This window comes from Streptomyces sp. NBC_00400 (assembly GCF_036048035.1).
In the GTDB taxonomy this organism is placed as follows: domain Bacteria; phylum Actinomycetota; class Actinomycetes; order Streptomycetales; family Streptomycetaceae; genus Streptomyces.
The window spans coordinates 7,467,948-7,580,675 of sequence record NZ_CP107940.1; the positions used below are offsets into that span (position 1 = coordinate 7,467,948).

109 protein-coding genes and 4 pseudogenes (2 of these 113 running past the window's edge) are annotated in these 112,728 nt (G+C 71.1%); 58 read left to right on the forward strand and 55 right to left on the reverse strand.

Annotated features, from left to right (window positions below):
- Positions 1–153, reverse strand: partial view of a hypothetical protein gene (locus OHS81_RS32815; protein ID WP_328389291.1) — the 5' end (the start) only. 498 nt of this gene lie to the left of the window's left edge; 153 of the gene's 651 nt are visible here — the first part of the coding sequence; it begins with the start codon at positions 151–153; the stop codon falls past the left edge of the window.
- Positions 154–366: 213 nt separating this feature from the next.
- Positions 367–957: a GNAT family N-acetyltransferase gene (locus OHS81_RS32820; RefSeq protein WP_328389293.1), complete on the reverse strand. Its 591-nt coding sequence runs from the start codon at positions 955–957 to the stop codon at positions 367–369.
- Between the two features lie 255 nt (positions 958–1,212).
- Between OHS81_RS32820 and OHS81_RS32825 the strand changes: the two genes are divergently transcribed.
- Positions 1,213–1,656, forward strand: a complete 444-nt coding sequence (locus OHS81_RS32825; protein ID WP_328389295.1) for a hypothetical protein — start codon at positions 1,213–1,215, stop codon at positions 1,654–1,656.
- A gap of 102 nt (positions 1,657–1,758) precedes the next feature.
- Here the strand turns inward: OHS81_RS32825 and OHS81_RS32830 are convergent, their stop codons facing one another.
- On the reverse strand, positions 1,759–3,000 hold the full coding sequence (locus OHS81_RS32830; RefSeq protein ID WP_328389297.1) for an MFS transporter: 1,242 nt from the start codon (positions 2,998–3,000) through the stop codon (positions 1,759–1,761).
- A gap of 1,303 nt (positions 3,001–4,303) precedes the next feature.
- Between OHS81_RS32830 and OHS81_RS32835 the strand changes: the two genes are divergently transcribed.
- The 6 genes and pseudogenes from OHS81_RS32835 to OHS81_RS32860 all read left to right on the forward strand — a co-directional run.
- Positions 4,304–4,723, forward strand: a complete 420-nt coding sequence (locus OHS81_RS32835; protein WP_328389299.1) for a hypothetical protein — start codon at positions 4,304–4,306, stop codon at positions 4,721–4,723.
- Entirely contained in the window at positions 4,693–5,034 is a 342-nt protein-coding gene (locus OHS81_RS32840) for a winged helix-turn-helix transcriptional regulator (protein ID WP_328389301.1), read from the forward strand. Before OHS81_RS32835 ends, OHS81_RS32840 begins: the two co-directional genes overlap by 31 nt.
- A gap of 247 nt (positions 5,035–5,281) precedes the next feature.
- On the forward strand, positions 5,282–5,869 hold the full coding sequence (locus tag OHS81_RS32845; protein WP_328391587.1) for an alpha/beta fold hydrolase: 588 nt from the start codon (positions 5,282–5,284) through the stop codon (positions 5,867–5,869).
- A gap of 218 nt (positions 5,870–6,087) precedes the next feature.
- The gene (locus OHS81_RS32850) at positions 6,088–6,381 is read left to right on the forward strand and encodes a hypothetical protein (RefSeq protein ID WP_328389303.1); all 294 of its coding nucleotides are present in this window, start codon (positions 6,088–6,090) and stop codon (positions 6,379–6,381) included.
- Positions 6,348–8,645: an ATP-binding protein gene (locus tag OHS81_RS32855; RefSeq protein WP_328389304.1), complete on the forward strand. Its 2,298-nt coding sequence runs from the start codon at positions 6,348–6,350 to the stop codon at positions 8,643–8,645. The genes OHS81_RS32850 and OHS81_RS32855 overlap by 34 nt, the downstream gene beginning before the upstream one ends.
- Before the next feature lie 142 nt (positions 8,646–8,787).
- Positions 8,788–9,516: pseudogene (locus OHS81_RS32860) on the forward strand (phosphotransferase family protein); the annotation flags it as partial.
- A gap of 336 nt (positions 9,517–9,852) precedes the next feature.
- On the opposite strand, the gene OHS81_RS32865 reads toward OHS81_RS32860, so the two are convergent.
- A complete protein-coding gene (locus tag OHS81_RS32865) occupies positions 9,853–10,074 on the reverse strand; it encodes a DUF7489 domain-containing protein (RefSeq protein ID WP_328389305.1) in 222 nt (73 codons plus the stop codon).
- Between the two features lie 263 nt (positions 10,075–10,337).
- A complete protein-coding gene (locus tag OHS81_RS32870; RefSeq protein ID WP_328389307.1) occupies positions 10,338–11,084 on the reverse strand; it encodes a TetR/AcrR family transcriptional regulator in 747 nt (248 codons plus the stop codon).
- 98 nt (positions 11,085–11,182) lie between these two features.
- On the opposite strand from OHS81_RS32870, the gene OHS81_RS32875 reads away from it, so the two are divergent.
- Positions 11,183–12,046, forward strand: a complete 864-nt coding sequence (locus OHS81_RS32875; protein ID WP_328389309.1) for an SDR family oxidoreductase — start codon at positions 11,183–11,185, stop codon at positions 12,044–12,046.
- A 138-nt stretch (positions 12,047–12,184) separates the two neighbouring features.
- Here OHS81_RS32875 and OHS81_RS32880 read toward each other — a convergent pair whose 3' ends face one another.
- From OHS81_RS32880 to OHS81_RS32890, 3 genes are read right to left on the reverse strand one after another with little or no spacing between them, the layout of a single operon-like run.
- The gene (locus OHS81_RS32880) at positions 12,185–13,288 is read right to left on the reverse strand and encodes a DUF6801 domain-containing protein (protein ID WP_328389311.1); all 1,104 of its coding nucleotides are present in this window, start codon (positions 13,286–13,288) and stop codon (positions 12,185–12,187) included.
- On the reverse strand, positions 13,285–15,396 hold the full coding sequence (locus OHS81_RS32885) for an NACHT domain-containing protein (RefSeq protein WP_328389313.1): 2,112 nt from the start codon (positions 15,394–15,396) through the stop codon (positions 13,285–13,287). Before OHS81_RS32885 ends, OHS81_RS32880 begins: the two co-directional genes overlap by 4 nt.
- Complete coding sequence (locus OHS81_RS32890; RefSeq protein ID WP_328389315.1) at positions 15,393–15,845, reverse strand: hypothetical protein; 453 nt, start codon at positions 15,843–15,845, stop codon at positions 15,393–15,395. The genes OHS81_RS32885 and OHS81_RS32890 overlap by 4 nt, the downstream gene beginning before the upstream one ends.
- Positions 15,846–16,178: 333 nt before the next feature.
- Between OHS81_RS32890 and OHS81_RS32895 the strand changes: the two genes are divergently transcribed.
- Positions 16,179–16,883 carry a DUF4232 domain-containing protein gene (locus tag OHS81_RS32895; protein ID WP_328389317.1) on the forward strand — a complete coding sequence of 235 codons (705 nt, stop codon included), beginning with the start codon at positions 16,179–16,181 and terminating at the stop codon, positions 16,881–16,883.
- A gap of 111 nt (positions 16,884–16,994) precedes the next feature.
- Here OHS81_RS32895 and OHS81_RS32900 read toward each other — a convergent pair whose 3' ends face one another.
- The 8 genes and pseudogenes from OHS81_RS32900 to OHS81_RS32935 form a co-directional block, all read right to left on the reverse strand.
- Positions 16,995–17,180: a hypothetical protein gene (locus OHS81_RS32900; RefSeq protein WP_328389319.1), complete on the reverse strand. Its 186-nt coding sequence runs from the start codon at positions 17,178–17,180 to the stop codon at positions 16,995–16,997.
- A gap of 44 nt (positions 17,181–17,224) precedes the next feature.
- Positions 17,225–17,572 (reverse strand): VOC family protein, encoded by a 348-nt coding sequence (locus OHS81_RS32905; protein ID WP_328389321.1) that lies wholly within the window; start codon positions 17,570–17,572, stop codon positions 17,225–17,227.
- A 264-nt stretch (positions 17,573–17,836) separates the two neighbouring features.
- Positions 17,837–18,691: an urease accessory protein UreD gene (locus OHS81_RS32910; RefSeq protein WP_328389323.1), complete on the reverse strand. Its 855-nt coding sequence runs from the start codon at positions 18,689–18,691 to the stop codon at positions 17,837–17,839.
- Positions 18,688–19,383, reverse strand: a complete 696-nt coding sequence (ureG, locus tag OHS81_RS32915) for an urease accessory protein UreG (RefSeq protein ID WP_328389325.1) — start codon at positions 19,381–19,383, stop codon at positions 18,688–18,690. Before ureG ends, OHS81_RS32910 begins: the two co-directional genes overlap by 4 nt.
- 26 nt (positions 19,384–19,409) lie before the next feature.
- Entirely contained in the window at positions 19,410–20,084 is a 675-nt protein-coding gene (locus OHS81_RS32920; RefSeq protein WP_328389327.1) for an urease accessory protein UreF, read from the reverse strand.
- 113 nt (positions 20,085–20,197) lie between these two features.
- Positions 20,198–22,180, reverse strand: coding sequence for an urease subunit alpha (locus tag OHS81_RS32925; protein WP_328391589.1), 1,983 nt, complete (start codon positions 22,178–22,180; stop codon positions 20,198–20,200).
- A 68-nt stretch (positions 22,181–22,248) separates the two neighbouring features.
- Positions 22,249–22,614, reverse strand: coding sequence for an urease subunit beta (locus tag OHS81_RS32930; protein WP_328391591.1), 366 nt, complete (start codon positions 22,612–22,614; stop codon positions 22,249–22,251).
- Positions 22,615–22,764: 150 nt separating this feature from the next.
- Positions 22,765–23,058 (reverse strand): annotated as a pseudogene (locus OHS81_RS32935) (urease subunit gamma); the annotation flags it as partial.
- Positions 23,059–23,590: 532 nt separating this feature from the next.
- Here OHS81_RS32935 and OHS81_RS32940 point away from each other — a divergent pair.
- The 8 genes from OHS81_RS32940 (at position 23,591) to OHS81_RS32975 (ending at position 29,118) form a co-directional block, all read left to right on the forward strand.
- A complete protein-coding gene (locus tag OHS81_RS32940; RefSeq protein ID WP_328389329.1) occupies positions 23,591–23,791 on the forward strand; it encodes a hypothetical protein in 201 nt (66 codons plus the stop codon).
- Positions 23,766–24,092 (forward strand): hypothetical protein, encoded by a 327-nt coding sequence (locus OHS81_RS32945; RefSeq protein ID WP_328389331.1) that lies wholly within the window; start codon positions 23,766–23,768, stop codon positions 24,090–24,092. The genes OHS81_RS32940 and OHS81_RS32945 overlap by 26 nt, the downstream gene beginning before the upstream one ends.
- 409 nt (positions 24,093–24,501) lie before the next feature.
- Positions 24,502–25,326 carry a HipA family kinase gene (locus OHS81_RS32950; RefSeq protein ID WP_328389333.1) on the forward strand — a complete coding sequence of 275 codons (825 nt, stop codon included), beginning with the start codon at positions 24,502–24,504 and terminating at the stop codon, positions 25,324–25,326.
- Positions 25,287–25,718 carry a DUF3037 domain-containing protein gene (locus OHS81_RS32955; protein WP_328389335.1) on the forward strand — a complete coding sequence of 144 codons (432 nt, stop codon included), beginning with the start codon at positions 25,287–25,289 and terminating at the stop codon, positions 25,716–25,718. The genes OHS81_RS32950 and OHS81_RS32955 overlap by 40 nt, the downstream gene beginning before the upstream one ends.
- Positions 25,719–26,006: 288 nt before the next feature.
- Positions 26,007–26,768: a 3-oxoacyl-ACP reductase FabG gene (fabG, locus tag OHS81_RS32960; RefSeq protein WP_088796372.1), complete on the forward strand. Its 762-nt coding sequence runs from the start codon at positions 26,007–26,009 to the stop codon at positions 26,766–26,768.
- A 29-nt stretch (positions 26,769–26,797) separates the two neighbouring features.
- Positions 26,798–27,568, forward strand: a complete 771-nt coding sequence (locus OHS81_RS32965; RefSeq protein ID WP_328389340.1) for an SDR family oxidoreductase — start codon at positions 26,798–26,800, stop codon at positions 27,566–27,568.
- A 205-nt stretch (positions 27,569–27,773) separates the two neighbouring features.
- Positions 27,774–28,442 (forward strand): uracil-DNA glycosylase, encoded by a 669-nt coding sequence (locus OHS81_RS32970; protein ID WP_328391592.1) that lies wholly within the window; start codon positions 27,774–27,776, stop codon positions 28,440–28,442.
- Positions 28,443–28,581: 139 nt separating this feature from the next.
- Entirely contained in the window at positions 28,582–29,118 is a 537-nt protein-coding gene (locus OHS81_RS32975; RefSeq protein WP_328391594.1) for a hypothetical protein, read from the forward strand.
- Between the two features lie 61 nt (positions 29,119–29,179).
- Here the strand turns inward: OHS81_RS32975 and OHS81_RS32980 are convergent, their stop codons facing one another.
- A complete protein-coding gene (locus OHS81_RS32980; RefSeq protein ID WP_328389342.1) occupies positions 29,180–29,347 on the reverse strand; it encodes a hypothetical protein in 168 nt (55 codons plus the stop codon).
- A 126-nt stretch (positions 29,348–29,473) separates the two neighbouring features.
- Between OHS81_RS32980 and OHS81_RS32985 the strand changes: the two genes are divergently transcribed.
- Positions 29,474–30,382, forward strand: coding sequence for a Gfo/Idh/MocA family protein (locus tag OHS81_RS32985; RefSeq protein WP_328389344.1), 909 nt, complete (start codon positions 29,474–29,476; stop codon positions 30,380–30,382).
- On the opposite strand, the gene lnt is transcribed toward OHS81_RS32985, so the two are convergent.
- From lnt to OHS81_RS33005, 4 genes are all read right to left on the reverse strand, one after another.
- On the reverse strand, positions 30,351–31,961 hold the full coding sequence (gene lnt, locus OHS81_RS32990) for an apolipoprotein N-acyltransferase (protein WP_328389346.1): 1,611 nt from the start codon (positions 31,959–31,961) through the stop codon (positions 30,351–30,353). The two genes, OHS81_RS32985 and lnt, sit on opposite strands and share 32 nt — an antisense overlap.
- A 133-nt stretch (positions 31,962–32,094) precedes the next feature.
- Complete coding sequence (locus tag OHS81_RS32995; protein WP_328389348.1) at positions 32,095–32,577, reverse strand: nuclear transport factor 2 family protein; 483 nt, start codon at positions 32,575–32,577, stop codon at positions 32,095–32,097.
- A gap of 61 nt (positions 32,578–32,638) precedes the next feature.
- Complete coding sequence (locus OHS81_RS33000) at positions 32,639–34,582, reverse strand: ABC transporter ATP-binding protein (RefSeq protein WP_328391596.1); 1,944 nt, start codon at positions 34,580–34,582, stop codon at positions 32,639–32,641.
- A gap of 148 nt (positions 34,583–34,730) precedes the next feature.
- Complete coding sequence (locus OHS81_RS33005; RefSeq protein ID WP_328389350.1) at positions 34,731–36,152, reverse strand: sensor histidine kinase; 1,422 nt, start codon at positions 36,150–36,152, stop codon at positions 34,731–34,733.
- 611 nt (positions 36,153–36,763) lie between these two features.
- On the opposite strand from OHS81_RS33005, the gene OHS81_RS33010 reads away from it, so the two are divergent.
- A complete protein-coding gene (locus OHS81_RS33010) occupies positions 36,764–37,177 on the forward strand; it encodes an STAS domain-containing protein (protein ID WP_328389352.1) in 414 nt (137 codons plus the stop codon).
- Between the two features lie 175 nt (positions 37,178–37,352).
- Here the strand turns inward: OHS81_RS33010 and OHS81_RS33015 are convergent, their stop codons facing one another.
- From OHS81_RS33015 to OHS81_RS33025, 3 genes are all read right to left on the reverse strand, one after another.
- Positions 37,353–37,841 (reverse strand): glutathione peroxidase, encoded by a 489-nt coding sequence (locus tag OHS81_RS33015; protein WP_328389354.1) that lies wholly within the window; start codon positions 37,839–37,841, stop codon positions 37,353–37,355.
- Entirely contained in the window at positions 37,801–38,112 is a 312-nt protein-coding gene (locus OHS81_RS33020; protein WP_328389356.1) for a hypothetical protein, read from the reverse strand. The genes OHS81_RS33015 and OHS81_RS33020 overlap by 41 nt, the downstream gene beginning before the upstream one ends.
- Positions 38,113–38,322: 210 nt before the next feature.
- Positions 38,323–39,957, reverse strand: a complete 1,635-nt coding sequence (locus OHS81_RS33025; protein ID WP_328389358.1) for an FAD-dependent oxidoreductase — start codon at positions 39,955–39,957, stop codon at positions 38,323–38,325.
- A 252-nt stretch (positions 39,958–40,209) separates the two neighbouring features.
- Between OHS81_RS33025 and OHS81_RS33030 the strand changes: the two genes are divergently transcribed.
- The 7 genes from OHS81_RS33030 (at position 40,210) to OHS81_RS33060 (ending at position 45,509) form a co-directional block, all read left to right on the forward strand.
- Positions 40,210–41,328 carry a SchA/CurD-like domain-containing protein gene (locus OHS81_RS33030; protein WP_328389360.1) on the forward strand — a complete coding sequence of 373 codons (1,119 nt, stop codon included), beginning with the start codon at positions 40,210–40,212 and terminating at the stop codon, positions 41,326–41,328.
- Positions 41,329–41,395: 67 nt separating this feature from the next.
- Entirely contained in the window at positions 41,396–41,830 is a 435-nt protein-coding gene (locus tag OHS81_RS33035) for a cupin domain-containing protein (RefSeq protein ID WP_088796354.1), read from the forward strand.
- Entirely contained in the window at positions 41,827–43,095 is a 1,269-nt protein-coding gene (locus OHS81_RS33040; protein WP_328389363.1) for a beta-ketoacyl-[acyl-carrier-protein] synthase family protein, read from the forward strand. Before OHS81_RS33035 ends, OHS81_RS33040 begins: the two co-directional genes overlap by 4 nt.
- Positions 43,092–44,342, forward strand: a complete 1,251-nt coding sequence (locus OHS81_RS33045; RefSeq protein ID WP_328389365.1) for a ketosynthase chain-length factor — start codon at positions 43,092–43,094, stop codon at positions 44,340–44,342. Before OHS81_RS33040 ends, OHS81_RS33045 begins: the two co-directional genes overlap by 4 nt.
- Before the next feature lie 15 nt (positions 44,343–44,357).
- Complete coding sequence (locus OHS81_RS33050) at positions 44,358–44,645, forward strand: acyl carrier protein (protein ID WP_129292754.1); 288 nt, start codon at positions 44,358–44,360, stop codon at positions 44,643–44,645.
- 1 nt (position 44,646) lies between these two features.
- Positions 44,647–45,120 (forward strand): SRPBCC family protein, encoded by a 474-nt coding sequence (locus OHS81_RS33055; RefSeq protein WP_088796346.1) that lies wholly within the window; start codon positions 44,647–44,649, stop codon positions 45,118–45,120.
- A gap of 56 nt (positions 45,121–45,176) precedes the next feature.
- Positions 45,177–45,509 (forward strand): TcmI family type II polyketide cyclase, encoded by a 333-nt coding sequence (locus tag OHS81_RS33060; RefSeq protein WP_328389370.1) that lies wholly within the window; start codon positions 45,177–45,179, stop codon positions 45,507–45,509.
- Positions 45,510–45,622: 113 nt separating this feature from the next.
- Here the strand turns inward: OHS81_RS33060 and OHS81_RS33065 are convergent, their stop codons facing one another.
- The 3 genes from OHS81_RS33065 to OHS81_RS33075 all read right to left on the reverse strand — a co-directional run bounded on the left by OHS81_RS33065 (position 45,623) and on the right by OHS81_RS33075 (position 48,671).
- Positions 45,623–46,651, reverse strand: a complete 1,029-nt coding sequence (locus OHS81_RS33065; RefSeq protein ID WP_328389372.1) for a methyltransferase — start codon at positions 46,649–46,651, stop codon at positions 45,623–45,625.
- A 7-nt stretch (positions 46,652–46,658) separates the two neighbouring features.
- Positions 46,659–47,765, reverse strand: coding sequence for a right-handed parallel beta-helix repeat-containing protein (locus tag OHS81_RS33070; protein WP_328389374.1), 1,107 nt, complete (start codon positions 47,763–47,765; stop codon positions 46,659–46,661).
- A 531-nt stretch (positions 47,766–48,296) separates the two neighbouring features.
- Positions 48,297–48,671, reverse strand: a complete 375-nt coding sequence (locus OHS81_RS33075; RefSeq protein ID WP_328389376.1) for a VOC family protein — start codon at positions 48,669–48,671, stop codon at positions 48,297–48,299.
- 498 nt (positions 48,672–49,169) lie between these two features.
- Here OHS81_RS33075 and OHS81_RS33080 point away from each other — a divergent pair, with 498 nt between their 5' ends.
- The gene (locus OHS81_RS33080) at positions 49,170–49,550 is read left to right on the forward strand and encodes an ArsR/SmtB family transcription factor (RefSeq protein ID WP_328389377.1); all 381 of its coding nucleotides are present in this window, start codon (positions 49,170–49,172) and stop codon (positions 49,548–49,550) included.
- Positions 49,551–49,653: 103 nt separating this feature from the next.
- Positions 49,654–50,049, forward strand: coding sequence for a hypothetical protein (locus OHS81_RS33085; protein WP_328389379.1), 396 nt, complete (start codon positions 49,654–49,656; stop codon positions 50,047–50,049).
- Here the strand turns inward: OHS81_RS33085 and OHS81_RS33090 are convergent.
- Positions 50,018–50,812, reverse strand: a complete 795-nt coding sequence (locus OHS81_RS33090) for a CDP-alcohol phosphatidyltransferase family protein (protein WP_443058802.1) — start codon at positions 50,810–50,812, stop codon at positions 50,018–50,020. The genes OHS81_RS33085 and OHS81_RS33090 overlap by 32 nt on opposite strands.
- Positions 50,813–50,921: 109 nt before the next feature.
- Between OHS81_RS33090 and OHS81_RS33095 the strand changes: the two genes are divergently transcribed.
- The 5 genes from OHS81_RS33095 (at position 50,922) to OHS81_RS33115 (ending at position 55,381) form a co-directional block, all read left to right on the forward strand.
- A complete protein-coding gene (locus OHS81_RS33095; protein WP_328389381.1) occupies positions 50,922–51,905 on the forward strand; it encodes a zinc-dependent alcohol dehydrogenase in 984 nt (327 codons plus the stop codon).
- A gap of 77 nt (positions 51,906–51,982) precedes the next feature.
- A complete protein-coding gene (locus OHS81_RS33100; RefSeq protein ID WP_328389383.1) occupies positions 51,983–52,381 on the forward strand; it encodes a 6-pyruvoyl trahydropterin synthase family protein in 399 nt (132 codons plus the stop codon).
- The gene (locus OHS81_RS33105) at positions 52,378–53,499 is read left to right on the forward strand and encodes a glycosyltransferase family 4 protein (protein ID WP_328389385.1); all 1,122 of its coding nucleotides are present in this window, start codon (positions 52,378–52,380) and stop codon (positions 53,497–53,499) included. Before OHS81_RS33100 ends, OHS81_RS33105 begins: the two co-directional genes overlap by 4 nt.
- On the forward strand, positions 53,496–54,377 hold the full coding sequence (locus OHS81_RS33110) for a class I SAM-dependent methyltransferase (protein ID WP_328389386.1): 882 nt from the start codon (positions 53,496–53,498) through the stop codon (positions 54,375–54,377). Before OHS81_RS33105 ends, OHS81_RS33110 begins: the two co-directional genes overlap by 4 nt.
- Positions 54,374–55,381 (forward strand): lysylphosphatidylglycerol synthase domain-containing protein, encoded by a 1,008-nt coding sequence (locus OHS81_RS33115; RefSeq protein WP_328389388.1) that lies wholly within the window; start codon positions 54,374–54,376, stop codon positions 55,379–55,381. The genes OHS81_RS33110 and OHS81_RS33115 overlap by 4 nt, the downstream gene beginning before the upstream one ends.
- A gap of 102 nt (positions 55,382–55,483) precedes the next feature.
- Here the strand turns inward: OHS81_RS33115 and OHS81_RS33120 are convergent.
- Positions 55,484–56,155, reverse strand: a pseudogene (locus OHS81_RS33120) (RibD family protein); the annotation flags it as partial.
- The gene (locus tag OHS81_RS33125) at positions 56,115–56,870 is read right to left on the reverse strand and encodes a creatininase family protein (protein WP_328389390.1); all 756 of its coding nucleotides are present in this window, start codon (positions 56,868–56,870) and stop codon (positions 56,115–56,117) included. The gene OHS81_RS33125 and the pseudogene OHS81_RS33120, both read right to left, overlap by 41 nt.
- A gap of 115 nt (positions 56,871–56,985) precedes the next feature.
- Between OHS81_RS33125 and ribA the strand changes: the two genes are divergently transcribed.
- The gene (gene ribA / locus OHS81_RS33130) at positions 56,986–57,666 is read left to right on the forward strand and encodes a GTP cyclohydrolase II (protein ID WP_328391600.1); all 681 of its coding nucleotides are present in this window, start codon (positions 56,986–56,988) and stop codon (positions 57,664–57,666) included.
- An 88-nt stretch (positions 57,667–57,754) separates the two neighbouring features.
- Here the strand turns inward: ribA and OHS81_RS33135 are convergent, their stop codons facing one another.
- Both OHS81_RS33135 and OHS81_RS33140 read right to left on the reverse strand, forming a co-directional pair.
- Positions 57,755–58,504 carry a CbtA family protein gene (locus tag OHS81_RS33135; protein WP_328389392.1) on the reverse strand — a complete coding sequence of 250 codons (750 nt, stop codon included), beginning with the start codon at positions 58,502–58,504 and terminating at the stop codon, positions 57,755–57,757.
- A gap of 15 nt (positions 58,505–58,519) precedes the next feature.
- On the reverse strand, positions 58,520–58,738 hold the full coding sequence (locus tag OHS81_RS33140; protein ID WP_088796318.1) for a CbtB domain-containing protein: 219 nt from the start codon (positions 58,736–58,738) through the stop codon (positions 58,520–58,522).
- A gap of 309 nt (positions 58,739–59,047) precedes the next feature.
- On the opposite strand from OHS81_RS33140, the gene OHS81_RS33145 reads away from it, so the two are divergent.
- The 4 genes from OHS81_RS33145 to OHS81_RS33160 all read left to right on the forward strand — a co-directional run bounded on the left by OHS81_RS33145 (position 59,048) and on the right by OHS81_RS33160 (position 64,341).
- Positions 59,048–59,620: a histidine phosphatase family protein gene (locus OHS81_RS33145; protein ID WP_328389395.1), complete on the forward strand. Its 573-nt coding sequence runs from the start codon at positions 59,048–59,050 to the stop codon at positions 59,618–59,620.
- Positions 59,621–59,754: 134 nt separating this feature from the next.
- Positions 59,755–60,195: an SPW repeat protein gene (locus tag OHS81_RS33150; RefSeq protein ID WP_086719010.1), complete on the forward strand. Its 441-nt coding sequence runs from the start codon at positions 59,755–59,757 to the stop codon at positions 60,193–60,195.
- 193 nt (positions 60,196–60,388) lie between these two features.
- The gene (locus tag OHS81_RS33155) at positions 60,389–62,215 is read left to right on the forward strand and encodes an alkyl/aryl-sulfatase (RefSeq protein WP_328389397.1); all 1,827 of its coding nucleotides are present in this window, start codon (positions 60,389–60,391) and stop codon (positions 62,213–62,215) included.
- A 95-nt stretch (positions 62,216–62,310) separates the two neighbouring features.
- Complete coding sequence (locus tag OHS81_RS33160; protein WP_328389399.1) at positions 62,311–64,341, forward strand: ATP-binding protein; 2,031 nt, start codon at positions 62,311–62,313, stop codon at positions 64,339–64,341.
- Positions 64,342–64,363: 22 nt separating this feature from the next.
- Here the strand turns inward: OHS81_RS33160 and OHS81_RS33165 are convergent, their stop codons facing one another.
- The 5 genes from OHS81_RS33165 to OHS81_RS33185 are packed head-to-tail and all read right to left on the reverse strand — an operon-like array spanning position 64,364 to position 68,213.
- Positions 64,364–65,404 (reverse strand): serine hydrolase domain-containing protein, encoded by a 1,041-nt coding sequence (locus tag OHS81_RS33165; protein WP_328389401.1) that lies wholly within the window; start codon positions 65,402–65,404, stop codon positions 64,364–64,366.
- Positions 65,401–66,324, reverse strand: a complete 924-nt coding sequence (locus OHS81_RS33170; protein WP_328389403.1) for a DUF6895 family protein — start codon at positions 66,322–66,324, stop codon at positions 65,401–65,403. Before OHS81_RS33170 ends, OHS81_RS33165 begins: the two co-directional genes overlap by 4 nt.
- Complete coding sequence (locus OHS81_RS33175) at positions 66,321–67,304, reverse strand: DUF6895 family protein (protein ID WP_328389405.1); 984 nt, start codon at positions 67,302–67,304, stop codon at positions 66,321–66,323. The genes OHS81_RS33170 and OHS81_RS33175 overlap by 4 nt, the downstream gene beginning before the upstream one ends.
- The gene (locus OHS81_RS33180) at positions 67,301–68,011 is read right to left on the reverse strand and encodes a hypothetical protein (RefSeq protein ID WP_328389407.1); all 711 of its coding nucleotides are present in this window, start codon (positions 68,009–68,011) and stop codon (positions 67,301–67,303) included. Before OHS81_RS33180 ends, OHS81_RS33175 begins: the two co-directional genes overlap by 4 nt.
- Before the next feature lie 16 nt (positions 68,012–68,027).
- Entirely contained in the window at positions 68,028–68,213 is a 186-nt protein-coding gene (locus OHS81_RS33185) for a hypothetical protein (protein WP_328389409.1), read from the reverse strand.
- A gap of 368 nt (positions 68,214–68,581) precedes the next feature.
- Between OHS81_RS33185 and OHS81_RS33190 the strand changes: the two genes are divergently transcribed.
- Positions 68,582–68,989 (forward strand): TOBE domain-containing protein, encoded by a 408-nt coding sequence (locus tag OHS81_RS33190; protein WP_328389411.1) that lies wholly within the window; start codon positions 68,582–68,584, stop codon positions 68,987–68,989.
- 94 nt (positions 68,990–69,083) lie between these two features.
- On the opposite strand, the gene OHS81_RS33195 is transcribed toward OHS81_RS33190, so the two are convergent.
- Positions 69,084–70,613 carry a PucR family transcriptional regulator gene (locus OHS81_RS33195; protein WP_328389413.1) on the reverse strand — a complete coding sequence of 510 codons (1,530 nt, stop codon included), beginning with the start codon at positions 70,611–70,613 and terminating at the stop codon, positions 69,084–69,086.
- Between the two features lie 153 nt (positions 70,614–70,766).
- Here OHS81_RS33195 and OHS81_RS33200 point away from each other — a divergent pair, with 153 nt between their 5' ends.
- The 3 genes and pseudogenes from OHS81_RS33200 (at position 70,767) to OHS81_RS33210 (ending at position 72,609) form a co-directional block, all read left to right on the forward strand.
- Positions 70,767–71,540 (forward strand): FAD binding domain-containing protein, encoded by a 774-nt coding sequence (locus tag OHS81_RS33200; RefSeq protein ID WP_328389415.1) that lies wholly within the window; start codon positions 70,767–70,769, stop codon positions 71,538–71,540.
- Positions 71,537–71,839 (forward strand): annotated as a pseudogene (locus OHS81_RS33205) ((2Fe-2S)-binding protein); the annotation flags it as partial. The gene OHS81_RS33200 and the pseudogene OHS81_RS33205, both read left to right, overlap by 4 nt.
- 236 nt (positions 71,840–72,075) lie before the next feature.
- Positions 72,076–72,609, forward strand: a complete 534-nt coding sequence (locus OHS81_RS33210) for a molybdopterin-dependent oxidoreductase (protein WP_328389417.1) — start codon at positions 72,076–72,078, stop codon at positions 72,607–72,609.
- 78 nt (positions 72,610–72,687) lie between these two features.
- Here the strand turns inward: OHS81_RS33210 and OHS81_RS33215 are convergent, their stop codons facing one another.
- Entirely contained in the window at positions 72,688–73,107 is a 420-nt protein-coding gene (locus OHS81_RS33215; protein ID WP_328389419.1) for a TOBE domain-containing protein, read from the reverse strand.
- A gap of 299 nt (positions 73,108–73,406) precedes the next feature.
- Between OHS81_RS33215 and OHS81_RS33220 the strand changes: the two genes are divergently transcribed.
- The 3 genes from OHS81_RS33220 (at position 73,407) to OHS81_RS33230 (ending at position 76,866) form a co-directional block, all read left to right on the forward strand.
- A complete protein-coding gene (locus OHS81_RS33220) occupies positions 73,407–73,802 on the forward strand; it encodes a TOBE domain-containing protein (protein ID WP_129292723.1) in 396 nt (131 codons plus the stop codon).
- A 144-nt stretch (positions 73,803–73,946) separates the two neighbouring features.
- A complete protein-coding gene (modA, locus tag OHS81_RS33225; protein ID WP_328389421.1) occupies positions 73,947–74,750 on the forward strand; it encodes a molybdate ABC transporter substrate-binding protein in 804 nt (267 codons plus the stop codon).
- 151 nt (positions 74,751–74,901) lie between these two features.
- Complete coding sequence (locus OHS81_RS33230) at positions 74,902–76,866, forward strand: ABC transporter permease (RefSeq protein WP_328389423.1); 1,965 nt, start codon at positions 74,902–74,904, stop codon at positions 76,864–76,866.
- A 20-nt stretch (positions 76,867–76,886) separates the two neighbouring features.
- On the opposite strand, the gene OHS81_RS33235 is transcribed toward OHS81_RS33230, so the two are convergent.
- The 8 genes from OHS81_RS33235 to OHS81_RS33270 form a co-directional block, all read right to left on the reverse strand.
- A complete protein-coding gene (locus tag OHS81_RS33235) occupies positions 76,887–77,333 on the reverse strand; it encodes a nitroreductase family deazaflavin-dependent oxidoreductase (RefSeq protein WP_328389425.1) in 447 nt (148 codons plus the stop codon).
- A 157-nt stretch (positions 77,334–77,490) separates the two neighbouring features.
- Positions 77,491–78,945, reverse strand: coding sequence for a SulP family inorganic anion transporter (locus OHS81_RS33240; protein ID WP_328389427.1), 1,455 nt, complete (start codon positions 78,943–78,945; stop codon positions 77,491–77,493).
- 17 nt (positions 78,946–78,962) lie between these two features.
- On the reverse strand, positions 78,963–79,565 hold the full coding sequence (locus tag OHS81_RS33245) for a carbonic anhydrase (protein ID WP_328389429.1): 603 nt from the start codon (positions 79,563–79,565) through the stop codon (positions 78,963–78,965).
- Between the two features lie 90 nt (positions 79,566–79,655).
- The gene (locus OHS81_RS33250) at positions 79,656–80,123 is read right to left on the reverse strand and encodes a hypothetical protein (RefSeq protein WP_328389431.1); all 468 of its coding nucleotides are present in this window, start codon (positions 80,121–80,123) and stop codon (positions 79,656–79,658) included.
- Between the two features lie 100 nt (positions 80,124–80,223).
- The gene (locus OHS81_RS33255) at positions 80,224–81,531 is read right to left on the reverse strand and encodes an MFS transporter (protein WP_328389433.1); all 1,308 of its coding nucleotides are present in this window, start codon (positions 81,529–81,531) and stop codon (positions 80,224–80,226) included.
- A gap of 45 nt (positions 81,532–81,576) precedes the next feature.
- Entirely contained in the window at positions 81,577–82,131 is a 555-nt protein-coding gene (locus tag OHS81_RS33260; RefSeq protein WP_328389435.1) for a hypothetical protein, read from the reverse strand.
- A gap of 53 nt (positions 82,132–82,184) precedes the next feature.
- Positions 82,185–83,423: a hypothetical protein gene (locus tag OHS81_RS33265; protein ID WP_328389437.1), complete on the reverse strand. Its 1,239-nt coding sequence runs from the start codon at positions 83,421–83,423 to the stop codon at positions 82,185–82,187.
- Between the two features lie 140 nt (positions 83,424–83,563).
- On the reverse strand, positions 83,564–83,719 hold the full coding sequence (locus OHS81_RS33270) for a hypothetical protein (RefSeq protein WP_328389439.1): 156 nt from the start codon (positions 83,717–83,719) through the stop codon (positions 83,564–83,566).
- Positions 83,720–84,067: 348 nt separating this feature from the next.
- On the opposite strand from OHS81_RS33270, the gene OHS81_RS33275 reads away from it, so the two are divergent.
- Complete coding sequence (locus OHS81_RS33275; protein WP_328389441.1) at positions 84,068–85,777, forward strand: enoyl-CoA hydratase-related protein; 1,710 nt, start codon at positions 84,068–84,070, stop codon at positions 85,775–85,777.
- 167 nt (positions 85,778–85,944) lie between these two features.
- Here the strand turns inward: OHS81_RS33275 and OHS81_RS33280 are convergent, their stop codons facing one another.
- On the reverse strand, positions 85,945–86,502 hold the full coding sequence (locus OHS81_RS33280) for a winged helix-turn-helix domain-containing protein (protein ID WP_328389443.1): 558 nt from the start codon (positions 86,500–86,502) through the stop codon (positions 85,945–85,947).
- 959 nt (positions 86,503–87,461) lie between these two features.
- Between OHS81_RS33280 and OHS81_RS33285 the strand changes: the two genes are divergently transcribed.
- Together OHS81_RS33285 and OHS81_RS33290 are read left to right on the forward strand one after the other, a co-directional pair.
- On the forward strand, positions 87,462–88,418 hold the full coding sequence (locus tag OHS81_RS33285) for a hypothetical protein (protein ID WP_328389445.1): 957 nt from the start codon (positions 87,462–87,464) through the stop codon (positions 88,416–88,418).
- A gap of 234 nt (positions 88,419–88,652) precedes the next feature.
- Positions 88,653–90,104 carry an amino acid permease gene (locus OHS81_RS33290; protein ID WP_328391602.1) on the forward strand — a complete coding sequence of 484 codons (1,452 nt, stop codon included), beginning with the start codon at positions 88,653–88,655 and terminating at the stop codon, positions 90,102–90,104.
- Between the two features lie 69 nt (positions 90,105–90,173).
- Here the strand turns inward: OHS81_RS33290 and OHS81_RS33295 are convergent, their stop codons facing one another.
- The 3 genes from OHS81_RS33295 to OHS81_RS33305 form a co-directional block, all read right to left on the reverse strand.
- The gene (locus OHS81_RS33295) at positions 90,174–90,680 is read right to left on the reverse strand and encodes a DinB family protein (protein WP_328389447.1); all 507 of its coding nucleotides are present in this window, start codon (positions 90,678–90,680) and stop codon (positions 90,174–90,176) included.
- A gap of 285 nt (positions 90,681–90,965) precedes the next feature.
- A complete protein-coding gene (locus tag OHS81_RS33300) occupies positions 90,966–91,157 on the reverse strand; it encodes a hypothetical protein (RefSeq protein WP_328389449.1) in 192 nt (63 codons plus the stop codon).
- A 124-nt stretch (positions 91,158–91,281) separates the two neighbouring features.
- Positions 91,282–93,708 (reverse strand): SpoIIE family protein phosphatase, encoded by a 2,427-nt coding sequence (locus tag OHS81_RS33305; RefSeq protein ID WP_328389451.1) that lies wholly within the window; start codon positions 93,706–93,708, stop codon positions 91,282–91,284.
- 151 nt (positions 93,709–93,859) lie between these two features.
- Between OHS81_RS33305 and OHS81_RS33310 the strand changes: the two genes are divergently transcribed.
- The gene (locus OHS81_RS33310) at positions 93,860–94,639 is read left to right on the forward strand and encodes a VOC family protein (RefSeq protein WP_443058803.1); all 780 of its coding nucleotides are present in this window, start codon (positions 93,860–93,862) and stop codon (positions 94,637–94,639) included.
- Positions 94,640–94,822: 183 nt separating this feature from the next.
- Here OHS81_RS33310 and OHS81_RS33315 read toward each other — a convergent pair whose 3' ends face one another.
- Positions 94,823–96,469: a S1 family peptidase gene (locus OHS81_RS33315; RefSeq protein ID WP_328389455.1), complete on the reverse strand. Its 1,647-nt coding sequence runs from the start codon at positions 96,467–96,469 to the stop codon at positions 94,823–94,825.
- Between the two features lie 489 nt (positions 96,470–96,958).
- On the opposite strand from OHS81_RS33315, the gene tdh reads away from it, so the two are divergent.
- From tdh to OHS81_RS33335, 4 genes are all read left to right on the forward strand, one after another.
- Entirely contained in the window at positions 96,959–97,987 is a 1,029-nt protein-coding gene (gene tdh / locus OHS81_RS33320) for an L-threonine 3-dehydrogenase (protein ID WP_328389457.1), read from the forward strand.
- An 80-nt stretch (positions 97,988–98,067) separates the two neighbouring features.
- Positions 98,068–99,261, forward strand: a complete 1,194-nt coding sequence (locus OHS81_RS33325; RefSeq protein WP_328389459.1) for a glycine C-acetyltransferase — start codon at positions 98,068–98,070, stop codon at positions 99,259–99,261.
- 35 nt (positions 99,262–99,296) lie between these two features.
- Entirely contained in the window at positions 99,297–100,205 is a 909-nt protein-coding gene (locus tag OHS81_RS33330) for a LysR family transcriptional regulator (protein ID WP_328389461.1), read from the forward strand.
- A 114-nt stretch (positions 100,206–100,319) separates the two neighbouring features.
- Positions 100,320–101,681 (forward strand): chloride channel protein, encoded by a 1,362-nt coding sequence (locus tag OHS81_RS33335; protein ID WP_328389463.1) that lies wholly within the window; start codon positions 100,320–100,322, stop codon positions 101,679–101,681.
- Positions 101,682–101,765: 84 nt separating this feature from the next.
- Here the strand turns inward: OHS81_RS33335 and OHS81_RS33340 are convergent, their stop codons facing one another.
- Complete coding sequence (locus tag OHS81_RS33340) at positions 101,766–102,797, reverse strand: PHP domain-containing protein (RefSeq protein ID WP_328389465.1); 1,032 nt, start codon at positions 102,795–102,797, stop codon at positions 101,766–101,768.
- Positions 102,798–103,597: 800 nt separating this feature from the next.
- Here OHS81_RS33340 and OHS81_RS33345 point away from each other — a divergent pair.
- The 5 genes from OHS81_RS33345 to OHS81_RS33365 all read left to right on the forward strand — a co-directional run bounded on the left by OHS81_RS33345 (position 103,598) and on the right by OHS81_RS33365 (position 110,543).
- Entirely contained in the window at positions 103,598–103,825 is a 228-nt protein-coding gene (locus OHS81_RS33345) for a type A2 lantipeptide (protein WP_328389467.1), read from the forward strand.
- 175 nt (positions 103,826–104,000) lie between these two features.
- On the forward strand, positions 104,001–104,807 hold the full coding sequence (locus tag OHS81_RS33350) for an HlyD family efflux transporter periplasmic adaptor subunit (protein ID WP_328389469.1): 807 nt from the start codon (positions 104,001–104,003) through the stop codon (positions 104,805–104,807).
- The gene (locus OHS81_RS33355; RefSeq protein WP_328389471.1) at positions 104,804–107,089 is read left to right on the forward strand and encodes an NHLP family bacteriocin export ABC transporter peptidase/permease/ATPase subunit; all 2,286 of its coding nucleotides are present in this window, start codon (positions 104,804–104,806) and stop codon (positions 107,087–107,089) included. Before OHS81_RS33350 ends, OHS81_RS33355 begins: the two co-directional genes overlap by 4 nt.
- 10 nt (positions 107,090–107,099) lie before the next feature.
- Complete coding sequence (locus OHS81_RS33360) at positions 107,100–109,985, forward strand: NHLP bacteriocin export ABC transporter permease/ATPase subunit (protein ID WP_328391604.1); 2,886 nt, start codon at positions 107,100–107,102, stop codon at positions 109,983–109,985.
- A gap of 99 nt (positions 109,986–110,084) precedes the next feature.
- On the forward strand, positions 110,085–110,543 hold the full coding sequence (locus OHS81_RS33365) for a cyclic nucleotide-binding domain-containing protein (RefSeq protein WP_328389473.1): 459 nt from the start codon (positions 110,085–110,087) through the stop codon (positions 110,541–110,543).
- Positions 110,544–110,624: 81 nt separating this feature from the next.
- Here OHS81_RS33365 and OHS81_RS33370 read toward each other — a convergent pair whose 3' ends face one another.
- The gene (locus tag OHS81_RS33370; RefSeq protein WP_328389475.1) at positions 110,625–111,803 is read right to left on the reverse strand and encodes a serine hydrolase domain-containing protein; all 1,179 of its coding nucleotides are present in this window, start codon (positions 111,801–111,803) and stop codon (positions 110,625–110,627) included.
- Positions 111,804–112,145: 342 nt separating this feature from the next.
- Positions 112,146–112,728 carry the 3' portion of a PucR family transcriptional regulator gene (locus OHS81_RS33375; protein WP_328389477.1) on the reverse strand. 404 nt of this gene lie beyond the right edge of the window, so the window shows 583 of its 987 coding nt (coding positions 405–987); the start codon falls outside the window, past its right edge; it ends in the stop codon at positions 112,146–112,148.

Below are 112,728 nucleotides of genomic sequence, written 5' to 3' on the forward strand. Positions count from 1 at the left end.
GCTCGCGTTGACACAGAGTTCGCCCGCAATCAGCGCCCAAGGCGTACGGACCACACGCTCGCGCGCAAGGTCGACCACAAGCCGGCCGAATGCCTCCCGGGGCAGTAGGCCCGGCTCTTCAGGTGCCATGAACGCATCGGTCCAGATTCCCATGCGACAGGTTGTACCGAGCGAATCCGTGTGAAGCCAACCTGGTATGTCACGCCGTGACGTGCGGGCGGATCGCTTCCGGGGAGCGTCAGGGCTACCGCCTCGCCAGGACCCGAACGCGAGCCGAGGAGCCCGCCAAGGCGGGCCGACGGCTGACGGTAGCCGTCTTGGCCGCCGCCACCCGCACGGGCGGCGTGCGATCAGAAAACACCCGAATTACCCGTGCTCTGCCTGTTTGTTGGGCGGGCTGAGCTTCCTTGTTTTCCATTCGTCTGCGGTCATTCGCCAGATGACATGAGTCCCCGATTCGCCAGGAGCTCTGGGCCCGTCAGGTGCTTGTATACGGTCAACCTCAGTGAATCCCAAGCGGCGGGCGACGGCTCCGCCGGCCGGGTTGGCGGCATCGTGATGGATTTCGATGCGGTCGATGCCCGTGAGCTGGAGGCCCTGGTGAACAAGAGCCGCAGTGGCCATCGTGGCCATGCCTCTTCCGGTCCAATCCGGGTGAAGCCAGTAGCCGATATCGAAGCCACCCTCACCGATGCGGCGCATGAGATCGCAGCTGCCGATCACCGCGGCGTCTGACGTGATGGCATAGCCGAATGCTTGCCCGGTCTCCCACTCTGACTGTCTCCGGGCGAGAAAGTCAGAGGTTTGCTGTCTGCCAGGGTTGGCTGCCCAAGGCATCCACGGCAGCAGGTGGTCCAGAGACTCGTAGATCGCCCGTTCCAAGGCGTCGAGATCGCTCATGCGCCACCGGCGCAGTTCAACCTGGTCAGAACTGAGGCTTTCGGCAGGCTCTTCCATGCACCGGATGCTTTCGCAGCCCAGCCGGGGCCGACAACCCATTACCAGCTGGTCGCTGCGGATCCAGGCCTGGTAGCCGGAAACCGGAAACCTGGCAGGATGTGGCGGATGCGAGCGAACGGCACGGCGTTATCACCCGTCACAGCACTGCTGACCCTTTGCCTGGGGGCTGCTTTTGTGGTCGCGAGCCAGGCTCAGCCGGCGGCCGCGAGCGCTTTCCCGCCGCGGCCGGTGGCGTCGCCGGCACGTACGCCGGTGGCCGTCACACCCGCGACCGCGAACATCCGGCTCACCGAGGGGCAGGTCGGCGAGGTCGCGCCGGGTGGCACCCTCATCTATCCCGGTGTGACCAGCTGTCTGACGGTGACCGTTCGCCTCCGGGATGGCGGAAAAGTGGGCGCGCACGCCAGCCTCTTCCAGGTGCCGGGGGAGTACCGGTCGGACCGGATCCTCGCCGCGGTAAAACAGCGGACCGGGGCGAGGAGGGTACGCGCGGTGGAGGTCAGGGGCGCCGTCGGTGCCTGGGCCCCGAGCTACTTCACCAAGGCGATCGAGAGTTACGCGGAGGGCGAGCGGGTGCCCGTCCCTGCTGGGCCCGACCCGGAGGGCCTGGCCAGGGCGGTGGCGGACGGACTCGGACAGTCGAGGGGAAAGGTCACGGTCGAGGATCTGCCCGACGGCGACCAAAGGGTGGACTGAGCCGAGCCGACATCCGTGGGCCGCCTCGACGCTCTATGCGGCGCCGGAATGTCGGTCCGCGCACCCATGGCCCCACCGCGGACTTCGGTCACACCGTGGTCGTCACCGGCTCTCCCGTGCTTGGTCGTATCGAGGTGACCCGGAGTCAGAAGGCTTTTTGCAGCTGTGCGCCGGGCGTGATGCGGCCGTGCGGGGTTCGGGCAGGCGCCAGGCCAGCGCGGCCGGCACGAGGAGGATGCCGATCAGCGTGGCGAGCACGGCGCGGATGCCCCAGGCGTCGGCGAGCATGCCGAACAGCGGCGACAGGAGCCCGCCCGCCGACAGGGTGACGCCGAGCGTCAGTCCGCTCGCCGTGCCGATGCGGTGGGGCAGGTAGTCCTGCGCCAGCGTGACCTGCGCGGCGAACGGCACGAACAGGACCGTGCCGTAGAGGAAGGCGCAGACGAGCACCCCGGCGATCTGCGGCATGAGCACCACGCCGGCGACGGCGAGGGCGGAGACGAGATAGCCGTAGCGCAGGGCGGTCAGGCGGCCCCAGCGCTCGGCGCTCCACCCGCCCGCCAGCGTGCCGACGACGCCGCCCGCGCTGAACGCGGTGAGGGTCGCCGAGCCGGTGGCCGCCGAGACGCCGAATCGGCTGATCACGTACAGCGCGGCGAGCGACCCCATGACGACGTAGGGAATCGACCAGAACACCGAGATGACGGAGAGCGTGCCGAAGGCCCGCCAGTTGTCCGAGGGGCCGGTCTGTGCCGCCTTGCCGTCAACGCCCGTGGTGCGAGGGGGCGTTGTGGTGATGACCTGCCAGGAGCGCCGGGTCACCAGGCAGACCGCGCCCATCACGACGGCGGGCACGGCGAGCAGCCAGGTGCTGGAGACACCGGCGCCGTTGATCACCACGGACACAAAGAGCGGGGCGAAGGCGACGCCGATATTGCCGCCGACGGCGAAGACGCTCATCGACCGTGCGTCGCCGCCGCCGAGGGTGCGTGCCGCCATCGCGCCCGCCGGGTGGAACGCCGCCAGCCCGATGCCGGCGAGCGCGACCGCGATCCACGTCCACACATACGCGTCGCCCAGGCCGGACAGGCCCACCCCGACTCCCGCAGTGACCATCCCGGCCGGCACCAGCCAGCCCATCGGCCGACGGTCGGCCAGCAGTCCGACCAGTGGCTGTATCAGGCTGGACAGTCCGGTGGCGGCCAACGTGATCCCGGTGATCAGGGTGTAGCTGTAACCACGTCCGGCCTGGAGGAACGGCAGCAACGCGGGGACCGCGCCCTGGTACATGTCGTTGACCCCATGGGCCACGGTGAGCAGCCCCAGCTCTCTCTTGTTCTTCATACGTCCCCCGTTGGGTGGTGGATGGTCTCCGGGGCTCCGGTCCCGGATCGACGCCGCATCAGGACCGCCCTCCCCGCGGCCCCGCACGGCGTACGGTTCGCCTCTGGCTCACGACGAGATGCACGGCTCACTTCTGGTCAGGACGAGGCGTACGGCGCGCAGGCCACCGCGTCACCGGGCTCGGTGCCCAGATGAAGCGCGAGGTGGACGCCCTGATAATCCGGCCTCCGGCGAATCGGACGCGCCGGCCTTTCTCGCTTTCATGGCTCCCTCCCCCGCCCGTGCCTGTGCACGGCATTTCTCTCCGGCGCGTGGCCTCGCCGAATATGCGATGGCCCCTTCAGGCCCTTGGTTGAATTCTGTATAGATGAATTGAGCTTCAGGGATTTCGTGTACGCCGGCCGTCTTCACGCACCTCGGTCCCTGCAGACGCTAATCGAATGCCGAGGGTCAACACTGGGAATCTTGCAGGGATCTGTCAAGGGCAAACAGAGCTTTCACCGCTGACACCGCCGGCCGGGGGCGCGGGCGCCTGGACCGGCCCGGACAGCGCGTGGCCGCGCCCGCCGCGGCGCGCTGCGACCGGGCGCCGGCCATTCCGGGCGGGTGAATCACGATGAATCACGGTGGATCGACGAACGTACCCCGAGAAATCAAGAGATGGCGATATGAAGTCGGTCGAAGGTGACCAATTCCAGGGAACTCCGGAAAGTGGGATGTGTCTGAAACGCGGCAGAGGACGCGACTGGGCTCACCTCGAATAGGCCGAAACGCACCCGTCGTCGTGCCGGGGATGGCCGGATCCTTACCCGCCCTGGCGGCACTGGCAGTGGGACGTGCGGCCATGGTGCCGGGCGGCGTGCGGTTCGGGTGTGCGCGGAACAGGTAGTGGTACGCGTATTTCTCCCCTGTCCAGGACTGCAGGGTGCCGAGAGAGTGGGGGAACTGCTGCTTCCGGTCCCTGTGTCTGCGGCTGCCGGGAGTGGGACAGCGAGGCCGTCGCGTGGACGGCTCGGGCGAGGTGGCAGATCGCGTGGCTGATCGGTCCGCCGTCGGCCGCGGCCGGTTCCGGGACGGTGGCCTCCTGCCCCGGTACCGGGGGACCCCATCCGCTGCGGGTGACGGAGCCCCCGAGCCGCAGAGCGTCACGCATCCAGAGGAAGAGGTAAGAGACCATGACCACTGCTTTCGATCCGATCGTCCTGGGCGGCAAGCGCCTGGCCAGCCGCGTCGTGATGGCGCCGATGACCCGCAGCCGTGCGTTCGGTCCCGGCGCCGAGCCGACGGAGCTGGCGGCCCCCGGGTGGGCCCGCGGATCTCGCCCGGGAACGTCTACAACGACATCTCCGAGGACGACCCGACCGAGGTCTACGCGGCGCTGCTGGACCGGCTCGCCGCCCTGGACCTGGCCTATCTGCACCTGATGGAGGGCCCGGACCGTTCCCTGACCGCGCGGCTGCGCAAGGCCTGGCCCGGCACGTTCGTCCTCAACCCGTTCACCTACCCGGATGCCAGCGGTCCGGACGCGCAGACGCTGGTCGAGGACGGCAGCGCGGACATGGTCGCCTACGGGGCGCTGCGAACCGGTTCCCCGCCCTTTCGCTCCTCGGGCCGCAAGCCGGCAAACCCCCGGCCGGCTGCGGCCCACCCACCGCATACCGCACCACCCGTGAGGACAAGGACCGAGAACCGATGGCAGCCCGCACCACCCTCGCGCCGCTGACCGCCGATGCGGATCTCACCGCCGCGTTCGAGGTCCTCGGCCAGAAGTGGAACGGCATCATCCTCCACACCCTGGCCACCCGCCCCGCCCCGCCCCGCCCCGCCCGGTTCGGCGAACTGTGCACCGCCATCGACCGCATCAGCGTGAAGATGCTCGCCGGCCGGCTGCGCGAACTCCTCGACGCCGGTCTCATCACCCACGACCGGCTCCCGCCCGGGCCCGCCACCTACACACTCACCACCGACGGCCGGGCGCTGCTGCCCGGCCTGGAGCGGATCCGCTCCTGGTCGCAGTGCCGAAGAACCGCGTGACCCCGTTACTCCTCGTTACTCCACGAAGAATGGAACGCACCATGTCAGCACGGACTCTGCCCGAAGCGACCTTCTCGCGCACCGTCCTGGGGTCCGGCCCCGGCCTCGCCCTCGCCCACGGCGCAGGCAGCAGCGTGGCCGGTACCTACGGCCCGATTCTCGAAGGCCTGGCCGCCCGCCACACCGTCGTCGGTGTCGACTACCCCGGCAGCGGCGACACCCCCCCCGCTCCACCACACCGCTGCAGCTGGACGACCTGGCCGACCAGCTCGTCGCCGCCGTCGCCGAGGGCCTGGACACCTTCGCCCTGTCCGGCTACTCCCTCGGCGGCCCCGTCGCCCTCCGCGCCGCCGCCCGCCACCCCGAACGCGTCACCGCCCTCGTGCTGACCGCCACCTTCCCCCACCGGGACAACCGGCTCGCGCTCGCCCTGCCCGTCTGGCGCAAGCTGGCCGAGTCGGGCAACCGCGAACTGCTGGCCGAGTATCTGACGATGATGGCCCTGGGCGCCGACGCGCTGCAGGCGATGCCGGACGAGCAGATCCAGCAGGCGATCGGATTCACCGCCGCCAGTGTCGCGGAGGGCACCCCCGAGCACGCAGAGCTCGCCCCCCGGGCCGACGTCCGCGACGACCTGCCGCACATCAAGGCACCCACCCTGGTCATCTCCACCACCCAGGACTGGTTCACCTCCACCCGCCTGCACCACCAGCTCGCCGACACCATCCCCGGCGCCCAGCTCGTGGAGATCCCCACCGGCCACCTGCCCATGGTGGAACGCCCCGAGGAATGGCAGAAGCTCATCACCGGCTTCCTCGGCCGGCACCGCGCCTGAGACTCACCGCTGGTGGGGGCCATGCCGAGGACGAGGCGACCCCCGCCAGCGGTGCCAGGCATGTCGGAAGGTCACGTAAGGATGTGCGGCGACAGGCCTCTGGCGCTGCTGCGCCGGCCGGGGGCGGGCTGCGGCCGGAGGCCACCCGGCAGGCCGTGCACGCCGCAGCGCAGTCGGGACAGCGCCTGCGAGCGGACCTCGCCGCTCGGGGCCGTCGAATGGCTCGCGCCCGACGCGGCCGCCCGCTGGAAGAGGCCGCCGGGCATCTGCTCGCCGCCGAGCCCGACGGCAGGGACTGGGTGGTCGGCGCGCTGTGTGCCGCCGCACGCCTGGCTGCGGCACGCGGCGACTCCGAGAGGACTGTGGCCTACCTGCGGCGTGCGCTGCGCGAACCCCCTTCGTCCGGGCAGGAGATCCTGCCGGCCGAACTCGGCCGTGCCGAGGCGCCGGCTCACCCGGCAGCCGCAGTCCGCCACTTGTGCGCGTCGCGTCGGCCGGCGGGCAGCAGGTGACCGATGCGAAACGACTGCTGGCATCCTCAAGGCTTTTGACGCTCACCGGCCCCGGCGGAGTGGGCAAGACGCGCCTTGCCGTGCATGTGGCCGCTGCTGTGCGACGGAGTTTCCGGGACGGTGTGCGCTTCATCGAGCTGGCTGAATTGCGCGATTCCGCTCTCTTCGCGCACACGGTGGCCGCACAACTCGGCCTGCACGACCAGCCCTCGTGCACCACGATCGACGTGATCATCGAATACCTCGCCTCCCACGAGGTGCTTCTCACGCTCGATAACTGTGAGCATCTGATCGACGACTGCGCGCTGTTCATCGATGGCGTCATTCGAGCGTGTCCGAAGGTGCAGATCCTGGCGACGAGCCGGCAGTCGCTCGGCGTGTACGGCGAGACGACCTTGGTGGTTCCTCCGCTGCCGGTACCCAGCCCGGAAGCAGTGTCGTCGCCGGATGCGCTGACGCAGTACGACGCGGTGAACCTGTTCGTCGATCGGGCCGGCGCCGTGCTGCCCGGCTTCCGTCTCCGTAGCCAGGACTGCGCAGCAATCGCGCGACTGTGCCGCGCGCTCGACGGGATCCCGCTGGCGATCGAGCTGGCCACGGTGTGGCTGCGCGCACTCTCGCTCGGCCAGATCGAGGAGCGCCTGTCCGAGCGCTACCGCCTGCTCACCGTCAGCCCCCGGAACGCACCCACACGGCAACGCACGCTGCAAGCGCTGATCGACTGGAGCTACGACCTGTGCGCGGGGCCCGAGCAAGAGTTGTGGGCCCGGGCATCAGTATTCTCCGGCAGCTTCGACCTGGACGGCATCGAATATGTCGGCGCCATTGAGGGGATCACGCCGGAGGAGATACGGAATATCGTGCTCTCCCTCGTCGACAAATCCATCCTGATCCGCGACGAGCGCGAGGGCTGTGTGCGCTATCGGATGCTGGAGACCCTACGGGAGTACGGCGAGGCGCGGCTTGTCGCGGCCGGCGAGCAGGATGCCCTTCACCGTCGTCATCGCGACTGGTACGTCCGCATGGTGGAGCAATTCCAGGCCGAGTGGATGGGACCGGATCAGGATTCCTGGATTCTGCGGCTGCGACGCGAGCACGCCAACTTGCGCGAGGCCCTGGGCTTCTGTCTCACCCAGCCCGATGACGCCGTCCTCGCGCTGCGCATGGCGGACAAACTGGGGACCTACTTGGGTGTCCAGGGCTTCAACGGCGTGACGCGTCACTGGCTCGATCAAGCGCTGGCGGCAAGCCCCGAGCCTTCGCCGGAGCGCACCTCGGCGTTGCGCCGAAACGCGTGGGTGGCACTGCTGCAAGGCGACGTCGACGCCGCACAGGCGCAGCTCGTCGAGGCCGCTGAGCTGGCCGGGAAACTCGGCCTCACGAAGGAAAGCGCGTACGTGACGCTCGTGGAGGGGATGAAAGCCGCCTCCTCAGGAGACATCGAGAAGGCATCGCTGCTCACCGCCGACGCCCTGTCCGGGTTCGGCTCGGGGCACGACCTCAGCGGCAAGCTCCTCGCGATGTCCATCCACGGACTCATCCTCGGGCACCAGGGGGAGCGCGAACGGGGCCTGGCCCTCCTGAAGGAAGCAGTTGCCCTCACCGTGCAGCGCGGAGAGGTGATCTGGCGTTCCTGGGCACTGCTGGCCCTCTCCTTCGTCGAGCTCGACCACGACCTGGCGCACGCGGAGGCCGCAGCGCGCGAGGCCCTGAACCTGCGCCGCCGGGTGAGCGCCAAGTTCCTGATGGCCTTCGCGTGCGAAATCCTCTCCTGGGTGAGTGAACGGCAGGCGCGCCATGTCCGGGCAGCGACCCTGAGCGGTGCCGCCGCCGCCATGTGGCGGACGGTCGGCACCTCACCGGACTATTTCCACCCGGTGGGAGTGGTGCACCGGCAGCACCTCGGCGTGGTCCGTGCGGCGATGGGCGACGACCGCTTCGACACCGCGTTCCAGCGTGGCTACGACCTGTCCGAAGAGGCAGCACTCGACTACGTGCTAGGGACGGTGACCTCGACCGGCGAGCAACGGCAAGCGAGTGGTGAGGGTGCAGACTTGACGCCGAGAGAGCGGCAGATCGCCCAGCTGGTATCCGAGGGCTTGACCAACAAGGAGATCGCAGCGCGCCTGGTCATTGCCCCCCGCACGGCCGAGGGACACGTTCAACGCATCCTCACCAAGCTCGGGTTCAGCTCCCGTGCACACATTGCCGCCTGGTACGTCAGCGGACAGAACGTCCGGGAACTGCCCATTCCCTCGAACTGACTGCGGCGTCCTTCCTGTGCGGTGCGGCAGCTGCGCGACGTGCCGTTGGGCGGACACGAGGAACAGAGAGGAATAGAGCAGGGTTGCCATCGCCTCCAACGAAAGGGTTTTGCGCGTGCCGTCGTCCGGATGATGGGGTGGCATGGTGACCAACCACGATGAGGCGGCGGCTGTCCGACCGTTGACACTGGCTTGGGTGAGCCGGCACCTGGAGGCCGGCGAACGGATCGTCAGAACCCAGGCGCTGCACGGCGGCATCACCGCTCAAATGCGGCGGCTAACCATCGGCAGGCGGGACGGAGGCACCCGTGACCTGGTGCTGCGGACCTTCGTCAACGTGGAGCATGCCGAGGACTGGCTGACCAGGGAGGCCGGGACCCTGACCCTGCTCACCGGGACCGGCGTGCCGGCTCCTGGACTGATCGCGGTTGATCCGACCGCCGCGCATTGCGCGTATCCATCGCTCCTTATGACACATCTGGCGGGCCGGACGGTCCTGGATGACGAGGGATTGGAAGCGCGCGTCCCTCTGCTGGCCCGTCAACTCGTGGCGATCCACGCGCTGCGACCCGCCCAGCGGCCCCGGGGCTATGAGGCATGGACGACCGCCGACACCGTCGTGGTTCCGAAGGGCGCCGACACGGCGGCATGGGCCGCGGCGATCGACGTGATCCGCAGGCCCGCGCCGCCCTATGAAGGGCGATTCCTGCACCGGGACTTCCAGCCCGGCAACGTGCTGTTCGACGTGCCGCCCCCAAGGCAGGCAGGTCCCCGGATCACCGGCGTCGTCGACTGGGCAGCGACCTCCTGGGGCCCGGCGGATCTCGACGTGGCGCACTGCTCCACCAATCTCGCGCAGCAGCATCGCCCGCCGTGACCACTTCCCGTGATCTGTGACGGAATCCAGGTCTCGCCTACAAAGCCGGCCCAGCGCCTATTCGTGCGTCGCGGGACGCCGAGTCAGGCTGGAAAGGTACGAGCGCAGGTGCCGATGGAGACCTTGCGCTTCTCGAAGTGCGCGAGGAACGCGGCCCCTTCCTCCTCGGTGGGGGCCCGATACTCTTCGCTGGGTCGGGTGGCCCTGCGGCGGGCGAGGAAGGAGCGCTGGGCCGAGTAGCGATCGCACGCGGGCGGCGCTCAGCCGGCCAGGGCCTGCGGCGACCCCCGACCGGCAGTAGCGGCGTCCCACCTCCAGGCTCCCGAAGGGCTACTCCCTGGCAGGGTCGGCGCCCGGCCGCTTGACGATCCGATCGTTGACCTCGATCGACTTCCAGAGTCGGCGGCTGATCCGGACCTTTACGGAGGCGCCATCGGCAAGGCGGACTTCGACGAAGTGGTACATGTTCGAGCCGTCAAGCATTCCCCGGGACTTGTTGGTGACGATGCCTTCCCAGTGGTCGTCTCGTCCGATTTCATGAGATTTGAACATGCTGTCAGCTTACGAGGATCGGCCGTCGGCCCTGTAGGTCCTTGAGTCATGTCCTGGGGATGACATATGTCCTGCCAGGCCACCGCAGCGGTTCACTGCCGGGAGCGGTGCGCGGCCTGGATGCCCTGTCCAGAGCGTCCAGAAGGTCGACGGCAGGCTCCGTACTCAGGGCGGCGCCACACCGGTTCCCCGGACGTGCGGGCTGACGCCGGACTCGGCGGCCGCCTCACCAGGGCGAGAATGCGCGAGCCGTCGGCCGGCAATCAACCGTCGGCGGCAAGACGGTTCAGCCACTCCGCCAGCAGATGTTGCTCGGCGCTGCTGAGGTCCGTCTGTTCGGGCAGTGCGGCGCGCAGGGCGCGGGCGGCGCCGGCCGGACCCGGGTCCTTCACGGCCGGCTCCTGGTTGGTGACGGTGGTGACCATGCACTCCCGAAGAGTGGCCAACAGGGCCGGGTTGCGCCGGTCCTGGGGCAGGGACAGCCAGGTGAGCACTGCGCCGCGCGCCGTGGCGTGGATGATCTGGGCCGCGAGTTCCTCATCGACGCGAAGCCGGCCGCCGGCGGCGAGGCGCCGGATGCGGCCCATCAGGATCTCCATGCCGGCCTTGAAGGCGGCCGAGGTGGTCCTGGTGGGTCCGGCGTACATCAGCGTGAACAGCGCGGGATGGGCCAGACCGAACTCGACCGCGACGTCCCAGCCGGCCCTCAGGTCCTCAATGGGGTCCCGGGGGTCGGGGTCGACGTGCTTGGTGGCGAGAAACGCGGCGAAGCCGTGCTCGGCCACCGCGTCGAGCAGCCCGTCCTTGTCGCCGAACAGCCGGTAGATGGCCGGCGGCTGCAGGCCCGCCGCATCAGCGACCGCGCGGGTGGTGACCGCGTCGCGCCCCGCGCGCGTCAGCAGGTCGATAGCCGCATCGATGACCCGCTGCCGGGTCTGCTCCCGGCTCGGGGAGGCGGTATCGGGCTTGACGGCGGTGGCGTCGTCCCGGCCGCGTGAACGTGGTGGCATGAATCGATGATACCGCATCGATGGTTCCATCGTTATTATCGGTGATATCTTCGAGGCGTTTCCATTGGAATCACGTCGTCGCAACACTGGAGCGCATCATGATCATCGTGACCGGAGCCACCGGACAGCTGGGGCGTCAGATCGTCGAAAGGCTGCTTACGCGCGTGCCGGCGGACCGAGTCGGCGTCAGCGTCCGCGACCCGCAGAAGGCGCAGATGTTCGCCGACCGAGGGGTACGGGTACGACCGGGCAGCTTCACCGACGCCACCGGCCTTGCGCACGCCTTCGAGGGTGCCTCGCAGGTGCTCATCGTCTCCGTCGACAAAATGGGCGAGGAATGCGTCAGACAGCACCGCACCGCGATCGAGGCGGCCGTCACGGCGGGCGCCCGTCGCATCCTCTACACCAGTCAGATGGGGGCAAGCGCCACGTCGCACTTCCAGGCCTGCCGCGACCATGCCGCCACAGAGGAGGCACTGCGCGCCTGCGGTGTGCCGTTCACCTCACTGCGCAACGGCTTCTACGCCACCAGCGCGGTGCACTTCCTCGGCAACGCGGCGGAGTCCGGCCGGTTCGCGCTCCCCGCGGACGGGCCGGTCGCCTGGACCGCGCACGCCGACCTCGCCGACGCAACCGCCGCCATCCTGGCCGACGAAGGCCGCTTCGACGGCCCCACGCCGCCGCTCACGGGGGGACAGGCGCTCACCTTCGACGACATCGCCGCCCTCGCCACCGAGCTCAGGGGGCGCACCGTCACGCGGACCACCGACCCCGACGATCAGTTCCGGGAGCAGATGGTGGGCCAAGGCGTCCCCACAGAGGTGGCGGACCAGTTGCTCGGCATCTTCGCCGCCAGCCGTGCCGGCGAGTTCGCCACCGTCGACCCGACACTGGCCGCCCTGCTCGGCCGCGAGCCCATCACCCTGGGCACGGTGCTGCGCGAGCAGCTGTCCGAAGGCTGATCCACGACGGGCGCCGGATGCCGATGCCCGGACCTGGCCATGCCGACCGCCGGACAGCGCTCTCCGCGTGAGCGGAGTGAGCTGATGGGCGGCTGGCCCCGCCCGGGCCCGTGTCCCGTTCCGCGGCCCCGCTCCGTCTCAGTCGTCCGCTCGGCGTTTTCTCAGGCGTGCGCCGAAGCCGACCAGCGCTGCGGCCGTGCCTGTCACGAGGACGCCCAACGTCAGTGCGACCGGGTGCTTGGGGTCCGGGCCGCCGTGCTTGCCGTCCGGCGGGCTCGTCGGGTCGCTCCGCGGTGTGTCGACTGTCGGTGCTCCCGGTGAAGGGGACGGGGAGCGGGGTGGCACGGATCCGGTCGTGCTGGGTGACGGGTCCGGTGTGGCGGTCGTATGCGACGTCGAACGGCCGGTCCCCGCTCCCGGCCGCGTGCCCGTGGCCGACCCGCCGGAGGTTCCGGAACCGCTCCCGTCGGGCCCCGTCCCGGACCCCGTTCCCGTTCCCCTTCCTGTCCCCGTCCCCGTCCCTGCTCCTGTCCCCGTCCCCGTCCCCGTCCCTGCCCCTGTCCCCGGCCCCGGCCTCGTCACCGTCTCTGTCGGCTTCACCGCCTTCGTGACGACGAGCGAGTGCAGGACCGTGTTCTGTCCGGGGGCTACCGTGCAGGCCGCGTTCATCGTGCCCACCTGCGTCAGATTGCCGTGCGCGTCCCTCGGGGTGAGGTGCAGGCCGAGGTCGCCGACGGTGACCTTCGCGTTGCCCGGCCGGGTGAAGGTGACGGCGGGCGCGGTGCCCTTGGCGGACATATCGAACGCACCGAAGGCCGGGATGGGGGTCCGGGGGATCCTCATGGGCACGGACAGGCGTCTGTCGACCCGCGGCGCGGACACGGCGGCGGTCCCGTCCACGGAGCCTTCCAGGGTCCTCGCGCCGACGAGCGGAGCCAGCCCGGTGAAGCTCGCGTCCACCGTCGCCACGCCGTTCACGGCGGCTCTCGGGCTGGAGTCGCCGGCTTCGATCGAACTGGGGAGGTCCGTGCTGATCCTCATCGTCACCGGCGCGGTGCCGATCCCCGTGAATGCGCAGGTGTAGCTCAGCTTGATCGACACCGGTTGCGCGGCGGCGGGCGGGGTGCCCCATGTCGCCACGATGCCCAGCGCGGCCGTCATCGCTCCGGCGACTCCCAGGGCTGCCGCTCCGGTGCCGTACGTCCGCGTGCCGCCGCGGGCGGTGCCGCACCCGGCGCTCATCGGCTCCCGCCTTCCGCCGGCTGTTCGTGTTGCCGGTGGGCCTCGGCGAGGCGGTCCCGCAGCCGTGCGTGGCGGAACTGGTAGACCGCGCCGGCCTGGCGCAGTACGCCTCGAGTGCGGGCGTCGTCCAGGAAGGCGTTCACCCTCCAGGGGAGGCGTCCTGACAGGGGCAGCCAGAGGCGGACCAGGACCAGCCACCGGCCCCACGCGGTCAGCGTGCCGACCCCGACCGCGGCCGCGAGTCCCGCCCCGATCCCGGACGGGAGGCCGAGGGCGAAGCCGTTGAAATGCGTGACAGCGGTTCCGAATCCGAGGCCGAGGACCAGCCCCACCACGGCCACCTGGACGAGCACGATGGTGCGGTTCGTGCGCAAGAGGTCCGTCGCGCTGACCGATTCCTCCGGCTTGGCGTCCGTCTCGAGCCAGGCCACCAGCGCGGCGGTGATCCCGACCGACAGTCCGATCAGGGGCCCGGCCACGAGCCAGTTCCCGAAGAGCAGGGCGGCCACGGGCCAGGGGTAGGACAGGAGCATCGTGTAGACCGCGAATCCGCCACCCAGGACGATCCCGAAGATCAGTCCGCCGGCCAGCCCGCCGCCGACTCTGGGGAGGAGGCTCTCCCGCACTCTCCTCGCCCTCACCCCTCTCGCCTCGCCGCGGATCCGGATCTGCATGCGGGACGGCTTGAACGCGCCGCCGACCTTGAGTTTCGACGCGAATCCGTGCATGAGCCCGAAGGTCAGCCCGATTCCCAGCATGTTCAGGAACATGGTCAGGAGCGCCGCCGGGGGGTTGCTCATGAGGGCAAGGACGAGTGCCACCGCAGTACCCGGCACGAGCCCGCACAGGATCCCGGAGACGACCATGCGCGCGGGCAGGCTCATGGTCGTGCCCAGCTGCCACCACTCGATGTCCTGTGCGCCGATGACGTGTGCGTCCGGCTTCTGTGCGTCCGTCTTCTGTTTCGTCAGGTGCGTGGCGAGATAGCCGAGCCAGTGGCCTGCGCGCTCGGCGCTCCAGCGTCGGCGTTTCGGGACGGACAGGTTGAGGAGGGGGTCGTACGTCCTCGGGACGAAGGCGTCCAGGAGGTGCTTCTCCAGCGCGTCCTGGGAGCTGGACTCTGCGAGTTTCAGCAAGCATTCAGGATCGCCGCCGGACGCGTGGAAGGCCTCGGCCATGGTGAGCATCAGGGGAGTGGTCAGTACGGTGGTGAGCCGGGCGGCGGCCGGTTCACCACAGTGGCTGCTCAACCGGTCCAGGACGGGCGCCCATCCGGCCGAGGCGTCGAGGCGGGCGGAGCAGTCGTCGACGGTGAGGTCCGTCAGTTCGATCCCCGGAAAGAGCTCTTCGCCTGGCTTGACGCCGCTGAGCGCTTCGTGGCGGCTCGTCAGCAGCAGCGGCAGATGGAAGGCCCCGAGGTGCCGCAGCGCGGGTTGGTAAAGATCCTCCGCCATCTCGTCGAACCCGTCCAGGACCGCCAGCACGTGGCCCATGACGATCAGTTGAGTGGCCCATGTCTGTCTATGGGGGAGCCGCCTGGCCAGGAAGGGGTGGTCCCGCTCCAGGCGGTCGATCAGCCAGTCCCGCAGGGGCGTGGCGGTGGGGTCCCATGATCCCGGACTGAAGATCACCGGCACTGGCCCCTCGTCGGTCCAGCCGGCGTCCTCCAACCGGGCCTGCGCGAAGCGCCGGACCAGGATGGTCTTCCCCGAGCCGGCCCGGCCCAGCACCAGCAGTTGGCTGCGCCCTTCCTCCCGGTAGACAGCCGCGATGTTCTTCAGCGGACCTGCCAGGTCCAGTGGGGAAGCGTCCGCCAGTGCCGCCGAGGTCTCCCGGGCGCCGTTCCTCCGGCCGGTCAACTTCTCGGGTGCCGCTCGGCAGTGCACGGGCAGTGGATGCCCGCTCCGCAGCTGCTGCTGAACCTGGTCCTGTCCCAGGTCGGCGAGGACCCTTTGTCTGAGGGTATGGAGGTTCTCGGTCAGCGTGGCCATGTGGCGGCCCGACCCGGAGACGATCGTTGCGGTGCCGGTGATAATGGGCGCGTGGTTGTCCCTTCCCACGGCGACGGAGCGGGTGCCGTCCGCTCGTGCCCCGGGCCGGTCACTCACCGGCGGAGGGCGCCCCCCGCGCCGTCGCCGGTGGAGATGTGCCCCGAATTGTCCCCGCCCACGGCAACGGAGCGCTCGCCCTCGGCGTGGACGGCGGGAGGAGGCGGAGGCGCCGGGAGGAGGGCCGAGAGTTCCTCGGCGAGGTCCGGCATGTCCGTGAGCGCCGTGCGCAGCGCGAGCCTCAACTCCACGCGGCGCAGGGTGAGCATGTCCGGGTCCGCGCCCGCGCCCGCCTCCGCGAGGCGTACGACCGCGGTGCGCACGGGGTCGGAGTCAGGGGCCGTGTCGACGTCATGATTCAGGAGCCTGCGGATGAGGCGCTGCCCCAGCTGTACGGTCGCATGGGCGGCCTCGTCCTGGGTTCTGGTCAGCACGCTCATGCCGTAGGCGGCGGCCGCGGCTTCGGCGGCCGGCGCGATCTGGTCGAGCAGGGCAGTGGTGTCCAGCACGGGTAATCCTCTTGCCGCACAAGCGAGTTCGGTCCTCGATGCTACCCATGCGGGCACCCCCTTCAAGCGGTTCGGCCGCGTACGTTCGAAAACATGCCAGACTCGATCTCTTTTTGGGTGTTCGGGATCGAATTCACCTGCCGTGCGATCACTTTCGGAAGTCCAGTCGGCCCACGCGCCCCTGTTGGAGCCAACCCCTCGGACCGGCCCGCCTATTCGGGTGTTACCCGCGCGTAGGGTCGGCAGTGGCGTGAGTGAGAATAGGGACACCGACGAGGGGCTGACGGGGCTTCAGCCTGGTCCCTCTCTCCCTGAATGCAACGAGGAGTTTCTGTGAACCGCACCTACACCGCCCGCATACGACGTGTCGCGCTCACCGCGGCTGCCGGTGTAGCGCTCGCGGCGACTGTCACCGCCTGCGACAAGGATGGCGGTAGCGGGTCGGCCTCGGCCGGCGGTTCCGCGGCGTCCGCCAAGGCCACCGCGGAATCGTCGAGCGGTGCGCCCCAGGAGGGCTCCGGCAGCGGCAAGGAGGCCGGTGCGTCCTCGAACGGGGGCACGTCGGCGAAGGACGGTTCGTCCTCGTCGGGCTCCAAGCCCGGCCCGTCCGGTGACAAGAAGGGCTACGGGCAGGCATGCGGGGCCGGCGATCTGAAGTTCTCGGCGCGCTCCGAGACCCAGGCGGGCGGCTACATCCTGTTGTCCGCCCGCGCCAAGCCCGGCATCACCTGCACGATCCCCAGCGGGCTGCCCTCGGTCTCCTTCGGATCCAAGGGCATCGAGGCGCAACCCGCCGAGCAGGCGGTCGGCCCGGCGGTCACGCTCAGCGGCTCCAAGACCGCCTACGCCGGGGTCAACCCCAAGACCACCAACAACAATGACGGCGTCGAGTTCACGTTCCTCATCGCGGCCATTGGCACCTCCGACCCGAACCCGGCGAGCGTCTCCACCGGCTCCGTCACCGTAGACAAGCCCATCGTCACCAACTGGCACACCACACCCACCGACGCCGTCCCCGGCGACGGCACGGACAACTGACGCCTTAACAGCACGGCCCCGATCCGGACACCGGAGTCGGGGCCGCACTGTGTTCGCAGGGGACTGGAACAACCGTTGGGGAACAGGTAGGCGTAACGCCGGTTAGGGCCTTCAGGTCAGGTTCAGCCCGCCGTCCATCACGATGACCTCGCCGGTGAGATAGGTGCTGGCGATCACCGACGCCACCAGGTCGGCCACGTCGGCGGGCTGTGCCGGACGGCCACGGTGGTGCGAGCACGAGAGGCTGCGTGAACAGGGCCACCCTGTTCGACTGATCACGGCGACCGTGCTGGTCACCGTTCTCCACGACTGGCTGTGACCAGCACCGCCCCGGAGTGGCGTCAGCAGTGGCCCAGTACATTGACCACCCGACCGTTAGGGTCGCGGACGAAGAACCGCCGCACACCCCACTCCTCGTCCTGCAAGGGGTGCACGATCTCCGCGCCGCGCTCCTGCATGACCGCGTAGGCCGCATCCACGTCGTCCACCTCGACGCTCATGTCAGGGGTGACGGGCGCGGTCTTGTCGCCGGCCATGAAGCTGACCTGTGCGGCAGGACTGGACGGGGAAGCGAGCGTCATGATCCAGCCGTGGTTCATGGCCTCCTCGAATCCGAGCAGGCCATAGAAATCCCGGCTCTCCTGCACAGCCACTGACTGGACGTTGGGCACGACACGGAGAACGGCCATCGAAAGACTCCCCTTGAGAACGGCTGGCTCCCTGTAACTCCCCAGAGGTATCAAGACATACCCGCCTTCGCATGCACTTTCGCAACAGGCCCCGGTACGGCAGGGGGCGAGTTCTGATCGCTCACCATTACCACCATCTCGCCGGCAGCCACCGTGACCAGGAGCCCGACGTCACCGTGGAGCCGTGCGGCAGGAACCCGGTCCCGGTGACCGCGGAGAGCAGCGAGGACAGCTCGGTGCGCGCCCGCTTGGGCTTGAGCCGCACTACTCACCGAGGGCGTGTTTGAGTGCTTCGTCGAGTAGCTCTCGCAGGGCCGAGGAGGTCGGTGCGACGGCGGTGGCGAGCATTGCCGGGCCGCCGGCCAGCGGCGCGAGGACCGCACAGCCGTCCTTGGTCGCTTCGCGGAGCAGGAGGGGAGCACGCCTGAAGTCCAGCTCTGGGTCCACGACGAGGAGTTGGCCGACGGCGCGGTGTCCGTCCAGGACCGCGGGGCCGTCCCATCCGGGCTCCAGGTCCCCGTAGGCGGTGTGCTGGTCGAGCAGCAGGCGGCCGGCGTGGCGGACCCGGATGCGGCTGACGAGGTGGCCCGGCTTCTCGTTGGCTCTGCCCAGGATTTGCTCCTCGCGCAGCAGCAGCCGCGAGGTCGCGGCGAGGTTGACGGTGTAGGTCTGGTGCAGGTTGCTGTCGGCGGCGCTGATCAGCGGCTGCGGCAGCCAGCGCAGGCACGCGTGCTCCCCGGCGGTCAGCCGTACGTCGTAGGTGGCCGGCGCGGTGGTGGGACCGCGGAGGGCGAGTGTGGCGGCGGCCGTGGTGACGTCCAGTTCGGCGCGGTCTTCGGCGGTGATGTCGAGGGCGAGTCGGTCGCCGCCGAGCGGGGCGCTCATCGCACCGATGATTCCCACCCTGGCGGCCTTCCCGCTGGTGCGCATGCGTCGTAGATGGAACGGGCCGTCGCTGCGCAGTTGCGGGAGCGTGGTGACGCGTCCGTTGTACGTGGCGCGCATGCGGGCGGTGGCATGCACGCCGTCCGGGTGTCCGCAGGTTTCTTCGGTGCCGGCGGCGGGGACGGCGGGTTCGAACGGGGAACTGGGTTCGGAGAGTTGGGCGCCGGGGCTCATGCCGCCGCCTTCGCGCGCCACCGGGTGAGGTGCCCGGTAACCCAGTCGGCGATCTCGCGGATGCCGTCGTCGGAGGTGAGGCTGGTGAAGATGACGGGAAGGTCGCCGCGTTGCCGTTGGGCATCGGCCGCCATGGTGGCGAGGTCGGCACCGACGTGCGAAGCGAGGTCGGTCTTGTTGACGACGAGGAGGTCGGCGGTGGTGATGCCGGGGCCTCCCTTGCGGGGGATGTCGTCGCCGCTGGAGACGTCGATGACGAAGATCTGCACGTCGACGAGGCCCTTGGAGAAGGTGGCGGTGAGGTTGTCGCCGCCGGACTCGATGAGCACGAGGTCGAGGGGTCGGAGGGTCTCGTCGAAGTGCTCGACGGCCTCCAGGTTGGCGGAGATGTCGTCGCGGATCGCGGTGTGCGGGCAGGCTCCGGTCTCCACCGCGGCGATCCGCTCGGGCGGCAGCACGGCCTCGCGCAGCAGGAACTCGGCGTCCTCGCGGGTGTAGATGTCGTTGGTGACGACGGCGAGGGAGAGTGTGTCGCGCAGGGTGCGGCAGAGCGCGGCGACACTGGCGGTCTTGCCGGAACCGACGGGACCACCCAGGCCGACGCGGAAGGCTCGGCGGCTGCCGTCCGCGCGCCGTGGCTCGGCGCTGTAGGTATGGCGGTGGGGCATGGTCACGGGGTGATCGAGGTGCATGGAAGCTCCGGAAGGGAAGGGTGGGTTCAGGAGGCGAAGAGCCGTACGGTCCAGGCGGCGTGCTGCTCTGCTGTGATGTCCAGCAGGGGAGAGGACGCGGACGGCAGGGCGTCCGGGCCCTCGGTTGCCACGCGGGCCGCCGCGTCGGCGGCGGCCGCGGCGACGGCGTTGGTCTCCGCGCTGAGGCGTGCCAGCAGCCGCGAGGCGTCGAGCGGGTCGAGGCTGAGCAGGCGCACCGCTGCGGTGGCTGGGCCGCCGACGGTCTCGTACGCTGCGGCACAGGCGGCGTCCTTCGGGGTGAGCCCGGCGGCCCGGGCAGCGAGGCCCTGGACGAGGGGCTGATGGGCACCCTGGGGTCGCTCGGCGGCCAGGCGGTCGAGTTCGGCGGACGGGAAGGTGGCGCGTGCCGCGCGCATCATCTGCCGGCCGAGCCTGCGGGCCACGGCGCGCAGCGCGGGAACGGGAGTGCGTGCGTCGGCAGCGTCGTCCAGCGCCAGGGGATCGCATCCGGCGGCGGCCGCGGCAGCCAGGCCGGCCGTGGTCAGACCGGTGGTGTGCAGGCGCCCGCGACAGAAGGCTTCGAGGCTGTCGATGTCGTGTACGGCTTTGCGGGCCACTGCGGCTTCGACGCCGCCGGAGTGGGCGTACCCGCCGGCGGGGAAACGGCCGTCGGCCAGCAGGAGCAGTGCGGCACGGCTCATGGGCGAGCGGCTGCCTTTCGCAGGTGCGGATGGTGGGCCGTGGTTCGGGCAGGCACGGGTGCCTGCCCGAACCACGGCCGCGGTGACGACGTCGTCGGCCGGGCAAGGGCCGATCAGAAGAGGAAGTACCTTTGCGCCATGGGGACTTCACTGACGTAGGCGCGCGGTACAGTCGCTCCGTTGAGTTCCGTACGGGCGTCCCCTGTCTTCGCACCGCCGATGGTGACCTCGAAGCTGTTGTGGTCGACCTTGAGACTCTCCGGCACCGTGTCGTTCAGCTTCATGTCGGCCTTGGTGATGCCCCGGATACTCGACGAGATCTCCACGAACTCCTTGACGAGACCGAGCCCACCGACCTTCATCTCGGTGACCTTCCCGCTGCTGTCCTGGACAGAGACGTCTCGCGAGTTCAACTTGTCGGCCACGCCCGGTGCCACGAAGTTGTACGAGTTGCTCTGCGGCGAGCCCCCGGTGGAGCCCCAGACCGCCCGCGGCAGGAAAGGCTGCGGTGTCGTGATCGATGCGTTGGCGTCGCCCACCTGCGCGTACGCGAGCTGCCCGCCCTTGAGGACCATGTGCATCTTGACGCCGAAGAACTTCGGTTCCCAGAGCACCAGGTCGGCGAGCTTCCCGGTCTCCACAGAACCGACGTAACCGTCGATGCCGTGCGTGATCGCCGGGTTGATCGTGTACTTGGCGACGTAGCGGCGTGCCCGGTAGTTGTCGTTCGGGATCAGCCTGTCTGCGTTGTGCGAGTGGTCGTTGTCGTCGGCGATCGGGCGGACCTTCGCGCTCTCGAGGTCCTCCTTCAGCGGGCCGTAGCGGGACTTCATGACGTGCGCGGTCTGCCAGGTGCGCATGATCATCTCGCCGATGCGTCCCATCGCCTGGGCGTCGGAGGACATCATCGAGATGGCGCCCATGTCGTGGAGGAGGTCCTCCGCGGCCATGGTGGACGGCCGGATGCGGGAGTCGGCGAAGGCCATGTCCGCCGGAATGTCGGGGTTGAGGTGGTGGCAGACCACCATCATGTCGATGTGTTCCTTGACGGTGTTCACCGTCAAGGGGCGGGTCGGGTTGGTCGAGGCAGGCAGCACGTTGTCCTCTTTGACCAGCTCGATCATGTCCGGGGCGTGGCCACCGCCGGCGCCCTCGACGTGGAAGATATGGACCGAGCGCTTCTTGCCGTCCTTGGTGCTGGTGAAGGCGTTGCGGGTGCTGTCCAGGAAACCGGATTCGTTCAGCGAGTCAGCGTGCAGGGCCAGTTGGGCTTTTCGACTCTCGCACACGTCCAGCGTCGCGTCGATCACGGCGGGCGTGGCTCCCCAGTCCTCGTGGACCTTGAAGCCGATGACGCCGGCGTCGACCTGTTCGTTGAGGGCATCCGTGTTCACCGTGCTGCCCTTGCCGAGCAGGCCGATGTTGACGGGGTAGGCGTCCAGGCTCTCGAAGGCCCGGGTGATGTGCCACTCGCCTGGGGTCACCGTGGTGGCCGTGCTGCCCTCGGCGGGGCCGGTGCCGCCGCCGATGAGCGTGGTCACGCCCGAGGCGAGGGCCTCGTGGATCTGCTCGGGGCAGATGAAATGGACGTGGGTGTCCACGCCGCCCGCGGTGAGGATCCGCCCGTTGCCGGAGATGACCTCGGTGCTCGGACCGACCACGAAGTTCGTCGGCTGCACCGGCAGCGTCGGCTGCACCGGCAGGTCGCTCGGGGACGTACGGTCCGGCATCTCGAACGCGTCGTCCGGGATCGGGTCCATCGTCTCGGGGTTGTACGCCTTGCCGATGGCGACGATCTCACCGTCGCGGATACCGACGTCGGCCTTGACCACCCCCCACCAGTCGAGGATCAGCGCACCTGTGATGACCGTGTCCACGGGCTTGCGGCCTTCGGCATCCCCGTCTCTGGGGATGTGGGACATGCCCATCGACTCGCGAATCACCTTTCCGCCGCCGAAGATCATCTCGTTGCCGCTGTGCTTCGGACCGCCGCTCCAGTCGGCCTCGATCTCGACGGTCAGAGCGGTGTCGGCCAGGCGGACGCGGTCCTCGGCGGTGGGCCCGTACAGAGTGGTGTAATCGGCCCGCTTCAGCACGTTGCTCGCCGCCGAGTTCTCCGGTGGGCTCGCCGACCTGCTGTTCGGCGGGGCGGCTTGGTTGTTGCTCACTGGTGCGTCTCCTTGCGCAGTCCCTTGACCTGTCGATCTCCCTGGATCTCCACCAACTCGACGCAGCACTCGTCGCCCGGTTCGAAGCGCACGGACGTACCTGCGGCGATGTTCAGCCGCCGCATCCATGCCGCCTCGCAGTCCTTGAGCTCCTGGGGCGATCCCAGCTCCGGACCGGCAGGCACCTCCACCTTGAGGACCTTCAGCCCCGGGTTGACCTCGGCGAAGTGATAGTGGGAACCGACCTGGACAGGGCGGTCCGACACGTTCTTCACCCTGACCCTCGTCCTGCCCTCACCCGGCAGCGTGGTGGCGTCCTCCTGCAGGTCGGCGTTGAACGCAATCGCCTTGTACCAAGACACCGCCTCCGCCTCCCGGCACTTGTCGCGGCACGGGGACGAGTTGTTGTCACTGCCGCCGTCGCAGTCGACCGGGCAGTCCGGCTTGCGGGGCGGCCGCGGGTGCTCGACTTTGCCCGGGTAGACCTCCGGTTCCGCTGTCGCCTCCGGGAAGGGATCGTGGAGGGTGACCAGCTTGGTGCCGTCCGGGAAGGTGGCCTCCACCTGAATGTTCTTGATCATCTCCGGAACGCCGTCCATCACCTCGCTCCGACTGAACAACTGCCGGCCCGAGTCCATGATGTCGCTGACTGTCTTGCCGGCGCGCGCCTGCTCAAAGACGTGCACCGTCAGCAGGGCCATCACCTCGGGGTAGTTGAGGAGCAGCCCACTGTCACGGCGCCGCTGCGCTACGTCGGCCGCCACATGGATCAGCAGGCGCTCCTGCTCATGCGGAGTCAAATGCACGATGAGCCGTTTCTCTTGAGCGGACAGTGCGTGCGGCCGGGCATGCCGAGGGACACGGAAGACGTCCTCGAACGGCGTCAGTCGCGCCTCGATCATCAGCGGGAGAAATCATCGAGAAGGCCAGGTCACGGATCGTGTACACGATCCGGTGAAATCGAGTCGGAGGGCGCGTAGTCTCTCCGCCGTACAGCAGGGGTTGGTGGCTGAAACCGCGACGCATGCCGCCAAGCCGGTCGAGCCAGCAGGTCGAGACGAGACTTCAGGCAGCCGTCGCCAGCGCCGGAGGGGAGAGCGTGGAGCAACCGTGCCACTGCGCGAACGTCCGTTCGTCTCGGGGTGAACCGCTCCCTGGATCAGGTCGCCATCGGCTATGAGCCACGGCCATCGCGATCCGCGCACAGGGGCGCCTTCGGTGTGCGTAGGCCGTGCCTTACATGGCTGTTGATCGTTGGCGGGGGATCGGGCCGCGAACGCGTGGGGTGTGCATATGACGTCCGTTTCCCCCGGTCAGGGACCGATTCGTGTCGGTGTTGTGGGTCTGAGTGCGAGCGGCGGGTGGGCGGCCACCGCTCATGCGCCGGCACTGGCCGGGCTCGACGGATACGAGTTGCGGGCGCTCAGCGCCAGCAGCGACGAGTCGGCGCGTGCGGCAGGCGAGACGTATGCGGTGCCGCTGGCCTTCAGCAGTGCGGAGGAGTTGGCCCGCAGTGAGGAAGTCGATCGTCGCGGGTGAGAGCAACTCCGGCATTTTCCCGACGCAGCAGCAGGACGACGCGGTGGGCGCGCTCTATCTGCTGGACAACAACCTGTCGCTGCTGGCGAAGACGTCTGTCGTCGTCATGCAGGCCAGGCGGGCGGCGCGGGCGAAGTCACCGATCCGGCCGCGGCTGAGCGTCCTCTGGTGGAGGGTGCGCCATCGCTGTGTGAGCTCGGCGGCGGGGGAGCTTCCGTGGGGGAAGCTGGAGGGGCAGGGGAGGAAGTTCTCCCTGCTGCTCACCACTCGATTCGGCAACGCCGTCGCGGTGAACACGTGAAACACCTACACCTGGAAACCGGCGTTGGCGGAGGCCGGCGTCATCCCGCCGCGTGCCAAGGGGGCGAGACCCTGGAAGTGGGCGGCGGTCCCGAAGGACGGGTTCCACGTGCTGGGGGACACCTATGCCTCGGTCATGCCGGAGGCCGGAGAGTCCGTCGTGATCTTGGCGCGGTGGCTCGGGCACTCCTCGTCCGCGATCACCCTTGGTTACTATGCTCACTTCATGCCGGAGGCCGGAAGCAAGGGGCGCACTGCTATCGACGGACTGCTCGGGAAGCAGGGAGAACCGCACGCCATGCGAAACTCCCCAGATTCTCCCCAGGGCCGTTGACGGGCGATTTCCGCTGTTGCACCGGCCCGAAGTCGACCATGGATTGCAAGGCTGAAGAGACGGATGGCCTGAGAAAGTGCTTACAGAAGTGGCGGCGACTCGCTATGTCACACCCCTGCGTGAAGGCGGATCGCTTCCGGGGATCGTCGAGGCCGACGACCTCGGTACCTACGTCATGAAGTTCACCGGTGCCGGGCAGGGGCGGAAGACGCTCGTTGCCGAGGTGATCTGCGGAGAGCTGGGCCGGCGGCTCGGGCTGCGGGTGCCGGATCTGGTGCGGATGCAGCTCGATCCCGTCATCGGGCTGGGGGAGCCGGACCAGGAGGTCCAGGAGCTGCTGAAGGCCAGTGGTGGGCTCAATCTGGGGATGGACTACCTCCCCGGGGCGCTGGGCTTCGATCCGCTCGCCTTCGAGGTGAGTGCTCGTGAGGCGGGCCGTGTGGTGTGGTTCGATGCGCTGATCAACAACGTCGACCGGTCCTGGCGCAATCCCAATCTGCTGGTCTGGCACGGCGAACTGTGGCTGATCGACCATGGCGCGGCGATGATCTGGCACCACAACTGGCCGAGTGCGCAGAAGGCTTCGGCCCGGCCGTACAACGCTTGTGACCACGTGCTGGCCACCTTCGGGCCGGATATCGCGGCGGCGGCCGAGGAGTTCGGTCCGCTGATCACCGAGGAGCTGCTGACCGGAATCGCGGCCGACGTGCCGGACGAATGGCTGGCCGACGAGCCCGGCTTCGATTCCCCGGACGCGCTGCGCCAGGCGTACGTGAGCACGCTGCTGGCCCGCGCCGGGACGATCAGCGAGCGGATCACCCTCGGGGAGCCCACCGAGGACAAGCCCTCGCAGGCGCCGGAATGGCTGGCCGCGCGGCTGGCACGGAGGGCAGTGAAGTGACCGGTCTGCACAACGGGCGCGATGTCTTCGAGTACGCGCTGCTGAAGGTGGTGCCCCGGGTCGAGCGCGGCGAGATGATCAATGCCGGCGTGGTCGTGTACTGCCACGCCCGGCGCTTCGTCGAGGCCAGGACCCATCTGGACGAGGCCCGGCTGCTGGCTCTGGATCCCACGACCGACGTGGCCGGGGTGCGGGCCGCGCTCGGTGCCGTCGAGGGCATCTGCCAGGGCGGCGAGCGGGCCGGACAGGCGGCGGGGGAGGACGCGGGACGCCGTTTCCGCTGGCTGATGGCGCCGCGCAGCACCATCGTCCAGCCGGGCCCGGTGCACACCGGCCTGACCGCCGATCCCGCTGTCGAGGCCGAGCGGCTGATGGAGTTGTTGGTGCGCTGACGGTGCGCTGATGTGCGCTGAGGTCTTGCGGGTCCGCCGCTCAGGGCGCCCGGTTCCGTCTCCGGGGCGGAACCGGGCGCCCTGTCGTGTGACGTGGTCGTGTGACGTGATCGCGCCAGGCTCCGGCCTGCCTTGCAGGTGAGGTGTGCAACGGCGCGGTGGTGGGGCGTTGACAGCGGGTTGCCGGGCTTCTAGCGTCAGCCCTGCTCAGGGTACTAAGCGGTTGCTCACCCACGGGATCGGTGCGGCGGACCGCTTGTCGAGGTTTCAAGGGTGAGGAGAACCCGCATGTCCACCACCGAGCAGCGCGTTGCCATCGTGACGGGCGCGGCCCGCGGTATCGGCGCGGCCACCGCCGTCCGTCTGGCCGCCGAGGGCCGCGCGGTCGCCGTACTCGACCTCGACGAGGCGGCGTGCAAGGACACCGTCGAGACGATCACCAAGGCCGGGGGCAAAGCCATCGCGGTCGGCTGTGACGTCTCCGACGCCGAGCAGGTCGACGCGGCGGTCGCACGCGTCGCGTCCGAGCTCGGTGCGCCGACGGTCCTCGTCAACAACGCCGGTGTGCTCCGGGACAACCTGCTGTTCAAGATGAGCGAGACCGACTGGGACACGGTCATGAACGTGCACCTGCGGGGTGCCTTCCTGATGTCCCGCGCCTGCCAGAAGCACATGGTGGACGCCAAGTTCGGGCGGATCGTGAACCTCTCCTCCAGTTCGGCGCTCGGCAACCGCGGCCAGGTCAACTACTCGGCGGCCAAGGCCGGTCTGCAGGGCTTCACCAAGACTCTCGCCATCGAACTCGGCAAGTTCGGCGTCACCGCCAATGCCGTCGCCCCCGGTTTCATCGTCACCGACATGACCGCCGCCACCGCCGAGCGCGTCGGCATGGGCTTCGAGGAGTTCCAGGCCGCGGCCGCCACCCAGATCCCGGTGCAGCGCGTCGGCCGCCCCGAGGACATCGCCAATGCCATCGCCTTCTTCACCGGTGAGGCGGCCGGCTTTGTGTCCGGCCAGGTCATGTACGTCGCCGGCGGCCCGCTCAACTGACCGCCCCACCGACTCCAGGAGTACAGAACATGACCGAGCAGGACAGCGGGCTCCCCGAGCTCACCGGCAAGGTGGCGCTGATCACCGGCGGCAGCCGCGGCATCGGCTACGGCATCGCCGAGGCACTGGTGGCCCGCGGCGACCGGGTCGTCATCACCGGCCGCAACGAGGACTCCCTCAAGGAGGCCGCCGAGAAGCTGGGCGCGGACCGGGTGATCGGTGTCGCCGGCAAGGCGCATGACGAGGCCCACCAGGCCGTCACCGTCGAGCGCGCGATGGAGACCTTCGGCCGCGTCGACTACCTCGTCAACAACGCCGGTACGAACCCGGTGTTCGGCCCCATCGCCGACCTCGACCTGGGCGTCGCGCGCAAGGTGTTCGAGACCAATGTCGTCTCGGCACTGGGCTTCGCGCAGCGCACCTGGCACGCCTGGCAGAAGGACAACGGCGGTGCGATCGTCAACATCGCCTCGATCGCCGGCCTCAACGCCTCGCCCTTCGTCGGTGCGTACGGGATCAGCAAGGCCGCCATGGTGAACCTGACGCTGCAGCTCGGCCACGAGTTCGCGCCCGGGGTGCGGGTCAACGCGATCGCGCCCGCGGTGGTCAAGACCAAGTTCGCGGCGGCGCTGTACGAGAACCGTGAGGAGGAGGCGGCGGCCGGCTACCCGATGGGGCGGCTCGGCGTCCCGGAGGACATCGGCGGGGCCGCGGCCTTCCTGCTGTCCGATGCCGCGGGCTGGATCACCGGCCAGACCCTGGTCGTGGACGGCGGGCTGTTCCTGAACGTCGGCGTCTGACGGCACCGGGCGGGCCCGGAGGCCCGCCGTGGTGTGCGCTCCAGGAAAGACAGCGGCCGTGGTGCCGGTCCCCGTCGGGGCCGGCACCATGTGCGTTCCGGCGGACCGGAGCCATCGGCCCGCGGACGGCGTTGTCAGTGGTCGCCGGTAGGTTCTGGGAGTGAGAACGCAATGCACACCGGAGGTTGTTGACGTGGTGACCGACATGCTGCCCGAATCCTGGCGCGGGGTCCTCGGCGAGGAGTTGGAGAAGCCCTATTTCAAGGAGCTCACCGACTTCGTCGAGCAGGAGCGGGCCGCCGGTCCGGTCTACCCGCCCCGCGAGCAGGTCTTCGCGGCGCTGGAGGCGACGCCTTACGACCAGGTGAAGGTGCTCATCCTGGGCCAGGACCCCTATCACGGCGCGGGCCAGGGTCACGGTCTGTGTTTCTCCGTGCAGCCCGGTGTGAAGACACCGCCGTCGCTGCGGAACATCTACAAGGAGATGAAGGAGGAGCTGGGCCACCCGGTTCCGGACAACGGATATCTGATGCCCTGGGCCCGGCAGGGAGTGCTGCTGCTGAACGCCGTCCTCACGGTCCGCGAGGCCGAGCCCAATTCTCACAAGGGCAAGGGATGGGAGAAGGTCACCGACGCGGTCATCCGTGCCGTGGCCTCCCGGCCCGACCCGGCGGTCTTCGTGCTCTGGGGGAATTACGCCAAGAAGAAGCTGCCGCTGATCGACGAGGAGCGGCATGCGGTGGTGCAGGGTGCGCACCCCTCCCCGCTGTCGGCGAAGAAGTTCTTCGGCTCCCGCCCCTTCACCCAGATCGATGCGGCGGTCGCCGCCCAGGGGCATAGCCCGATCGACTGGCGGATCCCTGACCTGGGCTGAGCCGTCCGGCCCGTCCGGCCGGCCATGACGGGGGAGTCCACCACCCGGTGCGTCGCGCACACCGCGCGCAGGTCCCCTCCGGCGGTTAGCGTCGGGGAAACGGCAATGACCGTGGTGAGCGGATACGGAGTGCGCGGTGGTGGACAAGCGGCGGGAGGCGACGCCCGAGGACGGGGTGCTGACCCGGATCGGCCAGGCGATCATGTTGCATCGCGCGGGCGACCGGGAAGAGGCACGCAACCGCCTCTCGGCGCTGTGGCACGAGATCGGGCCGCAGGGAGACGCCTTCCACCGCTGCACTCTCGCCCACTACATGGCCGACACCCAGGACGACCCCAGGGACGAACTCGACTGGGACCTCAGGGCCCTGGAGGCGGCCGAGGGCTTTGTCACCGAACGGCCCGGGAACACCGACGTGCCGGAAGCGCCGAAGGTGGCCGACGGCCCCGGCCCCCGCCACCCCCTCGTCGCCCTCCGGGCGTTCTTCCCCTCGTTGCATCTCAATATCGCGGCCGACTACGCCGCCCTGGACCGGCCTGCCGATGCGCGGGCGCAGCTGCGGCGCGCCCGGGCCTCGGTCAACGCCCTCGCCGACGGCGAATACCGCCAGGGCTTGCGGGACGCCATCGACCGGCTGCAGCTGCGGCTCGACGGCACCGCCCGCCACACCCCGTAGAACCGCGGGCCACGCCCCCCGTAAGCGGGCGCGCTCACCGTCGCAGCATTCCGTCGAGCAGCTACCTGCAGGACAGGACGATGTGGGCGATGAGGTAGGAGCCGTAGGCGCACGGCAGACCACCGGAAAGATCCGCCTCCCGGGCGGCCGCCGGCCGGCCCGTACCGCGGCTCACCACCTGGCGCTCCCGCCCGGCCTGTGCGCTGCGCGCCGCCCTGATGGCCGCCACCGCCCGACTTGCCCCGGATCTGATGCTGCGGGCCCTGGACGGGATCGCCGACCGGTGGCCGCCGGGCGGCACGTATGCTTCCGGCACGCGAGGCACCAGGGCCGCGGCGCAACCCAAGGAGCACGAGTGAAGGTCGGCTGCATCGGACTCGGCGACATCGCCCAGAAGGCGTACCTCCCCGTACTGGGTACCCAACCCGGGCTCGAACTGCATCTGCACACCCGCACCCCGGCCACCCTCGAACGCGTCGGCGCCGCTCACCGGCTGACCGGGGCACAGCTCCACGGCGACCTGGACTCGCTGCTCGCCACCGGCCTGGACGCGGCCTTCGTGCACGCCGCCACCGCTGCCCACCCCGAGATCGTGAACCGGCTCATCGAGGCAGGGGTGCCGACCTACGTCGACAAGCCGCTCTCCTACGAGCTCGCCACCTCCCAGCGCCTTGTCGCGCTGGCCGAAGACCGCGGTGTGGGCCTCACCGTGGGCTTCAACCGCCGTTTCGCTCCCGCCTACGCCCAGTGCCGCGAGCATGCCCGGGATCTGATCCTGATGCAGAAGAACCGGATCGGGCTGCCCGAGGATCCGCGCACGCTCGTGCTGGACGACTTCATCCATGTCGTGGACACCTTGCGGTTCCTCGTCCCCGGCGAGATCGACCACATCGATGTGCGGGCCCGGATCCGTGAGGGGCTGATGCAGCATGTGGTGCTGCAGCTCTCGGGCGACGGTTTCACCGCTCTCGGCACCATGAACCGCCTGAGCGGATCCACGGAGGAAATCCTGGACGTTTCCGGTCAGGACACCAAGCGCCAGGTCGTCAATCTCGCCGAGGTCATCGACCACAAGGGGCAGCCGAGCATCCGGCGCCGTGGCGATTGGGTGCCGGTCGCCCGGCAGCGCGGTATCGAGCAGATCGTCCTGGCTTTCCTGGACGACGTACGGGCCGGCCGGCAGTCGTCCGCCGAGGACGCCCTGCGCACCCATGAGCTGTGCGAACGGGTGATCACCGACGCGCTTGCTCAGTCCGCCTGCTGAGCGCCCGCAGCCCCGCGTACCCGCCGGCGAGCACCAGCGCACCCATCGCCCCGTACACCGCCCAGTCACCGAACCGGGTGTACGGGCTGGTGCCCGCGGCCAGGGGCAGATCGTAGACGGCCGCCGCACTGCGGTCGGTGCCGAGCCGTTCGCCGATCTGCTCACCCCGGGGGCCGTACACCGCACTGATGCCGGTGAGCGTGGCGTGCACCATGGGCCGCCAGGTCTCCGCGGCGCGCAGCGCGGCCAGTGACGCATGCTGGGCGGGCGCCCAGCTGTCCTGGAAGGTCGAGGTCGAGGACTGGGCGACCAGCACACGCGCGCCGTCACGCGCCAGATGGCGGCTCATGTCGGGAAAGGCGGTCTCGAAGCACACCAGCGGCCCGATGCGCAGTCCGCCCGCGGCGGCGACCGGCATCACCACCTGGCCGGTGCCGCGCAGCCGGTCGCTGGGGGCCGCCTTGCCCACCCGCGTCGCCCAGCCCAGCACGGACCGGAACGGTATGTACTCGCCGAAGGGCACCAGCCGCATCTTGGCGTAGCGGTCCCCGGTGGGTCCGTCCGGGCCGATCAGGACCGCGCTCTTGGAGATGCCCGGCCGTCCGGCGTGTGCGGAGTCGGCGTTGATCAGCAGCTCGGCGCCGGTCTGCCGGGAGAGGGCGGCGAGGCGGGCGGCGAGCGCCGGGTGGTCCGCCGGGTCCGTGTAGAGGCTGCTCTCGCCCCAGACGATCAGGCGCACCCCGCGGCCCGCCAGCGACCGGGTCAGGGCCTCGCTGCGGTCCAGGCGGGCCGCGGGGGTGCCGGTCCGGTTCGGCTGGACGACCGCGACCCGCACCGAGCCGGTGATGCGGGGGACCGGCGCCCAGAGCCAGGCCACGGTGCCCGCCAGCGCGCACACCAGCAGTCCGGCGACAGCGGGCAGCCGTGCTGCCGGGCGGGCGATCAGCTCGGCCACCGCCGTGTTCACCGCCACCACCAGCAGGCTCACCAGCCACACCCCGCCGACCGACGCCAGCCGCAGCGCGGGCGGCACCTGCCACTGACTGGCGCCCAGCAGCCCCCAGGGGCCGCCCAAGTACTCCCAGGAACGGACCAGTTCGACCATCAGCCAGCCCGACGGCACCAGCACCAGTGCCGCGGCGCACCGTCCGCCCGTCGCCCGCCGCCGCCCTTCGGCAGAGGCTTCCCCGGCCCTCGTCCGCACGGGCTCCTCGCCCGCCGCCCCGCCCGCCGGGGGCGCGTCACCCAGCAGCACGCGGACCAGCACCCCCCAGGGGGCCCAGAACGCACCGAGCAGCAGGGCGAGCACGAGGATGAAGATGTGCAGGCTGGGCAGCAGCCACTGGTGGACGGCCAGGATGAAGCCGGTGCCGCCCAGCCAGCCGTCCAGCGCCGCCCGCCGGCGGGTCGGTGCCGACCGCACCAGCAGCAGCCAGGGCACCAGCGCGACATACGCCAGCCACCACCACGACGGCGCGGGGAAGGTGAGGGCCGGCACCGCACCGGCGAGCATGGCGGCCGCCCCCCGGGCCCAGGGGGAGCCGAGCCACCGCGCCGGACGGCCTGGCGGTGTGTCCATGCGGCCTCCCTGGATGCGGCCGGCCCGCTGCCGGTCCCGGCCGGTCGGACGGCCAGTGTGCGCGGCGGGGCCGCTCGGGGAAAGAGGGGGCGCCGCGACGGCCGCACCAGGCGGCGACGGGCGGCGAGAGCGGTCACTCACCGTCGGCCCATACCTCGCGCCACTTCTCGTGGACGACGACGCCGGTCAGCCGCCAGCCGTCGGCGGTGCGCCGGGCGGTGAACTCGTAGCGGCCGGCGCAGGTGTAATTGGGGGCGGTGGGGCCGCCGCCGCCCTCCGTCGCGGGGCCGGCGAGCCGCATCGGGTTGAGGTAGTCGGCCTGGACCGTGGCGGAGTCCCCGGGAGCGCCGTCCCGGCGGGCGAGGGTGATGCGGCGGTTGACGATCAGATGCTGCCGGATGGCGAAGTGCTGCAGCATCTCGCCGAGCCAGGCGGCGATCTCGTCCACGCCGCCCTCGATGCCGCCCGCGGAACGGTAGTCGGCCCGGCCGTCCGGGGTGAACAGGGCACGGTAGCCGGGCCAGTCACCGTCGTCCACGGCGATGGCGTACCCGGTGATCAGATCGTCGAGGGCGAGGCGGTCCATGACAGTGGAGTGTTCCGCGCGCTGCGTCATCATCTCAGTTTTCGGCATCCGGACGGCCCCCGCCAAGAGGCGGGGGCCGTCCGGCGCGGCGTCAGATCACCAGCGCCGAATCCGGCACGGCATCCGGGCCGGAATCCGTGTGCCGGGCCTCCTTTGCGGCTTCCCGCCGCTCCTCCGAGTCGGTGAACTGCGTCCGGTAGAGCTCCGCGTAGCGCCCGTCCGCGGCCAGCAGCGTCTCGTGCGTGCCGCGCTCGACGATCCGTCCGCCCTCGACGACCAGGATCAGGTCCGCGGCCCGTACGGTCGACAGCCGGTGGGCGATGACCAGTGCGGTACGGCCCTCAAGGGCCTCGGTGAGTGCTTCTTGCACCGCCGCCTCGGAGGTGTTGTCCAGATGGGCGGTGGCCTCGTCCAGGATCACCACCCGGGGGTGGGCGAGCAGCAGCCGGGCGATGGTCAGCCGTTGCCGTTCGCCGCCCGAGAGGCGGTAGCCCCGTTCGCCGACGACGGTGTCCAGCCCGTCCGGGAGCCCGGCGATCAGGTCCTCCAGACGCGCCCGGCGCAGCGCGTCCCACAGCTCCTCCTCGGCCGCCTCCGGCCTGGCCAGCAGCAGGTTCGCGCGGATCGTGTCGTGGAAGAGGTGCCCGTCCTGGGTGACCATCCCCAGGACGTCGCGCAGCGAGGCGGCGGTCAGCTCGCGGACGTCCACGCCGGACAGCCGGACCGCGCCGGAGTCGGTGTCGTACAGCCGGGGCAGCAGCTGGGCCACGGTCGACTTGCCGGCGCCCGAGGAGCCGACCAGGGCGACCATCTGGCCGGGCTCGGCACGGAAGGAGATGCCGTGCAGGACCTCTTCACCGCCCCGGGTGTCGAGGGTGGCGACCTCCTCCAGGGAGGCCAGCGAGACCTTGTCGGCGGACGGGTAGCCGAAGCGGACGGAGTCGAACTCCACGGACACCGGGCCCTCGGGGACCGCGCGGGCATCCGGCTTCTCGGAGATCAGCGGCTTGAGGTCCAGCACCTCGAAGACCCGCTCGAAGCTGACCAGCGCGCTCATCACCTCGATATGGGCGCCGGACAGCGCGGTCAGCGGGGCGTAGAGCCGGGTGAGCAGCAGGGCCAGCGAGACGATCGCGCCGGGCTCCAGCCGTCCGTTCAGCGCGAGGTAGCCGCCCAGGCCGTAGACGACGGCCAGTGCCAGGGCGGAGACCAGGGTGAGGGCGGTGACGAAGTACGTCTGGACCATGGCCGAACGGACCCCGATATCGCGCACCCGGCGGGCCCGGGTGGCGAATTCGGCGGACTCCCGGGCCGGGCGGCCCATCAGCTTGACGAGGGTGGCGCCCGGCGCGGAGAACCGCTCCGTCATCTGGGTGCCCATCGCCGCATTGTGGTCGGCGCCCTCCCGGCGCAGATCCGCCAGCCGCCGGCCGACCCGGCGGGCGGGCAGCACGAACAACGGCAGCAGCACCAGCGCGATCAGGGTGATCTGCCAGGACAGACCGAGCATCACCACGAGGGTGAGCAGCAGCGTCACGATATTGCTGACGACCCCGGACAGGGTGTCGCTGAAGGCCCGCTGGGCGCCGATCACATCGTTGTTGAGGCGGCTGACCAGGGCTCCGGTGCGGGTACGGGTGAAGAAGGCGACGGGCATCCGCTGGACGTGGTCGTACACGGTCGTCCGCAGATCCAGGATCAGCCCCTCTCCGATGCCCGCCGACAGCCAGCGGGTCACCAGCCCCAGACCCGCCTCGGCGACCGCGATCACGGCGATCAGCCCGGACAGTCCGAGGACGAGGGATGCCGAGTCGCCGCCCACGATCGCGTCCACCACCCGGCCGGCCAGCAGCGGGGTGGCCACCGCGAGCATCGCGGTCACCGTGCTCAGTACGAGGAACCACAGCAGACGGCGGCGGTGCGGCCGGGCGAATGCCGTGATGCGGCGCAGGGTGCCGCGGGAGAAGCGGCGCCTGCCCTGCTGCGCGCTCATGGTGCTGTGCAGCGCATGCCAGGCGGTGACTTCCATGTCCATGGGTGGGCCTCCGGTGTGCCGGGTCGTCACGGGATCGCCGTGCGTGACCGGCGACATACAAGGAAGGTAAGACCTCAACCAATGTTGAGGTCAAGCGATTCCGGTGACTTCACCCGCCGGGCGCGCCGGACCGGGGACCGGGGGCGGCTCAGGCGCCGAAACCGCCCCGGAGCGGACGCTCCCAGAGCACGGGCCGGCCGGCGCCGCCCGGGCCGGTCACCGTCAGCCGGATGCCCGGCCGGCCGTCGGGGAGCGGGGTGGTGACGTCCACAGCGATCTCCAGCCGGGCCGGCGGCTGTGGTGGTGCCGGGGCCGGGGCGGTCACGTCCGCCAGTGCTTCGCGGAGTGCGGCCAGCAGCTCACGGGCGGTCTTGTCGTCGACCCGGGTGTCGACCGGTCCGGTGAACCGGACCGACGGCCGGGTGCCGAGCGCCGCGGTGGCTGCGCCGGCCTCCCGCAGCACGCGGGTGCGCAGCCCGGGCGGGGCCTCGGGTGGTCCCTGCTGCAGCGCGATGATGGCCGTTCTGATCTCCTGGATGGTGGCGTCCAGCTCGTCGACCGCCTGGCCCACCCCCTCCTGCACCTCCGGCACCAGCGCCTTGCGCCGGGCGGTCTCCAGCAGCATCCCGGTGGCGAACAGCCGCTGGATGACCAGATCGTGCAGATCGCGGGCGATCCGGTCGCGGTCCTCCAAGACGGCCAGCCGCTCGCGGTCCCGGTGCCGGTCGGCCAGCACGAGCGCCACCGCGGCCTGCGCGGCGAACTGTGTCCCCAGGGTCCGTTCGGTGTGGCTGAAGCGGCGGTCGCCGGACATCCGGCACAGTGCGAGGGCGCCCAGCACCCGCCCGCTGCTGCGCAGTGGCAGCAGCATCGTCGGGCCGTAGTGCCGCGATATCGGGGAGACCGAGCGCGGGTCGTCGGCGAAGTCGTCGGAGAAGACCGCGAGCCCGGCATATATCTGGTGGACGACCGGACTCCGGGGCGGGATCCGGCCGCGGTACGCCTCGGTCCGTACGGCCTCGGACAGCACGGTGGAGATCGCCACGACCTCCATACCGCCCTCGGCGTGCGGCAGCAGGACCGCTCCGGTCGCCGCCTCGGCCAGCTCCCGGCCCTTCTCGGCGACGACCGTGAGGGCGTTGGTGGTCGTCGAGCCGGTCTCGGGCCCGGCCAGCAGTGCCGTGGTGATGGATGCCGCGCCGTCGATCCAGCGTCGGCGCTGCCGGGCGGCGGAGTGCAGCCGGGCATTGCTCAGGGCGATACCGGCCTCGGTGGCCAGTATCCGCACCAGGTGCAGATCCGCGTCGCTGAACTCCTCGCCGCCGTCCTTCCCCGCGACGTACAGCGTGCCGAACCGCTCCCCCTGCACCTGGACGGGAACCTCCAGGGAGCTTCCGGCGGGCGGCTCGCCTTCGGGGGGTGCGCCGTGGGTGACCGGTCCGCCGGGCCCGTCGCCGTCCTCGTCGCGGAGGCTGACGGCGGCGTGGCGCGCACCCGTGAGGGAGGCGGCGGTCTCGGCGATACGGCCCAGGGCGCGGCCCAGGTCGTGGTCGGAGCCGACGGCCGCCATCGCCTCCAGCAGCTGCGGAAGCCGGGAGACCGGCCCACCGGCGAGCTCGCGCAGGCTCTGCGCGGTGCGGTCGGGGAGATCTCCCGCGGGCTCCGACGGCTTCAGGACACACCTCTCACTTTCCGGCGGTCCGGACAGTGTAATTCGCCCGAAAGAGTGCTATTGGGGGCTCTCGGGATGCGCGCCCGGGTGGGGTGCCGGGGAGGTGATCGGTGGGCCGGTCACCTGGGTGGCGGTGCAGGCGAGTCGCCGGGGCCCGACAGCCCCCGCTGCCTGACAGCCCCCGCGGCCCGGCTCGCGGCCACCTATCTCGGCCACGCCCACCAGGGGCGACTTTGAGACAACCTGAAGCTCAGGCGTACGCCGGGACTTTGAGGGCGCGGCCCGCGGGTAAGCCGTAGACAACTACGGGCACAGCAGCAGAAACACAGGGACACAGACGACACACCGCCGCACTACCGACGACCCGGAAACGGGCCGACCCGCCCGGATTGCGCCGGGCGCCCCCCACACCTTCCGAACATCTCCGCCGCAGTCGCGTGGCCATATCCCGCGCCTCGGCACGAAAGTGGGCCGGGCCGATGGATACAGGTCAGAACTACCCGAGACTCGTGGGACCCAGCAGCGCCGCGGGCGGCACGACCGTGCTGGAGCTCCGCGGTGAGCTGGACATTCTCGCCGTGTCGGTGCTGTCCGACCAGCTGGACGAGATCACCGGTACGCAGGGCACCGACCTCGTGGTCGACGTCCGCGCGGTCACGTTCATCGACTGCGCCGGACTGTCCCTGCTGAGCCGCGCCCGCTACCGGACGCGGCAGCGCGGCGGCCGGCTGCGGCTGACCGGCGTCTTCGGCGGCGGGAGCGTCGCCAGGCTGCTGCGGATGACCGGGCTGACCGGCAGCTTCGAGATCCTGTCCGACGAGACCGGGGGCGACGACGGGGGCGGAGCCGCCGGATCATCCGGATCGGCCGCGGTCACGGACGCGGCCGTGGTCACGGACGCCGCGGGCACGGCCGTCGCCTGACCCGCGCCGTCGTCGCACGGCAGTCGCCTGCCCCGCACCGTCGTCGCAAGGCCGTCGCCCGACCCGACCCGCCGTTCCGCCGTTGCCCGGTACGCCACGCCGCCGCCCGACCGTGCGCCCCCCGGAGCATCGACGACACCACGCCGCCCACGGCCCGGCGGCGCGGCACCGGGAATCAGGCCGGCAGGACCGCCTCGATGGCGGTGACCAGTTCCCCGGCCTCCGGCTCGGTGCGCGGCCGGAAACGGCCCGCGACCCGGCCCTGGGCATCGATCAGGAACTTCTCGAAGTTCCACTGGACGTCACCGGCCGCCCCTTCGGCGTCCTCGGTGCCGGTCAGTGCCGTGTACAGCGGGTGCCGGTCCGCGCCGTTGACGTCGGTCTTCTCGAACAGCGGAAAGCTCACGCCGTACGTCGCCGAGCAGAAGGTGGCGATCTCCTCGGCGGTTCCGGGCTCCTGGCCCGCGAACTGGTTGCTGGGGAAGCCCAGCACACTGAAGCCACGGTCCGCGTAGCGCTGCTGCAGCCGCTCCAGACCGGAATACTGCGGGGTCAGCCCGCACTTGGACGCCACATTCACCACCAGCAGGGCCTTGCCCCGGTAGTCGCCGAGCGAAGCGGGCTCACCGGTCAGGGTGCGCAGGGGGATGTCGTACAGGCTCACGGGCATGCTCCTCGTCACGGGTCCGCGGATACGGACGGCCATCATCCGTGCCAACCGCGCTGCCCGTCCCGATCTTCCCCGGATCGTCGAACGGCCAGGACACGACCGGCCGGATCGCTCCCGCGCGCCACTCCTTGAGCAGCTGGTCGAAGATCGGCGTCTTTTCCTCGGCCGGGCGGCGGGCCTGCGGGGCGGGGGGCGGCAGGGCCGGCGGCTGGTGGGGGAGGGAGATGCGCTGAAAGGGGTGCGAGGCGGGCTTCTTGGCGTCCATGCCCGGACTCAACCGGAAATCGGCCCCCGAGTTGCGGGACGCGGCCGGGGCGGTCCCGAGATGCCCCTGCGGCGGTGACGGGCAGAAGATACGTTCGCGCGTGACGGAGGAGCCGGTGGATATCCCACCGGCCCCTCCGTCAACGACAGTCTCGTCCGTCACCCCACCAGGTCCCCGCTGTTCGCACGGGGCGGGGGTGCGCCGGGCGGGTCAGCTCCGGCACAGCAGCGCGGCAAGGACCTCCCGCAGCGCCGCCTCGGGGTCGGCCACCCGCCCCTCGGCCCGCCACGCCACGAAGCCGTCGGGGCGTACCAGCACCGCACCCTCGGGCGTCGTCCCGTGCTTCTCGGCCCAGTCGGCGCCGTCCTCGGGAGCCAGGTCGTCGTTCGGCCCCGTGCCGATCATGTAGCAGGCCAGCCCGAGGGAGAACTCCTCGTTGGCGCCCTTGACCGCGGTGCGCCACATCTCGCCGTCGGTACCGGTCAGCAGGACGAAGGACTTCTCGTACAGATCGAGGGTCGAGCGCCGCTCGCCGCCGGCCCGCAGCCACATGTGCGGGGCGCGGGTGCCCGGTTCGCCCGTGAGCCGCATCTGGTCGGGCACCACCGGCAGCCCGGGGTCGGCGCCGACGACCGCGCCCTGCGGATAGCAGTACCCCAGGGCGACGGTCAGCACCCCGCGCTGCCGGCCGCCGGCCGCGCCGGGAGCCGGCGCATACCCCGGGTGGCTGTGCTCGGCCGAGCGCGCCGAGGCGCGGGCGCTGGTCTCCCGCGCCACCGGCTGCCGCTCCGCCTCGTAGGTCGCCAGCAGCTCCGGGCCCGCCGCGCCGTTGAGCACGGTGGCGAGCTTCCAGGCGAGGTTGTGGGCGTCCTGGATGCCGGTGTTGGAGCCGAACGCCCCGGTGGGGGACATCTCGTGGGCCGAGTCGCCGGCGAGGAAGACCCGGCCGGCCGCGTACCGCTCGGCGACCCGCTCGGCGGCGTGCCACGGGGCCTTGCCGGTGATCTCAACTGCCATGTCCGGTACGCCCGTTGCCCGGCGGATGTGGTCGATGCACCGCGCGTCGGTGAAGTCCTCCAGGGTCTCGCCCGTGTCGGGGTGCCAGGGGGCGTGGAAGACCCATTCCGCCTTGTTGTCGACCGGCAGCAGGGCGCCGTCGGCCTCGGGGTGGGTCAAGTAGCAGGCGATGAAGCGGCGGTCGCCCACGACCTCGGCGAGCTGCGGCGCGCGGAAGGTGATGCTCACGTTGTGGAACAGGTCGCCGGGCCCCGTCCGGCCGATGCCCAGCCGCTCGCGGACCGGGCTGCGGGGCCCGTCGGCGGCGATCAGGTAGTCCGCGTGCACGGTGGTGAGCTCGCCGGTCTCCCGGTTCTTCAGCGTCGCCCGCACCCCCTGCGCGTCCTGTTCGAAGGAGCTCAGCTCGGTGGAGAACCGCAGGTCACCGCCGTGCTCGCGGGCGCAGCGCACCAGTACGGGCTCCAGGTCGTTCTGGCTGCACAGGCACCAGGCGGACGGGCTGATGCGGGCCAGCCCGCCACCCGGGTCGATCTCCTTGAACAGCCACTCCTGGTCGTCGCCGGTGAGTGAAGGGGCCTGCAGGATCCCGTGGTTGTCGGCCAGGACCGACGCTGCCTCGCGGATCCGCTGCTCCGCACCGGCCACCCGGAACAGCTCCATGGTGCGGACGTTGTTGCCCCGCCCGCGGGGGTGGCGGGAGGTGTCCGCGTGCTTCTCGACCAGCAGATGTCTGATGCCCAGGCGTCCCAGGAACAGCGACGCGGACAGGCCGACCAGGGACCCGCCCACGACGAGTACCGGCACCCGGTCTTCGACGGTGGGATTCATTGCGTGCTCCAGCTCCAGGGACGCTTACGGCAGATGGAGCACGAATGCCCGGCTCAGAGCCTGTTCGATCACGGTTCACCTGCATGGCTCACAGATCTCGCGCCACCCGTGGGTCGCGGTGACGATCGAATCCGGGACGCCCCCCGCGACATGGGGCAGGCCGTCCCCACCATCCGGCTCAGTCACCCGGATCGCACCGGAACTGACGACGCACCACTGGGGCCATCGGGCCCCGAAGGAGATGCGTAGACGATGACAACGCTGTCGGAACGAATATCCCAGTCGGCCTTCGACGGCTCCCGGCTGAGGGTCGTGCTGCTTCTGGACCTCCATGAAGGAGCCCAGCAGGACTTCCTCGAAGCCTACGAGCACCTGCGCAACCAGGTCGCGTCCGTCCCCGGACACATCACCGACCAGCTGTGCCAGTCCATCGAGAACCCCTCCCAGTGGCTCATCACCAGTGAATGGGAGAGCGCACCGCCGTTCCTGGCCTGGGTCAACAGCGAGGAACACGTCAAGATGGTCCAGCCGCTGCACGGCTGTGTGCGTGACACCCGGTCGCTGCGCTTCAGCGTCCTGCGCGAGACCTCGAACGTCGCCCGCCTCGCGCCCGAGCCTCCCAAGGGCCGCCTGCAGGCCAACCCCCGCGTCGGCGACGGGGTGGTCCGGCACGCGCTGACCTTCACCGTGAAGCCGGGCAGCGAATCGATGGTCGCGGACATCCTCGCCGGGTACACCTCCCCGGAGGCCCGGGTCGACGACACCACCCGGCTGCGCCGTACCTCCCTCTTCATGCACGGCAACCGCGTCGTGCGTGCGGTCGAGGTGCAGGGCGACCTCGTCGCGGCGCTGCGGCACATCTCCCAGCAGCCCGAGGTCCGGGCCGTCGAGGAGGCCATCAACCCCTATCTGGAGCAGGACCGCGACCTGAGCGATCCGAACTCCGCCCGGGTGTTCTTCACCCGGGCCGCGCTGCCCGCGGTGCACCACGTCGCCTCGGGCGGACAGCAGCCCGACGGCATCAAGCGGCATGCGCTGTTCTACCCCGCCAAGGAAGGCTGCGGCATGACGCTGGCCCAGATGCTCGCCCGCCAGGACGAGCTGGCCGCGGACGATCCGTCCTGCCCCATCGCCGGCAGCACCGTCTTCCAGCGCGACGACGTGGTCGTCCGCCTCATCGATCTCCGGATCCCGATCGAGAGCGATCCCGTGCTGGCGCTCGGTGTGCGCGGTCCTCGCAAGACGGCCGTGCTGCGGCGTCTGCTCGACACCGAAGTGGCCGGCGGTCTGTCCAACGACCGGGAGCTCGCACATTTCCTGGAGCGCGCCGACATGGCTCTCATCACGGACCGCCGGGCACCGGGCGCCTGAACGGGCCCGGCCGCAGCAGGTCTCTCCCCTCATTCACCCCCGGCCCCAGCCCCTGGAGGAAGCAGCCATGACCACGTACCGCCCACGCATCGTGGACCTCAGCGAGACCCAGCCCAACCGCCGGCGCGGAGGTGATCTGCGCGCCATGCTGACACCCAGCGCGGTGGGCGCCACGAGCGGCTTCATGGGCATGGCACTCGTGCAGCCCGGCGAGCGCATCGGTGAGCACTACCACCCCTATTCCGAGGAGTTCGTGTACGTCGTCCAGGGCGCACTCGAAGTGGACCTCGACGGGGAACCGCACCCGCTCCGCCCTGACCAGGGGCTGCTGATCCCCCCGTACATGCGGCACCGCTTCCGCAATGTCGGAGACGTGGAGGCCCGTATGGTCTTCCACCTCGGCCCGCTGGCCCCGCGCCCGGAGCTGGGCCACGTCGACACCGAGGGCACGGAAGAGAGCACACCGGCCGCACCACCGGAACGCACGGAGCCGGTGTCATGACCCGCCGTGTGGCGGTCACCGGCGTCGGGATCGTCGCTCCGGGCGGTGTGGGTGTGACCGCCTTCTGGGACCTGCTGTCCGCAGGCCGCACGGCGACCCGGGGCATCACCCTTTTCGACCCGGAGGGGTTCCGCTCGCGCATCGCCGCCGAGTGCGACTTCGATCCCGCGGCCCACGGGCTGAGCGAGGAGCAGGTGGCCCGCTCCGACCGGTACATCCAGTTCGCGATGGTCGCCGCGGACGAGGCGCTGCGCAGCGCCGGCCTGGACACGGAGGCCGAGGACCCCTGGCGTATCGGGGTGTCCCTGGGCACCGCGGTCGGCGGTACCACGCGCCTGGAGCACGACTATGTCGCCGTCAGCAACCACGGTGAACGGTGGGACGTCGACCACCGGCCGGCCGGCCGCTATCTGGAGCGGGCGTTCTCTCCCAGTTCGCTGGCCTCCGCGGTGGCGGAACGGATCGGGGCCCACGGCCCGGTGCAGACCGTCTCGACGGGCTGCACCTCCGGTCTCGACGCCATCGGGTACGCCTTCCACTCCATCGAGGAGGGCCGGGTCGATGTGTGCATCGCCGGCGCATCCGACTCACCGATCTCCCCGATCACCGTGGCCTGCTTCGACGCGATCAAGGCGACGTCCGCGAACAACGACGATCCCGCCCATGCCTCCAAGCCGTTCGACGCCCACCGCGACGGATTCGTGATGGGGGAGGGCGGCGCCGTCCTCGTCCTGGAGGAGCTGGAACACGCCCGCGCCCGTGGTGCGACGGTCCACTGTGAGATCCGTGGCTACGCGACCTTCGGCAACGCGTACCACATGACCGGTCTCACCCAGGAAGGCCTGGAAATGGCCGAGGCGATCAACCGGGCCCTGGGCGACGCCAGGATCGACGCCACCCAGGTCGACTACGTCAACGCGCACGGCTCCGGCACCCAGCAGAACGACCGGCACGAGACGGCCGCGGTCAAGCGGTCGCTCGGCGAACACGCCCGCAAGATCCCGATGAGTTCCATCAAATCCATGGTCGGTCACTCGCTCGGGGCCATCGGTGCGATCGAGATCGTGGCCTGTGTGCTGGCACTCACCCATCAAGTGGTGCCGCCCACGGCCAACTACGAGACTCCGGACCCGGAGTGCGATCTCGACTATGTGCCCAAAACCGCACGGGAGCTGCCGCTGCGTTCGGTGCTCTCGGTCGGCAGCGGCTTCGGTGGATTCCAGTCAGCGGTGGTACTGACCCGACAGGGTGGGAGGGCATCATGAGCTCCCCGAAGACACGTCGTTCCGTCGTCACCGGCATCGGTGTCATCGCCCCCAACGGGGTGAGCACCGAGACCTTCTGGAAGGCGACCGTGGAGGGCATCAGTGTCCTCGACCGGGTCACCCGTGAAGGGTGTGAGCATCTTCCGCTCAAGGTCGCCGGAGAGGTCCGCGGCTTTGACCCGGCGGATCTGATCGAGGAGCGCTACCTCGTCCAGACCGACCGGTTCACCCACTTCGCCATGGCGGCGGCCAACCTCGCGCTGGACGACGCCCGGCTCGGCCGTGCCGACTACAACGACTCACCGTTCGCGGTGGGCGTCGTCACGGCCGCCGGATCCGGCGGCGGCGAGTTCGGCCAGCGGGAGCTGCAACGGCTCTGGGGCCAGGGCTCCCGCCACGTCGGCCCGTACCAGTCGATCGCCTGGTTCTACGCGGCGAGCACCGGACAGATCTCCATCCGGGGCGGCTTCAAGGGGCCGTGCGGAGTCGTGGCCAGCGACGAGGCGGGCGGCCTGGACGCCCTGGCGCATGCCGGCCGCACCATCCGGCGCGGCACCGATGCCGTCGTCGTGGGTGCCGCCGAGGCGCCTCTGGCCCCCTACTCGGTCGTCTGCCAGCTCGGCTACGACGATCTGAGCAAGCTCGACGACCCGGCCCGCGCCTACCGCCCGTTCACCAGCGGCGCCTGCGGATTCGTGCCCGCCGAGGGCGGCGCGATGCTGATCGTCGAGGAAGAGGCGGCGGCCGTGAGCCGTGGGGCGAGCGTCCGGGCCCAACTGGCCGGGCACGCCGCGACCTTCACCGGAGCCTCCCTGTGGGAGGAGTCCCGGGAAGGGCTCGCGCATGCGATCCGCGGCGCGCTGGCGGATGCGCGGTGCGCCCCGGAGGAGATCGATGTGGTGTTCGCGGACGCGCTCGGCGTTCCTGCGGCCGACCGGGCCGAGGCGCTGGCGATCGCGGACGCCCTGGGCCGGCACGCCTCGCAGGTCCCGGTGACCGCACCCAAGACCGGCACCGGGCGGGCGTACTGCGGCGCCCCTGTTCTGGACACCGCGGCCGCGGTGCTCTCCATGGAACAGGGCGTCGTGCCGCCCACCCCCAACGTCGTCGATGTCTGCCACGACCTTGACGTGGTGACCGGCCGGGCCCGCCCGGCCGAGTTGCGGACGGCGCTGGTGCTGAGCCGGGGGCTGATGGGCTCGAACGCGGCACTGGTGCTGCGGAAGGGCTCCCCGTCCCTCTCGTGAGAAGGAGAACCGCACATGAACGCTCAACTGACGCTCAACGAGCTGGCCGCGCTGATGAAATCCGCCGCCGGGCTCACCGTCGACCCGAAGGAGCTGGCGAACCGGCCCGACGCGACGTTCAACGAGTTCGGCCTGGACTCGCTCGGCCTCCTCGGCATCGTCGGCGAGCTGGAGAACCGGCAGGGCCGTCCGATGCCGACCGACGCGGAGCGCTGCAAGACGCCGCGCGACTTCCTCGCCCTCGTCAACGCCGCTCAAACCGTCCCCACCGTCCAAGAGAACGTTTCTACGACAGGAGCCTGACATGTCCGGCCACACCGAGAACGACATCACCATCGCGGCGCCGCTCGACCTCGTCTGGGACATCACCAACGACATCGAGAACTGGCCGCAGCTGTTCAGCGAGTACGCCTCGGTCGAGGTGCTGTCCAGGGAGGGCGACAAGACCACCTTCCGGCTGACGATGCACCCGGACGACAACGGCACGGTCTGGAGCTGGGTCTCCGAGCGCGTCATCGACCGACAGAACCGCACCGTGCGCGCCCGCCGGGTCGAGACCGGCCCGTTCGCGCACATGGACATCCACTGGAAGTACGCCGAGATCCCCGGTGGCACCTCCATGCACTGGACCCAGGACTTCGCGATGAAGCCCGACGCCCCGGTCGACGACAAGGGCATGACCGAACTCATCAACCGCAACTCCCGGATCCAGATGGAGCTCATCCGCGACCGCATCGAGCAGCGGGACCGCGAGCTCCGGTCCACCACCGTCAGCTGACGGCCCGCCAGGCCGCGTGCGGACCGCCGCCCGGCGGCAATGAAGGGATCTTTCCGATGCATCACGCTCTGATCGTCGCCCGTATGGCGCCCGGTTCGGCTCCGGACATCGCCGAGGTCTTCCAGGCCTCCGACCGTACGGAACTGCCGCATCTGGTCGGCGTCTCGCGGCGGACCCTCTTCCAGTTCGGTGACGTGTATCTGCACCTCATCGAATCCGACCGGCCGCCCGGCCCCGAGATCGCCAAGGTGACGGAACACCCCGAGTTCCGCGCCGTCAGCGACAAGCTGTCCGCCTTCGTCAGCGCGTATGACCCCGAGACCTGGCGAAGCCCCAAGGACGCGATGGCCCAGCAGTTCTACAGCTGGCAGCGCGACGGCAGCCGCTGACGCGTACGCGGAGCCGAGGCGATCCCCCGGTTCCCGTGCCGTCCCGGACACGGGCAAGGCCGCCCGGTGAGGAGAGCGCTCCTCACCGGGCGGCCTGCCGTGCCGGGTCATGCTCATTCGGGGACGGTGCACTCGAACGCGTGCAGATACGGATTGATCTCCCGGATCTCGCCGACCTTCAGGCCGGCCTCCGCCATCCGGCTGACCAGGCTCGCCTTGGTGTGCTTGGCGCCGCCGACGTTGAGCAGCAGCAGCAGGTCCATGGCGGTGGTGAACTTCATCGAGGGGCTGTCGTCGACGAGATTCTCGATGATCACGACGCGGGCACCGGGCCGGGCGGCCGCGACGACATTGTGCAGCGTGCGGCGGGTGCTCTCGTCGTCCCACTCCAGGATGTTCTTGATGATGTAGACATCGGCCCGGACCGGGATGTCCTCGCGGCAGTCGCCGGGCACGACCCGTACCCGCGAGGCGAGCGGGCCGCCGTCGCGCAGCCGGGGGTCCGGGTTCGCCACCACGGTGGGCAGGTCGAGCAGGGTGCCTTCGAGAGCGGGGTACTTCTCCAGCAGGCCGGCGAGCACATGCCCCTGACCGCCGCCGATGTCCGCCACCGATGACGCACCGCTCAGATCGAGCAGGTCCGCGATGTCCTGCGCCGACTGCTTGCTGGACGTGGTCATCGCGCGGTTGAAGACCTCGGCCGAGTCCCCGGCGTCCTGGTGCAGGTACTCGAAGAAGCTCTTGCCGTACAGGTCGCCGAAGACGCTGCGGCCGGTGCGCACCGCGTCGTCGAGCTTCGGCCAGGCCGCCCAGGTCCACGGCTCGGTGCACCACAGCGAGATGTACCGCAGGCTGTTGGGGGTGTCCTCCCGCAGCAGCCGGGACATCTCCGTGTGGACGTACTTGCCGTCGTCGGTCTCCTCGAAGATCCCGTAGCACGACAGGGTGCGCAGCAGCCGGTCCAGCGGCCGCGGCTCGGTCTTGACCGTGGCGGCCAGTTCCTCCGCCGTGGTGGGCCGGTCGCCCAGTGCGTCGGCGACGCGGAGTTGCGCCGCTGCCCGTACGGCCGCCGCACAGGCGGCTCCGAAGACGAGCTCCCTGAGCCGCATGGCCGGCTGGGGGGTGGGACTTACGGTGGTCATTCCGCCTCTATTCTCCGGTTGAAGAGGGCTGCGCCTCGTGCACCTCTTGCCGTCGGCACAGACCGGCCGGCTGCGAGGTCCGGCAGATGTTGTCGACGAACCGGTTTCCCTTGCCCTTGGGGTCGCGGTCGGCGAGGTCCACCGGCCTGTTGTGCAGCACGAGGTTGTCGATGATGAGGTTGCGTTCGTTGGTCGCCTTCACGAAGCTGTGGAAGAGCACGATGCCGCCGGAGAGCGGGGACTTGCCGACGTTGTCGCGGACCAGATTCCGCCGCACCAGCGTCTTCTCGGCGCCGGTGAGGACGATGCCGGACCCCTGGAGGAACGGCAGGCGGGGGTTGGCGGGGCAGTACTTGTTGTTCTTGACGACGGTGTTGTTCCGGACCGCCAGCGCTCCCGCCCGGGGGCGGGACTCGTCGCCGACGACGAAGACGCCGGCGCAGTTCCTGGTGATGGTGTTGTGGGCAACCACCAGGTTTCTGACGCGGCGTACCGTGATGCCGATCCGGTTCCTCGCGAGGTAGTTCTCGGTGACCGCGGCCCCCCGGGTGTCGGTGGCCCCGCCCTCCTCCTTGACCGTGTTGGCCAGGAAGATTCCCGAGTCGCCGTTGCCGGTGACGACGTTGTCGCGGAACAGCCCGCGGACGGACTTCTCCTGGGCGATGCCCCACACGCCGTTGTTCCGTGCGAACACGTGGCGCACGGCCAGCCGGTCGGTGCCGGAGGCCCAGAGGCCGTTCTTCTTGAAGCCCTTGACGGTCAGCGAACGGATGCTGACATCCCGCAGCGGCCTGCCCGCCGCGCCGATGACGCAGATGCCGTTGCCGGCCTTCGCGCACATGTTCCCGGCCCGCTTGCCGATCGGGGCGAGCACCGTCTTGGGGCCCGCGCCGACGAGGCGCAGCCGCGACTTGCGGATGACCACGCTCTCCCGGTAGAGGCCGGGCCGGATGATGACGGTCTCACCCGGCTTCGCTCTGTCCACCGCCCGTTGGATCGACTGACCGGGGTGGACGACGAGTCGTTCCGTTGCGTCGCTCGGCGATGCCGCGCCCAGTCCGCCGACCAGCATCGCGGCGACGCAGCCCATGTATTTCATCTGTCGTAGCGCCATGAAGCGAAGCTATGGGCGATCACTTCCGCTCGCCACATGTGGTGACCCGATGATGACGGTGCGTGCAGCGGGCAGCTTTCGACACGCCGTCAAGTCCGCTGCCCGGCGCCGCACCGGATGGCCGATCAGGGCCGGTCAGCGGGTTTCTCCCGGTCCTCGTCGGCAGCATCGGGCGTCTCGGCGCACGGCCGGCAGCCGGCCGGGGCACCCTCGCCTGACCGGGTATCGGACGGCGTACCGGACCGGGCATCGGGCCGGACGTCCGACGGGCCGTCAGCCGGTCCGTCCGGCCATGCCTCGGTCAGGAAGGCCGCGAGGCTGGTCGGCAGAAACCATGGACGGGCGCGGGAAAGGGTCACGGAAGACCAACGCGCCAGGCCCGCCCGACGACACCCGCTCAGGGCCGCCGGCGCATTTGATCACCCCAACGGCCCCGGGGAGGTGGCGCCGAACGGGCGTCGGCCGCCGCTCGGAGCCTGCCGGCGGGTCGCTGCGTCCGATGCTGTCCGATGCCGTCCGGGACCGCCTGGGTCAGCCCGCCCGCTCCGCCGCGCTGCGCTCCACACAGAACTCGTTGCCCTCGATATCGGCCGGCGTCACCCATCCGGCCCCGCCGGCCCGCCGGTGGTCGGCCACCAGGGTCGTGCCGAGTGCCAGCAGCCGTTCGACCTCCTCGTCCCGGCTCCGGTCCGGTGGCTGCAGATCCAGGTGCACCCGGTTCTTCCCGGCCTTGGTGTCGGGCACCGTGACGAAGAGCAGGGCGCCGCCCCTGGCCGTGACCGTGGCCTCCGGATCGCCTGGCAGATCGTCCTCGGCCGGCGTGCCGTCCAGCACCTGTGCCCAGAAGCCCGCCAGGCGGTAGGCGTCGGTGCAGTCGATCGTGGTGTGACGTATCAGCGAAGTCATGGGCGTCACCATGCGGTTGGAAGACGGGGGGCTGTCCAGCGGAAACCACACGGTACGGGCGGCGCCCGGAGGGTCTGGCCTCACGGACGGTGGATTCCCGGATGTGCCGGCGGCGAGGGAACCTGCCCGAACGTGCGATAACTTGCCGTGTATGCAGTCGAGTTCGCTCGATCCGGACTCCGGCACCACGGCCGGGGCGGACGGCGGAACCTGCGGGCTTGGCGCCGACGGGGACGGGTGGTGCCGGGAAGTGCCGGTCGGGCGGCGCCGGGCGCCCGCGCCGTGCGTGCCCCCGGTTTGTCCCGTACACCCATTCAAGTTGCCCGACCCCGTCGTCTACAGTTGCAGAATTCCGCAATTCAACAGATGACGCGACGGCCGGTCGGCCTGAACGCGGAGGATATGCGTGGGCGGTTTCGCCGAATCGGTACGGCTACGGATACGGGTGTGTGCGGCGTGGCCCTTGCCCGGCCTCGGCCCCGGGAGCGGGGTGCGGGCATGAACGGCGCCTGGGTTCCGCGCTGTCAGGCCAAGGCCGACTTCTTCCGGATGCTGGGTCATCCGGTCCGTATCCGGGTGCTGGAACTGCTCCAGAACGGGCCGATGCCGGTACGGGGGCTGCTCTCCGCGCTCGAGGTGGAGCCGTCCGCGCTCTCCCAGCAACTCGCCGTGCTGCGCCGCTCGGGCATGGTGACGGCCACCCGCAGCGGATCCACCGTCGTCTACGAGCTGGCCGGAGGCGAGGTCGCGGAGCTGCTGCGCGCCGCACGCCGGGTCCTCACCGAGGTGCTTGCCGGGCAGCACGCGCTCCTCACCGAGCTGCGGCAGGCCGAGGCCGGCGCCCTGCCGGCGCCCGGCGGGGTGGGGGCGGTCTCGTGATCCGCCTCCTTCGCCTCCTTCGGCCGCTTCGGACCCGGCACCCCGAGGACGGTGGCCGCCCGGGGAAGGTCCGCCTGTTCACCAGCGGAAAAGGGTGAAGCGGATGTCCGGATCACCACGGCGTAAGGGGCCGCCGCCCTGGCGGGCGGTCCGCTCCCGTACCTGCATACCCACGCCCCTCGGGCCGGGGACCGTACGGCCCTGCCGGGGACGTCCCCCCGGACGGGGGCCGCTGCGCACCGCTCGCGGACACGGCCGCGCGTGCCCGGAGAGCGTCGCCCGCCACCGCACCCCGCCGCGCTGCGGCGTCCGCCGGGCCCGTGCGACCGCGGTGCGCCCCGGTACACAGCTGGCGCGGCTGCCCGGTGCGGTACTGCTCGCCCACCGGGCTCCACGGCGCAGCCCGTGGCGGCAGGTGTTGCTCTCCATCGTCGTGACCCATCTGCTGCTGGTCTTCCTGGCACTGGTCATCTATCTGGGCCGGCACGCCGGGACGTGACGCGGAGGCCGGCGAGAACAGGGGCGCCGATGCCCACCGCGGACGCCCCGCCCGCTCCGGTCCGCCACAACCACGCCACATCGCGTCCGAAGGACCACACGAGGAGCCCCAGCGCCACGGCCACCGCCGTGACCGAGAAGGCCCGCGGCAGGATCCCCGTACCGGCCACGACCAGTACGACACCCTGCAGCGCCGCCACGGTCTTGCGGGCCATGCTGTGCGGCAGGTCACCGCGCAGCCACGGCAGCGCCCAGGACGCCGCGACGAAGGCGTACCGCATGAGGCCGATGGCCAGTACCCAGGCGCCCAGCGGGATCGCCACATGGACACAGAGCACCAGGATCAAGAACGCGTCGACCTCCATGTCGAAGCGCGCCCCCAGCGGCGTCGCCGTTCCCGTGCGCCGGGCCACCTGTCCGTCGACCGCGTCCAGGACCAGCGCCACGGCGGCGAACACGATCAGTACGGTGACCGGTGTGTGCCGGGCGAAGGAGTCCGCGACCAGCGCGGTCACCCCGCCGACGAGAATGGTGCGGGCCAGTGTGACGCGGTTGGCCGGCCCGAACGACGTGGTCCACGTCCGGCGCAGCGCGACGGTGAGCACGCCCCAGGTGGCCACGGCGAAGAGGCACCCCGTGAACCACCCCACGGTGCCCAGACCGCCCACCCGGCACAGGACTTCCAGAACCAGCAGTTGAACACCCATACCGGCCGTAATGTCCGGTCCGAACGGCCTTGTGTCGTAGAGCTCTTGTACGGCCACCCTGCCTCCCGGGATGTGTAGCGGACTCGAAGGGCGCCGCGTAGGGTGACGGCGTCCTCATGATCCCCAGCATCGATGAACCATCGCCGTAGCGTCCAGGAGGATCCCGATGCCGCGTGCCGCTTGTGCTTTTTGGCTAAGCGCTCCAGGTCAGGGCGAGATCCGGACGGAAGCCCTTCCGGAGCCCGCCGCCGGTGAGGTCCTGGTGCGCTCGGTCTGCTCCGGAGTGAGCCGCGGAACGGAGACCCTGGTCTTCCGTGGCGGCGTCCCCGAGAGCCAGCACGCCGTGATGCGGGCGCCGTTCCAGGAAGGCGACTTCCCGGCGCCGGTCAAGTACGGCTACCTCAATGTAGGCGTCGTCGAGGAAGGCCCGCACGACCTGCTGGGCCGTACGGTCTTCTGCCTGTATCCGCACCAGACGCACTTCGTCGTCCCGGCGAGCGCCGTCACCCCGGTACCGGACACCGTCCCCGCCGCGCGGGCCGTGCTGGCGGGCACGGTGGAGACCGCGGTGAATGCGCTGTGGGACGCCGCGCCGCTGGTCGGCGACCGGATCGCGGTGGTCGGCGCGGGCATGGTCGGCTGCAGCGTCGCCGCGGTCCTGGCCCGCTTCCCCGGGGTCCGGGTGCAGTTGGTCGACGCCGACCCCGCGCGCGCCGCCACCGCCCGGGCACTGGGGGTGGACTTCGCGCCGCCCGCGGACGCGCTGGGCGACTGTGACCTGGTCGTACACGCCAGCGCCACCGAGCAGGGGCTGGCCCGCTCGCTCGAACTGCTCGCGCCGGAAGGCACCGTGATCGAGCTGAGCTGGTACGGAGACCGGCAGGTCAGCCTGCCGCTGGGCGAGGCCTTCCACTCCCGCCGGCTGGTCGTGCGCAGCAGCCAGGTGGGCACGGTCTCCCCGGCCCGGCCCCGCCGTACCTTCGCCGACCGCCTCGCGCTCGCCCTCGACCTGCTCGCCGACCCCGCCTTCGATGCGCTGATCACCGGTGAGTCGGCCTTCGAGGACCTGCCGCGGGTGCTGCCCCGGCTCTCCTCCGGCGACCTCCCGGCGCTCTGCCACCGCATCCGGTACGGGCCGGCGGACGGCTGACAACCGCCGGGAAACCGCCCGCAATTCGCTTCCCGACGACACCTCACTGAGACTGACATCACACCGGAGGAACGGCCTTGTTCAGCATCACCGTCCGCGATCACCTCATGGTCGCCCACAGCTTCCGTGGCGCGGTCTTCGGCCCCGCGCAGCGTCTGCACGGCGCGACCTTCATCGTGGACGCCACCTTCCGCCGCGCGGAGCTCGACGCCGACAACATCGTGGTCGACATCGGCCTGGCCACCCAGGAACTCGGCGCCGTGATCGGTGAGCTGAACTACCGCAACCTCGACGACGAGCCCGACTTCGCCGGCATCAACACCTCGACGGAGGCCCTGGCCAAGGTCATCGCCGACCGGCTCGCCGAGCGCATCGAGGCGGGCAACTTCGGTGCGGGCGCCCGCGAACTGGCGGGGATATCGGTCACCCTGCACGAGTCGCACATCGCCTGGGCGACGTACGAGCGCACCCTGTGACCGCGACCGGCGCCACCGCAGCGGCGGAGCGTGTGGTGCATGCCGTCCTCCCCGGTGACGTCGACGATCCGGCGGTGCCCAGCGGCGGCAACACCTACGACCGCCGGGTGTGCCGCGACCTCCCGGCGGCGGGCTGGCAGGTGCGCCCGTACGCGGCGCCCGGCAGCTGGCCGCGGCCGGACGCCGCCGCGCGCGCGGGGCTCGTGCGGTACCTGGCGGCGCTGCCGGACGGCGCGGTGGTCCTCCTCGACGGCCTGGTCGCCTGCGGTATCCCGGAGATCCTGGAACCCGAGGCGGGACGGCTGCGGCTCGCCGTACTGGTCCATCTGCCGCTGGCCGACGAGACCGGACTCGACCCCGCCGTGGCGGCGGAGCTGAACGCCCTCGAACGCCGCACCCTGCACGCCGTGGGGGCCGTCGTGGCCACCAGCGAGTGGGCGGCACGCAAGCTCGTCGCCCACCACGGGCTGGTGCCGGCGCGGGTCAGGGTCGCCAGGCCCGGAGCCGATGCCGCGCCCCTCGCGCCGGGCACCGACGGCGGTACCGGGCTGCTGTGCGTCGCCGCGGTCACCCCGCGCAAGGGGCAGCACCTCCTGGTGGAGGCCCTTGCCACGGTCACCGAGCTGCCCTGGCGCTGCGCCTGCGTCGGAGGGCTCGACCGGGACCCCGGTTACGTTGCCCAACTGCGGCGCCGCGTCACGGAGTCCGGCCTCGACGACCGGATCGCCCTCACCGGGCCGCGGGCGGGCGCTGACCTGGAGGCCCGCTATGCCGCGGCCGACCTGCTGGTCCTCACCTCGTACGCGGAGACCTACGGCATGGTCGTCACCGAGGCGCTGGCCCGGGGGATTCCGGTGCTGGCGACGGAGGTTGACGGCGTACCGGAAGCGGTCGGGCGGGCGCCCGACGGCAGTGTGCCCGGTCTGCTCGTGCCGGCCGGCCGGCCCGCGGCCATTGCCGGGGCGTTGCGTGACTGGCTGGGCGATCCGCACCTGCGTGATCGGCTGAAGACCGCGGCACGCGGACGTCGTGCCATGCTGGAGGGGTGGGAGATGACGTCGCACAGTCTGGCCGGGGCGCTGGAAATGCTTCGGGACGAGATCCGGAGCACACGGTGAACGCGTCCGAGAGGCCCCGATTCGCCCCGCGGTGGCTGGAGTTGCGCGAGCGTGCCGATGCCGCCGCCCGCGCACCCGAGCTGCTGCAGCCACTGCTGGAGTGGATGTCCGCGCGGCCGGAATCCGCCGGCCGGCCCGGGAGCACCGGTGGTCTGGTGATCCGCGATCTCGGCTGTGGCACCGGCTCGATGGGACGCTGGCTCGCCGTCCGGCTCCCCGGCCCCCAGCACTGGATCCTGCACGACCTCGACCCGCTGCTGCTCGCGCACGCCGGTGCGCGGTTGCCCGTCACGGCAGCTGACGGCACGCCCGTTGACGCCACGACCCGGCGCGGCGACCTGGCCGACCTCACCGCCGGCGACCTCGCCGGCAGCTCGCTGGTGACCGCCTCCGCGCTGCTCGATCTGCTCACCCGCGAGGAGGTGGAGGCGCTTGCCGGGGCCTGTGTGGACGCGGGCTCCCCGGTGCTGCTGGCGCTCTCCGTCGCCGGACGGGTCGAGCTGACCCCCTCCGATCCGTTCGACGCCGAGATCACCGAGGCCTTCAACGACCATCAGCGGCGCACGGACCAGGGCCGCGCCCTGCTCGGGCCGGACGCGGTCGAGGCGGCGGTCGCGGCGTTCGAGCGCCGCGGCGCGACCGTGCTGGTGCGGTCCAGCCCCTGGCGGCTGGACTGCGCGGAATCCGCGCTGACCGCGGAGTGGCTGCGCGGCTGGGTCGGCGCGGCACACGCCCAGCGGCCGGAGCTGGCCCCTGAGGCGGTGGCCTATCTGCGCCGGCGACTGGAGGAGTGCGCGGCGGGGGAGCTGTCCGCCGTGGTGCACCACACGGATCTGCTGGCGCTGCCCGGACCCGCTTGTGCCGGGAGCGCGGGATGAACCGCTCCCGCTGGGCGGCGTGGCTCAGGCTGCTCGCGGGACTGGGCATCCTGGTGGCGCTGGTGTGGCACCTGGGCTCCGACGCCTTCCTGGACGGACTGCGCAGGATCGACGCCGCCACGCTGCTGGCCGCCCTCGCCATCGGCCTGCTCACCACGGTGTTCAGCGCCTGGCGGTGGTGCCTGGTGGCCCGCGGCCTCGGCCTGCGGCTGCCGCTGGGCGGCGCCGTCGCGGACTACTACCGGGCGCTGTTCCTGAACGCGGCGCTGCCCGGCGGCGTCCTGGGCGATGTGCACCGCGCCGTACGCCACGGCCGGCACTCCGGTGACCTCGGCCGGGGCGTGCGGGCGGTGGTCCTGGAACGCACCGCGGGCCAGGTCGTGCTGCTGGTCGCCGGTGCGGTGGTGCTGCTCGCCCGGCCCTCGCCCGTACTGGCGCCGGTCACCCGCTTCCTCACCTCGCCCGCCGTCGCACTGACCGCGGCCGCGGGGGGCGTGCTGCTGGTGGCGGCCGCCGCTCTGCTGCGCCGGCGGCGGGGCGCCTCGCGCGCCGAACGCGCCCTGCGCACCGTGCTGACCGAAGCGCGTCAGGGCCTGCTCGCCCGCGGTGTCTGGCCCGGTGTCCTGCTCACCTCCGTGGCGGTCCTGGCGGGCTACCTCGGGATGTTCGTGCTGGCCGCCCGGGTCGCGGGAGCCGACGCACCGACGGCCGAACTGGTACCGCTCGTGGTGCTGGCGCTGCTCGCGATGGCGCTGCCGCTCAACGTCGGCGGCTGGGGCCCGCGGGAGGGCGTCGCCGCCTGGGCCTTCGGCGCCGCCGGGCTAGGTGCGGCGCAGGGGCTCACCACCGCCGTGATCTACGGCGTGCTCGCCTTCGTCGCGAGCCTCCCGGGCGCCGGGGTGCTGCTCGTCCGCCGGTCCGCCGGACGGCGTGCCGAACGCCCGCAGTTCGAGTTCGAAGAGCGTGTCCTCGCCGAGCAGGGCGCGTCGCAGCGGCGGGCGTAGCGCCTCCCGCATCACCGGGGTACCGGGAAACCGCAGACCGGGCACGCCGTCGCCGAGCAGAACCGGCGCGACGGTGACATACAGCCGGTGCAGCGCCCGCTCCTGCAGGAAGCGCGACACGGTGACACCGCCCCCCTCGATCAGCACCCTGCCCAGACCACGCCGCGCCAGCGCCGACAGCACGCGCCGCGGGGCGAACGCGTCCGCGTTCGGCAGGACCAGCACCTCGACGCCGGTGCCGCGGGGCACGGCGGTGACCTCAGGACCCACCACCCACAGCGTCGGCGCGGCGCCGTCGGTGAACACCCCGCTGTGCAGCGGCACCCGCCCCCGCGGATCGAGCACCACCCGCACCGGGTTGTCCCCGGTACAGGCACGCACGGTCAGCCGCGGATCGTCCGCCACCGCGGTGCCGGCCCCGACCACCACCGCATCGGCCAGCGCGCGCAGCCGGTGCAGATGACAGCGGTCCTCCGGGCCGGTGACATAGTCGGCGTCGCCGGTACGGGTCGCGATGAAGCCGTCCAGGCTCTGCCCGAGCTGCGCGAACGCGACCCGGGGCCCGGCCAGGCACAGCGGCAGATAGCGCGTGGCGAGTTCCACCGCCTCGGGCGCGGCGGGCCGGTCCCAGCGCGGCCCGCCGTCCCCGTCCGTCACCCATCCGGCGGCCCGCGCCGCTTCCGCGGTACGGATCGCCCGCAGCCGTTCCCAGGCGGCCGCCGCGTCGAGCACCTCAGTCATGGCCTTCCGTTCCTGCGCCGAACAGCGCGGCATATTCGTCGAATGCCTCGACCAGGCCGGCCAGCAATTCCCGCCCCTTGCGGGCGGAGGCCAGCGACGGGCGCCCGATCACCCCGGATTCGGTATACGCCGACATGCCGAGCGTCAGCAGCTGCTTCCGGTCATCGGCGACGCAATCCGCCGATTCGTAGCCTTCTTTGACCAATTCGGGATGGGCGTACAGCAGAATGGACGTCTCGGCCTCTCCGGCATGCATATCGGTGTGTCCGGACGTCTGCACCCCGGCCCGGGTGCGCGCGGCGTCCCAGTCGGCCGATCCGGGGAAGAGCGCCATCCGCATGCCGCTCCCCGCGGATTCCTGAACGACATTGCGCAGCACGTAATTTCCACCGTGCCCGTTGACGAGAATCAACGTGCCGATACCGGACTTGCGGAGCGAATCAGCGATGTCCGTGACCACCGCATGCAGGGTGCGCGCCGAAATGCTCACCGTCCCCGGCCATGCGGCATGTTCGTGCGAACAGGACACGGTCAGCGGCGGCAGCAGCTGCACGGGACGGCCGGCGGCCACCTCCCGGGCGATGGTGCAGGCGATCACGGTATCGGTGGTCAACGGCAGGAAGTCGCCGTGCTGTTCGAAGCTGCCGATGGGCAGCACGGCCATTGTCGGCCGCCGTGCCCGTACGTCCTGTGTGGTGTCCGCCGGCAACAGGCCGGGCGCCGGAGTCGGGTGTCCCGAAGCGGTCATCGTGTGCTGCGGCCTTTCGTCGCTGACTCACCGAGTCATGGTTCTCGCAGCATACTTGTTGTGTTCTGAGTGACTACCGGCGATCCATTCCCACCGCGGGTACGATCGCGCCATGATGGACGCCGACGACGATGCCCGCCCCGACCTCCGTGTCGCAATCGATGATGCCCTCGGCCGCAAACCCGATGTGGAACAGGTGGTGACGGTCAGGCTGCCCACCACATATGGTGAATTCCTCGCCGTCGGCTATCTGGACCGCCGTAGCGGGATCGAGCAAGTAGCTCTGGTCCACGGCGATGTCGGGGGAGAGCCGGTGCTGACCCGGGTGCATTCGGAATGCCTCACCGGTGATGTCTTCTCCTCCAGCCACTGTGAATGCGGCGATCAATTGGACGCCGCGCTGCGGGCGATCGTGGCGGAAGGGCGCGGCATTCTGGTCTATCTCCAGGGCCACGAGGGCCGGGGGATCGGCCTGCTGGCCAAGCTCCGGGCGATGAAGCTGCAGGAGGGCGGGCTGGACACGGTCGAGGCGAACATCGCGCTCGGGCTGCCCGTCGACGCCCGTGACTACGCCGTCGCCGCGGAGATGCTGCTGGACCTCGGCGTCCGGTCCGTGCGGCTGCTGTCGAACAATCCGCGCAAGCGCGAGGCGCTGCTGCGGCACGGCATCGCCGTCGCCGAACAGGTCCCGCTGCTGATGACGCCCCGTGCGGAGAACATCCGCTACCTCCGCGCCAAACGGGAGCGCCTGGACCACGATCTGCCGCATCTGGACGGCATCCCCGGCCTGTCCTGACACGGCAGGACAGGCCGCGAGGGCCCCATGTGACGAGGGAGGGCCCGCGACGCCGGACGTCGCGGGCCCTTGCTCGGTGACCGCCGGATCAGGAGACGGCGGGTGCCGCCTCGGCCGCGGTGGCCTGGGACCGGGTCGGCACGACCCGCTCCGCGAGATGGCCGAAGACCAGCCCGAAGGCGGTCCACAGCACCAGTTGAATGGCGATCGCCGACAGCCGGAACTGCCAGAGCAGCGTGGCCGAGAAGTCGTGCGGCACCTCGTTGACGGCCGGCAGGAACGCATAGGCGAGGCCGATGGCGACCACGAACGCGGCGCCGGCCGCGACCGCCGCGTACCAGTTGCCCAGCTTCGGAGCCAGCCGCCGGCCGAGGATCGTGGCGGCGACGGCCAGCAGGATGCCGAGCAGCATCATCAGGAAGTACAGGGCGGTGCGTTTGCCGATCGTGTCGGGGTCACCGACGGACGGCGGATTGGCCGGGTACTTCAGGAACGGTACGAGGTAGACGGCCAGCAGCGTCGCTCCGGAGAGCAGTGCGGCCGTGGCGCGGGCACCGAACCTGCCGATCCGCCCGAGGGCGAAGCAGAAGGCCAGCGCGGCAATGCCGCCCAGCGCCACGCCGTAGACGAGCACACCGGTGGCCAGACCCGCCGTGGACTGCACACCGCGGCTGACGACCTCCATCTCGTGTTCGTGGCTGTGTGCTTCCTCGAACGCGATGGCGGCGTCCACCTGCGGTTCACCCAGCAGGTAGGCGACGACGAGGGCCAGGACACCGGCGGCCAGACCGGCGAGCATCCCGCGCACCAGGAGGTTTCTGATGGTGACGGAGTTCATGGGTGTGCCGTCCGATCAATGGCAGGGGAAGCCGAGGAGGTGGCGTCCGTCGTGGACCCACTCGTGGACCTCCGTGCCGGAGAGCAGGGAGGTGGCGCCCTGCTCCGCGCCGATGAAGTACAGCAGAACGAGCATCAGGACGCCGAAGAACAGCGCCCAGGGGGCAATGGCTTTGAGGGGGAGCGGGGCCGGGGTGACGGCGCCGGTGGCCGGGGGTGCGATGGTCTGGGCCATGGCGGAACCTCCTGTGCGGGGAACTCGCGTCCCTGTTCGTGGGAGTGCGTAACGACATTCCGGGTCTGGCTCGCCCGGTTCCGGCCCGGCTGGGCTGGAAAAAACCGGACATACAGTGGCGCGACCGCGCCGGGATCCCACCGGCTTCCGTCATGTCGTCGTCAATATCATCGGGAAGGTACCGCGAACCCGACCCCGGGCCAAGGCCGCGTAGGGGGCGGAGTGGTGCAGGGCAAGGCGTGCGGGCCGGACAACTCCCTTGCGCGGGTTCGGCGTTACCGGTGCCGGTGAACAGCGAGAGAAGAGGGCATGACAACTCGGGTGATGTTGGTCTCACCGGCCGCGGGCGACGCCCAGCGCGAGGTGCGCTTCGACGACGACGGCCCGCTGAGCGAGGCCGGGCTGCGCCGTGTCCGGGAGGCGGCCGGAGCGCTCCCGGCCGCCTCCCGGGCCTTTGTCTCGCCCTCCGCCCGGTGCCGGAGCACGGCCGGGGAACTCGGTCTGCCGGCCCGTCCCGCGCCGGAGCTGGCGGGCTGTGCGATGGGCAGCTGGCGCGGCCGCACCCTGGCGGAGGTCGCGGACGCCGAACCGCTCGCGGTGTCCGCCTGGCTGTCGGACCCGGACTTCGCGGGCCACGGCGGGGAGTCCCTGCGGCAGCTCTGTGACCGGGTCGGGGCCTGGCTGACGCGGAGGGCCCTGGATGCGGGCCGGGTGCTGGCCGTGGTCGAGCCGGATGTCGTCCGGGCGGCGGCGGTCTGCGCGCTCGGGGTTCCCGTGGAGGCGTTCTGGCGGCTGGATGTGCCGCCGCTGACCGTGACCGAGCTGAGCGGCCGCGGCGGGCGCTGGAATCTGGGCCTGGGGCGGGCGCCGGACCGCGGGTGACGGGGTGCGGCCACCGTCCGGCAAAATTCGCTTGCCACTTCATCTACACATAAAGGCGACATAAGCGCAGAATAAAAGTGCGAGGCCCAATGCCGCGCGGAACGGCCAGACCGCGAGCGAAGGAGGCGAGTCGCATGGCCGACGTCTCACACCACAGGGGAGATCTCGCAGGTCACCCCGATGCTTCTGAGATGCAGGCTCGGTACGAGCGGGTGCTCGGCGGGCGTGACGTGGTACTCGTCGACGGGCCGGTGTTGCTCGTCGGTCTGTACTGCGCCGTCTCGCCGTGGATCCTCCACTTCACCGCCGCACAGCCGGCGCTCGTGACGCACAACCTCATCCTCGGTATCGCGATCGCCCTCCTGGCGGTCGGCTTCACCGTGACCCCTGAGCGGATGTACGGCCTGAGCGGCGCGATGTGCGCGATCGGCGTATGGATGATCATCTCGCCCTGGATCGTCGGCAGCAGCCCGGACGCCGGTGTCATCTGGAACAACGTCGTCATCGGTGCCCTGACGTTCCTGCTGGGTGCCATGTGTGTCGCCGCAGCGTCGAAGAGCCGCCGCGGCACGTGACGCGCCCTCCCCGAAGGCAGGCGACCGCCGCCGACCGCCGGCCCCTCACAGGGGCGGGCCGGTCGGCGGCCGGCCGCTGTGCACCCCGCCGGGAAGGGATCTCTGGCACACATGCGATAACCCGGCACATTCGGTTAAATCGGTTGCATGGGTCCGCCGAATGTGGCCCGCCGCCCCGGAGAGGGAGCGTTCCGTGACCGCTGCACCCGTGGATGAGCACCAGGACTTCGCCGACGCCGACCGTGGCTTCATCGCCGCGCTCGATCCGCCCCAGGTCACCGCGGACGACGGCAGCGTGATCTGGGACGCCGAGGCTTACGGGTTCCTGGCCGGGAACTGCCCCGAGACCGCACACGAGAGCCTGTGGCGGCAGGGCCGGCTGGTGAGCCGGCAGGGCCTCTACGAGGTCACCGAGGGCATCTACCAGGCCCGCGGCCTGGACCTGTCCAACATGACGCTGGTCGAGGGCGACCACGGTGTCGTCGTCATCGACCCGCTGGTCTCCGCCGAGACCGCCGCCGCGGCACTGGAGCTCTACCGCAAATACCGCGGCGACCGGCCGGTCACCGGCCTGATCTACACCCACTCACACGGAGAGCACTTCGGCGGCGGACGGGGCGTCCTGCCGCACGACCACCACCCCGTCCCGGTCCTCGCGCCGGCCGGCTTCCTCCGGCACGCGGTCCGCGAGGACGTCTACGCGGGGAACGCCCTGACCCGGCGCTCCGTCTACATGTACGGAACACAGCTCCCCAAGGGACCGGACGGCCAGATCGGCTGCGGTCTGGGCACCACCCGCTCCACCGGCACCATGACGCTCATCCCGCCGACCGTGGACATCACCCGCACCGGCCAGGAGGAGATCGTCGACGGCGTACGCATCGTCTTCCAGCTCACCCCGGGCACCGAGGCACCCGCCGAGATGAACTTCTGCCTTCCGGCGCACGAGGCGCTGTGCCTGGCCGAGAACGCCACCCACACCCTGCACACCGTCCTGCCGCTGCGGGGCGGTGCCGTCCGTGACGCCCGGGCCTGGTCCCGCTACCTGGGCGAGGCACTGGCCCTCTTCGGCGACGAGGCGGAGGTCGCCTTCGCCTCCCACCACTGGCCCACCTGGGGCAAGGACCGCGTCAGGACCCTGCTGGCCCACCAGCGTGACCTGTACGCCTATCTGCACGACCAGACGCTGCGGCTGCTCAACGAAGGACTCACCGGCGCCGAGATCGCCGAGGAGCTACGGCTGCCGCCGGCCCTGGCGGAGGACTGGTCCCTGCACGGCTACTACGGAACGATCGGCCACAACGTCAAGGCGATCTACCAGGCCTACCTGGGCTGGTTCGACGGCAACCCGGCCCATCTGTGGGAACACCCGCCGGCCGAGCAGTCCAGGCGCTATGTCGAGACCATGGGCGGCGTCGAGGCCACGGTGGACGCGGGCAAACGGTACGCCGCCGACGGCGATCTGCGGTTCGCGGCCACGCTGCTCAACCACGCGGTCTTCGCGGCCCCCCGCAACCTCCGCGCCCGGCGGGAACTGGCCCTGGTGTACGAACGGCTGGGCCACGGCTGCGAGAACGGCACCTGGCGGAACTTCTACCTCACCGGTGCCATGGAACTGCGCGGCACCCTGGCCGAGGCCCGCCCGGGCACCGCCGACCCCGAGATCGCCCTGGCCCTGACCGTCGACCAGCTCCTCGACACGCTCGCCATCCGCATCGACGGCCCCCGGGCCTGGTCCACCGCGCTCACCCTCGACCTCTACCTCCCCGAAGAGGACCGGACCTGGCAGCTGACGCTCTCCCACGGAGCCCTCACCCACCTCAGCTCAGCCGGCGCCCCCACGCCGTCCGGCGGACGCGCCCCGGACCTCACGCTCACCCTCACCAAGCCCCAGCTGCTCGGCCTGCTCGCCGGCCGCGGTCCCGGCGGCGCCGTACCACACGGCGAGACCGGGGCGCTGGACCGGCTGCTGAGCCTCGTCCGTACGCCGGACCCCACCTTCCCGGTCGTCACGCCCTGACGAGGACCGCCCGCCCGGCCGGCGGCCGTCAACCTCGTGCCCCGGCCCGCCGCACCGGACTCCGGCCGGCGCCGCGGCTGGGGCAAACTGGCCCGGTGGCGAGCAACATTCCCGACGAGCCGACCAGTTTCATCGGCCGGCGAGCCGAACTGCGCCGGATCGACGACGAGTTGACGGAGCACCGGCTGATCACCCTGACCGGCCCCGGCGGTGTGGGCAAGACCCGGATCGCGATGCGGGCCGCGCGCGCGGCGGCGGCGCGGTTTCCCGACGGGGTCTGCTGGGCTGATCTGTGGCCCCTGCACGGCGCGGGGCGGCTGGTGGCCAGCGTCTGCGATGCCGTCGGGCTGGCCGACCACACGGCGCGGACTCCGGTGGCGGTGCTGTGCGAAGGGCTCGCCGGCAAACGGCTGCTGCTGGTGCTGGACTCCTGCGAACACCTCGTCGACGCCTGCCGCGACCTGCTCGCGGACCTGCTGACCGCCGCCCCCGGTGTGACCGTGCTGGTCACCAGCCGGCAGCCGCTGGGCCTCGTCGGCGAATGGACCACCGAGATCGGCCCGCTGCCCTGCACGGGCGACAACGACGCACTGGCCCTGTTCACCGCCCGCGCCACGGCCGCGGCCCCCGGACTGCGGCTCACCGCACCACCGCATGCGACGGCCGCCGCCGTCATCTGCCGCCGTCTCGAAGGCATCCCGCTGGCCCTGGAGCTGGCCGGTGCCCAGCTGGCCGACAGCTCCGTCGAGCAGATCGCCGAGCGGCTCACCTCCCGTTTCGACACCCTCGACGGCGACGGACCGGTGCGGCTGCCACGGCACCGGACGCTGCGCTGCGCCATCGGCTGGAGCCATGAACTGTGCGCACCGCTGGAACGGCTGCTGTGGGCCCGGCTGTCCGTCTTCCGTGGCACCTTCGACGAGGAGTCCGCGAGTGCCGTGTGTGCCGGCGGACCGCTCACCGCCTCACAGGTGCGCACCACACTGGAGGCACTGGCCGCCAAGTCGGTGCTCATCCGCGAGGGCCCGCGCTACCGCATGCTCGACACGCTGCGCGAGTACGGCCGGATGTGGCTGGCCGAACTGGACGAGACGACGGCGCTGGCGGACCGGCACGCCGCGCACTTCGCCTCCTTCGGCCGGCGGGCCGAACGCGGCTGGCTGGGCCCCGAGCAGGTCGGCTGGTACGGCAGGGTCGCCGAGGCCCATGCCGACCTGTGCACCGCACTGGACCACCTCCTGGCCACCGACCCGGAACGGGCCCAGGACCTCAGCGCGTCGATCGGCTTCTTCTGGAGCTGCTGCGGCCATCTCCACGAGGCCCGGGACTATGTGGCCCGCGCCCTGGCCGCCCACCAGGGGCCGGGCCCGGCACGCACCCGGGCGCTGTGGGCGCTCGGTGTGGCCGTACTGCTGCAGGGCGATCTGACGCTCGCCGACGACCTGGGCCTTCAGTGTGCACGTGCGGCACGGGCGGGTGACGATGCGGAGGCGCAGCTCCAGGCGGGCTACCTCACCGGCCTCACCCATCTGATGGCGGGCCGCCCGATGTCCGCGCACACCGCCGCGGAACAGGTGCTCGGCCCCGCGCGGTGCACCCCCTTCGACTCTCCCGGACGGCTGCGCTGCCACCTCGTACAGCTCTTCGCGCTGACCGGCCTGGGCAGGCTCACCGAGGCCCGTGCCACGGCGGGCGCACTGCGGCGCGGGTGTGTGCAGCGCGGCGAATACTGGACCCGGTCCTATATCGACTACCAGCTCTCGCTGATCTCGCTGTTCCAGGGCCGGCCGGAGGAGTCGGCGGACCACGCCCGGTCGATGCTCGCGGCCAAAGCGGGCATCGGCGACAAGTTCGGTATCGCGCTCGGCCTGGATCTGCTCGCGGCCGCGGTGGCGGCCCAGGGCCGCGGCGCTGCCGCCGCCCGCGTCTACGGCAGCGGCCAGGCCCTCTGGCGGACCGTCGGGCATCCGCAGCGCGGCACCCCCGAGTTGCGCGCGGTACGCGAGGAGTGCGAGCGGCGGGCCCGCGCGGCGATCGGCGACCAGGCGTACGCGGACCTCTTCCACCGGGCCAGCGAGGAGCGGCCCCAGGCCTCGCTCGCCCGGATCCTGGCGGGCGAGCTGTGACCGGCGGCCCGCACCGTTTGCTTCAGGCGGAGGGATCGCCGGCCAGCGCGTACAGCAGCTCGTAGGCGGTGCTGATCATCCGGCAGGTACGGCCGCGGCGGGTGGCCAGCGCGACCAGCCCGGTGTGCGTCGCCGGGTGATAGCCCAGGAACGCCTGCTGGCCGAAGGTCGCCCCGACGTGGAAGAGCAACGGCCCCTGCGGAGCCGGATGCTGATACCACGTCAGGGTGTGGGTGTGGCGCTTGCGCCAGCCGCGGCGCAGCAGCGGCACCTGGACGTCGCGCAGCGGCATGGCCAGCGGCGTGCCGTCGGGGGAGAGGTGCGCTTCGAGGTAGGTGAGCAGGTCGCCGGGGGTGGCACGGACCGACCCTGCGGCGACGAAGGCGCCCAGGTCGGCGCTGTCCACCGGCGTCACCCCGTTCGTACGGTGGCCGATGGCGTCGGTGCCGGTGGTGCCGGGGCCCAGCGTGGTGTCCGTCAGCCCGAGGGGGCGCAGCACCCGGTCGGTGAGCAGGGCGGGGTAACCGGCACCCGCGGCACCGGACATGGCCGGACCGAGCAGCGCCAGCCCGAAGTTGGAGTACCGCCAGCGGGTGCCGGGACGGTGCCGCGGCCGGGTGCGGGCGAAGGTGCGCAGCAGCCGCTCGGTGTCGTAACGGGCGTAGCCGTTGGCGTACGGGTGCACCAGCGCGCCGGCGATCAGGTCCGGGGGAATCCGCGGCAGTCCGGAGGTGTGGGTGGCCAGGTGCCACAGGCTGATCCGGCGCGCATGCGGGTGCGGCAGCGGCAGCTCGGGCAGACGGTCGACGAGCCGGTCGTCCAGGGACAGCACCCCGTCCCTGGCCAGCGCCGCGAGCAGCAGCACGGTGAACGTCTTGGACAGCGAACCCAGTTCGTAGCGCAGCGCATGGCGGGGGGTGGGCGGGGCCAGCGCCGAGCCGCCGGTCATCACGGTCCGGCGGCCGTTGCGGGTCACCGCCAGCACGACGTCCGGCGCGTCGATCTCGGTGACCGCGTCCGCGAGGCGGTCACCGAGCGCGGGCCCGGGGCTTGCGGGGGTCATCCGACGGCGGACAGGGCCCGGGAGGTGGCCATCGCGGAGGCGAACGCGGCGACCAGGGTGGGGTGGTGGACCAGGTCGAAGACCCGCGCCGGGTCACCCTCCGGCATCCGGCGCTGGATGGGCATGGCTCCGGTGGGCGACTGGGCGGCGGCGTACCGCGCCCACAGGTCCGCGTCCAGGGTGGGCCGCGGCAGGCAGGCGTCGACGACCAGGAGTTCGCCCAGCAGATCCCAGTGTTCGAGGTCCGCCCAGTCCTCCGACCAGGCGGGCAGATACCGCGCGAGGTAGTCGGCGATGGCCGGCGGGATGCGCTCGGGCGCCTCGCCCCAGTTGGTGAGGTGGAAGACGGTGTGGGTGAGGTCGTAGGCGATGTGCAGCTGGACCGTCCACGGCTCGGGCAGCCGCCCCAGCCAGGTGCGGTCCACGGCCTGGTCGAAGTCGCTGCTGGGGGGCAGGCCGAGCTTGCGCTCCGCGTTGAGCACGCCGAGCCGCCGGTTGGGCATCATCTCCAGCGCCGTCCAGGTGGTGGTGCGCCGGCAGACCGTCAGCGCGGCCTCCAGTCCCGGATGGCGGTGGCCGAGCTCGTGGAAGGTCGCATAGACCTCCAGCGGCACGGGGGAAAGGGGCTCGTCGTGCTGCAGCCGGGCCAGCACATTGCCGCCGTCCAGCAGCTCCCGCCACGCGAAGTCCAGCAGCTTCCCGGCCCGTTCCTTCTGCCGGGAGCCGGCCACGCCCTCCCGGAACAGCACCTGCATATTGAGCGCCAGCTCCCCGATGGGCTTGAGCCGTTCGACGACCGCGCCGTTGGTGGCGAAGTCGTCGGGGGTCAGCCGGAAGTGCTCACGGTGATCGTCGAGCCAGGTCAGGGCCCGGTCGCCGACACCGTGCAGCAAGGCGGGGGATGCGGCCGTCACGGTCACGGGGCTGTCTCGCTTTCGCAGGAGGTCCGCCCGCCCGCCATCGCCGTATCCCCGGCCGGCGGCCCGGCCTCGGCCTCGTCGGAGGCGATACGGGCGAGGGTGGCGGCGAACGCGGTCACCAGAGTGGAGTGGTAGCAGGCCGTGAACGCCTCGGCCCGGTCGCCGGCGGGCGGCGCGGCGCCGATCTCGGGCACGCTGCCGTCGGCCGCCCGGGCGCCGGCCAGCCGCTGCCAGGCCTCCGCGGGATACGGGGCCTGCGGCAGGCAGGCCGTCACGGCCAGCAACTCGCCGGCCAGGTCCCACAGCTGCTCCTCCAGCCAGTTCTCCAGCCAGGAGGGGAGCCACAGCCGCAGATAGCCGGCGAGTTCGGGGGAGAGCCGCTGCCGGTTGCGCCCCCAGTCGGTGAGGTGGAAGACGTCATGGGTCACGCCGTACGCCGCCTTGCGGTCCAGTGCCCAGGGTTCCGGCAGCCCGCCGAGGCCGGTCAGGGCCAGCACGGTGCCGAAGTCGGCGTGCTGGCGCAGCCCGATCCGCCGTTCCGCGTTGAGCACACCGAGCGTCCGGGTGTGATCCTCGCGGGCCACCCGCCAGCCACGCAGCCGGGTCGTGAGGTCCACCAGCTTGTCGGCCTCGGCGTGCCGCAGTCCGGCCTGGGCGAACACGCCGTACAACTCGACCGGATAGGTGGCGAAGGGCTCACCGCGGATCAGCTCGGCGAACAGCTCGCCGTCGCGGGTCTCGTTCCAGGCGAACGCGAACAGCCCGCGGGCGGTCTGCCGGATCTCGTCACACGGGTGCGACACGCCGATCAGCTGGGTGAGTTCGGCCAGCTCGCCCAGTGGTTTGAGGGTCAGATTGGGGTCGGCGTCCGTGGTGACGTCCGGGGGCAGGCGGAAGTGGTCGCGGGCTTCGTCCAGCCACCCCAGGCTGCCGTGGACCATGTGGTCCAGCAGCCCGGGGTCGCCCCGGCCGCCGGTCACCAACCCCGCCCGTAGAAACGCTGGGCGGCGACGATGTGCAGCGTCACCCGGGGGTCGGCGCCGCCCATGTGGCGGACGAACGCCAGCCCGCTGTCGAGCCCCAGGCTCTGCGGTACGTCGGGCAGCCGGGACAGCCAACGGCCCAGACCGGCCGCCTGCAGCCAGTCCCGGCGGCGGACCGCCCGGACGAAACCACGGGCCAGATCGTCGGTGCGTGCCGCCAGCTGCTCGGCGAGGCCGGGCGCCAGCCCGGGCAGCGCGAGCGCGGCAAGCTGTGACACGCGGTGCGCCAGCTTCGGCCAAGGGTCGGCTTCGACCCACCCGGCCGCGGCCTCGGGTGGCGGCGGCCAGTGCTGTGCGCCTGCGGACAGAAAGGCGTGCGAGGCCTCGACCAGGCCCCGGTACGTCCACACCGACACCTCCGAGGCATCCGTTCCCGGTGGATAGGCCGCGAGCGCCTGCCGGACGACCTCGGCATCGTCCCCGCCGACGGGCGCTGCGGGATGCGCGGGATGGTCCATTGCGTACGGCGCGAGCGCATCGGCGCCGAGCACCCGGAGGGCGGCCGGAGCCAGCGCATCGCTCTGCCGCAGAACAGCCGACAACGCATAAGGGCCGCCCTCGCCCCGCAGGGCGAGGGCGACCCCGGTTGCGGCATCGGCGATCACAGCGCTCAGCGGGACTGCTCCCGGCGTCTGTTCAGCCAACGCTTTCCCCTCAGCCTCAGCGAACGTCGGTCTTGGGCCGGGGCGTGGGCGGCGAGATCAGGAGCAGCGCGGCCAGCAGCAGCCCACCCCCGCACTCGCGGGTATCGCGGAAGACACCGTCGGCCTCGGCGGGTTCAAGCAGTCCCTCGACCTCGGCGGCCAGGGCGGCCGTCCCGACCGGCGCTGTGCGGTCCGTAACCATGCGATCAACTCCTTCGGCGAATGGGATCCCAGATTCACATCGGCATATTTACGTCGCAAGGGGAAAAACCTGACAAACGACAGGCTTTCCAGCGATGTCGACGTCTCTCCACCGGCCTCGTGATCCGCAACTGCCGTGTCATGCCCGGATGGTGGCCTCTCTGCCGGGGCGGCAGGCGGGTGCAGGGAGAGAGGGTCCCAAGGGTGAGGGGGCCGCACCGATGGGGGATCGGACTGCTCTGTTCGGATGCACGCGCGGCGCGGGCGCGGCGCGGACGCACAGGGGCACGCGGCGGGCGCACACCACGGTGAGCAGGGGGCCGGGGGAGCGGCGGCGAGGAGGAGGACGGCACCGCCTAGAGTGCGAGGGTGCCGACATACAGCATTGGTCAGGCAGCCGGGCTGCTGGGTGTGAGTGCGGAGACCGTCCGCCGCTGGGCCGATGGCGGGCAGCTGCGGATGGACCGGGACGGCGCGGGGAACCGCGTGATCGACGGGGTGAGCCTGGCGGCGTTCGCCAAGGAGCGCGCCGCGGGTCTGCATCCGGTGCCCGGTGACGTGCTGACCTCGGTGCGGAACTCGTTCGCCGGGATCGTCACCAAGGTGACCCTCGACGAGGTGATCGCCCAGGTCGAGATCCAGTCCGGCCCGCACCGGCTGGTGTCGGTGGTCAGCCGGGAGGCCGTCGAGGAACTGGGGATCGAGGTCGGGGTGCGGGCCACCGCCCGGGTGAAGTCCACCAATGTGCACATCGACCGGGCGGGCGAGCGCAGTTGAGCGGCCCTTTTGCCGGCCGCCGCCCTTCCGGCGGCCGCCGGTATCCCCCCGATCGTCGCTACCCGACCGCCTTCCCGTCCGCCCGGGAAGCCCCTCAGCGGCAGAGCAGCGCCGCCTGCAGATCCAGCTTGTGGTCGAGCCGGGACAGGTCGCGGCCGGTCAGCGTCTCGATGCGCTGGATGCGGTAGTGCACCGTGTTCACATGCAGATGCAGCGTCGCGGCCGTACGCGCCCATGACCCGTGGTGGGCGAGGAAGCTCTCCAGCGTCTCCAGGAGCATCCGGTGCGATGTGCTCCCGGCGTGCGCCAGCGGGCCCAGCACCCGGCTGCTGAAGGCCGTACGGACATCGGCGGGAACCCCGGCGAGCAGAGCGCCCAGTGTGCTGAGGTCTTCGACGGACGTCACCCGGGCACCGCCCGGAGCGCCGGCGCGCGCCGCCGCGAGTGCGTAACGTGCCTGGCCCAGCGCCGAGGTGAGGCCGTCGGCGGCCGGTACCGGGCCGCTGACCCCGGCGTGCAGCGGCGTCTGCGGCCGGCAGGCGTGCACCAGCGGCCACAGTTCGCCGAGCGGGAGACGGCCGGCCGCATCGGGGCCGGCGCACACGACGGCGACCGCCTCGCCGCCCGGGAGCCGGCCCGCCGCGAACGGCTCACCGGGGGAGTGCCGCAGCGCCTCGGCCAGCGCACGCACCGTCTGTTCGCTCTCCTCGCCGCCCGATGCGGCCACCACCCGGTACGGACCGGTGGCCGGCAGCCCACAGGCGTGCAGCGCCGCCTCCAGCGCCGCCCCGTCGGCCGGCCCGTCGGACCCGCCGGCACCGGCGAGCGCGAGCAGTTCGTCCGCCGCCCGCCGTCCGGCCGCCTGCCGCAGCTCGACCCGGTGCCGGTACTGCGCCATGACCTCGGCGATCTCGTGCAGCACCCGGGGCGGGGCATCGGCCGGGTCCCGCAGATACAGCTGCCAGCCGTCGTACGGACCGGCCTCCCCATCGATCCGCAGGCAGGTGCCGGCCGCCGCTGCCGGCTCCCGGGCGGCCTGCTCGGCCGGCAGGTACGGGGCGGCCGGCGTCCGGGCGATCACCCGTCCGGTTGCCGTGACCAGAGAGCAGGCCGGCCCGCCCAGATGGGCGAAGGCCCGCTCCAGCAGGGTGTCCGGTGCCGCGTCCTCGGTGAGCAGAGCGGCCAGCTCGGTCCGGACGTTCTCCGGCAGCGCGTGGTGCTCGGTGGGGCGCCGGCTCAGATCGCCCCACTGGCGCAGGTACACCGCCTCCGTGATGGCGCGGAACGTGGTGTGCGCGGGCACCGCCATCAGCACGATGCCCCGCTCACGACAGGAGTCGACCAGGACGTCAGGGACCGTGCCATGGGTCTCCTCGCCGGCCAGCAGCGCGGTCGCCCCGGCGGAGTGCAGGGCCGAGACGAAGCGGTCGACCGTCGCCCGGTCCGCTTCCGGCGTCCACCACACCAGTCCGCTCAGCACCAACTCGCCCGGCTGCAGAAACCGCGCCGGGTCCGCCAGATCGGTGGCGGTGACACCACTGACTTCCCGGGCGAGCAGGGGGCCCTCGCCCCACAGCAGGGTCAGATCGAGCGAATCGAGCTGGAGGAGATCTTGGACGTGCATGTGCGGACTCCTTGGGCGGCTGCCGGGAGTGAACCCCGGCATCTCACATTCACGAGGCGAAAGTGAGTACCGGCATCGTAAATGCCAGCCGCCGGGCTCCAAAGCCCTCTTGGATGATTCTCCAGATACCGGACCCGGCAGTGGTGTTTTTCCGTGCTGCGCACCAGTCGTGCCCGGGGCGGCGGCATCTACCTCTTCTCCGAACCGCAGCCGCACATCCGGCGGTTGGTGGACCTGAGCCGGATGGGCTGGGAGCCGCTGACCCGGCAGCCGGACGGTTCGCTGGAGATCGCGGCGACCTGCACCATCGCCCAGATCTCCCGCTTCGCGGCCGCTTACGAGGCCCCCGCGGCCCCGCTGTTCGAGCAGTGCTGCCGCGCCTTCCTGGCCTCGTTCAAGATCTGGAACATGGCGACCGTCGGCGGAAACCTCTGCAACGGTCTGCCCGCCGGGCCGATGATCTCGCTGACCGCCGCACTCGACGGCAGCGTGCTGCTCCAGGCGCAGGACGGCTCGCTGCGCCGCGCCAAGGTCGCGGGCTTCCTCACCGGCGCGGGACGCAAGGACCTCGCCGAGGGCGAACTGCTCCGCTCGGTCACCCTGCCCGCCCGGTCGCCGGCGTGCCGTACGGCCTTCCGGCAGGCCTCCCTGTACGGACTCGGCCGCTCCGGCGCACTCGTCATCGGCACCCTCGACCCGCTGGACGGGTCGCCGGCCCTCACCCTCACCGCCGCCACCGTCCGGCCGTTCCGCCTGTGGTTCCCGCTGCCACCGGACGCCGGCGCACTGCACGACACGATCGAGCGGACCGTCGCCGCCCGCGACTGGTTCGACGACCTGCACGGACTGCCGGTCTGGCGACGGCACATGGCGCTGCGGCTGTCCGAGGAGATCCGCCGCGAACTGACCCAGGAGGCCGGACGATGACCTTTCGGATCCGCGTCAACGACCAGGCCTTCGACGTCGGCCCCCGTCCGGGGCAGTGCCTGCGCACCTACCTCCGTGACCGCGGCTGGTTCGGCGTGAAGAAGGGCTGCGACGCCGGGGACTGCGGCGCGTGCACCCTCCATGCCGACGGCGAACCCGTCCACAGCTACCTGTACCCGGCCCTGCGCGCCGAGGGGCGCTCGGTGACCACGGTCGAGGGGCCGGCCGACGCGGCCGGCGAACTGCACCCCGTACAGCAGCAGTTCCTGGACGCCCAGGGCTTCCAGTGCGGCTTCTGTTGAGGAGCACCGCGCCGCCGGCGCGGTGCCGGGCCGGACGGCCGGGCGCCATCCGTCGCGCGAGGGTTCGGTGTGAGCGGCGGGCCCCTGCTTCGGACCTGCCGCCCCCATGGCCTCCTTTGCCTCATATCAGCAAGGTGATATTGCGGAAGCAGCTGGCATCCGTGGTTCGGCGGAGGGCCGATCGGGCATCACAGGGAGGCAGCCGCCGCGCGGAGCACCCAAGGGGGTCTCGAATGAGCCGACTCGGCCCGCCGTCCCGCACCACCGCCGTACGCCCGGCGCCCGAGAGCGCCGTACCCCCCGACTCCCGGCGCGTTCTGATCCGCGGTCAGCTGCGGCGTCCGCTCGCGCTGACCGTCGCCCAGCTGCGGGAGCGGTGGCCGCAGCGGCGGGCCGAGGTGGTCTTCGACTGCGCCACGAACGGGCCGCAGCACCACACCTTCGAGGGGCCGCTGCTCCGCGAGGTCATCGACGCGGCGGAACCGGCCTTCGACGTCCGGCGGCGCAAGGACCGCTCCCGTTACGTCCTGGCGGTCACCGGCCGGGACGGCCACCACACCGCGCTGTCCTGGGCGGAGCTCGACCCCGACTTCGGTGACGCGCCGGTCCTGCTGGCCACGGCCCTGGACGGGCGGGCGCTCGATGCCGTGGGCAGCCAGCTCGTGGTGCCCTCCGACCGCTGCGGGGCCCGCTACATCAGCGCCGTCACCGGCATCTGGTTCGGGACCTGCGTCCCGCCCGCGGCGGACGGGTTCCGCTCCGGCTGACCGGGGCCGGGCGCGTCCTGACCGCCGACGGAAGGGCCGAAGTCCCCCGCGGCACCGGGGACTTCGGCGGGTCCGCGCTCAGACCGCGGCGAGCGCGATCTCGGTCGACTTGACCAGCGCGGTGACCTCGGCACCGGCGGCCAGACCCAGGTCCTCGGCCGCGTCCCTGGTGATCGCGGCGGTCAGCTCCCCGCCCGCGACGGCGACCTTGACGCCCGCCATCGCGCCGCCGGTGGTGACATCGGTGACGGTGCCGGGGATCCGGTTACGGATACTCAGACCGTCCACCGCGCCGGTCGCGAGCGCGACCTCGGTGGACTTGATCAGTGTGCGCACCGAAGAACCCTCCTCGATGCCCAGCTCCTTCACCGCCTCCAGGGTGATCGCCGCGGTGATCTGCTGGCCACCCTCCAGACGCACTTTGACGGTCGCCATGACCTCGCCGGGGGTGACGGAGAGAACGGTGCCGGAAATCTGGTTACGGATGCTCAGGCTCATGAAAATGCCTCACCGGGGGAGTGGAAAGCGAAGGGTGGAATGTCGCGTTTTCCCTGCTCTGATGTCTGCACCCTAACCACACCACGCGCCGCGGTCCGGGCGTGCATGGCAGATGCCGGGCAGATATCCGCATGCGCCTGGCAAAACAGCGGAACACGCGGAGAGTTGCGCCGGTCATCCGGGATACGCACCGGCCGGCGGGCCACCTTTCGTTCCTTCCTCCAGTTGGCCTGGCATCTGCCATATAGCTTCCCCCGAGAGATTGCAAATGCCAGCAGATACCACATATCTTGTCGCACATGCAGTCCTACACGATCGGCCAGGCGGCGCGGCTGCTGGGCGTCAGCCCGGACACCACCCGCCGCTGGGCGGACGCCGGCAAGGTCGCGACCCATCGTGACGACAGCGGCCGCCGCCTCATCGAAGGCCGCGATCTGGCCGCCTTCTCGGTCGAGGTGGCGCAGACCGGCACGGGGGAGGACGACGCCTCGTACACCTCCGCGCGCAACGCCTTCCCGGGCATCGTCACCGCCGTCAAGCTCGGCGATGTCGCCGCCCAGGTCGAGATCCAGGCCGGTCCGCACCGCCTGGTGTCCCTGCTGACCCGGGAGGCGGTGGAGGAACTGGGCCTGGAGGTCGGCATGCAGGCCACCGCCCGCGTGAAGTCCACCAGCGTGCACATCGACCGCACCTGACCCACCGCGGTAGCACCAGCCGATCCGCAACCACCGTCCCCCACCGGCCGGCTGCGCACACCAGCGGCGTCGCCCGTCCCGGCGCGGCTTTTCCCATCCGCTCGGACGACACCCGTCGTCCCGCGTTCCAAGGAGTCCCGCCCCATGTCCCAGCACTTCACCGGACGCCGCGCCGCCGCCGCGCTCGTGACCGCCGCCCTCCTCGTTCCGCTCTCCGCCTGTGGTGGCAACGACAGCAAGAAGGACGAGGGGGCCGAGAAGTCCGGCGGCAGCGCCGCCCCCAAGGCGGACCTCACGGTGCTCGCCGCCTCCTCGCTGACCGATGTCTTCAAGAAGGCCGGTGCGGTGTACGAGAAGGAACACCCCGGCACCAAGGTGCACTTCTCCTTCGCCGGCTCCCAGGAACTGGCCGCCCAGGTCAGGGAGGGCGCCCCCGCCGACGCCGTGGTCACCGCCGACACCAAGACCATGGACGGGCTCAAGGCCGATGTCGCCGCGCCGACCGTCATCGCCAAGAACCGCCTGGTCATCGTGACCGGCGAGGGCAACCCGAAGAAGGTCGACAACCTCAAGGCGCTCGCCGACAGCAAGCTGAAGGTCGTCCTCGCCGCCTCCGAGGTGCCGGTCGGCCGCTACAGCAAGCAGGTCCTGGACGCCCAGAAGCTGAAGGTCAAGCCGGTCTCGCAGGAGCCCAACGTCCGCGCGGTGCTCAGCAAGGTCGAGCTGGGTGAGGCCGATGCCGGCCTCGTGTACAAGACCGACGCCGCCACTGCACCCAAGAAGGTCGACGCCGTCGACATCCCCGACGCGCAGAACGCCGTCGCCTCCTACCCGGCCGCGACGCTGAAGGCCTCTCAGCACGCGGCCGCCGCGGCCGCGTTCGTGAAGTGGCTGAGCACGCCCGAGGCACAGAAGCTCCTGCAGCAGGCAGGCTTCCAGAAGCCGTGATTCCCAGGGCCTGTCTTCAGGCCCTGGCGGCGCGCACGGACCACCGGCCCGGGGAAGCGGCCCAGGCCCGTGCGCGCCGCCGTACCCCGGCCCGGCCCGTGTGCGCCGCCGTACCCCGGCCCCGGCCCGCCCCCGAATCCCAGGGACCTCGATGAGACGCCCCCGCACCCCCGCCCGGCCCCCGGCAGGCAGGCTCCGCGTGCCCGGCAGCCGTGCCCCCGTCGCGCTGGCCGTGCCCGCGCTGGTCGCCATCGCGTTCCTGCTGATGCCCCTGGCCGGCATCCTTGCCCGCACCACATGGAGCGACCTCGGCACCCACCTGACCAGCCCGGACGTCCTCGAAGCGCTCCGGCTGTCGCTGCTGGTGTCGTTCTGTGCGCTGGGGCTCGCCCTGCTGCTGGGGGTGCCCCTGGCCTGGCTGCTGGCCCGGGTCAGCTTCCGCGGCAAGGCGCTGGTCCGCTCGCTGGTGCTGTTGCCGATGGTGCTGCCGCCGACCGTCGGCGGTGTCGCCCTGCTCATGGGCTTCGGCCGCCGCGGACTCCTCGGCCCCTGGCTGGAGGACGCCTTCGGCATCGTGCTGCCGTTCCACACCTCCGGCGCCGTGGTCGCCGCCACCTTCGTCGCGATGCCGTTCCTCGTCATCAGCCTGGAGGGCACGCTCGCCGGACTGCGCACCAGCTACGAGGAGACCGCGGCCTCCCTCGGCGCCTCACCCGTACGGGTCTTCCGTACCGTCACCCTCCCCATGGTCGCCCCCGGCCTCGCCGCCGGCGCCGCACTGACCTGGGCCCGCGCACTCGGCGAATTCGGCGCCACGATCACCTTCGCGGGAAATCTGCCCGGCACCACCCAGACCCTGCCGCTCCAGGTCTACCTGCTGCTCCAGGGGTCCCCGGAGGCCGCCACCTCGGTCTCGCTGCTGCTGCTCGTCATCGCCATGGGCGTGCTGGTCGCGCTGCGCGGCCGCTGGACCGGCGCCACCACCGCCCGCACCGCCCCCACCACCGACGACACCGGCCTCGCGGCGCCGCCCGTCCTCCGTGTCGAGGAGCCCGCACCTACGCCGCCGGCGCCCCCGGAAAACTGGCCGCTGCACGCCGAGGTCACCGGCTTCAACCAGCTGACCCTGGACGCCGAACCGGGCACCACCCTCGCCGTCGTCGGCCCCAACGGCGCCGGAAAGACCACCCTGTTGCGTGCCCTGCTCGGGCTCACCCCGCGTGCCCGCGCCACGCTGCGCCTCGGCGGCACCGACGTCACCACGCTGCCCCCGCACCGCCGTGGCGTCGCCTGGGTCCCGCAGGACGGCGCACTCTTCCCGCACCTGACGGCCCTGAGCAACACCGCCTACGGGCTGCGCGCCCATGGCATCGCGCGTGCCGAGGCCCGCCGTACGGCACAGCTCTGGCTCGACCGGCTCGGCGTCGGCCCGCTCGCGCACCGCAAGCCCGCCCAGCTCTCCGGCGGGCAGGCGCAACGCGTCGCCCTCGCCAGGGCGTTGGCCGCCCGGCCCCGTCTGCTGCTGCTCGACGAACCGCTCGCCGCGCTCGACCAGACCACCCGCGCCCACGTCCGGCACACCCTGCGCCGCCATCTCGCGGGCTTCGGCGGCGTCTGCCTGATCGTCACCCATGACCCCGTCGAGGCGGTCTCGCTCGCCGACCGCGTCCTCGTCCTGGAGGACGGCCGCGCCCTCCAGGACGCCCCGCCCGCCGAGGTCACCCGGCACCCGCGCTCGCCCTGGGTCGCGCGGATGCTCGGCCGCAACGCCTGGCCGGGCACCGCCACCGGCGACGGCCTGGCGCTCACCGACGGCGGCCGCCTCGTCGCCGCCGACCCGCTCCCCGACGGCGCCCGGGCGCTGGCGATCATCGCCCCCGAGGCCGTGTCCCTGCACCTCGACAAGCCCACGGGCAGCCCCCGCAACGTCTGGCCGGGCACCGTCCGGGAGATCACCTCGGCGGGCAGCCGCCTGCGGGTCCTTGTCACCTCGCACGAGGCCCCCGATCTGGTGGCCGAAATCACCCCCTCGGCCGCCCTCGACCTCGGCCTCGCGGACGGCGTGTCCGTGTGGACCAGCGTCAAGGCCACCGAGGTCTCCCTCGTGACGCTCTGAGCGCCACGAGGGAGCCGGTATCAGTGCGCCGTGGCCGCCGGCTCCAGGACGAACACCGGGATCTGCCGGTCCGTCTTCTTCTGGTAGACGGCGTATTCGGGGTACGCCTCGACCGCGCGGCCCCACCACAGGGCCTTCTCCTCGCCGGTGACCTCACGGGCCGTCATGTCCTGCCGCACCGGTCCGTCCTGCAGCTCCACCCGGGGGTCCGCCACGACATTGTGGTACCAGACCGGGTGCCGGGGCGCGCCGCCCACGGAGGCCACCACCGCATACGTTCCGTCATGCTCCACCCGCATCAGCGGGCTCTTGCGGATCTTTCCGCTCTTCGCGCCCCGGGTGGTCAGCACCACGACGGGCAGCCCATGGATCGTGGTGCCTTTCGTGCCGCCGGAGCTCTCGTACTCCTCGACCTGATCGCGCACCCACTGCTCCGGGCTCGGCTCGTACTCACCCAAAAGAGGCATAGCACCCTTCCTCTCGACGACGACAAGCGTGGCGGGCCGGCCGCTGTGTCCGCCGCGACCGGCCTGACCTTCGCTCAACAACCGCAACGAGGGGGATCTTCCCGGCCCCGCCGCCCGGCCGTACGGAGAGGTGACCGTACCGCCGGGCGGCCGGTCGTCAGGACACCAGTTCCACGGCCCGCCGGGTACGACGGTGCTGCTCGGCCCAGTTCGTCAGCGCGGCACCGCAGGCGTGGTCGAGATGACGCAGCCCGCTCAGATCGAGTTCCACTCCCCGCTCGGCGGGCAGCGCGTCGAGCTGATCGAGGATCTTGGGCAGCCGCAGGAACGTGGCGTTGCCGACGGCGCGGACCCGCACCGGCTCGTCCTCGTCCTCGGGGGTGTCGACCTCGAGGTGCACATGGGAGGTCTCCCACGCCGTCTTCGCGACCGCCAGCAGCAGACCGATCAGGACGCCCTCGAACATGTTGACCGTCACGATCGCGAGGGCCGTGACCAGGAGAACCACCGCCTCACCGCGGTGTTCGCGCCACAGCGGCCGAAGCTCGCGCAGCGGGATGAGCTTGCAGCCCGCATGGACCAGCACGCCCGCCAGCGCGGCCACCGGCACCACGCCCAGCGCGGCCGGGAACGCCGCGGCGAACAGCAGCAGCCAGACACCGTGCAGCACCCGCGAGGCCTTGGTCTTCGCGCCCGCCTGGACATTGGCCGCGCTGCGGACGATGACGGCGGTCATCGGCAGGGCACCGAGCAGGCCGCAGACGGCGTTGCCCGCGCCCTGGGCCATCAGCTCCTTGTCGTACTCGGTGCGCGGCCCGTCGTGCAGCCGGTCGACCGCGGCGGCGCTGAACAACGACTCGGCGGACGCGATCAGCGCGAAGGCGACGACCGTGCCGAGCACCCCGACCTCGGCGAGCCGGCCGAGGTCGGTGAGGCCGGGCGGCTGGATCGCGTCCAGCAGACCGCTGACCTCGACGCGCGCGACGGGCAGATCCAGCGCCCACACGGCGGTGGTGGCGAGCGCCACCGCGGCCAGCGGTGCGGGCAGGATCCGCGCGGCGCGCCGCCAGCGCGGCCACAGCACCAGGACGGCGATGGTGCCGGCGCCGATGGCGAGCGCGGACAGGGCCGTGGCCGACCCCGCGGTGGCGGTGACCAGGCCGGGCATGCCGCCGATGTTCGCGAGTCCGCTGCCCGGCGCCTTGGCGTCCGCGAGGGCGTAGAGCTGTCCGGCGATCAGGACCAGACCGATGCCGGCCAGCATGCCCTGGACCACGGCGACCGAGATCGCCCGGAACCAGCGCCCCAACTTCAGTGCGCCCATGGCCAGTTGCAGTACACCCGCCGCCAGTACCAGTGCGCCGAGCGCCCCGATGCCGTACTCCTTGACGGCTTCGAAGACCAGCACCGTCAGACCGGCGGCGGGGCCGCTGACCTGCAGGCTGCTGCCCGGGAGCAGGCCGGTGAGCAGTCCGCCGACCACGCCGGTGACGAGTCCCAGCTCGGCCGGTACCCCGGAGGCAACGGCCACCCCGACACACAGCGGGACGGCCACGAGGAAGACGACGAGGGAGGCGGTGAAGTCCGCCCGGAAGGAGGGGAAGCGCTTCATGAGGTGCCCACCCGCCTTCACAGCGGGAGGAACAGGTCGGTGGACGGGTGATGCGCGGCCACCAGGCCGGTGTGCACTTCGTAGAACCACCCGTGCAGATTCACCTCGCCGGCGTCCAGCCGCTCCTGCACACAGGGGTAGCCGCGCAGCCGGTCGAGCTGTTCGCGCACATGGTGCTGGACCGCGGCGGCGACCGTCGGTTCCTCGTCGGCGGGCAGGTGGTCGGACAGCTGCTGCGCCAGCCAGTCGCGCACGGCGGGCGCGCCGGTCAGGTCCTCACCGCGGGCCTTGGCACCGACCGCGCCGCAGTGCGAATGACCGCACACCACGATGTCGGCGACGCCCAGGACGCGCATCGCGTACTCGATGGTGGCCGCTTCCGCGCAGGCCGCCATGTCCTCGCGGTAGGCGGGTACGGCATTGCCGGCGGTCCGCAGTTCGAAGAGTTCACCGGGCTGCGCCCCGGTGATCAGGGCGGGGACGACCCGCGAGTCGGAACAGGTGATGAACAGAGCGAGGGGGGACTGTCCGGCCGCGAGCCGGCCGTAGGTCTCCTGCTCGTCCCGCCGGTCGGCGATACGGGCCATAAGGCCCCGGGCATGCTGAATGAAGGTCTCCACGAGGAGGTCTCCTGCTGATGAGTGGTGCCACTGTGGGGTGGTGGCGGAAAGGTGCATGGTGCGGGGGTGGGGCAGGCCACCACGCCGCTCTCAGCAGCGGAAGACGCAGTGCAGGACGGTGAATCCGGCCCCTCTGGGCGCGGCCTTGGTGGAGCTGCCGGCCGACGGGGTCCCGGAGGCCGTCGTGGCGACGGGAGTCATGGCACCCGCGCTGAACGGCGGTAGCGGACGGCCGGTGTGCCGGGGAACGCCGACGGAGGTCCGGGCGGTGCGCCGGGGCTGGCCGCGCTCGGCCTCCCGCTTCGCCTTTTCCTCTTCGTTCTCATAGCCGGGCTTGACGGCCGACGTGCTCGCGGACTTCGCGGCGGACGAGGCGGAGAACGCGGTCTTCGCCGCACCGGGCGCCGCCGCACCACCACCCAGCAGGAAGGCCGCGACCACCAGCAGGACGGTCAGCGACATACGGCACAGGCGCAGCACGGATATGCCCGCTACACAGGCGCCCTTCCGCATCATCGCCCCCCGTGGTTCGTCCGCACGGTTCCACTCTGCCTTCACAGTGCAGCATCCAGGTTTCGGGCGTGATAACGAGAAATGACGCCAAGTTTCCAGAATCCCCCGAAGAGCAGCCGGGAACATCCGTCCGGCGAAGGGGTGTTCATCCCTGTTCCGTTTCCGCAGGGGCAGCCGCGGGCGCGGTGACGGTGTGCGGCGGCCGGCCGGCCGCCCACGCGAGGACGGGGATGAACGCCATCGCGAGGATGCCGCCGGCCAGTGCCAGCGTCGGGTAGCCGCCCAGCACGACGACCGGGCCCGAGACCATCCCCCCGGTGGCACCCGCGAGGGCGATGCCGACGTCCACCAGCCCCTGCGCCGACGCACGACGGGCGGGCGGCAGCGCGTCGGTGACCAGGGCGGTGCCGCTGACCAGCCCGAAGTTCCAGCCGAGGCCGAGCAGTACCAGTGCCGTGGCGAGCGCGGGAACGGAGTCCGGTGCCGCGGCGGCCACCACCCCGGCGGCCAGCAGGACCGGACCGGACGCGCCGGCGATCCACCGTCGGCCGAACCGGTCGACCAGCAGACCGGTGAGCGGGGAGGGCAGAAACATCGCTCCGACATGGAGGGCGATGACCCAGCCGGCCGCCTGTGTGCCGTGGCCGTGTGCCTGCATGTGTACCGGCGTCATCGTCATGACGGCGATCATCACGAGCTGGGTGAGGACCATGATCCCGGTGCCGGTGACCACCCCGCGCCGGTCCGGCCGGGCATCCGTCCCGCCGCCGGCCTCGTCCGCGGGGCTCCCGGCCACCGTTCCGGCCTGCGCCGCGGCCAGCTTCTCGGCCAGCCGCAGCGGATCGGGCCGCAGCAGAACGGCCAGGACCACCGCGGCCGCCCCGAACGCGGCGACGGCCAGCAGGAACGGCCCGGCGAGCCGGGGGATGCCCCAGGAGTGTGCGACCCGGCCCGTCAGCGTCACCAGGTTGGGGCCGATCACCGCACCGAGCGTGGTGGCGAAGAGCACGGTGCTCACGGCCCGTCCGCGCCGTGCGGGCGAGGCCAGATCCGCACCGGCGTAACGCGCCATCAGATTCGTCGCGGTGCCCGCTCCGTAGACGAACAGGCACGCGAACAACAGCACCGCATTGCCGAGGGCGGCCGCCACCACGACCCCGAGGCTGCCCAGCGCCCCGACGGCGTACCCGAGCGCAAGACCGGGACGCCGGCCGCGGCGCCGGCAGACCTGGCCGATGCCGACGGCGCCCAGCGCGGCTCCGGCGGTGAACAGCGCACTGGGCACGCCCGCCAGGCCGGTCGAGCCGAGCATCTCTTCGGCGAGCAGCGCGCCGACGGTGATCCCCGCGGCGAGACCTGCGCCGCTGAGGATCTGGGAGAAGACCAGGACAGCCAGAATCCGCCGCTGTTCCGGTACTTCGCCCTCGGCAGGGTCGGCGTGGCGAGCCCTCATGATTCCCTTCGGTTCGCGGCGGACGGGGGCCGGTGAAGACAGGCTTTACGTTGTTGCTGTTGCTGTTGCTGTTGCTGTTGCTGTTGCTGTTGCCGGCTCCACCGGTTCCAGCGCCGCGATATCCGCGAGCGACAGTCCCATCTGCTCATGGAGGAAGCGCACGATGGTCCAGTGCGGCAGTGCTCCCTCGTCGAACGGCCCGAATTCCCGGCAGTACAGCGGAATCCAGCGCAGCGCCTCTTCGAGGGCCTGCTCGCGGCCCGGCTCCTGCTGGTAGTCCTCGTAGGCGATGCTGCGGTGTTCGATGAAGAAGCGCCCCGGCAGCCGTTCCTCGCACAGCGCGCGGTATTCGCGGGTCTGCAGGATGAGGTAATGCCAGATTTCGTCGATGTCCTGCTCGACGGGCAGGAACAGACCGCCGAGCCGGTCGTGGTGCCGGGAGACGAGATAGAGATAGCGCAGGCACTCGGTGACCTGACGCTCCACGAACTCCCGCGGGGCGGCGCTCTTGCCGTCGGCATACGTCACCACCTCGGTGTACAGCGCCTTGCCGAGCAGGTCTGCGAGAGCGTCGGGGGATATCCGCGGCGGGGTGGTCATGCTTCTCCTGTCCGGGTGAGGAAGACGTCCGGGTGTGGAAGACATCGGGTGGATCAGCGGCCGGTCGTGAGCCAGGCGTACTTTCCCGACTTCCCGATGGGGAGGTGCGGGCGGTGGTCGAGCCGGCAGCGCCGCCCGGTCAGTTCAGCGACGGCTTCCTCCAGCGCCGCGGCCCGGTCGGACTCGACGGGTGTGCCGTCGAACGTCGTGTACACCAGCTGTGCCGTCGCCTCGCCGGTCAGCTGCAACTGGTACACGAAGATCTGTGGGGACGCCTCGCCGATGCACCGGTCGAGGTCGCCCTGTGCGACGGGGCCGTGCGGTGTGTCGAGCAATTCCTTTTCACGACCGCAGAATTGGGAGATCTTTTCCGGGTCCGGCGTGCCGTCCACGGTGCGTACACAGTCGCCCGAGCGGTACCGGACCAGCGGCATGAAGGGGTTGCGCACACTGGTGACGATGAGCTGGTGGATCGTGCTGCCGTCGGCGACCGGATGGAGTTCGACGCTCATTTTGTCGAGATGCGGCCGGTAGGTGCCGCGGCGGTCGCTGAAGTAGAGATATCCGAGCTCGGTGCTGCCGAACAGGTCGATGACCGGGCAGGCGAAGTGCTGGTGCAGAAAACGCCGGACGTTCACCGGGGTGTACTCGTAGGCGTGGATGATGCTGGCGGGCGGTGGGAAGTCGTCCCACAGCCTCCATTCGGCGACCTTTCGCAGCAGATGCGCCAGGTGATATCCGGAGCAGTCGAGGTGGTACCAGCCGCGCGGGTGCGCTCGCGCGGCGGCCCGGATTTCCCGGAGCATCCGCACCACGTCGTCGCGCTCCCACAGCGCCGGATCGAGCCGCAGATTGAGGTAGCAGGTACGCGCATCGAGCTGCCGGTCGGCGAGAGCGGGCACCGGGTCCGGCGGAGTACCGCGCCGTGCGGCATTGACCCGCGCCACATGCTCCGTGGCCAGCACCGTGGTCAGGGAGACCCGTCGGCAGCCCGATTCCCAGGTGTCGGCGATATCGGGGTGTTCGCTCCACAGCCGGTAGTAGGAGTGCAGCAGGAAATACGGGGGCCGGATGATCTGCATCCGGGCGTGGTGGGTGCCGGTGGAGAGGACGAACTCCGCCTCTCCGGACTCCAGGGCCGCGGCCAGCCGGGGGGTCATCCAGTTGTCGGGGAAGCCGCGCGCGATCTCCGGCTTGTCGAGCAGGGGGAAGTGGCCCTTCGCCAGCGACGCACGGTAGATCGGTATGTCGCGGATCTGCTCGATGACCTCGGCGGTCGGCTGACCATCCATGGATTCCTCGTCCTTGGTCGGGAGGCGGTGCCCACACGGGAAGGCAGGGGGTGGTGCCCGGAGCGGGCCGGTGGCCGGGAAGGGGCGGTGGCCCGCTCCCGGTGATCGCCGGTCCGCTCCGGGTACCTGAGGCGCGAGGGTCAGGAGATACAGCCGGCCTTGGGCGCGGCGCTGATGCAGCCCGCCTTCGGTGCCGCGCTGATGCAGCCGTTCTTCGCCGCCTGCTGTGCGGAGTTGGCGGCCAGCCAGCTCTGCCAGACCTGGTCCTGAGCCATCTTCTTGATGAGCTGCTCCATGGGAACCTCCGGTGAGAATGCGGAAGACGAACCGGGCATACGGCACTGACCTGCGCCGATGCCGCACCACCGAAGGTAAAAGTATGACCAAGTGAATGTCAATTAACGGCAATATCACGGTCTGCGGAAGCGTGCGGAGTGCGCCAACTTTGGCGGAATGCCGTCGAGATGATCTCCAGGCGGAACAAATTGACAGCGCGTCAGATGATCTCCCGGGCGGGCATTGGGCCGCACGGAGGCCGTCGATCGGGTGACCCCTGGCGCGGCTCGGGCGGCGGTCCGCCGCCCGCGGGGAACGATCACGACCAATCACCCGCTGACCGGTTCCAGCTTCCAGGGGAGTCCGCTGTGCGCATTCTGCTCATCGCCGGCGCGTTCAACAGCCTGACGCAGCGCGTCCACGCGGAACTCGGCGAGCGGGGGCACCACGTGAGCGTGGAACTGGTGACGCGTGACACGCCGCTCCTCGAGGCCGTACGCCGGCACGCCCCCGACCTGATCGTGGCACCGATGCTCAAGACGGCCGTGCCCCGCGAGGTGTGGTCGGCGTACACCTGCCTGATCGTGCACCCCGGTCCCGTCGGCGACCGTGGCCCGTCGTCGGTGGACTGGGCGGTGCACCTGGGCGCCGCCCGGTGGGGGGTCACGGTGCTGCAGGCCAATGACGAGATGGATGCCGGCGACATCTGGGCCGCGGCCGACTTCCCCGTACCCGAGGTGGGCAAGAGTGACCTGTACCGCAACGAGATCGCCGATGGCGCGGTCGAAGCGGTGCTCACGGCCGTTGCCCGTGTGGCCTCCGGTACCCACCGGCCGCAGCCACAGGCCGCCCTGCCCGACGCCGCGCAACCCGGCCGCCCCCGGCCGCCCTTCCGTCAGGAGCTGCGCCGCATCGACTGGCGGTCCGACCCCACCGACACCGTCGTACGGACACTGCGTGCCGCCGATTCGCAGCCCGGTGTCCGCGACGAACTCCTCGGCGAGAGCTGGTACTTGCACGGCGGCCACCCCGAGGACACCCTGACCGGCCGACCCGGTGAACTGCTCGCCACCCGAGGCGGCGCGATCTGCCGGGCGACGGCCGACGGCGCGGTATGGATCCCGGAGCTGCGGGCGCCCCGCGCGCCGGGGGAGCCCCGTACCCCCAAGCTGCCCGCCACGCTGGCACTGGGCGACCGCCTCCCGCGGCTCCCGGAGATCCCGGCCCCGCCCGACCCCGGCGACGGCCCCCGTACCTGGAGCGACATCCGCTACCGCGAGGACGGGCCGGCCGGCTTCCTGGAGTTCTCCTTTCCCGGCGGCGCGATGAGCACCGACCACTGCCGGCGCCTGCTCGCCGCCTACCACCACGCCTGCGCCCGGCCGACCTCCGTGCTGGTCCTCGGCGGCCGCCGGGACTTCTTCTCCAACGGCATCCACCTCCATGTCATCGAGGCCGCCGCCGACCCCGCCGAGGAGTCCTGGGCCAATATCAACGCCATGGACGACCTGGTGCACGCCGTCCTGACCACCACGGACCGGCTGGTGGTAGCCGCGCTCGGCGGCAATGCCGCGGCGGGCGGGGCGATGCTGGCCCTCGCCGCCGACGAGGTGTGGTGCCGGTCGGCCGTGGTGCTCAACCCGCACTACCGGCTGATGGGGCTCTACGGTTCGGAGTACTGGACCTATACGCTGCCCGGCCGGGCAGGCCCCGAAGTGGCCGGGCAGCTGATGGCCCGCGCCCTGCCGATGACCGCGGCGGCCGGTGCGCGGCTCGGCCTGGTCGACCGGATCATCGACTGCACCGCGCAGGATTTCGCCGCACGGACCGCCCGGCTCGCCGTCCTGCTGGCCTCGGCGCCCGCCACCCAGGCACGTATCGCCGCGAAGAAGGCGTCCCGGGAACGCGACGAGGCCGAGCGGCCGCTCGCGGCCTACCGGGAGGACGAGCTGGCCCGTATGCACCGCACCTTCTTCGACCCGGACGAGCCGTATCACGCCCTGCGCCGGGCCTTCGTACGCAAGGAACCCGCGGCCGGAGCCTCCGCACACCTGAACACCTCACCCGCCGGGGCCTGATCGCCCTTCCCCGGTCTGCGTCGTGAGCGCCCGCGCGCGTGCCGCGGGAACGGCGGGCGGGCCGGGCCCCTCCCGGCCGGGCCGGTGACCGATATCCGTCGGTCACCGGCCCGCTGCCTGCGTCCACGGAGGAAGGGTGACGGGCTGGTGGCGGTTGCGGCGACGCGTCAGCCGCAGCCGTCGATCTGTGCGGCCGGCAGGTACTTGTAGCCGATGCCGAAGACGGTGCTGATGGTGTCGCGCAGGCCCGGCCCCAGGCGCCGGCGCAGACGGGCGATGTGGACATCGACGGTGCGGGTGCTGGACTGGCAGTTGGGCCAGACGGCTTCCATCAGCTGTTCCCGGGTGAAGGCGCGCCGGGGATGCAGCACCAGGTGGGCGAGGAGGTCGAATTCCAGCCGTGGCAGATCGAGTTGGCGCCCTCTGATGAAGACCGTCCGCGCCGCGGTGTCGATGTGGACCGGGTCAGGCCGGGTCCGGCCGGCTGGAGTCTCCTCGGGGCGGGACGGTTCCTCGCCCGGCGGCGCAAGAATGATGTGGACCTCGTCGGACGGCAGCCGGTGCACCGATACGGGTTCCAGGTCGTGCAGGGTCAGTTGCCACTTTCCGTCGGGTAGCCGGTCGACCGCCAGGGGTGGCTCTTCGCCGGGCCCGGCTGTGAGCGGCCGGACGACATCGGCGTCCGGACGCAACGCAAGCGGGGTCGTCGAGGAGTTCATAAACATGATCTGGGCCCATTCCTCTTGCAAAGCAGGCGTGTACGGACAGACATGGCGGTGCTCGACGTTCAGGGATGCTGAGGTGCTACGCAGCGATCGCGAGGCGGTCCGGTGGACGTGCGGGGCGGCGGCCAGACACTTGTGGTGCAGGTGCGCCCATCGGGGGCGATCGCTCCGCTCGTACCGCAAGAACGCTCGCGCCCATGCCCGTACCCAGCCGTGACGTGGTGTGAAGTCACGGCCTCCGGTCCAGTCGAACGCTACATGTAATCGCGTGCTTCCGGAAAGTAGCGTCCGCTAATTCGGTTGCTCTTGAGCCGACTTCGTGTTGGGGCGGCGCCCGCCCGGGCGGCGCACCGGCCCGTGGCTTCCGGGTGCCCGCTGTTTCGTTGCGCAAGCGCGTCAGGAATTCCTTGAATGTTGATGATTCGGGGCGTTCGCGGCGCCGTGCGCGCCCGGTGCCGGTCTCCGCGGTGACGGTGCGGGTGGGGGCGGAGCGGGTCACGCCCCCGGGGGGAGGGGTGTGCTCGCCGGGTCGGGTGTGTGCCCGTCGGTCCCGGGCCCCGTGCCGCCCCGACCGGCATGGCCGGAAAACCTCCTCGAACTGGCCGAGAGTCGGGGGCGCTCCGGACAGCCAGGGAAACGGCGGATACGGAGGGGTAGCCGACGGGGACGTCCGGTTGTGAAGGTGCTGTGGACATGTGAATATGCCAAATAAATACGGGGTGATGAACAGGGGTGTAAAGCAAGGAGGTTCGGAAGGTTGGCCGAGAAGTTGTTTCCTTTTCAATCTCATCGAGACTAAAAGGTGCGGAACCAGATATTCCAGGCGACTTGTTTTCGCGGGGAGTTGGGGGTGAGTAAGGTGTGGCCCGCTGTCACTTGACCGGTGGCAGGGTCCGGCTGAATTCGGCGCAGCCGGAATGCGGTGTGGGGGATGACGCCTTCGTGACCGGGAGGGGACCATGGCGGCCGGCTCTTTCGAGGGACAGTACGTGTGGAGTCCGGCTGCCAATGACCGGGCGCTGGCGCGCGCGTGTATGGATGTGCGGACCGGACGGTACTTGAGTGCGCACGAAGTTCTGCGGGAAGCCCGGGAGGATTTCGAGGTGCGCGCCCACCGCTCCCTGGTGCTGGCGTCCGTGGCGGCCGACTCGGATCTGGCCGAGCGCTGGCTCGCCGAAGAGCCGGGACCGGAGGCGGCGCTGCTCTGGGCCCGGGTGGCGATGCTCCGTGCGCTGCGTATGGCCGACGCCGGTGACCGGCGGCAGGGCGCCCTGGCCCGGATAGCGCGGTCGGCGTGCGAGCGGGCCGCGAAGCTGCTTCCCGAGGACCCCACGCCCTGGGTGGCGCAACTGGCGCTGACCCGCCTCGACCGCCCGCAGGACCCGGCGCCGCAGGGGCTGCTGACCGCTCCCGCCGGGCCCTGGTACCTCTTCGCCCACATCCTCCGGCTGGATTCCTGGCACCGCGAGGCGCACCACCGCTTCCTGTCCTTCTTCTTCACCCGCTACGGCGGTTCGTCCAGCGCGAGCTGGGACGTTGCCGCGTTCCTGAGCCAGCGGGCCCCCGCCGCCTCGCCGCTGCGGCTGCTGCCGCTGGTGGCGCTGGTCGAGGACTACAACCCGTCCGAACTGCTCGCGGACCACACCTGGGAGCAGCCCCAGTGGATCTCGGCGGCCATGGGTGTCTACCGGAACTGGTTCCCGCAGGTGGCCGCTTACCGCTTCACGCCGGTGCTGGATCTGGCGTATCTGGCTCACGCGCTGTACATGGCGAAACGCGAATTCGAGGCACGGGAAGTCTTTACGGCCATGGGGCCGTATGCCTCGCGTATGCCCTGGAGCGCATTCGGTGGTCCCGAAGAGCAATTGACCAGGGCCAGACGCTCCTGCGGACTCCCCGTACCGCATAGCGGCTGATTCCTGAGGAGGCCCGAGACGTACTGAATGCGGCACCGCAAAAGGACCGTTCTTTCCGCTCCATCCGTTCGAACAGATCGGCCCGATCGGCCCGGTCCATTCTTCCCCTGGCCTCTTCCCCTCGATTCCCCCAGAAAGGTTGCGGTTGTGTCCGAGCGTACATCCCCAGCTCGCTCGAAAACCCCCCACGCGGCAGACCCCGTCACCCTCGACGATGACGCCACGCTCCATGCCATGGGCTATCCGCGGAAACTCACCCGCCGATTCCGCGCGTTCGACAATTTCGCCATTTCCTTCACCATCATCAACATCATCTCCGGGATCTTCTCCTCCTTCGGCTTCGGTATGAACGCCGGCGGCCCGCTGGTTCTGATCTTCGGCTGGGTCGCCGTATCGGTCATGGTGCTGTTCGTCGGTGCCGCGATGGGCGAGATCGCCTCCGCCTACCCGACCAGCGGCGCGCTCTACTTCTCGGCCGGCAAGCTGGCCAAGCGGCATCAGGGCGCCTGGTCCTGGTACACGGGCTGGCTGAACTTCGTGGGCCAGGTCGGCGGCACCGCGGCCACCAACTTCGCGGCCGCCACCTTCATCCAGGCGTTCGTCTCCATGCAGTGGCCGTCCTACGAGCCGACACCCCAGCAGACGGTCGGTATCACCGCGGCCATCCTTCTCGTCCAGGCACTGGCCAACACCTATACGGTGCGGCTGGTTGCCGTGGTGAACCGTATTTCCGTGTGGTGGCTGCTGATCGGCATGGTGGTGATCGTCGCTGCGCTGGCGCTGATCCCCGACCATCACCAACCGCCTTCGTTCGCCCTGCACTTCGTCAACAACACCGGCTTCACCCATGCGTTGTACGGCGGAATGCTGGGTCTGCTCGTCACCAGTTGGACCTTCACCGGGTTCGACGGCAGTTTCCACATGTCTGAAGAAACGGTGAAGGCCACCGTCAATGCTCCCCGGGGCATCATGCGGGCGATCAGTTACTCCGCGATCACCGGCCTGATCCTCATGCTCGCCCTGGTGTACGCGATCCGTGACTACGGTCATGCCGCGAGTGCCGAGGCGCCGCCGGTACAGATTCTCGTCGACGCGCTCGGCCAAAGCACCGCCCAGTTCCTGCTGTTGATCGTTATCGGCGCCATGCTCTTCTGCGGTCTCGCCAACATGACCAGCAATACCCGGCAGATCTTCGCCTTCTCCCGGGACGGGGCGATGCCCGGCTCCCGTTGGTGGCATTCGGTGTCCGCGCGCACCCGTACGCCCGTCAAGGCCGTCTGGCTCGCCGCGGCCTGTCCCCTGGTGCTGGTGCTGCCCGGCTGGTGGTCCCACACCGCCTTCACCGCCGTGGTGAGCGTCAATGTCGTCGGCCTGTTCCTCGCCTACGCCGTACCGATATTCCTGCGGTTGCGGCTCAACGACTTCCAGGCCGGACCGTGGAACCTCGGCCGCTACGGCAAGCCCGTCGCGGCGGTCGCCGTGGCCTGGATCCTGATCAGCAATGTGCTGTTTATGCTGCCCCAGGCGTTCCCGATCACCCCCGCCTCGTTCAACTACGCGCCCATCGCCCTGGCGGTGGTCCTGGTGATCGCCACCGTCTGGTGGTTCGCCACCGCCCGGCGGCGCTTCCAGGGGCCCGTGAGCTACGGCCGTCCCGATGAGGTTGCCGCGATGGACCTGATCTAGGGACGGTGACCGCTTCCCTGGACCGTGCGGAAGCCCGCCGCCACCGGCCACCGCCGGCGGCGGGCTGCCTCAGGGGCCGACCGTGCCGTCGATGGCCTCGCGGAGGAAGTCCGCATGGCCGTTGTGGCGGGCGTATTCATGGATCAGGTGCAGCATCACCAGGCGCAGGGAGACGTGTTCACCCCAACGGGGCTGGTAGCCCGTGACATCGAGCGATGCCGCCTCCCGCTCGATGCGGCGGGCGTGTGCCACCTCGGTCTGCCAGGCGTCGAAGGCCTCCTCGCGAGTGGCCGTGGTCGCGTCGTACGCCACCTGGAAGTCGCCCTCGGCCGACCAGACGAGCGGTATGTCCTCACCGGCGATCACCCGGCGGAACCAGGTGCGCTCCACCTCGGCCATATGCCGCACCAGGCCGAGCAGGGAGAGCGTGGACGGCGGGCTCGACCGGCGTCTGAGGTCCTCGTCGGAGAGGCCGTCGGTCTTCATGGCGAGCGTGGCGCGGTGGAAGTCGAGGTAGGACCGCAGGGTCTCCCGCTCGCCCGCGCGGACGGGCGGCGAGAGGCGTTCGGTGGTCACGGTGGATTCCTTTCCGCGGCGAGTCCCCGAGGACTCGGCGGGTGGGCGGGCCGGCAGGCTGAGCGCGATGCCACGGGCGGCCGTGGTCGAGGGGATCTTCCCCAGCGCCGGGGGCCGCCGCAAGCGATTTGCCGGAAGGCGCGGTGGCAGAGGGCCGCGGCGCCGCTCGTATCGGCGTGCAACACCGCACCGCGGTGGGCTCGCTCGGTCAGCCGCTGGCGGCTAGCCGCCAGCCGCCGGTCCCCGGCCGCGAGCCGTCAGCCGTCAGCCGTCAGCCCTCAGCCCTCACGGCAGATACCGCTCGATGGCGCCGGGCCCCTCCTCGGCCATCAGGCGCCTGGCCCATTCCAGGCTCGACGGGGTGGGTTCGCGCCCGGAGGCCTTCACCAGGTCCTCCGGGTCGTAGGGCCGCTCGCTACCGGTGTACAGCTCGACCGGGTGCCGCTCGGCCGACGTGTCACTGCCATTGGTCGTCACAGGTCCTCCCTCTGTCCGCGCCCGCCGGGTCGCCGGGACCTCGCTTGGTATCCATCATGGGACCGCCTCCGAACACCCGCACGCCATGCGCCGGACCGATCCGTGCCGGACGTCCTCAGGCCGGTCAGCCGGCCGGGCGCGGGGCCCCGGGATAGTGCGGGGGAAACGCCTGTTCCGTCCAGATCGTCTTGCCGTACGGCGTGTAGCGCGTGCCCCAGCGCTGCACCAGTTGCGCGACGATGAACAGCCCCCGCCCGCCCTCGTCGTCGCTGGCGCTGTGCCGCAGATGGGGCGAGGTGTGGCCGGTGTCCGACACCTCGGTCAGCAGGGTCCGGTCGCGCAGCAGCCGCAGGTGCAGCGGTCCCGAGGCATGCCGTACGGCGTTGGTGACCAGCTCGCTGACCACAAGTTCCGTCGTGTAGGACAGTTCCTCCAGGCCCCACTCCAGCAGCTGTCCGGTGGCCCGCTCGCGGGCCTTGCCCACGGCGGCCGGCTCGGCGGGCAGTTCCCAGGCCGCCACCTGCCGGGCGTCCAGCTCACGGGTGCGCACCAGCAGCAGGGCCGAGTCATCGACGGCAGGACCGTCCGGCAGCAGTTCGGCCAGCGTGTGGATGCACAGCTCGTCCAGCGGCCGGCGGTGATCGCTCAGCACCCGGCCCAGAATGGCCAGCCCCTCGTCGACGTCCCGGTCGCGGCCCTCGACCAGCCCGTTGGTGAACAGCGCGATCAGACTGCCGACCGGCAGCTCGATATCCAGGGATTCGAACGGCAGGCCGCCGAGGCCCAGTGGCGGACCGACCGGCAGGTCCGGGAAGTACAGACCGCCCTCCGCATCGACGACGGCCGGTGGCAGATGACCTGCCCGCGCCATGGTGCACCGCCGCGACACGGGGTCGTAGACCGCATAGAGGCAGGTCACGCCGGTGGCCACATCGTCCGGGCCGACGTCCGTGCCGACCGTGGCGGCCTGCTCCTCCGCGGTCTGTTCCACCAGGTCGTCCAGCCGGCTCAGCAGCTCGTCGGGGGACAGGTCCAGCCGGGCCAGGGCGCGTACGGTCGTCCGCAGCCGCCCCATGGTCACCGCCGCCTGGAGGCCGTGGCCGACCACGTCCCCGACGACCAGGCCGACCCGGGTGCCGGACAGACCGATGACGTCGAACCAGTCGCCGCCGACTCCGGCGCGCTCGTCGCTGGGCAGGTAGCGGTAGGCCAGATCGACGGCGGACTGGGCCGGCAGATGCTGCGGCAGCAGATTGCGCTGCAGGGTCAGCGCGGCGGTGTGCTCCCGGGTGAAGCGGCGGGCGTTGTCCAGGCACACCGCCGTCCGGATGACCAGCTCGTCGGCGAGCTCGATCTCTCCCTTGTCGAAGACCGACGGGGCGGCGCGGAGGAAGGTGACCAGCCCCATCAGGGCGCCGCCGGCCCGCAGGGGCACGACCATGGTGCCCTCCTCGCGCGCCGTGCCGCCGGAGGACAGGCTGCGGTACTGCAGCGAGCCGGGCGGGTACTCGACGCGGTGCGGGCCCTGCAGCGGACCGTCCGGTGTGTGATCGGCGCTGCGGGTGGCCACCCGTACCAGGGCCGGCAGGGTGCCGTCGACGGCTTCCGGCTCCCCGCCGTTCAGCACGGACCGCATCAGGTCGACGATGACCATGGAGGCGAAGGCCGGCACCGCCACCTTGGTGATCTCCCGCGCGGTGACGGTCATATCGAGCGTGGTGCCGATCCGGGCGCCGGCCTCCACCAGCAGGTTCAGCCGGCGCTGCGCCTGGTAGCGGCCGCTGATGTCGAAGGCGTCCTCGCACACCCCGAGCACCCGGCCCTGGGCGTCCTGCAGCCGGTAGTAAGAGCAGGACCAGACGTGATCGGACCCCGGCTCGGAGGGCTGCTGGCCGACGAAGTGCAGATCGAGGACCGGTTCACCGGTGTCGAGGACCTGACGCATTACCGCTTCGAGGGTGCGCGGATACCCCTCGGTCACAAACTCACCGTCCGGGTACAGCTCATCGGCCCGGGCGCCGAGGAATTCGTCCACCGGCAGTCCGATCTCCCGGGTGTACGCGCCGTTCGCCCAGATCAGCCGCAGTTCGGTGTCATAGATCCCCAGGCCCACCGGAGACTGGGTGGCCAGGCCGTGCAACATCGCCTGGCGGGACTCCCACATCCGGTGCTCGTCCAGCTCGGCCGCCACCAGGACACGGGCCGGCTGCGCACCGGCGGTCTCGGACACCTCGGCGCCCTCACGGACATCGGCGAGCAGGCAGCTCGTGACGGCCATCCGCAGCAGCCGGCCGTCACGATGCCGCAGCGTGTGCGCCTGACTGCCGCTCGGTGAGACCACGGACGCGGGGGAGGCCGGTGCCGAACCGGCCGGCACCAGCGTCTCCACGGGACGCCCGATGATCTCCTCCGGGGTGTACCCGAGGAGCCGCTGGGCCGCCGGGCTCCACCCGATGATGCGGTCCTGGGCATCCAGAACCGCTGTGGCCGCCCTGGTGACGTCGAGGGGACCACGGAAATCGGCGCTCTCCGCCGCGTTCCATGCGTTCATGGCATCAACCCAGCCCGGTTCAGTATTTACAGCATCGAGCCTGATCAAGAGCGGCACAACTGCGCTGATGCCGGGGGACGCGCCCTTGGTGCGGCCCTGCCCCGTCGCTGGCAGAGTGGGAAGGGGCGCTGAGCAACAGGAGGCAGATGTCATGTCGGCCCATGGCCCGGCCACTCCGGTACGTGGCGCTCCGTGCTGGGTCAGTCTGATGGCGAGCGACCTGGAATCCGCGCAGGATTTCTACTCCGCCGTCCTGGGCTGGCGGTTCCGCCCGGCCAGCCTCGGTGAGGAGTTCTCCGTCGCGGTGGCCGACGGACAGCCGGTCGCCGGCATCGGTGCCCTCGCCCAGAGCTTTCAGGTCGCCGTGGCCTGGACCTCCTACTTTGCGGTGGAGAACGCCGACGACACCGCGGACCGGATCCGCGAGCGCGGGGCGACCGTCGCCGTCGGCCCGCTCAAGCTCGGCCCCGGACGCGCCGCTCTCGCCGCCGACCCGGACGGCGCCACCTTCGGCTTCTGGGAGGGCCAGACCCTGGCGTGGTCGGTTGGACGGGGCGCCGCGCCCGCCCTGCTCGAACTGCGCACCCGGGACGGGTTCGCGGCCGCCATCTTCTACGCGGAGGTCTTCGGCTGGGCCTCCGGGGAGCCGGGCGGCTGCGATGTGACCTACGAACACGACCAGGTCCTCGTCCGGGACGGTCGGCACACCGTCGCCACCCTGCGGGGCGGTGCCGTGGAGTCCGCCCCTGACCCGCGGGTGCGCCCCCGCTGGCACGTCCACTTCCCGGTCCGCGAGATCGAAAAGGTGACGGCCGTCGCGGTGGCCGCCGGCGGAACCGTCACCCCCGTGACACCGACCCCGGACGGCAAGGGCCAACAGGCCGTCATCCGTGACCCCGACGGCGGCCTCTTCACCGTCGTCTCTTACTGAGGCCCCGTTCCGGTCTTACTGAGGCCCCGTTCCGGCTCGCGGTCCGCTCCGGCCCGAGGCCTGTTCCGGCTTGCGGCTTCCGTGCTCAACGGCCCCGCCCGCCTGCGCAGTTGCAGGGGACGGGGCCGAGGGCACAGAGGGATCCCGGGGATCAGGGGATCAAGGGGCTCAAGGGCCCGGAGGTCAGTTCAGCGCATCACCGCTGCCGCCGGCTCCCGGGTCCTGGGCACCCGCACCGGGGTCCTGGGCACCGGCACCGGCGTCTCCCGCGCCCGCGCTTCCGGCATCCCCGGCTCCGGCGTTTCCGGCACCGGCGTTTCCGGCACCGGCGTTTCCGGCACCGGCGTTTCCGGCACCGGCGTCGCCGGCTCCGGCGCCACCCGCTGCCGCGTCACTGCCACCGGCTGCTGCGTCACCGCCGCCCGCTGCCGCGTCACCGCCACCTGCGGCTGCGTCACCGCCACCTGCGGCGCCACCGCCGCCCGCTGCCGCGTCACCGCCGCCCGCGCCGCCGCCCCCGGCACCGATCTCCGCTCCCGTGGCCTTGAGTGCGTCGGTGACCGGCTGGAAGAAGGTCTCGCCGCCCGCGGTGCAGTCGCCGCTGCCACCGGAGGTCAGCCCGACCGCCGAGTCGCCGGAGAACATCGAGCCGCCGCTGTCGCCGGGCTCCGCGCAGACATCCGTCTGTATGAGGCCGTTGACGATGTCGCCGTTGCCGTAGTTCACCGTCGCATCGAGGCCGGTGACCGTGCCGTCGTGCAGGCCGGTGGTGCTGCCCGAGCGCTGCACCTTCATCCCGACGGCGGCCTCCGCGGCCTTGGTGATCTTCTGGGTGGTGCCGTCCCCCTTGTCGACCGAGCTCTCCGGCTGGGCGCCCTTGTCGTCGTAGGTGACCAGCGCGAAGTCCGTCTTGGGGAACTTGGAGTCGGCCACCGTGCCCAGCGGCTGGCTGCCGCCCTGGTCGGCCGTCCAGGTCTTGGAGTCGTTGCCGCAGTGACCGGCCGTCAGGAACGCGGGTGCGCCCTTGACGGTGACATTGAAACCCAGCGAGCAGCGTGCGTTGCCGCCGAAGATGGCGCTGCCACCGACCGGCCCCGCGGCCTGCCCGCCACCGGCTCCACCGGCTCCACCGGCTCCACCGGCTCCACCGGCTCCACCGGCACCGCCCGCGGCCTGACCGCCGCCGCCTGCGGCTCCCGCATCGCCGCCGCCCGCCGCTCCGGCGTCACCGGCGCCGCCCGCCGCCTGCCCGCCGCCGCTGGCCGCGTTGCCTGCCGCACCGCCGCTGGCGGCGTTGCCCGCCGCACTCCCCGCGTCCCCGCCGTCGTACCGCTTGAACTCGCCCTGAGACCGCTTGACGGTGACCATGCCTGCGCCCATGCCACTCGTGGCCTTGTTGAGCGTGGCCATCTTTGCGCCGGTAACGGTTCTGTCGGCGAGCACCACGATCTTGTTGGTCTTCGGGTCGATCGACCACGCGGTGCCGGGCACCGAGGCGGAGTCCCGCAGGGTCTTCGCACCGGCCTTCAGCGCGGTCATGCTGTTGTGCACGACCTTGGCGACGGCGCCCTTGGCCGTGACGCTCTTGGCGTCGTCCTCCGACAGGACGTTCATGACCAGGTGGCCGTTCGCGCTGTCCAGGTACCAGCCGGCGCCCTTGTCGCCCAGGTCCGCCTTCAGGGACGCCGCCAGCTGCGTGGCCGAGTGGGCGCTGAGTGTCTTCGGGGCCGCCGGCTGGTCCGTGCTCGCGTTGGCGTTGGGGAGCAGGATCGCTGCGGCCGCGATGGCGGCCGCAGCGGCGCCGACGACCACGCCGGTCCGCTTGTTCACATGTCGGTGGCTCAATTCACTGACCTCCAGGGACGCACAGGAACGAGGCACACGGGCGACCGCGGTGCGTCGCGTCAGCACCCGTGTGTTGCTGTCACCCAGTCCTACGTAGCCCCGTGCATCCGGGTCTCACGGCCACTCAAGCTGTGATGAATTCCGACGCTTGCGGTGGCGAACGTTTACACTCCCGAACCGGCCGCGCGACCCCGGGCACCCTCCCGGCGACCTGCCCGATCACCTCACCCGGACCACCGGCACTGCCCCCGAGCTGCGCATTCGTCGGCGCGGCCGGCCTCGCGCGGTGCGTGACCGCCCTCACGTCCGGGGCCGTGCACCCCGGTGCCCATGGGGCGTAAAGGGCAACTGTGACCGTGCTTAAGAAATCCTCGATGGACCGGACGGCCGTCGTACGGAAGATTTCCTGACGAAGATCGGGTGACCGGGGACGGGCACCCGGCAGGGTCACACTCAGGTACGGGAGCCGTTGCGGTGAAGGCACTGGTCAAGCAGAAAGCGGAGCCGGGTCTCTGGCTCATGGACGTGCCGGAACCGGCCGTCGGCCCGGGCGATGTCCTGATCAAGGTGCTGCGCACCGGCATCTGCGGCACCGACCTGCACATCCGTGCATGGGACGGCTGGGCCCAGCAGTCCATCGCCACCCCGCTGACGATCGGTCATGAATTCGTCGGTGAGGTGGTGGCGACCGGCCGCGATGTGGCCGAGGTCAAGACCGGCGATCTGGTGAGCGGCGAGGGCCATCTCGTCTGCGGCAAGTGCCGCAACTGTCTGGCCGGCCGCCGCCATCTGTGCCGCGCCACCGTCGGTCTCGGCGTCGGCCGGGACGGCGCGTTCGCCGAGTACGTGGCGCTGCCCGCCACCAATGTGTGGGTGCACCGGGTCCCCGTCGACCTCGATATCGCCGCCGTCTTCGACCCCTTCGGCAATGCCGTGCACACCGCGCTGTCGTTCCCGCTGGTCGGCGAGGACGTACTGATCACCGGCGCCGGGCCGATCGGCATCATGGCCGCGGCCGTCGCCCGGCATGCCGGGGCCCGCAATGTCGTGATCACGGACGTCAGCGAGGCACGCCTCGCACTGGCCCGCAAGGTCGGGGTCAGCCTCGCCCTCAATGTCGCCGAGACGACCATCACCGAGGGTCAGCGCGCACTCGGTCTGCGGGAGGGCTTCGACATCGGGCTGGAGATGTCCGGCCGGCCCGAGGCGATGCAGGACATGATCGCCAACATGACGCACGGCGGCCGGATCGCCGTCCTCGGCCTGCCCGCCGCACAGTTCCCCGTGGACTGGTCCCGGATCGTCACCTCCATGATCACGATCAAGGGCATCTACGGCCGGGAGATGTTCGAGACCTGGTACGCGATGTCCGTACTGCTCGAAGGCGGTCTCGACCTCGCGCCGGTGATCACCGGCCGCTATGCGTACAAGGACTTCGACGCCGCCTTCGACGACGCCGCCAGCGGCCGCAGCGGCAAGATCATCCTCGACTGGACCGCCTGAACACTTCCCGGCCCGGCCTCCCTCCGGCGCGCCCCTTCGAACCGCGCGCCCGCTTCCCCCGACTCTTGGAGACACCCCTGATGTTCGACTCCGTACGCGATGAACTGCGCGGCACCCTCGACGAGATCCGCGCCGCCGGCCTGCACAAGCCCGAGCGGGTCATCGGCACCCCGCAGTCCGCCACGGTGGCGGTGACCGCGGGGGGCAACCCCGGTGAAGTGCTCAACTTCTGCGCCAACAACTACCTCGGCCTCGCCGACCACCCCGAGGTCGTCGCGGCCGCCCACGAAGCGCTCGACCGCTGGGGCTACGGCCTCGCCTCGGTCCGCTTCATCTGCGGCACCCAGGAGGTCCACAAGGAGCTGGAACAGCGGATTTCCGGCTTCCTCGGCCAGGAGGACACCATCCTCTACTCCTCCTGCTTCGACGCCAACGGCGGTGTCTTCGAGACCCTGCTCGGCCCGGACGACGCGGTCATCTCCGACGCCCTCAACCACGCCTCCATCATCGACGGCATCCGCCTGTCCAAGGCCCGCCGCTTCCGCTACGCCAACCGCGACATGGCCGATCTGGAACGCCAGTTGAAGGAGGCCGGCAGCGACGGCCGCAAGCTCGTCGTCACCGACGGCGTGTTCTCCATGGACGGCTATGTGGCGCCGCTGCGGGAGATCTGCGACCTGGCCGACCGCTACGGCGCCATGGTGATGGTCGACGACTCGCACGCGGTCGGCTTCGTCGGTCCCGGCGGCCGCGGCACCCCCGAGCTCCATGACGTCATGGACCGGGTCGACATCATCACCGGCACCCTCGGCAAGGCCCTCGGCGGCGCCTCCGGCGGCTATGTCGCGGCCCGCGCCGAGATCGTCGCGCTGCTGCGCCAGCGCTCGCGCCCGTACCTCTTCTCCAACTCGCTCGCCCCGGTGATCGCCGCCGCCTCGCTGAAGGTGCTCGACCTGCTGGAGTCGGCCGGCGACCTGCGTGAGCAGCTGCACGCCAACACCGCGCTGTTCCGCTCGCGGATGACCGAGGAGGGCTTCGACGTCCTCCCCGGCGACCACGCCATCGCCCCCGTCATGATCGGCGACGCGGCCGAGGCGGCCCGGATGGCGGAGCTGCTGCTGGAGCGCGGCGTCTACGTCATCGGCTTCTCCTACCCGGTGGTCCCGCAGGGCCAGGCGCGGATCCGCGTACAGCTGTCCGCCGCCCACTCCACCGCGGACGTCCACCGCGCGGTCGACGCCTTCGTCGACGCGCGGTCCGCGCTGAGCGCCTGACGCCCCTCACCGGCGGGGCCTGAGAAACTGGGAGCATGATCGAAGCACGACGGCTGCACATCCTCCGTGCGGTGGCCGACCACCGTACGGTCACCGCCGCGGCCGCCGCGCTCTATCTCACGCCCTCGGCGGTCTCCCAGCAGCTCGCCGCCCTGGAAGCGGAGACCGGCCACCGTCTGGTGGAACGCAGCGCCCGCGGCGTCCGGCTGACCGCCGCGGGCGACATCCTGCTCGCCCACGCCAATGCCGTCCTCGCCCAGCTGGAGCGCGCCGAGTCCGAGCTCGCCGCCTACGGCTCGGGCGAGGCCGGCACGGTCACCGTCGCGGCCTTCGCCACCGGCATCGGCCTGGTCGTCGCGCCCGCGCTCACCGCGCTCACCCGCACTGCCCCCGGCATCCGGGTCCGCGTCCAGGACGCCGAGGGCGACGCCAGCTTGCTGATGGTCCTGGACCGGCAGGTGGATGTGGCGGTCGCCGTCGAATACCGGGGCGCGCCCCGCGCCGACGACCCGAGGCTGACCCGGGTCCCGCTCTACGCCGAGCCGTTCGACGCCGTGCTGCCGCCCGGCCACCGCCTGGCCGGCCTGCCGCAGGTGGCCCTGGCCGACCTCGCCGAGGACCCCTGGATCGGTCCCTACCCGGGCAACCCCTGCCATGACGTGGTCGTCCTGGCCTGCGAATACGCCGGTTTCGAGCCCCGGCTGGAGCACTCCTCCGACGACTTCCGGGCCGTCGTCGCCCTCGCCTCGGCCGCCGCGGGGGTGGCCCTCGTTCCCCGCTCGGCCCTGCGCGACATGGACCTCACGGGGGTGGTGGTCCGCCCCGTCGACGATGTCGCCCCCACCCGCCGGGTCTTCGCCGCCGTACGCCGCGGCGCCGAGGAACACCCGTTGCTCCGCCCGGTGCTGGCCGCCCTCAGGGAGACCGCGGCGCCGCAGGGGTGAGGCCACCGCACGGCCCGGTTCACCCGGATGGCCGTGCCCCCGAGGACGCGCCCGGCATGCCGCGGAGGACCGGTCATGACAGGCTCGGCACGGCGGCGGCGAGGGAGGCGAGCGATGTCGGTCGGCTCCACCGGCCCGGCGGGCGAGACGCCCGCCACCGTGTCCCGGGATCCCTACGCACTGGTGCGCACCCGCGGATATCTGAAGCTCCTGCTGGTGGCGGCGGTGGTCGGCTTCCCGGTCTGTGCCGTCGCGTTCGGCTTCCTCGCGCTGGTGCACGAGCTGGAACCACTGATCTACACGGACCTGCCGCGGGCGCTGGGCTTCGCCGGGACACCCCTGTGGTGGCCGGTCCCGATGCTCGTGGTCGCCGGCCTGCTGGTCGGCCTGGCCATCCGTCACCTGCCGGGCAACGGCGGCCATGAGCCGGCCGACGGGCTGGCGCTCAGGGGTGCGCCCCCGCTCTCCGCGCTCCCCGGCATCGCGCTCGCGGCGCTGGCCTCCCTCAGCTTCGGTGCGGTGGTCGGCCCCGAGGCGCCGCTCATCGCCCTCGGCGGCGGACTGGCCGCGGGCGCCGCACGGCTGCTGGGCCGGGGCGTGAGCCCCCGGAGCGTGGCCACGGTGGGCGCCGCCGGCAGTTTCGCGGCGGTCAGCGCACTGCTGGGCTCCCCGCTTCTGGGGGCGTTCCTCCTGATGGAGGTGTCGGGGCTGGGCGGCCCGATGCTGGGGATCATGCTGGTGCCCGGTCTGCTCGCGGCGGGAATCGGTGCGCTGGTCTTCACCGGCCTGGGGGACTGGACGGGACTCGGTACGTACTCCCTCGCGCTGCACGACATCCCCAAGGCCGCCGGGCCGACACTTCCGGAGTTCGGCTGGGCCCTGGTCATCGGCGTGGCGGCGGCGTTCCTCGGGGCCGGCGTACGGCGGCTCTCGCTGTTCCTCAAGGGGCGGGTGATCCGCCACCGGGTCCCGGCCACGATGGTGATGGGCCTGGTGGTGGGCGCGCTGGCGGTGGCGTTCGCCGGGATCACCGGCAAGCCCGCCACCGAAATGCTCTATTCGGGCCAGTCGGCGCTGGGGTCGCTGTTCCGGGACAGCGCCGGCTACTCGGTGGCGGCGCTGCTGCTGCTCGTCGTGTGCAAGGGCCTGGCCTACTGCGCCTCGCTGAGCGCCTTCCGGGGCGGGCCCATCTTTCCCGCGCTGTTCCTCGGCGCGGCGGGCGGCGTCGTCCTGTCCCACCTGCCCGGCCTGTCGCTCACCCCGGCCTTTGCGATGGGCGTCGGCGCCATGAGCGTGGCGATGCTCCGGCTGCCGATGACCTCGGTATTGCTGGCCACCCTGCTGCTGGGGAAGAGCGGTCTGACGGTGATGCCGCTGGTGATCGTCGCGGTGGTCGTGGCGTATGTCGTGGCGCTCCGGCTCTCTCCGGCCACCACCGCGGACGCGCCTGCCGCGGCGGCACCGCACGCCGCCTGACGGCCTGCTGTCCGACCGTCTGCTGTTCCGGCGGGCCGCCGCCGGACGGCCTGCTGTCCTGACGGCCCGCCGCACCCGGCCCGCTCAGCGCCGCGGCGTCCGGCCGGTCCGGGTCCAGGTGGCCAACTGGCGCTGCGTCCAGGTGTTGATGACCCGGTCGGCAGGTACGCCGCACTCCTCGGCGCGGGCACAGCCGTAGATCTGCCAGTCCAGCTGGCCCGGCGCATGGGCATCGCTGTCGATGGCGAAGAGCGTGCCCGCCGCGAGCGCCTGGCGGAGCAGCCGGCGCGGCGGATCGAAGCGGTCGGGACGGCAGTTGATCTCGACGGCCGTACGGTGCTCGGCGCAGGCCGCGAACACCTCGGCGGCGTCGAACTGCGACTCCGGGCGCAGCTTGCCGGTGATCTGCCGTCCGGTGCAGTGACCGAGCACGTCCACCAGAGGGTTGCGGACCGCGGCCAGCAGCCGCCGGGTCATCGGCGCCTTGTCCATCCGCAGCTTGGAGTGCACCGAGGCGACCACCACGTCCAACCGGTCCAGCAACTCGGGCTCCTGGTCGAGGGTGCCGTCGTCGAGGATGTCGCACTCGATCCCGGTCAGCAGCCGGAACGGTGCCAGCCGCTGGTTGACCTCCGCCACCAGCGACAGCTGCCGGCGCAGCCGCTCGGCGGTCAGCCCGCGGGCCACGGTGAGCCTGGGGGAGTGGTCGGTCAGCACACACCAGGCGTGCCCGAGGTCACGGGCGGCGCGGGCCATGGCCTCGACCGGGCTGCCGCCGTCCGACCAGTCCGAGTGCAGATGGCAGTCACCGCGCAGCGCCCGTCGAAGCCGCTGCCCCTGCTCCCCCTCGACCAGCGGCCCGCCCGCTTCCTCCGTCAGATGTGACAGATAGGCGGGCCGCACCCCCGCGAGCGCTTCCTCGACCACCCGGGTGGTCTTCGGCCCCAGCCCCTTGACCCGCCCCAGCGAACCGTCCAGGGCGCGCCGCCGGGCCTCGTCGGGGGACAGCGTCCCGACCACCGTCGCGGCCGTACGGAACGCCTGGACGCGGTAAGTCACCGCCCCCTGCCGCTCCAGCAGAAACGCGATCCGCTCCAGCGCCTCGACGGGGTCCACGGACGGCTCCTTCCCGGGGCGCCGGCCCCGCGGTGTCCTTTCACGGTGCCGTACGCGGTGGGCGGCTGCCACCGGGCTGCCACCGGGCTGCCACCGGGCTGCCACCGGGCTGCCGGCGGGCTGCCGGCGGCGCCCTCCACAATCGCCCATTACCGACGGTTCCGAAGGCGCGGCGTTATGCGGTTATGTCCGTTCTCCGGCCACTCGATCCGTTTCCAGGGAATGGGGCACGTATAGTTCCGATGATTCCGTTCCGTGCGTGCAACTCACCCGATGCCGCCCATGAACTCCGGGCGAATCGGGCACATTTCATGCCTCTGCAACATTCGGAGCGGCCCCTCCGAGGCGCGTTCCGGAGTTTCGTGATCTTGCTGTGCTCAGGTGCCGTAAAAATTGGCGGTCTTCAAGGAATCTGCACACCGAAAGCGCAGTCGGCACATCGTCTCCCGTGGCGCATCCCCACGCTGACCTGCGCGTCAACGGTTTGGTGCGGGAATGTCCAGTTCGCCGAATGAGTGGTTACCGATGAGTTGAAAGTGAAACTGGAGAACCTGTGAAGAAGCTGCCACCAAGTCATGGATGCACGTGCACTTCCGGTAATTCAGTGGGGCGTTGGGGTCCGGATCAGCAGTTCTCCGATTAGCAGCGCAACGCGCCCGCATGCTTTGATCCTTCGCATCGCGGGAGTCACACCATCGGTTCCCGATTTCGGGTACCCGACTGCCGCAGCCGCGGCCGGACCACCCCACCGGACGGTTCGGGCGCAGCTTTTTTCGAGATATTCATCGAAGGGAAACACCATGAACTCCATCCCCCAGGTTCAGACCCAGGAAATCTCCGACGCCGACCTGGACAACGTGTCCGGTGGCCTCCTCAACGGCGTGGTCGGCACCGCCACCAACACCGTTGACTCCATCGCCCCGGTCTCGGGTGCCGTGGGCACCGCCACCGGCCTGGTCGACGGCGCCACCGGCGCCAACGTCTCGGGCGTCGTCGGCACCGCCTCGGGCCTCGTCTCCGGTCTCTGAGTCGTCCCTGTACCGCTGAGCGGTACAGCCGGCTTTGAACGGTGACAACGGCAGGTCGGCGCCCCCTCCTTGCCGACATGCCGGGCCGCGTGCCCCGGATCCCTGGCTGTGCCCGGGACCGGGGCGCACGGCCGCCACCCGTCTGACAGACCATTGCAGTTGAGGGAAGAGTGTCGTGCAGTTCCGCCAACAGGCCCTTTCCAAGCTGCAGTCGCCCGAGGAGATCGATCTGCCGGTGCGCTTCGCCCGCCCCCAGGGCTGGCTCGTGCTCACCGTCACGGTCCTCTTCGTGATCGCCGCTTCCGTATGGGCGGTGACCGGCACCGTGTCGTCCACCCTCGGCGCGCCCGGAATCCTCACCCACGGCCAGGGCAGCTACATCCTGCAGAGCCCCGTCTCGGGTCAGGTCACCGCCGTGCTCGCCCAAGAGGGCAAGCGGGTGGCCGCCAACACCCCGGTGCTGAAGGTCCGCACCGCCCGCGGCACCACCGTCGTCCGCACGCTCGCCGCCGGCCGGCTGACCACGATGGTCGCCACGATCGGCTCCGTCGTCACCACCGGCGCCGATGTCGCCTCCGTGGAGCGCGTCGCCCACGCCCGCGACCCCCTGACCGCCACGCTGTACGTCCCGGCCCAGAGCGGCGCCACCGTCCCCGTCGGCGCCTTGGTCGACCTCACCGTCCAGTCCGTGCCGAGCCAGCAGTACGGCGTCCTGCGCGGGCGGGTCAAGGCCGTCGGCAGGACCGCCCAGACCCGCCAGCGGATCGGCGCCTACCTGGGCAACAGCCAGCTCGGCGAGCAGTTCTCGCAGCACGGCCAGCCCCTCGCGGTCCTGGTACAGCTCGACGCCGCCCCGCACAGCGCATCCGGTTATGCCTGGTCGGCCTCCGGCGGCCCGCCGTACGCCCTCGATTCGATGACGCCGGTCACCGGCGCCGTCCATCTGGCCGCGCAGCACCCGATCGATTGGCTGCTGCCATGACCGCCACCGACAACTCCGCGGCCCCGCAGCAGCAGCTGCCGCCTCCCGGCCGTGGCAGGCACCGTCCCGAACCCGCGCCCGGCGCCCGCCGGACCCGCCGTGCCGCGCCCGCCCCGAAGCCCGGGAAGACGAAGACCGTACGCACCCCCACCGTCCTCCAGATGGAGGCCGTGGAGTGCGGCGCCGCCTCGCTGGCCATGGTGCTCGCCCACTTCGGGCGGCACGTACCGCTGGAGGAGCTGCGGATCGCCTGCGGCGTCTCCCGCGACGGCTCGCGCGCCAGCAATCTGCTCAAGGCCGCCCGCAGCTACGGCCTGCAGGCCAAGGGCATGCAGATGGAACCGTCCGCACTCGCCGAGGTGCAGGCGCCGGCCATCCTGTTCTGGGAGTTCAACCACTACGTCGTCTACGACGGCACCAGCCGCCGCTTCGGCCGCCGGGGCGTCCGCATCAACGACCCCGACAAGGGCCGCCGCTTCGTGCCGACCGAGGACTTCGACACCAGCTTCACCGGTGTCGCCCTGGTCTTCGAGCCCGGCGAGGACTTCCGCAAGGGCGGCCGCAAGCCCGGCGTGCTCGGCGCCGTGCCCGCCCGGATGCGCGGCACCACCGGCACCCTGCTGGCCGCGCTGCTCGCCAGCCTGCTGCTGGTCGCGGTCGGTGCGGCGGTGCCCGCGCTGAGCCGTACCTACATCGACATGTTCCTGATCGGCAACCAGACCTCGCTGCTGGGGCCGCTCTTCGCGTCGATGGCCGCGATGGTCACGCTGACCGCCGTGCTGACCGGACTGCAACAGGCGAACCTGCTGCGCGGCCGCATCATCTCCTCCACTCTGACCAGCGCCCGCTTCCTGCGCCACCTGCTCAGACTCCCGGTCACCTTCTTCGCCCAGCGCAGCCCGGCCGACCTGGTCCAGCGCCTGCAGTCCAACGACGCGGTCGCCGAAACCCTGGCGCGCGACCTCGCCGCCGCGGGCGTGGACGGGATCGTGGTCATCCTCTACGCCTTCCTGCTGTGGACCTACGACCCCCAGCTGACGGTCATCGGCGTGGGCATCGCGCTGCTCAACGTGGTCGCCATGCGGATCGTGATCCGGCTGCGCGCCACCCACACCCAGAAGCTGCGCGCCGACACCGCCCGGCTGACCAACACCTCCTACACCGGTCTGCAGCTCATCGAGACGATGAAGGCCACCGGCGGGGAGAACGGCTACTTCCGCCGCTGGGCCGGCCAGCACGCCACCACGCTGGAGGTGCAACAGCGCCTCGGGGTCCCGAGCGCCGCGCTGGCCGTCGTCGCCCCCACCCTGGCCACGCTCAACAGCGCACTGATCCTGTGGATCGGCGGGCTGCGGGCGGTCGAGGGCCATATCTCCATCGGTCTGCTGGTCGCCTTCCAGGCGCTGGTGACCCGCTTCACCGCACCCATCACCCGGCTCAACGGAGTGGCCGGCCGCATCCAGGACTTCGCCGCCGATGTGGCCCGCCTCAAGGACGTCGAGAGCTTCCCCGTCGACACGCTCTACTCGCGCCCCGAGCCGGACGCCGACACCCGCCGCCTCAAGGGCCATGTGACGCTGGAGGACATCACCTTCGGCTACAGCCCGCTGGACAAACCGCTGCTCACCGGCTTCTCCCTGGCCGTCGGCCCCGGCCGGCAGGTCGCCCTCGTCGGCGGCTCCGGCAGCGGCAAGTCCACCGTCTCCCGGCTGATCTCCGGCCTCTACAGCCCCTGGGAAGGCACCATCCGCATCGACGGACAGCGCCTGGAGGACCTCTCGCGCAGCGCGCTGGCCGCCTCCGTGTCCTTCGTCGACCAGGACATCTTCCTCTTCGAGGGCACGGTCAGGGACAACGTGGCGCTGTGGGACCCGTCCATCCCGGACGACGCGGTCATCACCGCCCTCCAGGACGCCGTGCTCTACGACGATGTGATCGCCCGTCGCCCCGACGGCATTTACAGCCGCGTCGAGCAGGACGGCCGCAACTTCTCCGGCGGCCAGCGCCAGCGGCTGGAGATCGCCCGCGCGCTGGTCCGGCGCCCCAGCATCCTGGTCCTCGACGAGGTCACCAGCGCCCTGGACGCGCAGACCGAGCAGACCATCATGGACAACCTGCGGCGGCGCGGCTGTGCCTGCGTCGTCATCGCCCACCGGCTCAGCACGGTCCGCGACAGCGACGAGATCGTGGTCCTCGACCACGGCGTGGTCGTCGAACGCGGCCGGCACGAGAACCTGGTCGCCGCCGGGGGCCCGTACGCCGAGCTGGTCAAGGAGCACTGACGTGTCATCCATGCCCCCGCCCGCGGTCGTGGGACCGGGCGACACCGACGCGGTGACCCAGGCGTTGGGCGGCCTCGGCACGCCCGTCGACTGCACCGGCCTGCGCAGCGTTCCCCTGGAGGGCCCGCATGTGCTGTGGCTCGTCACCGGCGGATCGCTCGACCTCTTCGCGGTCGACGCCGTCGAGGAAGGGCACTGGCACTTCCTCGGCCGTCTCGAAGCGGGCACCCTCCTGCTCGGACCGGTCGCGGGCCCGCACCACACCCTGCTCGGCCGGCCGTCCCAGGACTGCCTGCTGCGCCGGATCGAGCTGCGTGAACTGCCCCGGTACGAGTACGGGGAGTACGGCGACACCGGGTCCATCCCGCAGTACGGCACCCAGGACGGCTACGGCTACGACACCGGCCACGGCGGCCAGGGCGAGGCGCTCTCCGCGCTGGAACACGCCTTCGCGCTGGGCACGGCCCGCAGCCTGGGCGTGCTGTTCGAGGCACCGCTCGACGGCCGGCCCGCCGATGAAGCGGTGGCCGACGACGACATCCTGTGGATGCCGGTCCCGCCCGGCAGTGTGCAGTACGGCGCCTCCTACAGCGCGGAGGCGTCCGGCGATCTGCTGGTGGACCCCGAGCTGTGGCAGCAGATGGTCAATCAGCAGTACCGGCTGCTGTCCGCCGTCGACCGCTGGATCGAGCAGCTGGAGCGCGCCCACGAGGATCGCACGGCAGCCGGCATCAAGGCGGGCGAGGCCGTCCGCGAGCGGGCCGACCAGGCGCTGATCGCGTCCATCGGCCGCCAGGACCGGTCCGGACGGGGCAGCGCCGCGACGGACCGGGCCGGCGACGACGCCACCTTCGCGGTCTGCCGCACGGTCGCCGAGGCGGCCCGGATCACGCTGACCGAGCCGCCGAAGGGCGCCGCCGCCAACGACCGCATCACCCCCGTCGAACGCATCGCGGTCAGCTCGCGGATCCGCACCCGCGCGGTCCGTCTCCAGGGCCGCTGGTGGCGGACCGACACCGGACCCCTGGTGGGCCACCGCGCCAAGTCCGGTGCCCCCGTGGCGCTGCTGTGGCGCCGGGGCCGCTACGAGGCGGTCAACCCGGCCTCCGGGCTGCGGATGCGTATCGACAAGGACAACGCCGACGCCTTCGAGCCGCGCGCCGTGATGTTCTACCGCCCGCTGCCGGAGCGGCCCATGAGCCTGTGGCGGCTGATGCTCTTCAGCCTGCGCGGCTCCCGGCTCGACCTGCGGAATCTGGCTCTCGCCGGGCTGGTGACGGTGGGGCTGGGCGCCCTCGTCCCCCTCGCGACCGGCAAGGTGCTCGGGGAGTACGTCCCGAGCGCCGACAAGAGCCTGATCGTCCAGGTCTCGCTGGCCGTCATCATCACCAGCGTCGTCTCCGCCGCCTTCATGCTGTTGCAGAACCTCACCGTGCTGCGGATGGAGGGCCGGATCGAGAGCGCGCTGCAGCCGGCCGTGTGGGACCGGCTGCTGCGGCTGCCGACGAAGTTCTTCACCGAACGCTCCACCGGAGAGCTGGCCAGCGCCGCGATGGGCATCAGCGCCATCCGGCGGGTGCTGTCCGGACTCGGCCCGGTGGCCGTGCAGGCCACGACGGTCGGCGCGATGAACCTGGTGATGCTGCTCCTGTACAGCGTGCCGCTGGCGATGGCGGCGATCGCCATGCTGCTCGTCATCGGTGCCGTGTTCCTCGCCATGGGCCTGTGGGAGCTGCGCTGGCAGCGCCGGCTGGTCACGCTCGGCAACAAGCTCAACAACCAGGCGTTCCAGACCCTGCGCGGCCTGCCCAAGCTGCGGGTCGCCGCGGCCGAGAGCTTTGCCTACGCGGCCTGGGCCCGGGAGTTCGCCCGCTCCCGCGAACTCCAGCAGAAGGCCGGCCGGATCAAGAACCTGACCACCGTCCTCAACGCCGTCTACCTGCCGGTCTGTTCGCTCATCATGTTCATGCTGCTGGCCGGACCGGCCCGCGGCAGCATGTCGGCCGCCTCGTTCCTCACCTTCAACACCGCGGTGACCATGCTGCTGACCTCGGTCACCCAGATCACCGGCGCCTTCATCTCGGCGGCCGCCGCGATGCCGATGTTCGAGCAGATCAAGCCGGTCCTGGACGAGAAGCCCGAAGTACGCGGCGCCAGCGCCCAGCCCGGTGCCCTGTCCGGCGGCATCGAGGCCAAGAAGCTGTCGTTCCGCTACACCGAAGACGGCCCGCTCGTTCTCGACGACGTCTCGTTCCAGGTCCGGCCCGGCGAGTTCGTGGCCGTCGTCGGCCCCAGCGGCTGCGGCAAGTCGACCCTGCTCCGGCTGCTCATCGGCTTCGACAAGCCGACCTCGGGCCATGTGCTCTACGACGGCCAGGACCTGGCCGCCCTGGACCAGGCGGCGGTGCGCCGCCAGTGCGGCGTCGTCCTGCAGAACGCCCAGCCCCTCACCGGCTCGATCCTGGACTGCATCTGCGGCGCCGAGTCCTTCACCCAGGAAGAGGCCTGGGCGGCCGCCGAGATGGCGGGTCTGGCCGAGGACATCAAGCGGATGCCGATGGGCCTGCACACCATGATCTCCGGCGGCGGCGCCATCTCCGGCGGCCAGCGCCAGCGGCTGATGATCGCCCAGGCGCTGGTCCGCCGCCCGCGGATCCTGTTCTTCGACGAGGCCACCAGCGCCCTGGACAACGAGACCCAGCGCATCGTCATCGACAGCACCCGCAAGCTCAGCGCCAGCCGCCTGGTGATCGCCCACCGGCTGTCCACGGTCATGGACGCCGACCGCGTGATCGTCATGGCGGACGGCCGGATCGTCGAGCAGGGCGCCCCGGCCGAGCTGCTTGCCGACACCGGCGGTCGGCTGCACGATCTGGTGCGGCGCCAGATGACCTGACCCGCCCCGGCGGGATCCCGCCGCCGCTCCGCCCGGTCGAGCCTTCCCGGCATACCGGCAAAGCACCCCATATCGTGCAGGGAGCGAGCGGAGGATGCGATGGCCAGCAGCAGGGACCTGTTCCACGGGATGCCGCCCGACCGGCGCCGGCGGCTGACCGATATCGCCGTCGAGGTGTCGCTGCCGCGCGCCAGCCGCCTCTTCGAGGAGGGTCGGCGGGCGGACCACTTCTGGATCATCCGCAGCGGACAGGTGGTGCTCGATCAGCGGGTCCCCGGGCGCCGCGCCGCGGTCGTCGAAACGCTCGGCCGGGACGAACTGCTCGGCTGGTCCTGGCTGTTCCCGCCCTATCTGTGGCACTTCGGAGCACAGACCGTGGGCCCGGTCGAGGCCGTGGAGTTCGACGCCAAGGTGGTCCGCGCCCTGTGTGAATCCGACCCCGTCCTCGGCCGGGCGATGTACCGCTATGTCGCCGAAACGGTGGCCGACCGGCTGCACGGCACCCGGGTCCGGCTGCTGGATCTGTACGGTCCCCAGGGCAGCGGCCTCGATCCCTGACCGGCGTGACCGCTGACCGGCGTGACCGCTGACCGGCGTGACCGCTGACCGGCGCGCGGTCGCCGGCTTGTGACGGATGCGCTACGTCGCGCACAGGGCTGTGCCGAACACCTTCGCGACCGCGTCATTCGCCTTCTCCGGCATGGTGAGGCTGGTGTTGACAGCAAGGGAGATCTGCCGCTGACCGCCGGCCGACGTGAAGCTGAAGGTGCTGTAGCCGGGGATGCTCCCGGTGTGGCCCCATACCGGCTTCTCCCCCGGGCAGTAGGCGGCTCTGCTCTCCAGGCCCAGCCCGTACATCCGCTCCGGTCCGCGATCCGTATCCCGGAACGCCCGCATCTCCTGCCACAGATGGGACGGCAGCAGCCCGCCGCCGGAAAGGGCGCGGTAGAAGCGGTTCAGGTCGGCGGTGGTGGAGACGATGTTGCCTGGGCCCCAGAACGCAGTGGGGCTGAAGTCGGTGAATTCGTCCGGTGCGTTCTTTCCGGGAAGCAGCTCGTAACCGTTCAGGTGACGGCCGGGCAGATGAGCGGTGGTGGGGATGCTGGTTCCGGTGAGGTGGAGCGGGTGCACGATGCGACGGTCGATCTCGTGGTTCAGCGTACGACCGGTGGCCTTCTCGATCAGCATGGCCAGGATCACGTAGTTGGTGTTGGAATACGCCCACTTCCCGGGCTGACCGGGGTTGAACGGGCGGGGCTCTTTCAGCGCGATCCCCACAAGCTCGCGGGCGGTGTAGTGGGAATGCTGGAGCTTGTGTAAGGGGTCGTGGCCGCGCCGGAGCACGTCGGTGTAGTTGGGGATCCCGCTGGTGTGGTGCAGCAGTTGGCGTACGGTGACGGGCGTGCCGTCGTCCCCGTCGGGGACAAGCCCGGGCAAGTGGCGTCCGATGGGGTCGTCCCCTCCGATCCGTCCCTCGTCGACCAGTTGCAGCACGACCGTGGCGACGAAGGTCTTGGTCACGCTCCCGGCCCGGAACCGGTCGCCGGGCTGGGCCGGCCGTCTGTCCTGGAGGTCGGCGGCGCCGCTGCTCACCCGCCAGACACGGTTGTTCTCCCGTACCTCGGCTATCGCTCCGGGGGCACCCTCGGCAACGATGCGGTCCAGGGCTTTCTGCAGCGCGGCACCCTTGCCGGATCCACGCGCGGCCGCCGCGTCCTTCGTGTGCTCACCGGCGGGAGCGGCAGCAGCCGGAACGGCTGTGGAGACAAGGGCTGCTGCGGAAAACAGGGCGGCAACGGCAACTGTTCTCTGGTACATGGGCACATCCCTTTCATGGCATATGGGGTGCCCTCACCGTATGAAGTCCGTCCTTGATCGTGATCACGATCAAGGACGATCACGTATCCGGATTCCCCTACGGATTCCCCTGATGCCGCGTCAGGGTCCTGCATGGCAGGGCACTTGCCCGCGGTCGCGAACGCTGCGGAGGCCGATGGCCGATGGCCGGTGGCGGGGGCGGGCGGTGCGGCCTTCGGCGCGGGGTATCGCATCCAGCAGGGGTAACAGTTGGGGGCGGGCCTCTACCCCTTCGCCACGGCTTGCTCAACGTGGCTGCAGGCAACGAGACATGGGCCCACCACACCATTCTGTTGGCTCCGCTCAGGCGCCGTCACCCTCCCCGGCGGAGGCCGGCCTGTCCGGCTCCTCCTCGGCGTCGCGGAGCAGGAGTGCGGCCGGCGCCAGTGCCGCGCCCCGTGGTGTGGACAGGTCGAGCAGGACGTCATCGAGCCGGTGCAGCCCGGCGGGGTGCCCGCAGGCACGGGCCACCCGGACGATCCGTGCGGCGGTACGTGCCGCCTCCGGGATCCGGGCGCCCGTTTCCGCCTGCACGGCGGCGAGCCGTACGCCCGGACCGCAGACCCCGTCGAGCAGTCCGGCGAGTGCGGGCGGCGGCTCTGCCCCGCCGGGCACGATCGCCCTGCCCCCGGTGCCGTCGAGCAGGGCGGCCACCTCCCTGCCGAACGCGCGGTCCAGCGCCGCCTGAAGCCGTCGCCCCACGCGCCGGGCGGCAACCGGAGCCCGGGGGCCGCCCGGCAGCTGGACGAAGAGGACCAGCGACGGCCCGTCGAGCCCGCTGCCGGCCGGAGGAGGTGCGGTGCCCTCCAGCAGCCCGCGCAGCAACGAACGGTGCTCCGCGGGCCGTTCGGCGGTGAGCGCGGCCTGCTCGTCGAGGTAGGTCTCG

Bases quoted from the DNA above. Each gene is read 5' to 3' on its own strand.
- OHS81_RS32820 (WP_328389293.1), bottom strand. From the start codon at position 957: ATGGAAGAGCCTGCCGAAAGCCTCAGTTCTGACCAGGTTGAACTGCGC.
- OHS81_RS32830 (WP_328389297.1), bottom strand. From the start codon at position 3,000: ATGAAGAACAAGAGAGAGCTGGGGCTGCTCACCGTGGCCCATGGGGTC.
- OHS81_RS32840 (WP_328389301.1), top strand. From the start codon at position 4,693: ATGGCAGCCCGCACCACCCTCGCGCCGCTGACCGCCGATGCGGATCTC.
- OHS81_RS32850 (WP_328389303.1), top strand. From the start codon at position 6,088: ATGGCTCGCGCCCGACGCGGCCGCCCGCTGGAAGAGGCCGCCGGGCAT.
- OHS81_RS32865 (WP_328389305.1), bottom strand. From the start codon at position 10,074: ATGTTCAAATCTCATGAAATCGGACGAGACGACCACTGGGAAGGCATC.
- OHS81_RS32870 (WP_328389307.1), bottom strand. From the start codon at position 11,084: ATGCCACCACGTTCACGCGGCCGGGACGACGCCACCGCCGTCAAGCCC.
- OHS81_RS32875 (WP_328389309.1), top strand. From the start codon at position 11,183: ATGATCATCGTGACCGGAGCCACCGGACAGCTGGGGCGTCAGATCGTC.
- OHS81_RS32880 (WP_328389311.1), bottom strand. From the start codon at position 13,288: ATGAGCGCCGGGTGCGGCACCGCCCGCGGCGGCACGCGGACGTACGGC.
- OHS81_RS32905 (WP_328389321.1), bottom strand. From the start codon at position 17,572: ATGGCCGTTCTCCGTGTCGTGCCCAACGTCCAGTCAGTGGCTGTGCAG.
- OHS81_RS32910 (WP_328389323.1), bottom strand. From the start codon at position 18,691: ATGAGCCCCGGCGCCCAACTCTCCGAACCCAGTTCCCCGTTCGAACCC.
- ureG (WP_328389325.1), bottom strand. From the start codon at position 19,383: ATGCACCTCGATCACCCCGTGACCATGCCCCACCGCCATACCTACAGC.
- OHS81_RS32920 (WP_328389327.1), bottom strand. From the start codon at position 20,084: ATGAGCCGTGCCGCACTGCTCCTGCTGGCCGACGGCCGTTTCCCCGCC.
- OHS81_RS32955 (WP_328389335.1), top strand. From the start codon at position 25,287: ATGGCTGGCCGCGCGGCTGGCACGGAGGGCAGTGAAGTGACCGGTCTG.
- fabG (WP_088796372.1), top strand. From the start codon at position 26,007: ATGTCCACCACCGAGCAGCGCGTTGCCATCGTGACGGGCGCGGCCCGC.
- OHS81_RS32965 (WP_328389340.1), top strand. From the start codon at position 26,798: ATGACCGAGCAGGACAGCGGGCTCCCCGAGCTCACCGGCAAGGTGGCG.
- OHS81_RS32970 (WP_328391592.1), top strand. From the start codon at position 27,774: ATGCTGCCCGAATCCTGGCGCGGGGTCCTCGGCGAGGAGTTGGAGAAG.
- lnt (WP_328389346.1), bottom strand. From the start codon at position 31,961: ATGGACACACCGCCAGGCCGTCCGGCGCGGTGGCTCGGCTCCCCCTGG.
- OHS81_RS32995 (WP_328389348.1), bottom strand. From the start codon at position 32,577: ATGACGCAGCGCGCGGAACACTCCACTGTCATGGACCGCCTCGCCCTC.
- OHS81_RS33000 (WP_328391596.1), bottom strand. From the start codon at position 34,582: ATGGACATGGAAGTCACCGCCTGGCATGCGCTGCACAGCACCATGAGC.
- OHS81_RS33005 (WP_328389350.1), bottom strand. From the start codon at position 36,152: ATGGCGGCCGTCGGCTCCGACCACGACCTGGGCCGCGCCCTGGGCCGT.
- OHS81_RS33020 (WP_328389356.1), bottom strand. From the start codon at position 38,112: ATGGACGCCAAGAAGCCCGCCTCGCACCCCTTTCAGCGCATCTCCCTC.
- OHS81_RS33025 (WP_328389358.1), bottom strand. From the start codon at position 39,957: ATGAATCCCACCGTCGAAGACCGGGTGCCGGTACTCGTCGTGGGCGGG.
- OHS81_RS33030 (WP_328389360.1), top strand. From the start codon at position 40,210: ATGACAACGCTGTCGGAACGAATATCCCAGTCGGCCTTCGACGGCTCC.
- OHS81_RS33035 (WP_088796354.1), top strand. From the start codon at position 41,396: ATGACCACGTACCGCCCACGCATCGTGGACCTCAGCGAGACCCAGCCC.
- OHS81_RS33040 (WP_328389363.1), top strand. From the start codon at position 41,827: ATGACCCGCCGTGTGGCGGTCACCGGCGTCGGGATCGTCGCTCCGGGC.
- OHS81_RS33045 (WP_328389365.1), top strand. From the start codon at position 43,092: ATGAGCTCCCCGAAGACACGTCGTTCCGTCGTCACCGGCATCGGTGTC.
- OHS81_RS33050 (WP_129292754.1), top strand. From the start codon at position 44,358: ATGAACGCTCAACTGACGCTCAACGAGCTGGCCGCGCTGATGAAATCC.
- OHS81_RS33055 (WP_088796346.1), top strand. From the start codon at position 44,647: ATGTCCGGCCACACCGAGAACGACATCACCATCGCGGCGCCGCTCGAC.
- OHS81_RS33060 (WP_328389370.1), top strand. From the start codon at position 45,177: ATGCATCACGCTCTGATCGTCGCCCGTATGGCGCCCGGTTCGGCTCCG.
- OHS81_RS33065 (WP_328389372.1), bottom strand. From the start codon at position 46,651: ATGACCACCGTAAGTCCCACCCCCCAGCCGGCCATGCGGCTCAGGGAG.
- OHS81_RS33070 (WP_328389374.1), bottom strand. From the start codon at position 47,765: ATGGCGCTACGACAGATGAAATACATGGGCTGCGTCGCCGCGATGCTG.
- OHS81_RS33075 (WP_328389376.1), bottom strand. From the start codon at position 48,671: ATGACTTCGCTGATACGTCACACCACGATCGACTGCACCGACGCCTAC.
- OHS81_RS33080 (WP_328389377.1), top strand. From the start codon at position 49,170: ATGAACGGCGCCTGGGTTCCGCGCTGTCAGGCCAAGGCCGACTTCTTC.
- OHS81_RS33085 (WP_328389379.1), top strand. From the start codon at position 49,654: ATGTCCGGATCACCACGGCGTAAGGGGCCGCCGCCCTGGCGGGCGGTC.
- OHS81_RS33095 (WP_328389381.1), top strand. From the start codon at position 50,922: ATGCCGCGTGCCGCTTGTGCTTTTTGGCTAAGCGCTCCAGGTCAGGGC.
- OHS81_RS33115 (WP_328389388.1), top strand. From the start codon at position 54,374: ATGAACCGCTCCCGCTGGGCGGCGTGGCTCAGGCTGCTCGCGGGACTG.
- OHS81_RS33125 (WP_328389390.1), bottom strand. From the start codon at position 56,870: ATGACCGCTTCGGGACACCCGACTCCGGCGCCCGGCCTGTTGCCGGCG.
- ribA (WP_328391600.1), top strand. From the start codon at position 56,986: ATGGACGCCGACGACGATGCCCGCCCCGACCTCCGTGTCGCAATCGAT.
- OHS81_RS33135 (WP_328389392.1), bottom strand. From the start codon at position 58,504: ATGAACTCCGTCACCATCAGAAACCTCCTGGTGCGCGGGATGCTCGCC.
- OHS81_RS33140 (WP_088796318.1), bottom strand. From the start codon at position 58,738: ATGGCCCAGACCATCGCACCCCCGGCCACCGGCGCCGTCACCCCGGCC.
- OHS81_RS33145 (WP_328389395.1), top strand. From the start codon at position 59,048: ATGACAACTCGGGTGATGTTGGTCTCACCGGCCGCGGGCGACGCCCAG.
- OHS81_RS33150 (WP_086719010.1), top strand. From the start codon at position 59,755: ATGGCCGACGTCTCACACCACAGGGGAGATCTCGCAGGTCACCCCGAT.
- OHS81_RS33165 (WP_328389401.1), bottom strand. From the start codon at position 65,404: ATGACCCCCGCAAGCCCCGGGCCCGCGCTCGGTGACCGCCTCGCGGAC.
- OHS81_RS33185 (WP_328389409.1), bottom strand. From the start codon at position 68,213: ATGGTTACGGACCGCACAGCGCCGGTCGGGACGGCCGCCCTGGCCGCC.
- OHS81_RS33195 (WP_328389413.1), bottom strand. From the start codon at position 70,613: ATGCACGTCCAAGATCTCCTCCAGCTCGATTCGCTCGATCTGACCCTG.
- OHS81_RS33210 (WP_328389417.1), top strand. From the start codon at position 72,076: ATGAGCCGACTCGGCCCGCCGTCCCGCACCACCGCCGTACGCCCGGCG.
- OHS81_RS33215 (WP_328389419.1), bottom strand. From the start codon at position 73,107: ATGAGCCTGAGCATCCGTAACCAGATTTCCGGCACCGTTCTCTCCGTC.
- OHS81_RS33220 (WP_129292723.1), top strand. From the start codon at position 73,407: ATGCAGTCCTACACGATCGGCCAGGCGGCGCGGCTGCTGGGCGTCAGC.
- modA (WP_328389421.1), top strand. From the start codon at position 73,947: ATGTCCCAGCACTTCACCGGACGCCGCGCCGCCGCCGCGCTCGTGACC.
- OHS81_RS33230 (WP_328389423.1), top strand. From the start codon at position 74,902: ATGAGACGCCCCCGCACCCCCGCCCGGCCCCCGGCAGGCAGGCTCCGC.
- OHS81_RS33235 (WP_328389425.1), bottom strand. From the start codon at position 77,333: ATGCCTCTTTTGGGTGAGTACGAGCCGAGCCCGGAGCAGTGGGTGCGC.
- OHS81_RS33240 (WP_328389427.1), bottom strand. From the start codon at position 78,945: ATGAAGCGCTTCCCCTCCTTCCGGGCGGACTTCACCGCCTCCCTCGTC.
- OHS81_RS33255 (WP_328389433.1), bottom strand. From the start codon at position 81,531: ATGAGGGCTCGCCACGCCGACCCTGCCGAGGGCGAAGTACCGGAACAG.
- OHS81_RS33260 (WP_328389435.1), bottom strand. From the start codon at position 82,131: ATGACCACCCCGCCGCGGATATCCCCCGACGCTCTCGCAGACCTGCTC.
- OHS81_RS33265 (WP_328389437.1), bottom strand. From the start codon at position 83,423: ATGGATGGTCAGCCGACCGCCGAGGTCATCGAGCAGATCCGCGACATA.
- OHS81_RS33270 (WP_328389439.1), bottom strand. From the start codon at position 83,719: ATGGAGCAGCTCATCAAGAAGATGGCTCAGGACCAGGTCTGGCAGAGC.
- OHS81_RS33280 (WP_328389443.1), bottom strand. From the start codon at position 86,502: ATGTTTATGAACTCCTCGACGACCCCGCTTGCGTTGCGTCCGGACGCC.
- OHS81_RS33285 (WP_328389445.1), top strand. From the start codon at position 87,462: ATGGCGGCCGGCTCTTTCGAGGGACAGTACGTGTGGAGTCCGGCTGCC.
- OHS81_RS33290 (WP_328391602.1), top strand. From the start codon at position 88,653: ATGGGCTATCCGCGGAAACTCACCCGCCGATTCCGCGCGTTCGACAAT.
- OHS81_RS33305 (WP_328389451.1), bottom strand. From the start codon at position 93,708: ATGAACGCATGGAACGCGGCGGAGAGCGCCGATTTCCGTGGTCCCCTC.
- OHS81_RS33310 (WP_443058803.1), top strand. From the start codon at position 93,860: ATGTCGGCCCATGGCCCGGCCACTCCGGTACGTGGCGCTCCGTGCTGG.
- OHS81_RS33325 (WP_328389459.1), top strand. From the start codon at position 98,068: ATGTTCGACTCCGTACGCGATGAACTGCGCGGCACCCTCGACGAGATC.
- OHS81_RS33330 (WP_328389461.1), top strand. From the start codon at position 99,297: ATGATCGAAGCACGACGGCTGCACATCCTCCGTGCGGTGGCCGACCAC.
- OHS81_RS33335 (WP_328389463.1), top strand. From the start codon at position 100,320: ATGTCGGTCGGCTCCACCGGCCCGGCGGGCGAGACGCCCGCCACCGTG.
- OHS81_RS33345 (WP_328389467.1), top strand. From the start codon at position 103,598: ATGAACTCCATCCCCCAGGTTCAGACCCAGGAAATCTCCGACGCCGAC.
- OHS81_RS33355 (WP_328389471.1), top strand. From the start codon at position 104,804: ATGACCGCCACCGACAACTCCGCGGCCCCGCAGCAGCAGCTGCCGCCT.
- OHS81_RS33360 (WP_328391604.1), top strand. From the start codon at position 107,100: ATGCCCCCGCCCGCGGTCGTGGGACCGGGCGACACCGACGCGGTGACC.
- OHS81_RS33365 (WP_328389473.1), top strand. From the start codon at position 110,085: ATGGCCAGCAGCAGGGACCTGTTCCACGGGATGCCGCCCGACCGGCGC.
- OHS81_RS33370 (WP_328389475.1), bottom strand. From the start codon at position 111,803: ATGTACCAGAGAACAGTTGCCGTTGCCGCCCTGTTTTCCGCAGCAGCC.